Annotated in this window: 111 protein-coding genes and 3 pseudogenes (2 of these 114 running past the window's edge); 48 read left to right on the forward strand and 66 right to left on the reverse strand. The window is 68.9% G+C overall.

What is annotated here, in order from left to right:
* From ACFVKT_RS34165 to ACFVKT_RS34230, 14 genes are all read right to left on the reverse strand, one after another.
* Positions 1 to 22 carry the 5' end (the start) of a hypothetical protein gene (locus ACFVKT_RS34165; RefSeq protein WP_385738833.1) on the reverse strand. The gene continues 290 nt to the left of window position 1, outside the view, so only the first 22 of its 312 coding nucleotides appear in the window; its start codon is at positions 20 to 22; its stop codon lies beyond the left edge, outside the window.
* Between the two features lie 53 nt (positions 23 to 75).
* Positions 76 to 543, reverse strand: coding sequence for a pilus assembly protein TadG-related protein (locus ACFVKT_RS34170; protein ID WP_385738835.1), 468 nt, complete (start codon positions 541 to 543; stop codon positions 76 to 78).
* Entirely contained in the window at positions 540 to 980 is a 441-nt protein-coding gene (locus tag ACFVKT_RS34175) for a TadE/TadG family type IV pilus assembly protein (RefSeq protein WP_385738837.1), read from the reverse strand. The genes ACFVKT_RS34170 and ACFVKT_RS34175 overlap by 4 nt, the downstream gene beginning before the upstream one ends.
* A complete protein-coding gene (locus tag ACFVKT_RS34180; protein ID WP_385738839.1) occupies positions 980 to 1435 on the reverse strand; it encodes a TadE family protein in 456 nt (151 codons plus the stop codon). Before ACFVKT_RS34180 ends, ACFVKT_RS34175 begins: the two co-directional genes overlap by 1 nt.
* A gap of 69 nt (positions 1436 to 1504) precedes the next feature.
* A complete protein-coding gene (locus ACFVKT_RS34185) occupies positions 1505 to 1756 on the reverse strand; it encodes a hypothetical protein (RefSeq protein WP_365439153.1) in 252 nt (83 codons plus the stop codon).
* A 56-nt stretch (positions 1757 to 1812) separates the two neighbouring features.
* Complete coding sequence (locus ACFVKT_RS34190) at positions 1813 to 2742, reverse strand: type II secretion system F family protein (RefSeq protein ID WP_385738841.1); 930 nt, start codon at positions 2740 to 2742, stop codon at positions 1813 to 1815.
* Positions 2739 to 3722, reverse strand: a complete 984-nt coding sequence (locus tag ACFVKT_RS34195) for a type II secretion system F family protein (RefSeq protein WP_385739178.1) — start codon at positions 3720 to 3722, stop codon at positions 2739 to 2741. The genes ACFVKT_RS34190 and ACFVKT_RS34195 overlap by 4 nt, the downstream gene beginning before the upstream one ends.
* 2 nt (positions 3723 to 3724) lie before the next feature.
* On the reverse strand, positions 3725 to 5038 hold the full coding sequence (locus ACFVKT_RS34200) for a CpaF family protein (RefSeq protein ID WP_385738843.1): 1314 nt from the start codon (positions 5036 to 5038) through the stop codon (positions 3725 to 3727).
* Complete coding sequence (locus ACFVKT_RS34205; RefSeq protein ID WP_385738845.1) at positions 5035 to 5898, reverse strand: hypothetical protein; 864 nt, start codon at positions 5896 to 5898, stop codon at positions 5035 to 5037. The genes ACFVKT_RS34200 and ACFVKT_RS34205 overlap by 4 nt, the downstream gene beginning before the upstream one ends.
* 20 nt (positions 5899 to 5918) lie before the next feature.
* Complete coding sequence (locus ACFVKT_RS34210; RefSeq protein WP_385738847.1) at positions 5919 to 6626, reverse strand: hypothetical protein; 708 nt, start codon at positions 6624 to 6626, stop codon at positions 5919 to 5921.
* A 708-nt stretch (positions 6627 to 7334) separates the two neighbouring features.
* On the reverse strand, positions 7335 to 7703 hold the full coding sequence (locus tag ACFVKT_RS34215) for an SMI1/KNR4 family protein (protein WP_385738849.1): 369 nt from the start codon (positions 7701 to 7703) through the stop codon (positions 7335 to 7337).
* A 90-nt stretch (positions 7704 to 7793) separates the two neighbouring features.
* A complete protein-coding gene (locus ACFVKT_RS34220; RefSeq protein WP_385738850.1) occupies positions 7794 to 12389 on the reverse strand; it encodes a DUF6531 domain-containing protein in 4596 nt (1531 codons plus the stop codon).
* Between the two features lie 86 nt (positions 12390 to 12475).
* Positions 12476 to 13123, reverse strand: a complete 648-nt coding sequence (locus tag ACFVKT_RS34225; RefSeq protein ID WP_385738851.1) for a hypothetical protein — start codon at positions 13121 to 13123, stop codon at positions 12476 to 12478.
* Between the two features lie 194 nt (positions 13124 to 13317).
* Positions 13318 to 13446 (reverse strand): hypothetical protein, encoded by a 129-nt coding sequence (locus tag ACFVKT_RS34230; protein WP_385738852.1) that lies wholly within the window; start codon positions 13444 to 13446, stop codon positions 13318 to 13320.
* 401 nt (positions 13447 to 13847) lie between these two features.
* Between ACFVKT_RS34230 and ACFVKT_RS34235 the strand changes: the two genes are divergently transcribed.
* Positions 13848 to 13997, forward strand: a complete 150-nt coding sequence (locus tag ACFVKT_RS34235) for a hypothetical protein (protein ID WP_385738853.1) — start codon at positions 13848 to 13850, stop codon at positions 13995 to 13997.
* 56 nt (positions 13998 to 14053) lie between these two features.
* On the opposite strand, the gene ACFVKT_RS34240 is transcribed toward ACFVKT_RS34235, so the two are convergent.
* On the reverse strand, positions 14054 to 15346 hold the full coding sequence (locus ACFVKT_RS34240; protein ID WP_385738854.1) for a multidrug effflux MFS transporter: 1293 nt from the start codon (positions 15344 to 15346) through the stop codon (positions 14054 to 14056).
* 64 nt (positions 15347 to 15410) lie between these two features.
* On the opposite strand from ACFVKT_RS34240, the gene ACFVKT_RS34245 reads away from it, so the two are divergent.
* A complete protein-coding gene (locus ACFVKT_RS34245) occupies positions 15411 to 15905 on the forward strand; it encodes a MarR family winged helix-turn-helix transcriptional regulator (RefSeq protein ID WP_385738855.1) in 495 nt (164 codons plus the stop codon).
* 79 nt (positions 15906 to 15984) lie between these two features.
* Here the strand turns inward: ACFVKT_RS34245 and ACFVKT_RS34250 are convergent, their stop codons facing one another.
* Positions 15985 to 16197 (reverse strand): hypothetical protein, encoded by a 213-nt coding sequence (locus ACFVKT_RS34250; protein WP_385738856.1) that lies wholly within the window; start codon positions 16195 to 16197, stop codon positions 15985 to 15987.
* Between the two features lie 6 nt (positions 16198 to 16203).
* Between ACFVKT_RS34250 and ACFVKT_RS34255 the strand changes: the two genes are divergently transcribed.
* The 13 genes from ACFVKT_RS34255 (at position 16204) to ACFVKT_RS34315 (ending at position 26600) form a co-directional block, all read left to right on the forward strand.
* On the forward strand, positions 16204 to 16776 hold the full coding sequence (locus tag ACFVKT_RS34255; protein WP_385738858.1) for a hypothetical protein: 573 nt from the start codon (positions 16204 to 16206) through the stop codon (positions 16774 to 16776).
* 13 nt (positions 16777 to 16789) lie between these two features.
* The gene (locus ACFVKT_RS34260) at positions 16790 to 17392 is read left to right on the forward strand and encodes a hypothetical protein (RefSeq protein ID WP_385738860.1); all 603 of its coding nucleotides are present in this window, start codon (positions 16790 to 16792) and stop codon (positions 17390 to 17392) included.
* Positions 17393 to 17693: 301 nt separating this feature from the next.
* Entirely contained in the window at positions 17694 to 18185 is a 492-nt protein-coding gene (locus ACFVKT_RS34265; protein ID WP_385738862.1) for a hypothetical protein, read from the forward strand.
* A 276-nt stretch (positions 18186 to 18461) separates the two neighbouring features.
* Positions 18462 to 19136 carry a hypothetical protein gene (locus ACFVKT_RS34270; protein ID WP_385738864.1) on the forward strand — a complete coding sequence of 225 codons (675 nt, stop codon included), beginning with the start codon at positions 18462 to 18464 and terminating at the stop codon, positions 19134 to 19136.
* Complete coding sequence (locus tag ACFVKT_RS34275; protein ID WP_385739181.1) at positions 19133 to 20176, forward strand: hypothetical protein; 1044 nt, start codon at positions 19133 to 19135, stop codon at positions 20174 to 20176. Before ACFVKT_RS34270 ends, ACFVKT_RS34275 begins: the two co-directional genes overlap by 4 nt.
* Before the next feature lie 64 nt (positions 20177 to 20240).
* Entirely contained in the window at positions 20241 to 20540 is a 300-nt protein-coding gene (locus ACFVKT_RS34280) for a hypothetical protein (RefSeq protein WP_385738865.1), read from the forward strand.
* Position 20541: 1 nt separating this feature from the next.
* Positions 20542 to 21762, forward strand: a complete 1221-nt coding sequence (locus ACFVKT_RS34285) for an enoyl-CoA hydratase/isomerase family protein (protein WP_385738867.1) — start codon at positions 20542 to 20544, stop codon at positions 21760 to 21762.
* Between the two features lie 104 nt (positions 21763 to 21866).
* Positions 21867 to 22784 carry a hypothetical protein gene (locus ACFVKT_RS34290; RefSeq protein WP_385738869.1) on the forward strand — a complete coding sequence of 306 codons (918 nt, stop codon included), beginning with the start codon at positions 21867 to 21869 and terminating at the stop codon, positions 22782 to 22784.
* Between the two features lie 41 nt (positions 22785 to 22825).
* Positions 22826 to 23548 carry a hypothetical protein gene (locus tag ACFVKT_RS34295; RefSeq protein ID WP_385738871.1) on the forward strand — a complete coding sequence of 241 codons (723 nt, stop codon included), beginning with the start codon at positions 22826 to 22828 and terminating at the stop codon, positions 23546 to 23548.
* A gap of 138 nt (positions 23549 to 23686) precedes the next feature.
* The gene (locus ACFVKT_RS34300) at positions 23687 to 24313 is read left to right on the forward strand and encodes a hypothetical protein (protein ID WP_385738873.1); all 627 of its coding nucleotides are present in this window, start codon (positions 23687 to 23689) and stop codon (positions 24311 to 24313) included.
* Positions 24310 to 24612, forward strand: a complete 303-nt coding sequence (locus ACFVKT_RS34305; RefSeq protein WP_385738875.1) for a hypothetical protein — start codon at positions 24310 to 24312, stop codon at positions 24610 to 24612. Before ACFVKT_RS34300 ends, ACFVKT_RS34305 begins: the two co-directional genes overlap by 4 nt.
* Entirely contained in the window at positions 24609 to 25994 is a 1386-nt protein-coding gene (locus ACFVKT_RS34310) for a putative T7SS-secreted protein (protein ID WP_385738877.1), read from the forward strand. Before ACFVKT_RS34305 ends, ACFVKT_RS34310 begins: the two co-directional genes overlap by 4 nt.
* A gap of 6 nt (positions 25995 to 26000) precedes the next feature.
* The gene (locus ACFVKT_RS34315; RefSeq protein WP_385738878.1) at positions 26001 to 26600 is read left to right on the forward strand and encodes a hypothetical protein; all 600 of its coding nucleotides are present in this window, start codon (positions 26001 to 26003) and stop codon (positions 26598 to 26600) included.
* Here ACFVKT_RS34315 and ACFVKT_RS34320 read toward each other — a convergent pair.
* Positions 26583 to 27134: a hypothetical protein gene (locus ACFVKT_RS34320; protein ID WP_385738880.1), complete on the reverse strand. Its 552-nt coding sequence runs from the start codon at positions 27132 to 27134 to the stop codon at positions 26583 to 26585. The two genes, ACFVKT_RS34315 and ACFVKT_RS34320, sit on opposite strands and share 18 nt — an antisense overlap.
* Before the next feature lie 223 nt (positions 27135 to 27357).
* Complete coding sequence (locus ACFVKT_RS34325) at positions 27358 to 27663, reverse strand: WXG100 family type VII secretion target (protein ID WP_210881912.1); 306 nt, start codon at positions 27661 to 27663, stop codon at positions 27358 to 27360.
* Between the two features lie 246 nt (positions 27664 to 27909).
* On the opposite strand from ACFVKT_RS34325, the gene ACFVKT_RS34330 reads away from it, so the two are divergent.
* Entirely contained in the window at positions 27910 to 32466 is a 4557-nt protein-coding gene (locus tag ACFVKT_RS34330) for an FtsK/SpoIIIE domain-containing protein (protein ID WP_385738883.1), read from the forward strand.
* Positions 32467 to 32522: 56 nt separating this feature from the next.
* Here the strand turns inward: ACFVKT_RS34330 and ACFVKT_RS34335 are convergent, their stop codons facing one another.
* Positions 32523 to 34301 carry a serine/threonine-protein kinase gene (locus ACFVKT_RS34335; RefSeq protein ID WP_385738885.1) on the reverse strand — a complete coding sequence of 593 codons (1779 nt, stop codon included), beginning with the start codon at positions 34299 to 34301 and terminating at the stop codon, positions 32523 to 32525.
* Between the two features lie 334 nt (positions 34302 to 34635).
* On the reverse strand, positions 34636 to 35484 hold the full coding sequence (locus ACFVKT_RS34340; protein ID WP_385738887.1) for a menaquinone biosynthetic enzyme MqnA/MqnD family protein: 849 nt from the start codon (positions 35482 to 35484) through the stop codon (positions 34636 to 34638).
* A gap of 357 nt (positions 35485 to 35841) precedes the next feature.
* Here ACFVKT_RS34340 and ACFVKT_RS34345 point away from each other — a divergent pair, with 357 nt between their 5' ends.
* Positions 35842 to 36045: a cold-shock protein gene (locus ACFVKT_RS34345; protein ID WP_037627265.1), complete on the forward strand. Its 204-nt coding sequence runs from the start codon at positions 35842 to 35844 to the stop codon at positions 36043 to 36045.
* A 117-nt stretch (positions 36046 to 36162) separates the two neighbouring features.
* Here ACFVKT_RS34345 and ACFVKT_RS34350 read toward each other — a convergent pair whose 3' ends face one another.
* Both ACFVKT_RS34350 and ACFVKT_RS34355 read right to left on the reverse strand, forming a co-directional pair.
* A complete protein-coding gene (locus tag ACFVKT_RS34350; RefSeq protein ID WP_385738889.1) occupies positions 36163 to 38250 on the reverse strand; it encodes an acyltransferase family protein in 2088 nt (695 codons plus the stop codon).
* A 364-nt stretch (positions 38251 to 38614) separates the two neighbouring features.
* A complete protein-coding gene (locus tag ACFVKT_RS34355) occupies positions 38615 to 40573 on the reverse strand; it encodes an AMP-dependent synthetase/ligase (RefSeq protein ID WP_385738891.1) in 1959 nt (652 codons plus the stop codon).
* Between the two features lie 417 nt (positions 40574 to 40990).
* On the opposite strand from ACFVKT_RS34355, the gene ACFVKT_RS34360 reads away from it, so the two are divergent.
* Positions 40991 to 42283: a DUF6716 putative glycosyltransferase gene (locus ACFVKT_RS34360; RefSeq protein ID WP_385738893.1), complete on the forward strand. Its 1293-nt coding sequence runs from the start codon at positions 40991 to 40993 to the stop codon at positions 42281 to 42283.
* Positions 42284 to 42418: 135 nt separating this feature from the next.
* Positions 42419 to 43426 (forward strand): hypothetical protein, encoded by a 1008-nt coding sequence (locus tag ACFVKT_RS34365; protein WP_385738895.1) that lies wholly within the window; start codon positions 42419 to 42421, stop codon positions 43424 to 43426.
* A 268-nt stretch (positions 43427 to 43694) separates the two neighbouring features.
* Here ACFVKT_RS34365 and ACFVKT_RS34370 read toward each other — a convergent pair whose 3' ends face one another.
* The 6 genes from ACFVKT_RS34370 to ACFVKT_RS34395 all read right to left on the reverse strand — a co-directional run bounded on the left by ACFVKT_RS34370 (position 43695) and on the right by ACFVKT_RS34395 (position 47901).
* Positions 43695 to 44399, reverse strand: a complete 705-nt coding sequence (locus ACFVKT_RS34370; RefSeq protein ID WP_385739184.1) for a TetR/AcrR family transcriptional regulator — start codon at positions 44397 to 44399, stop codon at positions 43695 to 43697.
* Positions 44400 to 44467: 68 nt separating this feature from the next.
* Positions 44468 to 44773 carry a DUF4229 domain-containing protein gene (locus ACFVKT_RS34375; RefSeq protein ID WP_385738897.1) on the reverse strand — a complete coding sequence of 102 codons (306 nt, stop codon included), beginning with the start codon at positions 44771 to 44773 and terminating at the stop codon, positions 44468 to 44470.
* Between the two features lie 93 nt (positions 44774 to 44866).
* The gene (locus ACFVKT_RS34380; RefSeq protein WP_385738899.1) at positions 44867 to 45424 is read right to left on the reverse strand and encodes a GNAT family N-acetyltransferase; all 558 of its coding nucleotides are present in this window, start codon (positions 45422 to 45424) and stop codon (positions 44867 to 44869) included.
* Between the two features lie 13 nt (positions 45425 to 45437).
* Positions 45438 to 46601: an aminofutalosine synthase MqnE gene (gene mqnE, locus ACFVKT_RS34385; RefSeq protein WP_385738901.1), complete on the reverse strand. Its 1164-nt coding sequence runs from the start codon at positions 46599 to 46601 to the stop codon at positions 45438 to 45440.
* Between the two features lie 71 nt (positions 46602 to 46672).
* Positions 46673 to 47128 carry an Lrp/AsnC family transcriptional regulator gene (locus tag ACFVKT_RS34390; protein WP_384374448.1) on the reverse strand — a complete coding sequence of 152 codons (456 nt, stop codon included), beginning with the start codon at positions 47126 to 47128 and terminating at the stop codon, positions 46673 to 46675.
* An 83-nt stretch (positions 47129 to 47211) separates the two neighbouring features.
* Positions 47212 to 47901, reverse strand: coding sequence for a UbiX family flavin prenyltransferase (locus ACFVKT_RS34395; RefSeq protein WP_385738904.1), 690 nt, complete (start codon positions 47899 to 47901; stop codon positions 47212 to 47214).
* A 91-nt stretch (positions 47902 to 47992) separates the two neighbouring features.
* On the opposite strand from ACFVKT_RS34395, the gene ACFVKT_RS34400 reads away from it, so the two are divergent.
* A complete protein-coding gene (locus tag ACFVKT_RS34400; RefSeq protein WP_385738906.1) occupies positions 47993 to 48610 on the forward strand; it encodes a rhomboid family intramembrane serine protease in 618 nt (205 codons plus the stop codon).
* Here the strand turns inward: ACFVKT_RS34400 and mqnP are convergent.
* Positions 48600 to 49502, reverse strand: coding sequence for a menaquinone biosynthesis prenyltransferase MqnP (gene mqnP, locus ACFVKT_RS34405; protein ID WP_385738908.1), 903 nt, complete (start codon positions 49500 to 49502; stop codon positions 48600 to 48602). The genes ACFVKT_RS34400 and mqnP overlap by 11 nt on opposite strands.
* A 31-nt stretch (positions 49503 to 49533) precedes the next feature.
* Positions 49534 to 50985 carry a menaquinone biosynthesis decarboxylase gene (locus ACFVKT_RS34410; protein WP_385738910.1) on the reverse strand — a complete coding sequence of 484 codons (1452 nt, stop codon included), beginning with the start codon at positions 50983 to 50985 and terminating at the stop codon, positions 49534 to 49536.
* Between the two features lie 88 nt (positions 50986 to 51073).
* On the opposite strand from ACFVKT_RS34410, the gene ACFVKT_RS34415 reads away from it, so the two are divergent.
* On the forward strand, positions 51074 to 51472 hold the full coding sequence (locus ACFVKT_RS34415; protein ID WP_385738912.1) for a PLD nuclease N-terminal domain-containing protein: 399 nt from the start codon (positions 51074 to 51076) through the stop codon (positions 51470 to 51472).
* 47 nt (positions 51473 to 51519) lie between these two features.
* Positions 51520 to 52407 (forward strand): annotated as a pseudogene (locus ACFVKT_RS34420) (LysR family transcriptional regulator); the annotation flags it as partial.
* Here the strand turns inward: ACFVKT_RS34420 and ACFVKT_RS34425 are convergent.
* Together ACFVKT_RS34425 and ACFVKT_RS34430 are read right to left on the reverse strand one after the other, a co-directional pair.
* Positions 52310 to 53359, reverse strand: coding sequence for a DMT family transporter (locus ACFVKT_RS34425; protein ID WP_385738914.1), 1050 nt, complete (start codon positions 53357 to 53359; stop codon positions 52310 to 52312). The pseudogene ACFVKT_RS34420 and the gene ACFVKT_RS34425 overlap by 98 nt on opposite strands.
* Before the next feature lie 201 nt (positions 53360 to 53560).
* Complete coding sequence (locus ACFVKT_RS34430; protein ID WP_384374478.1) at positions 53561 to 53980, reverse strand: CoA-binding protein; 420 nt, start codon at positions 53978 to 53980, stop codon at positions 53561 to 53563.
* A gap of 96 nt (positions 53981 to 54076) precedes the next feature.
* On the opposite strand from ACFVKT_RS34430, the gene ACFVKT_RS34435 reads away from it, so the two are divergent.
* Entirely contained in the window at positions 54077 to 54427 is a 351-nt protein-coding gene (locus ACFVKT_RS34435; protein WP_385738917.1) for a hypothetical protein, read from the forward strand.
* Here the strand turns inward: ACFVKT_RS34435 and ACFVKT_RS34440 are convergent.
* Positions 54379 to 55155, reverse strand: a complete 777-nt coding sequence (locus tag ACFVKT_RS34440) for an SDR family oxidoreductase (RefSeq protein ID WP_385738919.1) — start codon at positions 55153 to 55155, stop codon at positions 54379 to 54381. The genes ACFVKT_RS34435 and ACFVKT_RS34440 overlap by 49 nt on opposite strands.
* A 144-nt stretch (positions 55156 to 55299) precedes the next feature.
* On the opposite strand from ACFVKT_RS34440, the gene ACFVKT_RS34445 reads away from it, so the two are divergent.
* Entirely contained in the window at positions 55300 to 55863 is a 564-nt protein-coding gene (locus tag ACFVKT_RS34445; protein ID WP_385738921.1) for a TetR family transcriptional regulator, read from the forward strand.
* A gap of 226 nt (positions 55864 to 56089) precedes the next feature.
* Here ACFVKT_RS34445 and ACFVKT_RS34450 read toward each other — a convergent pair whose 3' ends face one another.
* A complete protein-coding gene (locus tag ACFVKT_RS34450; protein WP_385738923.1) occupies positions 56090 to 56623 on the reverse strand; it encodes a hypothetical protein in 534 nt (177 codons plus the stop codon).
* Positions 56624 to 56688: 65 nt separating this feature from the next.
* Positions 56689 to 56883, reverse strand: a pseudogene (locus tag ACFVKT_RS34455) (SRPBCC family protein); the annotation flags it as partial.
* On the opposite strand from ACFVKT_RS34455, the gene ACFVKT_RS34460 reads away from it, so the two are divergent.
* On the forward strand, positions 56870 to 57220 hold the full coding sequence (locus ACFVKT_RS34460) for a hypothetical protein (protein WP_385738925.1): 351 nt from the start codon (positions 56870 to 56872) through the stop codon (positions 57218 to 57220). The pseudogene ACFVKT_RS34455 and the gene ACFVKT_RS34460 sit on opposite strands and share 14 nt — an antisense overlap.
* Here the strand turns inward: ACFVKT_RS34460 and ACFVKT_RS34465 are convergent, their stop codons facing one another.
* Both ACFVKT_RS34465 and ACFVKT_RS34470 read right to left on the reverse strand, forming a co-directional pair.
* Positions 57221 to 57337 (reverse strand): DUF397 domain-containing protein, encoded by a 117-nt coding sequence (locus ACFVKT_RS34465; RefSeq protein WP_385738927.1) that lies wholly within the window; start codon positions 57335 to 57337, stop codon positions 57221 to 57223.
* Positions 57300 to 58247, reverse strand: coding sequence for a Scr1 family TA system antitoxin-like transcriptional regulator (locus ACFVKT_RS34470; protein WP_385738929.1), 948 nt, complete (start codon positions 58245 to 58247; stop codon positions 57300 to 57302). The genes ACFVKT_RS34465 and ACFVKT_RS34470 overlap by 38 nt, the downstream gene beginning before the upstream one ends.
* Before the next feature lie 111 nt (positions 58248 to 58358).
* Between ACFVKT_RS34470 and ACFVKT_RS34475 the strand changes: the two genes are divergently transcribed.
* On the forward strand, positions 58359 to 59003 hold the full coding sequence (locus tag ACFVKT_RS34475) for a hypothetical protein (protein ID WP_385738931.1): 645 nt from the start codon (positions 58359 to 58361) through the stop codon (positions 59001 to 59003).
* Between the two features lie 29 nt (positions 59004 to 59032).
* On the opposite strand, the gene ACFVKT_RS34480 is transcribed toward ACFVKT_RS34475, so the two are convergent.
* A complete protein-coding gene (locus ACFVKT_RS34480) occupies positions 59033 to 59395 on the reverse strand; it encodes an ArsR/SmtB family transcription factor (protein WP_385738933.1) in 363 nt (120 codons plus the stop codon).
* Positions 59396 to 59523: 128 nt separating this feature from the next.
* Between ACFVKT_RS34480 and ACFVKT_RS34485 the strand changes: the two genes are divergently transcribed.
* The 3 genes and pseudogenes from ACFVKT_RS34485 to ACFVKT_RS34495 all read left to right on the forward strand — a co-directional run bounded on the left by ACFVKT_RS34485 (position 59524) and on the right by ACFVKT_RS34495 (position 62304).
* On the forward strand, positions 59524 to 60513 hold the full coding sequence (locus ACFVKT_RS34485) for a zinc-binding alcohol dehydrogenase family protein (RefSeq protein WP_385738934.1): 990 nt from the start codon (positions 59524 to 59526) through the stop codon (positions 60511 to 60513).
* A gap of 106 nt (positions 60514 to 60619) precedes the next feature.
* Positions 60620 to 61021, forward strand: a pseudogene (locus ACFVKT_RS34490) (LysR substrate-binding domain-containing protein); the annotation flags it as partial.
* A 149-nt stretch (positions 61022 to 61170) separates the two neighbouring features.
* A complete protein-coding gene (locus tag ACFVKT_RS34495; RefSeq protein WP_385738936.1) occupies positions 61171 to 62304 on the forward strand; it encodes an abortive phage infection protein in 1134 nt (377 codons plus the stop codon).
* A 199-nt stretch (positions 62305 to 62503) separates the two neighbouring features.
* Here ACFVKT_RS34495 and ACFVKT_RS34500 read toward each other — a convergent pair whose 3' ends face one another.
* A complete protein-coding gene (locus ACFVKT_RS34500; RefSeq protein ID WP_385738938.1) occupies positions 62504 to 63700 on the reverse strand; it encodes a DUF6777 domain-containing protein in 1197 nt (398 codons plus the stop codon).
* Positions 63701 to 64095: 395 nt separating this feature from the next.
* Between ACFVKT_RS34500 and ACFVKT_RS34505 the strand changes: the two genes are divergently transcribed.
* Positions 64096 to 64482 carry a response regulator transcription factor gene (locus ACFVKT_RS34505; RefSeq protein ID WP_385738940.1) on the forward strand — a complete coding sequence of 129 codons (387 nt, stop codon included), beginning with the start codon at positions 64096 to 64098 and terminating at the stop codon, positions 64480 to 64482.
* On the opposite strand, the gene ACFVKT_RS34510 is transcribed toward ACFVKT_RS34505, so the two are convergent.
* Complete coding sequence (locus ACFVKT_RS34510; protein WP_385738942.1) at positions 64457 to 65164, reverse strand: response regulator; 708 nt, start codon at positions 65162 to 65164, stop codon at positions 64457 to 64459. The genes ACFVKT_RS34505 and ACFVKT_RS34510 overlap by 26 nt on opposite strands.
* A complete protein-coding gene (locus tag ACFVKT_RS34515) occupies positions 65161 to 67170 on the reverse strand; it encodes a sensor histidine kinase (RefSeq protein WP_385738944.1) in 2010 nt (669 codons plus the stop codon). The genes ACFVKT_RS34510 and ACFVKT_RS34515 overlap by 4 nt, the downstream gene beginning before the upstream one ends.
* A gap of 162 nt (positions 67171 to 67332) precedes the next feature.
* Between ACFVKT_RS34515 and ACFVKT_RS34520 the strand changes: the two genes are divergently transcribed.
* The 4 genes from ACFVKT_RS34520 to ACFVKT_RS34535 all read left to right on the forward strand — a co-directional run bounded on the left by ACFVKT_RS34520 (position 67333) and on the right by ACFVKT_RS34535 (position 72627).
* Positions 67333 to 67782: a nucleoside deaminase gene (locus ACFVKT_RS34520; protein WP_385739187.1), complete on the forward strand. Its 450-nt coding sequence runs from the start codon at positions 67333 to 67335 to the stop codon at positions 67780 to 67782.
* On the forward strand, positions 67775 to 68779 hold the full coding sequence (locus tag ACFVKT_RS34525; protein ID WP_385738946.1) for an isopenicillin N synthase family dioxygenase: 1005 nt from the start codon (positions 67775 to 67777) through the stop codon (positions 68777 to 68779). Before ACFVKT_RS34520 ends, ACFVKT_RS34525 begins: the two co-directional genes overlap by 8 nt.
* A gap of 128 nt (positions 68780 to 68907) precedes the next feature.
* A complete protein-coding gene (locus tag ACFVKT_RS34530) occupies positions 68908 to 71016 on the forward strand; it encodes a hypothetical protein (RefSeq protein WP_385738948.1) in 2109 nt (702 codons plus the stop codon).
* A 66-nt stretch (positions 71017 to 71082) separates the two neighbouring features.
* On the forward strand, positions 71083 to 72627 hold the full coding sequence (locus ACFVKT_RS34535; protein WP_385738950.1) for an ABC transporter substrate-binding protein: 1545 nt from the start codon (positions 71083 to 71085) through the stop codon (positions 72625 to 72627).
* Positions 72628 to 72772: 145 nt separating this feature from the next.
* On the opposite strand, the gene ccsB is transcribed toward ACFVKT_RS34535, so the two are convergent.
* The 7 genes from ccsB to hemL all read right to left on the reverse strand — a co-directional run bounded on the left by ccsB (position 72773) and on the right by hemL (position 80923).
* A complete protein-coding gene (gene ccsB / locus ACFVKT_RS34540; RefSeq protein WP_385738952.1) occupies positions 72773 to 73867 on the reverse strand; it encodes a c-type cytochrome biogenesis protein CcsB in 1095 nt (364 codons plus the stop codon).
* Positions 73864 to 75804, reverse strand: a complete 1941-nt coding sequence (locus ACFVKT_RS34545; protein WP_385738954.1) for a cytochrome c biogenesis protein ResB — start codon at positions 75802 to 75804, stop codon at positions 73864 to 73866. The genes ccsB and ACFVKT_RS34545 overlap by 4 nt, the downstream gene beginning before the upstream one ends.
* Positions 75805 to 75807: 3 nt before the next feature.
* On the reverse strand, positions 75808 to 76569 hold the full coding sequence (locus tag ACFVKT_RS34550; protein WP_385739190.1) for a cytochrome c biogenesis CcdA family protein: 762 nt from the start codon (positions 76567 to 76569) through the stop codon (positions 75808 to 75810).
* 63 nt (positions 76570 to 76632) lie between these two features.
* Positions 76633 to 77256, reverse strand: a complete 624-nt coding sequence (locus ACFVKT_RS34555) for a TlpA family protein disulfide reductase (protein ID WP_385738955.1) — start codon at positions 77254 to 77256, stop codon at positions 76633 to 76635.
* Between the two features lie 66 nt (positions 77257 to 77322).
* A complete protein-coding gene (locus ACFVKT_RS34560) occupies positions 77323 to 78648 on the reverse strand; it encodes a hypothetical protein (RefSeq protein WP_385738957.1) in 1326 nt (441 codons plus the stop codon).
* A 230-nt stretch (positions 78649 to 78878) separates the two neighbouring features.
* Positions 78879 to 79607, reverse strand: coding sequence for a histidine phosphatase family protein (locus ACFVKT_RS34565; protein WP_385738959.1), 729 nt, complete (start codon positions 79605 to 79607; stop codon positions 78879 to 78881).
* Positions 79604 to 80923 (reverse strand): glutamate-1-semialdehyde 2,1-aminomutase, encoded by a 1320-nt coding sequence (hemL, locus tag ACFVKT_RS34570; protein ID WP_385738961.1) that lies wholly within the window; start codon positions 80921 to 80923, stop codon positions 79604 to 79606. The genes ACFVKT_RS34565 and hemL overlap by 4 nt, the downstream gene beginning before the upstream one ends.
* A gap of 585 nt (positions 80924 to 81508) precedes the next feature.
* Between hemL and ACFVKT_RS34575 the strand changes: the two genes are divergently transcribed.
* Entirely contained in the window at positions 81509 to 81946 is a 438-nt protein-coding gene (locus ACFVKT_RS34575) for a hypothetical protein (RefSeq protein WP_365439446.1), read from the forward strand.
* A gap of 131 nt (positions 81947 to 82077) precedes the next feature.
* Here ACFVKT_RS34575 and ACFVKT_RS34580 read toward each other — a convergent pair whose 3' ends face one another.
* The 9 genes from ACFVKT_RS34580 to ACFVKT_RS34620 form a co-directional block, all read right to left on the reverse strand.
* Positions 82078 to 82884 (reverse strand): isocitrate lyase/phosphoenolpyruvate mutase family protein, encoded by an 807-nt coding sequence (locus ACFVKT_RS34580; protein WP_385738963.1) that lies wholly within the window; start codon positions 82882 to 82884, stop codon positions 82078 to 82080.
* A 13-nt stretch (positions 82885 to 82897) separates the two neighbouring features.
* Positions 82898 to 83710: an SDR family NAD(P)-dependent oxidoreductase gene (locus ACFVKT_RS34585; protein WP_385738965.1), complete on the reverse strand. Its 813-nt coding sequence runs from the start codon at positions 83708 to 83710 to the stop codon at positions 82898 to 82900.
* Between the two features lie 86 nt (positions 83711 to 83796).
* Positions 83797 to 84135 (reverse strand): ArsR/SmtB family transcription factor, encoded by a 339-nt coding sequence (locus ACFVKT_RS34590; RefSeq protein WP_385738967.1) that lies wholly within the window; start codon positions 84133 to 84135, stop codon positions 83797 to 83799.
* Positions 84132 to 84581 carry an SRPBCC domain-containing protein gene (locus ACFVKT_RS34595; protein ID WP_385738969.1) on the reverse strand — a complete coding sequence of 150 codons (450 nt, stop codon included), beginning with the start codon at positions 84579 to 84581 and terminating at the stop codon, positions 84132 to 84134. The genes ACFVKT_RS34590 and ACFVKT_RS34595 overlap by 4 nt, the downstream gene beginning before the upstream one ends.
* A gap of 258 nt (positions 84582 to 84839) precedes the next feature.
* A complete protein-coding gene (locus ACFVKT_RS34600; RefSeq protein ID WP_385738971.1) occupies positions 84840 to 85904 on the reverse strand; it encodes a threonine aldolase family protein in 1065 nt (354 codons plus the stop codon).
* Between the two features lie 51 nt (positions 85905 to 85955).
* Positions 85956 to 86531 carry a helix-turn-helix domain-containing protein gene (locus ACFVKT_RS34605; protein WP_385738973.1) on the reverse strand — a complete coding sequence of 192 codons (576 nt, stop codon included), beginning with the start codon at positions 86529 to 86531 and terminating at the stop codon, positions 85956 to 85958.
* Positions 86531 to 87421 carry a metal-dependent hydrolase gene (locus tag ACFVKT_RS34610; protein WP_385738975.1) on the reverse strand — a complete coding sequence of 297 codons (891 nt, stop codon included), beginning with the start codon at positions 87419 to 87421 and terminating at the stop codon, positions 86531 to 86533. The genes ACFVKT_RS34605 and ACFVKT_RS34610 overlap by 1 nt, the downstream gene beginning before the upstream one ends.
* Positions 87422 to 87539: 118 nt before the next feature.
* The gene (locus ACFVKT_RS34615) at positions 87540 to 88940 is read right to left on the reverse strand and encodes an MFS transporter (RefSeq protein ID WP_385738977.1); all 1401 of its coding nucleotides are present in this window, start codon (positions 88938 to 88940) and stop codon (positions 87540 to 87542) included.
* A 300-nt stretch (positions 88941 to 89240) separates the two neighbouring features.
* Positions 89241 to 90146: a helix-turn-helix transcriptional regulator gene (locus tag ACFVKT_RS34620; RefSeq protein WP_385738979.1), complete on the reverse strand. Its 906-nt coding sequence runs from the start codon at positions 90144 to 90146 to the stop codon at positions 89241 to 89243.
* 917 nt (positions 90147 to 91063) lie between these two features.
* On the opposite strand from ACFVKT_RS34620, the gene ACFVKT_RS34625 reads away from it, so the two are divergent.
* The 3 genes from ACFVKT_RS34625 (at position 91064) to ACFVKT_RS34635 (ending at position 93547) form a co-directional block, all read left to right on the forward strand.
* Positions 91064 to 92251: a permease gene (locus tag ACFVKT_RS34625; protein ID WP_385738981.1), complete on the forward strand. Its 1188-nt coding sequence runs from the start codon at positions 91064 to 91066 to the stop codon at positions 92249 to 92251.
* 9 nt (positions 92252 to 92260) lie between these two features.
* Entirely contained in the window at positions 92261 to 92956 is a 696-nt protein-coding gene (locus ACFVKT_RS34630) for a maleylpyruvate isomerase family mycothiol-dependent enzyme (RefSeq protein WP_385738983.1), read from the forward strand.
* Between the two features lie 87 nt (positions 92957 to 93043).
* Positions 93044 to 93547, forward strand: a complete 504-nt coding sequence (locus ACFVKT_RS34635; protein ID WP_385738985.1) for an NUDIX domain-containing protein — start codon at positions 93044 to 93046, stop codon at positions 93545 to 93547.
* Here the strand turns inward: ACFVKT_RS34635 and ACFVKT_RS34640 are convergent.
* Positions 93544 to 94008, reverse strand: a complete 465-nt coding sequence (locus tag ACFVKT_RS34640; RefSeq protein ID WP_385738987.1) for an ATP-binding protein — start codon at positions 94006 to 94008, stop codon at positions 93544 to 93546. The two genes, ACFVKT_RS34635 and ACFVKT_RS34640, sit on opposite strands and share 4 nt — an antisense overlap.
* Before the next feature lie 172 nt (positions 94009 to 94180).
* Between ACFVKT_RS34640 and ACFVKT_RS34645 the strand changes: the two genes are divergently transcribed.
* Both ACFVKT_RS34645 and ACFVKT_RS34650 read left to right on the forward strand, forming a co-directional pair.
* Entirely contained in the window at positions 94181 to 95095 is a 915-nt protein-coding gene (locus ACFVKT_RS34645; protein ID WP_385739193.1) for a Scr1 family TA system antitoxin-like transcriptional regulator, read from the forward strand.
* A complete protein-coding gene (locus ACFVKT_RS34650) occupies positions 95052 to 95354 on the forward strand; it encodes a DUF397 domain-containing protein (RefSeq protein WP_385738989.1) in 303 nt (100 codons plus the stop codon). Before ACFVKT_RS34645 ends, ACFVKT_RS34650 begins: the two co-directional genes overlap by 44 nt.
* 148 nt (positions 95355 to 95502) lie before the next feature.
* On the opposite strand, the gene ACFVKT_RS34655 is transcribed toward ACFVKT_RS34650, so the two are convergent.
* The 4 genes from ACFVKT_RS34655 to ACFVKT_RS34670 form a co-directional block, all read right to left on the reverse strand.
* Positions 95503 to 96918 (reverse strand): aldehyde dehydrogenase family protein, encoded by a 1416-nt coding sequence (locus tag ACFVKT_RS34655; RefSeq protein WP_385738991.1) that lies wholly within the window; start codon positions 96916 to 96918, stop codon positions 95503 to 95505.
* Positions 96919 to 96993: 75 nt separating this feature from the next.
* Complete coding sequence (locus ACFVKT_RS34660) at positions 96994 to 97443, reverse strand: nitroreductase/quinone reductase family protein (RefSeq protein ID WP_385738993.1); 450 nt, start codon at positions 97441 to 97443, stop codon at positions 96994 to 96996.
* A 282-nt stretch (positions 97444 to 97725) separates the two neighbouring features.
* A complete protein-coding gene (locus tag ACFVKT_RS34665; protein WP_385738995.1) occupies positions 97726 to 98631 on the reverse strand; it encodes an AraC family transcriptional regulator N-terminal domain-containing protein in 906 nt (301 codons plus the stop codon).
* Positions 98632 to 98741: 110 nt separating this feature from the next.
* Entirely contained in the window at positions 98742 to 99287 is a 546-nt protein-coding gene (locus ACFVKT_RS34670; RefSeq protein ID WP_385738997.1) for an HPP family protein, read from the reverse strand.
* Positions 99288 to 99684: 397 nt separating this feature from the next.
* Here ACFVKT_RS34670 and ACFVKT_RS34675 point away from each other — a divergent pair, with 397 nt between their 5' ends.
* Positions 99685 to 100206: a universal stress protein gene (locus ACFVKT_RS34675; RefSeq protein WP_385738999.1), complete on the forward strand. Its 522-nt coding sequence runs from the start codon at positions 99685 to 99687 to the stop codon at positions 100204 to 100206.
* A gap of 16 nt (positions 100207 to 100222) precedes the next feature.
* On the opposite strand, the gene ACFVKT_RS34680 is transcribed toward ACFVKT_RS34675, so the two are convergent.
* Positions 100223 to 101860 (reverse strand): acyltransferase family protein, encoded by a 1638-nt coding sequence (locus ACFVKT_RS34680; protein ID WP_385739001.1) that lies wholly within the window; start codon positions 101858 to 101860, stop codon positions 100223 to 100225.
* Positions 101861 to 102144: 284 nt separating this feature from the next.
* Between ACFVKT_RS34680 and ACFVKT_RS34685 the strand changes: the two genes are divergently transcribed.
* Together ACFVKT_RS34685 and lysA are read left to right on the forward strand one after the other, a co-directional pair.
* A complete protein-coding gene (locus tag ACFVKT_RS34685) occupies positions 102145 to 102573 on the forward strand; it encodes an SAV_915 family protein (RefSeq protein ID WP_385739003.1) in 429 nt (142 codons plus the stop codon).
* 26 nt (positions 102574 to 102599) lie between these two features.
* On the forward strand, positions 102600 to 103970 hold the full coding sequence (gene lysA / locus ACFVKT_RS34690) for a diaminopimelate decarboxylase (RefSeq protein WP_385739005.1): 1371 nt from the start codon (positions 102600 to 102602) through the stop codon (positions 103968 to 103970).
* 78 nt (positions 103971 to 104048) lie between these two features.
* Here the strand turns inward: lysA and ACFVKT_RS34695 are convergent, their stop codons facing one another.
* Both ACFVKT_RS34695 and ACFVKT_RS34700 read right to left on the reverse strand, forming a co-directional pair.
* Positions 104049 to 105869: an APC family permease gene (locus ACFVKT_RS34695; protein WP_385739007.1), complete on the reverse strand. Its 1821-nt coding sequence runs from the start codon at positions 105867 to 105869 to the stop codon at positions 104049 to 104051.
* 264 nt (positions 105870 to 106133) lie between these two features.
* On the reverse strand, positions 106134 to 106631 hold the full coding sequence (locus tag ACFVKT_RS34700; RefSeq protein ID WP_385739009.1) for a MarR family transcriptional regulator: 498 nt from the start codon (positions 106629 to 106631) through the stop codon (positions 106134 to 106136).
* A gap of 97 nt (positions 106632 to 106728) precedes the next feature.
* Here ACFVKT_RS34700 and ACFVKT_RS34705 point away from each other — a divergent pair, with 97 nt between their 5' ends.
* Entirely contained in the window at positions 106729 to 107088 is a 360-nt protein-coding gene (locus ACFVKT_RS34705; protein WP_385739011.1) for an HGxxPAAW family protein, read from the forward strand.
* A 31-nt stretch (positions 107089 to 107119) separates the two neighbouring features.
* Here ACFVKT_RS34705 and ACFVKT_RS34710 read toward each other — a convergent pair whose 3' ends face one another.
* Positions 107120 to 107650 carry a GNAT family N-acetyltransferase gene (locus ACFVKT_RS34710; RefSeq protein ID WP_385739013.1) on the reverse strand — a complete coding sequence of 177 codons (531 nt, stop codon included), beginning with the start codon at positions 107648 to 107650 and terminating at the stop codon, positions 107120 to 107122.
* A gap of 412 nt (positions 107651 to 108062) precedes the next feature.
* Between ACFVKT_RS34710 and ACFVKT_RS34715 the strand changes: the two genes are divergently transcribed.
* The 4 genes from ACFVKT_RS34715 to ACFVKT_RS34730 form a co-directional block, all read left to right on the forward strand.
* On the forward strand, positions 108063 to 108866 hold the full coding sequence (locus tag ACFVKT_RS34715; RefSeq protein WP_385739015.1) for a response regulator transcription factor: 804 nt from the start codon (positions 108063 to 108065) through the stop codon (positions 108864 to 108866).
* An 8-nt stretch (positions 108867 to 108874) separates the two neighbouring features.
* Positions 108875 to 110401 carry a sensor histidine kinase gene (locus ACFVKT_RS34720; protein ID WP_385739017.1) on the forward strand — a complete coding sequence of 509 codons (1527 nt, stop codon included), beginning with the start codon at positions 108875 to 108877 and terminating at the stop codon, positions 110399 to 110401.
* A 74-nt stretch (positions 110402 to 110475) separates the two neighbouring features.
* Positions 110476 to 111705 carry an acyltransferase family protein gene (locus tag ACFVKT_RS34725; RefSeq protein WP_385739020.1) on the forward strand — a complete coding sequence of 410 codons (1230 nt, stop codon included), beginning with the start codon at positions 110476 to 110478 and terminating at the stop codon, positions 111703 to 111705.
* A 51-nt stretch (positions 111706 to 111756) separates the two neighbouring features.
* Positions 111757 to 112723: the 5' portion of a protein kinase family protein gene (locus ACFVKT_RS34730; RefSeq protein ID WP_385739023.1), read on the forward strand. 266 nt of this gene lie beyond the right edge of the window; only the first 967 of its 1233 coding nucleotides appear in the window; its start codon is at positions 111757 to 111759; its stop codon lies off the right edge, out of view.

Genomic DNA, 112723 nt, shown 5'->3' on the forward strand with positions numbered 1-112723 from the left:
CGACCTTCAAGTGGTCAGCCATCCGAGATCCCCGTCCTTGCCCTTCCTGCCCTCGGGCACCGACCTGGGGCCGCCCTAACCAACCTCGTTCTCCGCGACCGCCCGCCCACGGACGCTCACGTCGCCGCCGTAGAACATCCCGACGAAGACCGGGGAGTAGGTGAGCTGGACCTCGACCTCCACCTGGTCGGCGTTGGCCGCGACGCAGTGGGTTGCCGCTATGTCCGCTCCGGACATCCCCATTTCGCGGGCGAAGGCCTGTACTCGGGCACCGCAGTTCGCGAAGTTGATGGGTGCGGGGCCGCCCGCGTTGTCGTACAGGGCTTCCTTGTCGATGTCCTGGGCGGCGTAGCGCGCGGCCTGTTCGGCTATGTCGGCGGCACGCTCGCGCTTGGAGATGGACATGCCGCCGTCGATGACGAAGGCCGAGAGGGAGAGGAAGACGAGCGCGAAGATGATGACCGCGCCGGCGCCCGAGCCGCGGTCGTCCAGCACCGCTCGCCGAGCGTCGAGCCAGTTCCGTACCACCGGAGGGAAGTTCACGCCGTCCTCCGGAAGGGGTCGAGCGGCGAGCTGAAGGTGGACGTCAGCGTCGTGGGTACGTCGAGGCCGAGCATCGCAAGGCCTCGCACCTCACAGCTCACCTCGACGGTGAAGATGGTGTCGGGTTCGAAGCCCGCGCTGGTCTGGTTCACGGTCACCGGACCCGTGCAGACGTCCGCGAGATCCGCCTCCGCGGCCTTCTGCGCTTCGGCCATGGCGGTGGCGTGGTCCTTCTGGATCGATCCCGCACGCGCGGCGTCCCGTGCCGCGCCGTCCAACGCTCCGCGCCCGTCGACCAGTTGGCCGAAGGCCACCAATACGAGGATGAAGAGGATCATCACCGGGGCGAGGATCACCACCTCGATCGTGGACAGCCCCCGGTCCCGTCCGGCGGCACACCGCGCGTGGACCCAGCGGATCCTGGTGGGGAAGCCCATCAGTTCCCATCCTCCGGTACGAATCTCTCCACCGGCCCCGAGGACTGCGCATGCACGGTCAGGTCGAAGCCGGGGAACACCGTTGGCACCTTCGCCGTGATCTCCACCCCCACCGTGTTCTGCTCCGGCTGGAGCATCGTCACGTCAGGGGACAGCACGAGCTGCGGGCCGAGCTGCTGGATGTAGCTGTCGACCACGTCACGGGCCTCGCCCCGCCAACCACCGCGGTTTTCGTCGGCCGTGGCGCGGGCCTTGCGCGCGCCCGCCTGGGCCGCCGCCTGGGCCACGTGGTCCGCGAAGAAGTACAGCGCGAACTGCACCGTCGCGAAGATCATGAAGAAGAGCACCGGCGTGAGGAAGACGAACTCGATCGCGGTCATGCCGGAGTCACCGCGGGTGGAGGCGGCACCTTTGGCGGCCTCCACCCGACGGCGGACCCAGCGACGTACGCGCACGAGCGGTTCTCGTTCTTCCGGAGTAGGTAGGTGTTGAAGGGGAGTTGACGGGTGATTCCGCTGAATCAATCAGCAGGTACCGCTCTGGTTGGCGCCCGCGATGCAGTCCCCGACCTTGTTGGCGCCGTCGCTCAGTGCGGTGTTGATGATCGCGGCGACCACGCCGACGATCGCCACGACCACGGCGGAGATGATGACCCACTCCACCGCGGACGCACCCCGGTCGAGTTCGCCGGAGCGGGCGCGCTGCACCCGGCCCTGGAGGAAGGTGATCAGGAAGTCCACCCCCGGGATCCCGGTGTTGAAGTTCCGTCCGTTCATGGTGAGTTGTCCTCTCTAGTTCAAACGGGTATCGGGTAACGGGTTGGGAATGGACGTCAGACCTGGAACACGCGCATCGCGGCCGGGAAGATCAGGAAGACCAGGAAGCCGGCGCACAGCAGCAGTTGGGCCACGAGCATGGACTGCGACTTCTCGCCCGCGCTGCCCTCGATCTCGGAGAGTTCACGGTGCCGCATCGTCTCGGCGCGCGAGGCGAGCGAGTCCCGTACCTTCGCGCCGTCGTCCGCGACCAGGGCCAGCGAGGCGGACAGATCCTTCAGCTCCTCGATGCCCAGTTCCTCACCGAGCGAGCCGAGCGCCTGCCACTGGCTGACGCCGGTGATCCGGGCGTCGGCCAGCGCGCTGCGGATGCGCTGCGTCGCCCAGCCGTCGGAGATCTCGGCGGCCGCCATCAGCGCCTCGGGGAGACCCCGGCCGCCGGCCAGGCTCATCGACACCAGGTCCAGATACGCGCCGATCACGCGCCGCAGGTCACGCCGCTTGTCGGCCGCGTCCCGGCGTACCTCCAGATCCGGGAGGAAGAAGAAGACGACCGCGAAGAGCAGAGCCAGCCAGACCGGGATGATCGGACTGCGGCTGAAGCCGATCGTCCAGACCACCGCGAACAGGAGCGGGCCGAAGAAGACACCACCGGCGGCCAACAGGACCTTCGTCGCGAGGAAATTCTCCCAACTCCGGTCCAGGACGGCCAGGTCGGCGCGGAGGGACCGCAGCTCCCAGCCCTGCTGCATATAGAACTCGGAGACGCGGACACCCACGCGGGCCCGTGCGTCGCCCAGCCGTCCGGCGTCCTTCCCTGCGGCGCCGTGGTGCGCGGACTCGTACGCCGCGCCCCTCGCCCGCATCGCGTCGATCCGCGCGACCTGCGCGACCGCGCTGCGCTTGGACGGCATGAGGGCGCGTACGAGGGCGAAGAAGCCCAGGCCCAGGACGGCACCGATCACGATCGGCATGGTCAGGTTCATCGGCGTACCGCCTCATCCCCAGAAACCGGCGTGCGAGGACGTACGAACCGCACCGACGACTCGTCCCGCACCAGGAAGCGTTCCGGCGTCTCGATGGTCGACAACTTGCGCAGCCACCAGAAGCCGAGCGCGAACAGGCCGCAGACGCAGGCCAGTACGACCTGCCCGACCGCGGTGCCGTACGGCTCGACGAAGTCGCGGTTGAAGATGGACAGGCCGAGGACGAAGGCGATGGAGACCGCGACGACGATCTGTACCGAGCGTCGGGTCGAGGACCGCTGGGCCATCACCCGCTGCCGCATGTCGACCTCCTCGCGCGCCGACTTGGCGAGCGCGCCCAGGACTTGGCGAAGTCCCGGTCCGCGCAGCCGCGCGTTGAGGATGAGCGCCGCGACGATGATGTCGGCGGACGCGTCGTTGATCTCGTCGGCGAGGTGCTGCAGGCCCTCGGGGAGCGGCGTGCGCGAGCGCAGCCGGTCCACCAGTGCGTCGAGGTGCGGGCGCAGTACGGGAGCGGCGGCGCGCGCGGAGGCGGGGATCGCCTGCTCCAGGCCGACCGCGCCCGCGATGGTGTCGCGCAGCGACTCGGTCCAGGAGGCGAGTGCCTCCACGCGGCGCATGGCGGCCTTCTCCTCCGAGGCGCCGCCGAACAGCTTGTCCCAGTAGAAGACGAGGATCGCGGTCGCGATTCCGGCGACAGCCCAGCGGGTGAGCAGGAGGACGACGAGCCCGGCGATGGCGGCGATCGAACCGCGCTGCCCCGCGAACCGGATCAGCTCGCTGGCCCGCTCGCTCGCCTTCTGCTTCTCGTGTTCGGGCTTGACGGGCAGTCCGCGTACGGCGACGGCGAGCAGCGCGAGTCCGCCGCCGACGGCGACCCCGCACGTGAGCGCGTACAGGACGGAGGTGGAGAACAGCCCGCCCATGGACCCGAGCGAGTCGAGCGCCGCAAGGGAAGTGCTGTGCGTGTCCTGGGTCATGGTCATCCCCAACTCCCGCTGCCCGGCAGCCGATAGCCCTGCGCGACGAGGTCGTCGAGGCACGATATGGGCGCGTGCGGGACGATCCGGCCGTCCGGGGCCTCGGCGAACACCTCGCTGGACAGGACGCGTCCGTCGACGCCGTTGACCTCGCGGACGGAGGTGACCATGCGCTGGAGGCGGCCGCCCGTCTCGTAGTCGTTGCGCCGCTGGATGAAGACGACGAAGTTCACCGCGCCCGCGATGAGCATCTGGCTGGCCTCGATCGGCAGCCCTTCCTTGGCCTGGAGGGCGTACGTGGAGATGCGGTTGAAGACCTCGCTGGAGCTGTTCGCGTGGATCGTGGACAGCGAACCGTCGTTGCCCTGCGACATCGCGTTGAGCATCGTGACGATCTCGTCGCCGAGTACCTCACCGACGATGACGCGGGAGGGGTTCATACGGAGCGACCGTCGTACCAACTCGGCCATGGAGATGGTGCCTTGGCCCTCGGAGTTGGGGAGGCGCTCCTCGAAGGCCACGACGTTCGGGTGGAGGTCGGCGAAGGTGTCGAGGCCGAGTTCCAGGGCGCGTTCGACGGTGATGAGGCGCTCGTGCGGCGGGATCTCGTTGGCGAGGGCGCGCAGCAGCGTCGTCTTTCCGGCGTTCGTGGCGCCCGCGATCATGATGTTCTTGCGCGCGCGGACGGCGCACGCGAGGAAGTGCGCGACCTCCGGTGCGATCGTCCCGTTGCCGACCAGGTCGGACACGAAGACCTTGCCCATGCGCGCGCGACGAATGGAGAGGGCGGGCCGGCGCGTCACGTCCATGACGGCGGACAGTCGCGATCCGTCCGGAAGTCGCAGGTCGAGCTGGGGGTTTGCGGAGTCGAAGGGGCGGGAGGAGAGCCCGGAGTAGGCGCCGAGGATCTGGATGAGTTCGATCAGTTCCTCGTCGCTCTCGGCGACGGGATCCGCCTTCTCCTCCCGGCCGTCCGCGTATCCGACGAAGACCTGGTCGTACCCGTTGATGTCGATGTTCTCGACCTCGGGGTTGTCGAGCAGCGGCTGGAGCCGGCCGACGCCGAAGAGCGCGGCGTGCACGGCGGCCGCGTACTGCTCCTCGGTCTCGGCGTCGAGAGGGGTCCGCCCGAGGTTGATCTCGGTACGGGCGTAGTCCTCAAGTATCTGGGCGATGACGGCGCGCGCGTAGTGCCGTTCGTCCTCGTTGGACATCGGTGTGACGCCGCGGACCTGATCCTCGCGGCGCTGCTCGGAGATACGGTCACCGGCGTCCTGCCGGAACCGCTTGACCAGCTGGTGGTCGACCGCGGTCATCGGCCGGCCCCGGCGGCGGGCTGTCCGTGGGGTCCGGGAACCTGGCCGTGCGCGGGTACGGCCCAGGCGGCGCCGTACTGCTGGTACAGGTCCGAGGTGACCTTGCGGGCGGAGCGGATGAGCAGCGACTTGTCGAGCCGCCCGCGCTTGCGCCCGGCCAACTGGTCGGCGCCGGAGGGGTCGTCGGCGAGCGTGCCGACAACCCGAGCACCGGTCTGCGCCGCTACGAGCATGTCGTTGACCTGGTGGACGAGCTTGGCGGAGTCGCTCGGATCGGCGATCAGGATCACGCCGATCAGAGGGTTGGCGAGGGTGGCCGCGCCGCGACCGCCGCCGTGCAGCTTGGCGGAGAGGGCGGCGGCCCGGTCCCGGACACGGGCGATCGCCTCCGGCTCCGTGCGCGACAGCAGCAGTACGAGGGCGGCGTGCGGGAAGAGTTCGACGGCCGGGGTGTCTCCGCTGATCCGGCCGCAGTCGGCGATGACGTCGGCTGGCGCGTGCGGGGAGTCGGCGAGCTGCGCGAAGGCGCGGCCGAGGGTGGGCCACAACCCGGCGAGCCCGGTGGCCTGCTCAGCGACACCGAGCCCGACGAGGACTTCGAGCCCGCCGCTCAACGGCTGCACGTGGTCCCAGAGTTGATCCGGTACGAGGCCGCGGCGGGCCGTTGCCGCTATCGACAGCATGCCGGTGTTGGGGTTGAGCGGACCACCGTGCGCGGCGGCACTGCGGTACACGAGGTCACCGCCGGCGGGGTCCGTCTCCGCGAGCAGGACCCGGCGGGGCCAGACGGCCGACAGGGCTACCGCGGCGGTGGTGACGCCGGGGGAACCCTTGTCGGCGGCGAGGGCGATGAGCGCCATGACTCTTTACTCACTCGCCTTTAGTTGCCGGGGATGAGAACGAGGGCGACTTCGCCGGCCGAGGAGGCCTGCGCGACTGCGGCCGCGTCGTCGCTGTCCACGGTGAGGGTGACCGGGAGGCTGGTACTGCTGATCGTGCTGTCCGACGTCGTCTTGACGTTCTTGACCTCGGCCCGGTCGACGATCAGAGTGCTGTCGGCGCCTCCGGCACTCGACGAGCTGCTGCCCGCGCCGCTGTCCTCGCTGACGCGGTACACGGCCACGGTGTCGCCCGACTTGATGCCCACGGGGTACTGGCCTTCCTTGAGCGCGAGGCCCACGGAGGCCTTGCCCTCGGGGATGGACGGGACATCTTCGAACATCTCGCCGATGACGAGGGTCCCCTTGTAGATCGGCGACCTGGCCGTGAGCTTCTTCAGCGCCTTGATCTGAGTCCACCTGATGTAGTTGACGCCGGTGTCGTCCGCGACCATCACGGACTTCACGTTGTCGCCCACGGAGTCCCCGGCCTGTATGTCGGCCGTCACCTGGACGACCTCAATACGATCCCCGGCGCGCAGCACCAGCATGGTCGCGCCCAGCGCACCCACGAGGATCAGCAGCACCGCGAGAGCGGCGAGCGCGGGTTTGCGCTCGCGAGGCGGCGCAGGAAGGCGCTCGCCCATCGCCGGGTGGACCGGCGCAGCGGAACGGTTGTTGCCCGCCCCCGTACGCTCTTGGATCTTCACGCAACCGCTCCCCGTACACCCAAGAAGATTTCGACCAATTACCGCGCCAACCAGGACACTCCACCCCGGTCCGCCTCTGCCGGACGTACCGCCCGACCTGGCCGAACAGCCAACGCGGAGGCGAGTCTCAAGCCATGGCACCGTATCAGCCGCGCATAAGCCCCTCAAGGCGCGCTGATGCTCGCGAACCCCACAGGGCCCGACGTTATACAGCTGCAATGCGGAGCGGGGGCCGCCGTGTTGAGTAAGGGAATCCGGGAGGTGAAGGTGCTGTGCAGCAGCGAATCTTCTGACGGCCCTGCGCCGGGGACTCGTTACCGGGCGTACACCAGGCCTGCACGAGGTGCTCACGGGCGGGGGCGGGGTGGCGTGATCTTTCAGCCACACGGGGGACTTCCTGCCTTCCCCCTGGTCCAACTCGTTCTGGAAGTCTCCCACTTCAGCTCGCGACGACCGTCGACCGAGAGAGCACCGGCGAACTCGAAGCGGCCTGGCACCGGCGTCTGGTGTCAAGCGCCTGCGAGCCTCGCAAGCGGCTCCACATCACGGAGGCGGCTCACAACAGCGCGGGTGTCCATGCACTCCCCCGTCGACTCTCGGCTGCCCAAGTAGATCGCCGCAACCACCAGCAGTTCATCGAGACCCAAAGGTCACGCCCTACACCTCCCCCTCCCCTCCAACGGGGGATCGGAAGTGACGCTTTCCTCACTACCGATACCAGTCCTCCCCATCACTTTCCATTGCACTGCGCAGATAGTTCTCCAAGCTGGAGGAAACGAGTTTTCGACTGTCCGTTTCGTGGTCCCACACAAACACTTCACTGCGTTCCGGGGTCCGCACGAAAGCGAATTGATCCCCCCCGCCATTATCACCAAAGAAGACCAGTGAATCGAATGGCATATAAAGAGATCGATACCGATCATTTTCACGGAACGAGAGATTATCGCTCAGGATGCGCTCCGCAGACCAAATGACGTCCGTCCCGTATTCATCCTCCACGCCGTTGCTTTCCAAAAGGAAGGCGCGGAGATCCTGAGGGAGCGTCTGCCCGAGTGCCGCCTCGATCCGGTCGAGCACGCCAGGCTCCACCGGGTACCGCGGATCTGCCGATGCGAATCCATCGATAATCTCCCGCCACATAATATGGTCCCGCCCTTCTGGGTTCCTCTACCGAATACGCGGACTAAACCAGTTCCCGAGCATATCATCAACGCGCGTGACCTGATCGAGAACTTCCTGCCTTGTGGGGTTCGGATTGCTATCGTAAAAACGGTTCCATTCCACTCGAATCTGGCTGAGATGCACCCTGCTATTGATATCTCCCTTTGGAATGCCCCGAAGATTCTCCAGAGAATGCATTTCATCCGCAGAAAACAGGCCCGGGTAGCGATTGAGCACCTGCTGCTCAATCGCGTGGTGGACGACAACCTTTCCCTTGAGACCCGGATGCGCGGCGAAGAAGGTTTTCTTATAGCTGTGGCTTGTCGTGCTTCCGACGGAGGCTTCGGCCCGAGTGGGTACATTCGGACCCAGTACGGACTCATTGCGAGCCGCAGCCTGTTTGGCCGCTTCTTCGCATGGTGTCAGCCCCAGCGGGTCGGCCCAGGTGAATGGGTTGTGCGCGTAGGCGACAGGGTTGAGGCCGGCCGCGAGACCCATCGGGTCGCGGGTCAGGTATCGGGCCGTTTCAGGGTCGTAGTGTCGGAAGAGGTTGTAGTGCAGACCGGTTTCCGGGTCGAAGTACTGGCCGGGGAAGCGCAAGGGGGTGTAAGTCGTCGCGGAGCGGTTCCAGATCGTGGTGCCCCACAAGGTCGATCGCTTGCGCCAGGCAATCTCTCCTTCTTCGTCGACGAGCTCACTGGGCGTTCCGACGAGATCGGTGACGATGCCGAAGAAACGCTGATCGATTTCTTCCTGCGGGGCATGAGTTGCCGTGACGCGCTCGGTCTGCGCAATGGGGTGCAGGCCCAGGTGTTCCCAGGTGAGTGTCACCGGGTGAGGCAGACCTGTGGAAGTGGTCGTCTGCTCACACAGAGTGGTTCCGTCCCAGACGAACTCGATCCGTTCGAGGATCCTCGCGCCATCTGGGCTGTGCCGTTGCTTGGCGATGCGGCGCCCGAGCGGGTCGTAGCCATATGACCAGCGGGTTCCGTCCGGAGTGGTGACTGCCGTCAGCCGGTCCTCCGCGTCCCACTCGTAGCTCCAGGTGTCCGGTTTACGCGACAGCCGCGTCTTCTGCCGGAGAGTGATGCGGCCTTGCGCGTCGCGCTCGTAGCGCACTGTTCCCGCCCGCTTCAGGCGCAAGGTCTGGCCATTTCGTTCTCCGACAGCTTCCTGGCCCGGGAATGCGGTGGGCCATGAAGCCCGAGTCTGTTCGCCGAGGGCGTCGTAGTCATAGCTCTCGGTTCCCTGCGGTCCGTGGACCTCGGTTACGCGTCCGACCGGGTCCACCTCGTAGCGGGACAGAGCGCCGTCGAGGTCCTCGACAGCGACCAGGTACCCGTCGCGCCGGTAGTTGTAGTGACGTCTGCGCGGCGTTGTACGTCCCTCACTGGTGAGTGACTGGGAGGTGACGCGGCCCAACTGGTCATGGGTACGGGTCAGGACCGCGCTTCCGCCGATGTACCGGGCGAGTTCTTGCCCCGCGTGGTCACGGTCGAAGCGAATACTGTTGCCGCAGGTCACGACCTCGAGGGCGCTTCCCGCCACATCGTAGGTCCAACTGCTCCTGGCGCCGCTGGGAGTTGTACGGTCTCGGCGGCGGCCCAACTGATCGTAACTATGGGCCAGGCGTCGGCCGTTGGTCGTTTCTGTCAGGAGACGGCCGGCCCGGTCCCGGGTCATGCTGATCGTCGCGTCCGGGCCGACCGCTTCCACCAGCCGCCCACAGAGGTCGTAGCGGAATTCTGATGTCACTCCCTCCGCCCGTTTCCGGACCACTCGGCCGAGAGCGTCGTGTTCACTGTGAACGGTCTGCCCCAAGGCATTGGTTCGGGCGGTGAGTTGGCCGACAAGGTCGTAGGCATAGCTGGTGGTGACGCCGCCGAAGTCCGTCTCGGACACCAGGCGTCCCGCTGTGTCGTAAACGAACCGCCACACATCGCCCGTGGGTGCGGTTACCTGGACTGGGCGCAGGTCGGCGTCGTATGTGTAAGTGGTGCGCGCTCCCGTGGGGTCCGTTCTCGCCGCGAGCAGGTCGAAGTGGGTGTATTCGTAAGTGCTTACGTTGCCGGCCGCGTCTTCGTGCCGTCGGCAGTTGCCCTCTCCGTCGTACTCCCAGCTTTCGGAGCCGTCGGCGTCGGTCTGACGCGCGAGCCTGCCCTCCATGGTCCACTCGAGATGAGTGACGGCCCCCAGCTGATCCGTCAATCGGAAAGTGCGGCCGAATGGGTCCCTCTCATGACGGATTACCGCTCCGAGCGGATCCGTGATCTCAATCGGGAGGCCTGCGGGGTCGGTTCGGATCGTCGTTGTGTATCCGAGCGGGTCAGTGAGACTGCGCAGATGCCCGGCATCGCTGTACGCGTAGCGGAACGTGGAACCGTCGGCTTCCGTGATGGCGATGCGATTGCCCCGCTCGTCGTAAGAGCAGTGCACGAGGGTCCGATCGGGCAGAGTGACGGTCACGGGCAGACCAAGCTCGCCGTACGCGTACTCGGTACGTGCGCCGTCAGGGCGCACAACCTCAACAACGCGCCCCCACTCGTCGTTCACCACATGCGTCGTGTGTCCGAGAGAATCGGTACGGGACAGGAGCCGATGATGGGTGTCGTACGCCATCCGGGTCAGGCCACCGACCGGATCCGACACGGCCACAACCTGGCAGTCGACGTTGATGACGTAGCGGCTTACGGCCCCTGCGGCGCTGGTCGCCGTGGTGACCCGATGACCAGGCCATTCGGCATCGGCGCCGTCGTAGTCGAAGGTGAAGGCGACGTGCCCTGCCTCACCACCCTGGGCCGTACAACGGTCTTGTTCGTCGTACCTGTAGTGATACGTACTGCCGTTGGTGTCGGTCCAGGATGTGATGCGCAACCTGTCGTCATAAACCAGACCCAGCGGCACTCCCGACGATTCCATGACCCCGGTGAGCTGCCCGTCGGTATAAATGAACCGTTTGAGAGGGACATCGGACCCGTCCTTGCCGGCGCCGGCGCCGGCAAGGCTCAGTGCGGTGATGCGGCCCTCGTCGGTGGTGAACGTGAGGCGGTATCCGCCCGAGTGCCGTATGCGAAGCGGTGTCCCGTCGGGGTCGTAATCGAATTCGATGGTGTTGCCGTTCCGATCGGTGACACACCGCAGTAGAGCCAGGCCATCAGCGGGGGGTGCGAATCTTCGGGAGTGCCCCGAGTCAGGGTCGTGAATCCGATAGCCACCGTCATTCGTCAGAGTGAGCGGCCAGCGAGGGCCTTGCTCCGGGAAGGAAGAATCTTCCGCTGTCCCAGGACGCCGGTAACTGAGCAGCATCCCGTCCTCGGTGACGAAAACGACATCATCCTGGTCGACCTCCAGCCGTTGGTCGAGCGTGGACGACCAGGAAGGGCCGAACCACCAACCCGTGCGATAGTTCGAGGCCGCTCGGCGAGTGAAGCTGAGGGGCAGGACGCCGGGGAGTTCGACGTCGGTCTGCAATAGGTACATGGCGCCGGTCGCGACGTCGACCGGGTCACCGCACCCGAAGATCTTGGTTTTGAGCCGGTTGTAAGCGCCTTTCGCTCCGTCCGCGAGCATGCCCCTAGCGCTCTTCCCCAGCCCCTTGGCCCCCATGGCCATGCCCTTGAGGCCCACCTTGCCCAGGCCTTTGACCCCTTTTGCGAGTCCGCCGAGGGTGGTCAGCCCCTTCATCCCGGGTATGCAGTCCAGCGCCGCGAAGGCCACGTCCCATAGCGACGCCTGGCCTTTCGCGTATTTATTGAGGGTGTCGGCGAGGACGACGAGGGCCGCGATCAGCACGATCGCACCGAGGATCGGCCCCCCGATGATCATCGCGATGATCCCGACGACCGCCACGACCACCTTGCAGACCGTGACGATGGTGTCCCAGTTGTCGGAGAACCAGTCCCCGACCTCTTCCCACCACTTCCGGTTGCGGATCCCCGCATCCGACGCCTCGTCGATCTTGGTCTTGGCCTCGCGCGCGGCGTCCTCGCGCATGGTGCGGGCGTCCTCGGCCATCTTCTTCGCCGCGTCCAGTGCGTTCTGCGCGGACGACACGTCCGACTGAGCGGATGTCTGCGCCGACTTGGCGTGCTGCGCGTCCCGGGTGGCTGCCCGGACTGTGGCCTCGTCCGGCTTCTCGGTGCTCTTGCTGCCGGTCGGATCGTCCTTGTACTTGTCGGCCTCCTTGCCGGCCCTCGTCACCCACGAATCGGCCGACGAGAGACGCGACTTGGCTGAGCTGAGATCGGCTTGGGCGGCGCGGCCGTTGGCCAACGCCCTATCCGCCAGCGCCTGCGCACGCTCCAGCTTCGGCCAGTACGCCGCCAGCGCACCCCCGGCCATGTCGTACGACGTCTTCAGCTTCCTCAGCTGCTTCGGCACACCCGAAAACTGATCCTGGAACGCCTTCGCGGACTTCCCCGCCCACTCCAGGACCGCTTCCTCGCCCGCCATCCCCTTGATCAGACGCAGGGCGTCCCCGACATCATCGGCGAAGTCCTGCAGATTCTTGGACAGTTGGCGCACCCGCTCCGGATCACCGGGGGTGGGGTCCCTGTCCAGATCCAGGACATCCCAGTCCCTCGGCCGATTCACCACGTTCATCCCCCGTGACTGCAAGCACGTCAGCAACATCCGTACACATGAGCGAAGTTACTGGATTTGCCCGAGCCACCGAAAGACGGCGGCGCCTACTCCGCGAAGCGGAACGTCGACGTGATCGCGTCGAAGATGTCGAAAAAGGAGTCCGCGAGGTCGAGGACCTGGCTGCTCCCGGCGACGAGGGCGACCTTGCCCTCCTGCCCCGGCACGGGCACGAAGGTTTGCATGAGCACGGCGCGAATAGTGCGGTTCAGAGCGTCATCGGGTACGACGATGTCCTCGATGCCGTGCGTGCGCGCGGCCGGTCCCACGCCAGGGATGTCGACCGTCGTCACCTTGCGCCAGGCGTCGCCCTCCTTCTTCGCCTCACGCGCGGAGAGTTGGCCCGCCATGGTCTGGGGGTCGGTAGAGAGTGGATCCCCAGTCGCGGAACGGCCGCCGACGATCGAGACAGTGACCGAGCCGGTGATCGGGGTGTCGCCGCCGAAGGCCTCGGCCATGCAACCGCAGTACAGCGCACCCGACTTCCAGGCGTCGGCCGCGGCCTTCTGAAGGAACGCGGCATACGTGTCACGGTACTTGGCCAGCTCCGGCCGCTGCCGAACCCGCTCGTCGACCATCCGCCGTATCGAGTCATCACGCGACTCGGGCCGCACGTCGAACTCCCACCACGACTCGGGCACCTTGATCCGAAACCCACCACGCTCGATGGTGAGCGTCTCCATGTACCGGGCCATGGTGTGTGTCCCCCGTCCCTCTGCCCCTACACAGGCGCGCCTGCCGCACGCCTGTTCGCCTGTTCGGCTTGGGTCAGCCTACGAGGTGCATGGGGCGGGTCCAGGCGGGGGCGCCGGACGCATCCGGCTGCCACACCCTCGTACTACGCGTACGTCGACTTTCGGCAGCAGCCCCCGCACGGGACGGCAGAGAATCAACGTGGGCGATCGCTGCGGCCGACGGTCAGCACCTCTACGGTCACCGTCTTGTCCCGCACCTCGTACATCACGCGGGTGGAAACCAGGAGTAACCGGTAGATGTCGCCGGCCGAGGCGGGTGGCATGGGTGGGGCGCGGATTGTCAGCAAGGTCGTACACGGCACCCGTGACGAGCATCGCCGCGTCCTGATGCCTCTCGTTGAGTGCGGCAAGCTGCTCGATGCCGCCGTCAGACCAGACGATGTCGTAGGTCATCGCTCAGGCGTCCCGTCAGGGTTCAGGCCGAAGCTCGCGGCCACGTCGGCGTGGGACACCCCGCGCGTTGTACCGGCCTTCCTCTCCTCGGCGGCTGCAAGATCACGCTCGTCTTCGGGCTGCTGGAAGTAGTCGAGAAGCCCCATAGGGATCACAGCCGCGACAGGCGTGCCGTGGTCGGTGATCTCTATCGTCCTACCGCCGTGCCGCGGTCTACGACCGACGTTCCGTCCTGGGCAGGAGTACGGCCGAGCTGGCTCGACGGGCCGATATGTCCGAGGAGGACATCGAGTCCATCGAGGAGAGCGGTGTCGATCCGACTCCTGAGTTGATCGAGCGACGTACCGCCGCCCTTGAATCGGGTGCACGGATCGGCCCGCGTACGACTCCCGAGTTCAGCTTCGAGGACCACGCGGCCTGAGATCGCCGCTCGCGCAAAACCGGAACGGGGGCTGCTTCCCGCCCCTGGGACCTGTCCTACCGCGCCCCCTCCGCGCCGCCGCCCATCTCCCCCCGCCCCTCCCAAGGCCGCGCCAGCCCCACCAGCGCAACTCCCGCCCCCGCGACGGCGATCAGCATGATGACCGCCATCGGCAGAGAGCTGTCCTCGCCGAAGACCCCGACGAGCGGGGAGGTGAGGGCGCCGAACAGGAACTGCACGCCGCCGAGGAGGGCGGAGGCGGCGCCCGTGGCGGCCCGGCCCAGGGTCTGGCCGAGGCTTGTCGTCGACGGGTAGACCATGCCGATGCCGGTCATGGTCACGAACAAGGTGGCCCAGGTACCCCCGAGGGTCTCGCCGACGGTGGCGACCAGGACGACCTGGGCGAGCGTGCCGAACGCGGCCGTGCTGACGCCCGCCGTGAGGAGCGTGTTCAGGCGTACGCCGCGCGCGGCCAGCTTGGCGAAGAGGGCGCCGGCGATGAGCATGCCGACGGCGTTGGAGGCGAAGATCAGCGAGTACGTCGTCGCCGAGACTCCGTGCAGGCCCTCGAAGACGAAGCTGGATCCGCTGATGTAGGCGAACATCGCAGCCGAGCAGAGGGCGAGGACAAGGACGTACCCCATGAAGGTCCGGCGGCCGAGCAACTCCCCCATCGCACGGAAGGTGTTCGCGAGGCCTCCGGCCTGCCGACGCTCGGACGGCAGGGTCTCCGGCACCTTGCGCAGTACGGCCAGCAGCATCGCGCCACCGATGACGGCGAGCGTGACGAACACCGCGCGCCAGGTGGAGACGGAGAGGATCGCGCCGCCGAGGATGGGCCCGGCGATCGGTGCCACACCGAGGATCTGCGAGAGCAGCGCGAAGTAGCGGGGAATGTCCGGGCCGTGGAAACGGTCGGTGATCACCGCACGGGCCAGGACCATGCCCGCCGCTCCAGCTACGCCCTGGAGGAAGCGGGCGCCGGTCAGGACGGTGATGTTCGGCGCGACAGCACAGACGAGGGAGAAGACGGCGAAGCCCGCGGTTCCCGTTACGAGGAGCCCGCGCCGCCCGAGACCGTCGCTGATCGGGCCGATCACCAACTGCCCGACCACGAGACCGGCCAGGAACGCCGTCATGGTCAGCTGCACCGCCGAACTGCTGGCGTGCAGCGAGGCGCCCATCGAGGGGAAGCCCGGGACGTACGTGTCGATGGCGAGGGGCGCGACGGCGGTGAGCGCGGCGAGGACCACCACGAGGAGCGCGTCCGCGCGCTTCGACGGCTGGGTGGGAGTGAGGGGGTGAGCGTCGTAGGGGGCGGACTTTTGACCGGAGGGCAGGGCTACCATGGACTTAAAGATAACTAATGGTTCACTGGTTAACAATTTCCACCAGGTAAAAAGGGCGATACGCATGTCACTCCCGACCACCGACGTCCGTGGGCAGTGGGCGGCGCACAACCCCGGCCTCGACACCTCCCCGATGGAACTCATCGCCCTGCTCAAGCGCATCACCGCGCTGCTCGACCGCGCCGTCGAGCCGCTCTACGAAGGCGCCCCGCTCACCGCGCCGGAAGTCGACATGCTCATCCCGCTCCGCCACGCGACCGAACCGGCCATCGCCCGCCGCCTCGCCCAACAGATGGGCCTCTCCCGCGCCGGCGTCAGCAAGACCCTCGCCAGACTGGAAAAACGCGGCTTCATCCACCGCACCCCCAACCCCGCCGACCGCCGCGCCGCCCTGATCACCATCACCCCGGCGGGCGAGAAGGCCGTGGACGGCCTGTTTCCAAGGCAGTTGGCCGCGGAGGTGGAGCTGCTGGCAGGTCTCGGGGAGGACCGGGAGTGGGTCATGGGGGCGTTGGAGCGGCTGGCGGGGGTGATGGAGGGGCACTTGGGGCGGGAGTGAGGGCCACCCCGGGGGCCTGTGGGCGGAGCCATCACCAGCCCACAGCGGCACCGCTCCCGGCTCCCTCAAGCGCGGCTCCTCAGCGGTTCAGTTCCATGACCCCGACCCCGAGACCCTCATAAGCCTCGGGCTCGACAGTGGCGACGAGCGCCCCCTCGGGAAGCATCTGATTCGGCCGCGCGGCGTGCACGGCGGCGCCGACGCCGAAGGAGACGCTGTCGCGGCACAGCTCGGCAATGGTCACGGCCATCACGAAGTCATCGTCGATCAGGTGCATCACGTCCACCAGCACACCGACATGGCCGACAATCCCCGCGCGCTCGCGCTCCGCCTCCAACAGACACAGGACCGGCACCCACAGGCGCACGAGGCCGTCAAGCGGATCGTCGACCGTAGTGTGGACCAACTGTCGACCGAGATCCCGAAGGACGACGTCATCAAGGCCCGCCTGGAGCTGATCAAACGCCTCAACAAGGGTGTCCAGCAGGCACGCAAAGCGGACGGACTGACGCTCTATCTCCCTGTGGAGCGGATCCACGGCACGCTCGTCGCGGCCTCGATCGTCGTCTCGGAGGCCCTCACCGGCCCAGGGGTGAACGCCGCCGGCGACGAAATCCTGGCCCAACTGCTGGCGGACGGCGCGGGCAGTGAGCCGGTGACCGTCGACGGTGCCGACGGCGTCCGCGTGGACAAGGTCGTCGCCGCCGACCCGGATCGGGAGGTCGAACACGCCTCCCGCCGTATCGACTACGTTCTCCCCGTTCCGGGGAGCCAAGTCGCGCAGTGGGCGACCGTCTGCTTCAGCACCATCGCCGACGGGGACCCCGCAGCGAGTTCGCCGACGTCCTGGTGGAACTCTTCGACGCCGTGATGACCACGTTCCGATGGAGCTACGAGTGATCTTCCTGGAGACGGATTCGGACCCCGCGGCGTGGCTGCTCATGCCGCTGAGGTGGGACAGCGTCGACGAGCGCCAGGAGTGGGCGTACAAGAGCGCCGACATTCTCTGGCGGCTGCGCGAGAAGCGCCCGAAACGGCGCGAGATCCGCGCACTGGCGATGCGCCTGGACATGTTGGCCGAGGGCATCCCCGGCCGTGTCCCGGCCCACCAGGTCTTTCTCTACGCGCCCGATCCACGCCGCATTCCGCTGGCCTTCTACGCCTTGACGGTTCCTGCTGAGGGCGACCGCACGGTACAGCTCCGCGAGGCGGTACAGCCCGACCAGGAGAGCCCGGTGCGTCCGGTCGAGGTGGACACGTTCACGACGGAACGGCTTGGAGAGGGTCTGCGATCCCTTCGCTACTGGGGATCCCGCGAGGGCGCGCTGATGATGTCGCTCAGCTTCGCCTGGCGTTCGGAGGATTTCGGGATCGATCTGTCCCTGCGCACTGTGGCCGATGATCCAGGCTGGCTGGCCGCTCATCTCGATGAGGCGGACGACTTCGCGAGGAGTCTGTGGCTGAGTGACGTCGTGGCTGGGGAGTAGGCCGCGCTGCAGCACAACTGACCGACTCCAGGACATGGCACCGATGCAGGACTGAGGCGTTACGCCCCGGTGGACGACCGTCGGCGAACGATCTCGCAACCTCGACAGCCGGTAGCCGTGGCAGACTCTCCGCGCACTGCGACAGCAACACACGGGAGGGAGCAGCGACATGGGAGGGTCGGCCAGGCCCCGCCGAGGGAAAGCAGCCACTGCGTCTCTGCGGCACGAGACGCGGTCAGGGAAGCGTCCCGAGCCCGAGGGCGAGCGCTCAGGCAAGTGGGACAAGTTGTCCGGCTGCCTCGTGGTCCTATCCGTCGCCGCAGCTTTCGTCTTCCTGGTGCTGGCGGACATGTTCTGGGGCGACAACACCTGGCAGTGGGCTGCCGACGCATGGCCGGGCGGCGCGTACGGGTTCGCGGTGTTCCTGGGGGCGCTGCTGCCGATTGTTGTGACGCTCTTCGGGTTGTCACTGGCCCGGATGGACAGGAAGTCCTGGAAGGCACACAAGGCCCGCACGATCAGCTGCATGTTCCTGACCGTCGGGTGCGGAACGGCGATGGTGCAGCTCGTGGCACTGGTCTTCAACTCCCAGGACAGCGGCAAATGGGGCCGCGGCAACTCGACCTCCCCTAGCTGGGCCTTCAGGAATTACCCCTGGCTGTGGGCTGCCGGCCTCGCGTCCACGATCGTCACAGCCGCGCTGCTGATCTGCGTGTACGTTGCTTACAGTCGGCGGCGCCAAGGTGCACGGGACAGTGCGACCACCGCCTCCGGTGCCGGCGCGGAGGCCTGAACAGTCCCTCCACGGCGCCTGCTACTGCACGCCATCTCATCGCTCAAGCAACGCACGAACCCGACGGCCAACATCGTCTCTACGGCAGCCCCGAGCGAACCGTTGGCATTCCGGCCGCTGTGCACCTGGACACCATCGAGCCACAGACCAAGCTGAGCTGTCCTCATTTCTCCCTCTCTGCGCAGCCCTACAAGGAAGTTCGCTGTGGCGAAACCGATTGCCACACGGATACGGTCATTGCTCTTGACTGAACACCTGTCTCACGGGGAGTCCACTGTGAAGCGCCGCTCTTTGCCCGTTGCTGCCGCGCTCGCCGCGACCGCAGCCCTACTGCTGACCGCATGCGGCAGCGGGGACGACAGCACGAAGGACAACGACAAGATCGCGGGGGCCGACACCGGCGAGACGAAGACGTCAGCCTCGCCAAGTGCCCCGGCCGGGTCGGACGCCATCGACCGTCCGAAGATGACTTTCCCTTCGGACTTCACCATGGCCTTCGACCGCACCGAGCCGACGGAGCCCCAAGAGGCGGCCGCCCTCAACGACGCCGAGAACTTCGTCCGGGCAATCAATTACGGAGTCGTTCAACAGGACGCGGAGGATGCAGCGTACAAGTTCTACTCGGACCCGCGGGGCACCGCACAGGCGTACGCCAAGAAGCAGATCCAGCAGTACATCGACGGGGGATGGACTGTCACCGGTACCCAGAGTTACACCCGGGGCAAGGTCGACATGGCGAGCGGAGGGGAGCGCGCTTCCGTCTCCTTCTGCGATGACGACTCGAAGTTCTATGGCAAGGAAGTCAAGTCCGGGAAGGTCCTCAAGACCGAACCCAGTGACAAGGACTACTACTTCTTCGAAATCGTCATGACTACCTCCAAGGACGCCGAGGGCCTGTGGACAGCCGAGGCCGTTCAGGTGCAGAAGGAGGCGACCCAGTGCAAGGCCTGAAGCGACGAGGAGTCGTTGTCGTCGGCGTGCTGGCTGCGGTGCTCCTGGTATCCGCGCAGAACGCCTTCGCGGGCGGTCCGACGGACAAGAGTTCAACAGACACGGGCACCGACACCGGCCTCAACGGCGATGGTCTGTACGCCAAGGCGACCGCGATCTCGTACGACACCTCCAAGAACGGCTCCGGATCCTCAGTCGGCTCCGTGACGGTCAGCGGCAGCGACTGGACACCACCGGCCTGCTGGTACGCCCCCCAGTGGACCGCGGAGCAGTTCGCCAAGGAAACAGAGGCCGGGTACAAAGAGATCTCCGGTGACGCCAACCAGCCGGCTCACGCACGGAGTGCCTCGTACGAATTTCGCCAGATGTACAAGGATGGCGAGTACAAGAACTACAACCTCGACAAGCAGGACGAGGGAATGTGGTGGGGAGCCGTCGAGAATCCGAATGCGCCCATTCTCGAGCGGACAGCATGCAACTCGAAGTTGCCCTTCTGGGTTGAAAACGGCGACACTCCTGACGTCGAGAACGCCATCACGCCAGAAATCCTCGCCGGCCTAGCCTACGAGCAGATCAAGGTGCCCGGCACCGAGGTGACTCTGTCGCCCGCAGGCATCACGAAGGTCAATCTCCCCACCTGGGCGTGGCTGGAGAAGGGCGAGTTCCAGCCCGTCTCAGTCACGGCCTCGCTCAACACACCCGGGCTGAACATTCAGGCGACAACCACCGCCACTCCCGTCGCCCTCAACCTTGAGCCCGGCACCGCGGACGCCACCACGTTCCCGGACTCCGGCGAATGCCGGATCAACGACGACGAGTCCATCGGCGAGCCCTACGCCAAGGGCAAAGCCGACGAGACCCCACCCTGCGGCATCACATACCTCCGCTCCTCCGGCGACGGAACGTACAAGCTCCGGGCGACCATCACCTGGGATATCACCTGGACAGGAACCGGCGGCGCGGGCGGAGACCTCCCCGACGGCACCTTCGGCAATGACCAGGAAGTCACCGTCCAGGAAATCCAGTCCGTCAACCGCTGATCAGCGGCCACCATCCCCGAGCTCCAAGCAGCCACCGCCGACCCGTCAGGAACCCGGACACCACATGAGTGACCTGCGTCTCGAAGACACCATCTTCGAGGATCTGAAGAAGACCTTCTCCTCCATAAGCGACCGCATGGACGCAACCCGCCGCACCCTTCGCGGCACAGACGCCTCGGCCGTCGGTCAGAGCAAACTCGTCGAGGACGTACAGGACTTCGCCGACGAGTGGGGCTATGGCATCAAGCAGCTCGGCAAGCACACCAGCGGTGCGGTGAAGATGATCAACAAGATAGGTGAGTCCTTCAGTAAGCTCGACCTGGACCTCGCGGAGTCCCTCAAGGCTCCGAAGAAGGGCAAGTGACGTGGCCGGCAAGCGCCCCGCCTTCCCTTACATAGGTTGGGACCCCACCCCCGGAGACGTGGAGGACACCCGGGAACTCGCCAAGAAACTCGGCAGCCTGGCAAGCGAGTTGGGGACAGCCCTGCGGGAGCTGGAACGGATCGAATGCGGGGCGTGGAAGGGCAAGACCGCGCTCGCCTTCACCGAGTACATCGGCCAGGACGTCACTCCCCTCATCAGCAAGAGCCACGACTCCTTCGACAAGGCGTCACGCGCCCTGCACCGGTGGGCCAACGAACTGCACGACTTTCAGGACGAGGCCAACCGCCTCGAGAAGTCCGCCGGAGAGAAGCTCGAAGCCAAGGAAACGGCCGAGCAGAAGGCCGAGGGCAAAGGCAGCGAGGAACTCGGCAAGGCCTCCGGCGCGGTGGACGAGGTCACCGGCAAGGTCTACGACCTTGAGGAGCGGTACAAGGAAGCCGCCGGGAGGATCAGCAAGGAGCTCGACAAGGCCGCCGACATCGCCCCGGACGAGCCCGGCTTCTGGGACAAGCTGGGCAAGGGCATCGGAGATGCCTGGGATGCCACCGGCGAGTGGCTCAAGGACCACGCCGACCTGATCAAAGCGATCGGCGACGTGCTCGGTGACATCACCGCGGTGCTGGGCATGCTGGCCATCGTCACCCTTCCGTTCCCGCCCCTCGCGGCCATCTTCGGCACGGCCGCACTCATCGGTGCGGGACTCACGCTGGCGGCCCACGGCATTGCCAAGGCAGCCGGTGCGGATGTGAGCTGGATGCAGATCGGGCTCGACGCGGTGGGGTTGTTGCCGGGTATCGGGATGTTCGGTAAGGGCATCAAGGTGGTCGGCGAGGCCAAGGCCGTAGCCACTGCGGGCAAGCTCGGCAAGGGGTTCGACTTCTCCAAGATCGCCGGTAGCTCACGGGTCATGCTGTCCTGGGGTGACGAATCCGCGGACATCGTAGGCGGGTTGGGCAAGGCCGGCTTGGTGAAGATCGGAGGCACGTCCACGAACGTTTTCGAGGTCGCGCACGCAGGCAGCGGCTTGATGTCACGCATGGGAGGCGTCGCCTTTGCGGGCTATCACACGGGCCAGTTGATTGGCACCAAGGGAGCCGCCGCCCTTGGAATGAAAATCGACCCGTTCGGAGTCGCCGGCAGAGCCTTCGACGCCGGCATCAAGGTTGCGCCCAAGGTGTACGCACATGTGACTGGTGATTAGTTTGGGATATCGACACCGGGTGGCTCACTGTTTGAGACGGTGTGGCAGGGTGGAGCGTAAAGGTGTCGGCTCCACGGCCGCCGCGAGGGAGGATTCGTACTGATATGAGCGTCTGGCAGCCCGAGTCGGATGAGAAAGTCATTGCCCGCGCTCCTGTCACCTTTGCTACAGGCGAGGCCATGCGCGTGAGCGGAATGAGATGGTTTCGCGACACCCAGCGCAACGACATTCAGGATGAACTCGCTGGATGGCCCAAAGGACCGACGTACACAGCCCGTTCGACAGGCAGCACAGTCGCTCGGAATACCGTCAAGGGCACGGCGATCGCCGCAGGCCTTGCCGTTTTGGGATTCCTCTCCTTCCACGGAGGGAATATCGGAGGAACTCCGGGCACCGAGCGCGGTTCGAAAACCTCGCTCGACCGGGCGGACGAGATCGACGACTTCCCCGTCATGTGGGCCGCACCGGGCACGATCGCCCGTACTCTGCCCTGGCAGCTGGACCCCGGACGCTCCTCCGAAAAGCACTACCGCACGCACGCTGTCATCACCGACCGTCGACTCGTAATCGTGGGCTTCCCCTATGTCAAAGGGAACTACAGCCAGGTTGACGACGAGTTCCTATGGGAGGCCTCTCGATCCACCATCGAACGAGTCGAACTGCGGGACTTCAAAATCGGGCAGGACTCGAAGGTCGTCTTTACGGACGGCTCATGGTGCAGGCTGGCTGGCGTGAACCGTGAGAGATTCACTCGGTATCTGATTGAACCCCTTGACTTCATTCCGCTGGATTCGCTCACACCAGCACAGCGAAACACCGCCGAGAGCTTCGCGGCCGCCCAGGCACCGGATGCCCAACCGCCTCTGGTCAAGCGGAACGCCTGTGGCTGCCTTCGCGTCGAGGTCGTGGCCCCGAGCACAATTCACGCGTTCTTCGGCTACTCCAGCCTGAACACGGTCATGGACGAGAACGGCACCGAACTCAAGTACACGGATCGTCACCCAGAAGACCTCCTGACCTGACACTCGCGCTGCACTCGATCGGAACGGCCCGCTACTTCAAAATGAGCCCCGCTGCCCCCGCGAACACCCCGCACGCCACCCCCGCCAACGGAAACCTCCCACCCCTCTGGTTCCTCGCCCCAGAGGGATTTTTCGCCCTTCCTCTCGCTGCGACCCCGGAGGAACGCACCGCGCGCGCCCTCTCCTTCGTACGAGAGCTGTACTCCCGAGGCGACGAAAGCATCTGGGAGCCGGCCGCCCCGTACTACGCGGCGATAGCCGAACTCATGGGAGACACCGGTGTCTCCTACGCCGCCATGGGCTTGTTCTCCACGGCGGAGGAAGCCGAGGCCTCCGAAGGGGAGGTGGTCAGACACGAGCCCTCCGACGGCGTCGCCCAATGCGCTCTCAGCGTGGCCATTGAATCCACCGATCAGGCCGCTGCCGACGCCGACATCGTGGCCCAGGGCATCCTCGCCACTCTCGCCGGCGACCCGTTGAACGACGCCATCTGGCTCGACCTGCCGTGCGGTCCAGCGGTGTCCTGCATAAGCGTCCACGAGTACAAACTCAACCCCGAAGTGACGGCCGGCGGCGACGCGGTGGAGCTTCTCACCGGGCAGATCCAGGTTCATGTCCCCTTTTCCACCGGCCCGTTCACCGCGGTCTTCACACTCCACACGGCCTCCATGGACCACTGGACCGAGATATACCGCCTGATGTCGTCCATCCTCCAGACGGTTTCCTTCACGGATCCCGCCGAGGAGCTGTCCGCGGAAACTTAGTCGAACCCGCCCAGCAGGCCCGCCATAGCGGAACCAGACGCATCACAGGTAGCGTCCGTGCCCGTGACACAGCGCTTGTCCCACGGGAGGGCAAGCCGTCACCCCCACAGGGGCCCGTCGCAACCGAGAGCCACGAGCATGCCGCAGACCACACCGCCCGAGCGGACGACCGAAGCCGAGAACGTCTTCGGCCTGATCACCCCCGAGGACTGGTATCGCATTCCGCTTCAGCCGCCGGAGCACCGAGAGACCTCCGTGAACGCTCTGATCAAAAGGCAGTTCGCGGGCGTGGACGATCAGCCTGTGCTCCGCCGCAAGGCAGAGGAGCAGCTCCTGGGCGCCGCCGAGAAGGGGGCCGACGGGGGCGGTGTGGTGCTCTATCTGTCGTTCCTGGAAGCAGCAGGAATCCCACTGTCCGCTTCTCTGCTGATTTCCCGCCTCCACCAGCGATTCGACAGCCTTGACGCTGTCGCCGCGCTGGCAGGCAAGGGTGAGGTGGCTCCGGTGCGTTTGCCTGCTGCCGGACGGGCAGCGCGTCGGCGCCGCAGCGAACGGACCCGGGAATCCAAGCGGCTGGGTTCGGAGTTCGAGGACACGATCGTGGAGTACTTCGTCCCGGTACCCGGTCAGGACGAGGTGCTGATGCTGACGTTCAGCACTCCTCTGGAACCGATCGCGGACGCGATGGCGGAGCTCTTCGACGCGGTCGCCGGTACCCTGCGCTGGCGGAATCCGACTCAGGAATCACGGGGGCAACAGAGATGAGCGAGCGACTCAGGGTATCCACCGACGATCTGCACGCGGCCGGAACCGGCCTTCGGATCGTGGCCACGGAATTCGAAGGCCTCGACAAGCTCATGGACACCTTCGACCGGCGAACGGTCGGACACAAGCTGCTGCAGGAACGGCTTCAGGACTTCTCCGACGGGTGGAACGACAACCGCGAGAAGATGATCGAGGAGATCAAGGGCCTGGGCGAGGTGGCCAAGACAGCCGGCGAGGCGTACACCGAGATCGACACGCAGCTCTACAACGCCCTCGTCGGCAAGGGCAAGAAAAAGTGACCCGCCCGGCCGACCAGCGCTGGGAAGTGCTGGGCGAGGGCGAAGACCCCGTGCCCGGTGACGTGTATGACCTTCAGGCGCTCTCCAAGCGCTTCACCGCCACGGCAAAGACCATCTCGGACACCGCCGCGGCGCTGCGCCGCCTGGGAGACCAGAAGAGCTGGGACTCCAAAGCGGGCCGGGAGTTCGCCGAGAAGGCCGAGGACACCGCGAAGACCGTGAGCAAGGCGCACGGCCGCTATGAAGAGGCCGGCTCCGCACTCAAGGAGTACTACACCGAGCTCGAAACGGTTCAGGGCGAAGCGGACCGGCTTCTGGGGCTGGCGGAAACGAAGAGCGGCGATCTCTCCACCGCGAAGTCCCAGGCCGACAACCCGCCCGAGAAGACCGACAAAGCGGGCCAGAAGAAGCTCGACACCAAGGTGACAGATCTTCAGGGCGACCTGGACGATCTGCGCGGGCAGCTCACCATGCTCAAGAGCCGTCACAACAAGGCGGGTGACGCGGCCGCGAAGCGCATCCACGAGATCACCGAGAGCGATGACCTCAACGACTCGTGGCTGGACGAACTGCGCGACACCCTGACGATCGTCGCCGACATCGCGGGCGCCGTGGCGGCGGTGTGCGGGATCGTGGCACTTCTGGTCGGCTGGATCCCGATCATCGGGCAGGCGATCGCCGGCGTACTGGGCACCATCGCGCTGATCGCCACCGCCATTTCGCTCGTCTGCCACCTGCTTCTCGCCATCAACGGCGACGGGTCCTGGGGGGACGTCGCCCTGGACGTTCTGGGACTGGCCACCTTCGGTGTCGGCCGCGTCTTCTCCGCCGGATCCAAGCTCGCCGCCACAGTCGGCCGCAGCCGCGTCTGGAACGCGGCGGCCCAGTACGTACGCGGTTGGAATCCCGCTCTCGGCTCTGCGGCGCGACGCGCGCTTGTCGTGGAAATGGTCGGTGCGCGGGGCGGAGCAGCCTCAGCCGCGCTGCCCAATGTCACTCTGGGCGCCGCCTTCAAGGGCCTGCCTCGTGCCTTCGCCGACGACCTCGGCACGATCCGGAGCAATTGGGGGGACCTGTTCAAGTTCGGCGACAATCTCTCCGCGGTCCGCGGAGCATGGAATGCCGGTGGTGTGCGCGGCCTCGGCAGCATGTACGTGGGGCCCGGAATGGTCGACGAACTGTCGCGTATCAAGAACATCAAGCCGGCGGATCTGAACTTCATCGGGACGCCTGACGCTTTCAAGCAGGCCTTCCAGTACAACTCATGGGCTCTCGGGGCGACCGGTACCGGGGCGGCCTCGGACACCAAGAGCTTCATCGGGCTCTTCGGCAGCGACGACATCGACGTGACCGGTCCCGATGCCTCGCTGGCCGGAAGGTAGCCGCTCGTGCACACCGCAGACCACGCGACCGCGGACTGGCACCAGTGTCGGGTCACGCTGCCCGCCCCGCACAACTGGCTCGTTCTCGACCTCACGTCCCAGCAGCCGGACACGTGGGCGCGATCAGTGGCCGACGAACACCTCACGGTGGACGCACCCGCCGAATGGCGCGAGGCGTTCGCCGAGGATGTGCTCTGGTACTGGGTCGCCGCCGCACGGCAGAAAGCGCTCTGCGCGGCTCTCCTCACGCCTCAGGACAGCGGCGTCGTCGCCTTCTACTCCGTACGCGAGCTGACCGTACGGCCTGAGTCGCTGCGCCTGGATGTGCTGCGCACCGAGGCCGAGCGCGCCGAGGGACCGTTTTTCCGGCCCCCTGGCATCACGGAAGTCGAGCTTCCACTGGGCCCCGCACTGCGCGTGCATCGCCTGGAACCCACGGACCCCGATGCACACAGCGGCGCGGTACGGGAAGGAGTGGCCCACTATGTCCTCCCCCGGGCGCATCCCACCGCGCTGGAGTGCCGGCTCCTCTGGGGAGCGCTGGGTCTCGGTGAGGAACTGGGGAAGGTCGCCGACGAACTGGCGGCTTCAGTCCGACTTGTCTGAACTGCCCGGACCGCGAGAGGTGCCGAACAGTCCTGCCATACCCCCCAGTCCGAACCGCTCCCACGGAATGAGCGCCAGCGGCACCCAACTGAAGCCGACGACGAAGACGCTCAGCAGGGTGACGAGGCCCGTGGGAAGGATCCAGCCGAGCTGTGCGGCAAGCAGGGAGACGATCTGGAGGTAGACGCCGAGCACGAGTACGCCGAGCATCTTGAGCAGGGCTTCGCCGAGCCCGAGCCTGGGCCTTGCCTCAGTCCCCCGGACCGCCGCGAACAGGATCAGCGGCAGCAACAGCCCTGCCAGACCGCCCGCGCCAATGCCTCCGACGACCACCGCGTTGCGCCCGTCGCCGGGAACCGCCGACGACAGGAACGAGTCGTCCGCCAGGCCGAGGGCAAGGGCAACGCCCGCATAGCCCCCGAGCGTCATGGTCGCCAAAACGAGCAGCAGCCCCGCACCGAAAGCGACGTTCCCCGCGAGCGAGCGCCCAGGACTCTGCGCCCGGGCCGCCCCGGACCCTGATCCAACAGACATGGGCTCTCCCATTCTCACGAGGTCGGTAGAGGATAACCGCCCGTGCGGGCGAGGCGCAGATCACTCGGAGGGGAGACGTGCGGGCGCGATATCAATTCTTCACCCAGCGCGAATCCACCGGTCCGCCGTATCCACCAATCCACCACCCCCTCGCACACAGCCCGGTGCGATGGAGCATCGAAGCACCCCACCGCACCGGAATGTCTGTGTGCCGAGGGCGGACTCAGCCCTTGACGCCCTTGGCCAGCTCGTCGTCCAGGTCCTGGTAGGCCTTGGCCGCGCTGGTCAGGAACTTGGACATGCCCGTGAGGCCGTCGATCGTGTCCTTGGCGCCCTTCTTGAACTCGGTGAAGGAGTCCTCGAAGGCCTGCGAACCCTTGCGGGTGGTGTAGCCGTCCTTGACGAGACCCTGGATGTAGCGCTCCAGGGCGTCGAGCTTCTCGTCGATCTTGTCCTTGGCGTCGGTCAGCTTGGTCGCCGCCTTGTGCATCTCGTCATAAGTGATATCTGCGTCTTTGCCGCCGGCCATGTGGCGTCCTCCGTAGCTCGACTTGCCGCAGGGCCAACCCCCGTGGCTCCCGTTGCGGATGATGCGATCGTCCGCTGAGTCTGCAGCCTACTCAGGCCGCTTGCAGGAGCACACCCCAGATCTCTCAACAGCCTCCAGGGAACCAGCACACAGGCCGTTGCCTGCGGGAAGGGGCAAGAGGCTATCGTCGGGGACACTGTGGCCCGCGTTCCGAAGCGGTGTCGGGGGTTCCTGGGGAGGACGATCGTGCGCCTGACTCTGACCGTTGTCGATCCGCTCGGCGGTGCCAACGCCGACGTCGTGCTCGACGCGGATCCCGAGTCCACCGTGGGGGACATCGCCAAGGAGCTGGCCACTCATGTGGGGTACAGCGGCGGTGCGCAGATCATCCCCATCGGGCAGCATCACGCCTCCGGCGGCGGAGCACCTGTCACCTACGTCGACGGGTATCCCGTCGATCCGGCGGCCACGATCGGGACCTCGCCGCTGCGCGAGGGCGCGATCGTCAGCCTGCACGATCCGGCCGGCTGCCTGCCGGGGGAACCCACCGGCCTCGTCGAGCTGCGGGTGGCCGGTGGTCCCGCCGCCGGCGCCGTGCACCGGCTCGGCATCGGGCGCCACGACATCGGCAGCGGTCCCGTCTCCTCCCTGCGGATCGACGACCCCGAACTTCCGCAGCGGGCCCTCACGTTGTCAGTCGCAACCGACGGCACCTGCCAGGTCGTCGTACACGGCGACAAAGAGGGCGTCACGCTCGACGGGGAGAAGATCGACGGCGACGAGTGGCCCCTCGGCAGCCAGGTCGCCGTAGGCAACACCCTGCTGGAGCTCGACCGGTACTCGCCTCCGAACGCCGCGCTCAAATGGTCCGAGGACGGCGCGGGGCTCGACTACAACCGTCCGCCCCGGCTCCGCCCGCCGGAGCGCCAGACCAGGTTTAAACTGCCCGCGCCGCCCCGCGACTTCGAGGCACGGCCACTGCCCTGGCTCATGGCGGTGACCCCGCTGGTCGGTGCCGTCGTGGCTGTGATGATCTTCGGGCGCTGGTACTACCTGATCATGGCTCTGCTGAGTCCGCTGATCCTCTTCGGCAACTACTTCATGGACAAGAAGCACGGGCGCAAGTCCCATGCCAAGCAGGTCAAGGAGTACAAGGAGCACAAAGAGCGGATCGAGAAGGACGCGCAGGACGCGCTCGTTGCCGAGCGGCTCGACCGCCGGCAGGCCGTGCCCGATCCGGCGACCGTGCTGGGTCTGGGCACCGGACCCCGCACCCGGCTGTGGGAGCGGCGGCGCACGGACGCCGATCATCTGCTACTGCGCTTCGGGACCGGGCAGTTGGGCTCCGAGGTCGTGCTCGACGACCCCGAGCAGGACGATCACAGGCGCGAGGTCACCTGGCAGATCGAGGACGCTCCGGTGGCGCTGCCGCTGGCCGAGCGGGGCGTGATCGGCATCGCGGGACCGGGCGATTCACCGCAGGCGCTGGGGCGTTGGGCGGTGGCCCAGTGCGCGGCGCTGCACAGCCCCATGGACGTCCAGTTCTACGTGCTCACCGAGAACGGCGCCGAGGACAGCTGGGACTGGGTCCGCTGGCTGCCGCACTCCCGGCCCTCCGGCGCCCAGGACACCAACGTCCTGATCGGCACCGACGCCGAGACCGTCGGCGCCCGCATCGGCGAGCTGACCCAACTCCTTGACGCCCGCCAGAAGGCGGCCAAGGAGACCGGCCGCCAGGCGACGTTCAGCGACCCCGACATCGTGGTCGTATGGGACGGTTCGCGCAGGCTGCGGTCGATGCCGGGTGTCGTACGACTGCTGCGCGAGGGTCCCGCCGTATCCATGTACGCGATCTGCCTGGACGCCGAGGAGCGGTTCCTGCCCGGCGAGTGCCAGGCGATGGTGATCGCCGAGCCGAAGCCGCAGGAGCATGCCGCCACCCGCACTTCGGCTGCCGCGGCCCCCGTGGCACCGGCGGGCGGCTTCCCTTCCTTCCACGCCTGGCATGCCGCCGAAGCCGACGACTCCCGGTCCGGCGAGCAGAAGACCCTCGAACTGCGGCTGCGGGTCGAGCAGACGGGCACGGCCCGCGTGAAGAACGTACGGCCGGACTTCGTCTCCCCCGCCTGGTGCGCACGCCTGTCACGGGCGCTGTCCCCGCTGCGTGACATCAGCGGCGAGACCGAGGACTCGGCGCTGCCGGGCTCCAGCCGCCTGCTCGATGTGCTCCAGCTGGAACCGCCGACACGGGACGCGATCGCCGCGCGCTGGCGCATGGGCGGGCAGTCGACGATGGCCGTCGTCGGTGAGTCGTACGACGGTCCCTTCGGCATCGACATCCGGCGGGACGGGCCGCACGGCCTGATCGCCGGTACGACCGGTTCCGGTAAGTCCGAACTGCTGCAGACCATCGTGGCCGCGCTCGCCGTCGCCAACACCCCCGAGAACATGACCTTCGTCCTCGTCGACTACAAGGGCGGCGCAGCCTTCAAGGACTGTGTGAAGCTGCCGCACACGGTGGGCATGGTCACCGACCTCGACGCGCACCTGGTGGAGCGGGCGCTGGAGTCCCTGGGCGCGGAGCTGAAGCGCCGCGAGCACATCCTCGCCGCCGCGGACGCCAAGGACATCGAGGACTACCAGGACCTCGTACGCCGCGACCCCTCGCTCGCGCGGGTTCCCCGACTCCTCATCGTCATCGACGAGTTCGCCTCTATGGTGCGTGACCTGCCCGACTTCGTGGCCGGTCTGGTCAACATCGCCCAGCGGGGCCGCTCGCTCGGCATCCACCTGCTGCTGGCCACCCAGCGGCCGAGCGGTGTGATCTCCCCCGAGATCCGCGCCAACACCAACCTCCGCATCGCGCTGCGCGTGACGGACGGCGGCGAGTCCAGCGACGTCATCGACTCCCCCGAGGCCGGGCACATCTCCAAGAGCACTCCGGGGCGCGCGTACGTCCGCCTCGGGCACGCCTCGCTCGTGCCGTTCCAGTCGGGCCGGGTCGGTGGTCGCCGCCCCGGCGCCGCCGATCCGCAGCTTCTCGCCCCGTGGGCGGGACCGCTCGGCTGGGCGGATCTGGGCCGGGCCGCGCTGGTGAAGCCGAAGGCCGAGGCGCGCGAGGAGGAGGAGATCACGGACCTCAAGGTCCTGGTCGACGCGGTACGGGAGGCCAACCAGGCGCTCGGCATCCCCGCCCAGCACAGCCCATGGCTGCCCGCGCTCTCCGAGACACTGCTGCTCGACGAGGTCGAGGTGCCCACCACCCAACTGGGCCCGGGCAAACTGCCCCCGGCCCCCTACGGTGTCGAGGACCTGCCCGCCGACCAGGCCAGGCGCCCGGTCGTCGTCGACTTCGCCTCGTTCGGGCATCTGCTGGTGGGCGGTGCCCCCCGCAGCGGCCGCTCGCAGATCCTGCGGACCATCGCGGGCTCGATCGCCCGGACCCACTCCTCCGCCGACGTGCATCTGTACGGCATCGACTGCGGCAACGGCGCCTTGAACGCGCTGACTCGACTCCCGCACTGCGGAGCCGTGGTCGCACGTAACCAGACGGAACGTGCGGTGCGCCTGATCACCCGCCTGAAGAGCGAGTTGACGCAGCGTCAGGACCTGCTGGCGGACAAGGGGTACGCCGACATCGGCGAGCAGCGAGCCGCCTCGGCCGAGGACGAACGTCTCCCGCATCTCGTCGTGCTGCTCGACCGCTGGGAGGGCTGGCTTCCGACGCTCGGCGAGTACAACCACGGCGAACTGACCGACGAGTTGCAGACGATGATGCGCGAAGGCGCGAGCGTCGGCATCCACCTGGTCGTCACGGGTGACCGCCAGGTGCTGCTGGGCCGGATGGCGTCGCTGACCGAGGAGAAGTACGGCCTGCGGCTCGCCGACCGGTCGGACTTCACGATGCTCGGCATCAACGCGCGCAAGGTGCCCGAGGAGATCCCTCCGGGGCGTGGCTTCAAGAACGAGTCGGCGACGGAGACGCAGTTCGCGCTGCTTTCCGAGGACCTCACGGGTCAGGGACAGGCCGCCGCACTGGCGGCGATCGGCGAGACGGCGGCCGCGCGCGACGCTGAACTGCCCCGCGCACGACGCCCGTTCCGGGTCGACGTGCTGCCGAGCCGCATCGCCTTCGCGGAGGCATGGGAGATGCGCGACGCGCAGACGTCCGGCTCCAAGCTGTGGGGGCTGGCCGGTATCGGCGGCGACGACATCATGGCCTTCGGCCCCGACCTCGCGCAGGGCGTGCCGACGTTCGTGGTGGCGGGTCCGGCGAAGTCAGGACGCAGCACGACCCTCCTGAACCTGGCGCGCTCGTACCTCCTCCAGGGCGTACGTCTGGTCATCGCCGCCCCGCGCCCCTCGCCACTGCGCGAACTCGCGGGCCAGGACGGCGTGTTGAAGATCTTCACCGAGGACGACATCGAGAGCGACGACTTCAACGAAGCGATCGAGTCGGCCTCGCCCGAGGAGCCCATCGTGTTCATCGTCGACGACGGTGAGGTCCTGGAGGACTGCGACGCCGAACGCGAGTTCAAGCGTCTCGTCCAGCGCGGCGGCGAGCGCGGCCTGGCCCTCGTCATCGGCGGTGACGAGGAGGAGGTGTGCGGCGGCTTCTCCGGCTGGCAGGTCGAGGCGAAGAAGGGCCGCCGCGGCATCCTGCTCTCCCCGCAGGACTCCTCCGCCGGCGAACTGATCGGCATCCGTACGACACGCAGCATGGTCGGCGGCCCCGTGACACCGGGCAAGGGTCTCCTGCACCTGGGCAACGGGGAGCCGGTCACGGTCACCGTCCCGATGTGACGCGGGGAGTTGGGCGGACGGGCCGAAGGACCGGTCCGCCCAACAACGCCGAGGCTCTACTCGACCTTGGACATCCGAGCCACCGGATCCCCCGCATCCGGGTTGTCCGTCTCGTACTGGAGGTCGTCGTCGACGGGAGTCAGGCGTACCTCGTGCTCGCCGGTGGTGCACACGTTGCGGTTGGACTCGTCGGCGATGCTCGTGACGATGAGCTGCTTGGACGTGACCTGTTTCAGGATGAGTACGTCGTCGCAGATGCCGCCGATCTGGTCGGTCTGGCGGAAGGTGCCCAACTCCTCGCCCACGGCGGCCTGGTGGACGGTGACGCGGAAGGTGCCCATGGGCAGGGCGCCGCTGAGCGCGAGGCCGTCGCCCTCCCAGGTGCCGAGGTAGGAGGCGGGGACCGTCTGGTCCAAGGGATCGGACGCGCTCGTCGACGCCTGGGGGCCGTTGCTCGCCGCGGTGTCGCTCGAAGAGCCCGAGTCACTCGACTTGTCCGCGCCCGGCATCAGGTCGAAGAGGAACCCCGCGCCCACCGTCACAGCCGCCAGCGCCCCCGCGACCGCCAGGGCCACCGTGCAACTCAGCCTGCGGCCACGGCCGTTCTCACCGGTCGCGGATACGGCGGCCACGCTGACGGAGACCTTGCCGGGACGGTCGGCGGGCGGCGGCGTCGCATCACGCGGCTCGCGTTGATCCGGTACGGGGGTCTGGTGACCATCCGGCGGTGAGGTCTCGCGGCCACTCGATGGGTAGGCCCCGCTCTGCTCCGGTACGTGCGCGGGGCCGGTCGGCGTCATGACCGGCGGCGGCCCGAACTCCCCGGCCACCGAAGGACTGCTGCTCACCCCCGACGAAGAACCAGCCGCAGGACTACTGCTCCCGACCGCAGGACTGCTGAACTCCACCGGCCCCGAAGGCGCAGCCCACCCCGTCTCCACCGTGTCCAGGTTCAGCAGCCGCACCGCGCTGCGGCTGACCTGTTCCACCATCGGCCCGGGCAGCCACCCCGCGGTCACAAGGCGGGCCGTCCCCTCCGGGGCGAGGCGCCGGGCCAGGTCGGCCGGAGCCGGCCGCTCGGCCGGGTCCTTCGCCAGGCACTGGGCCGCCAGGTCACGCAACTCGCCTTCCAGGGAGCCGAGTCGGGGTTCTTCGTGGACCACCTTGTAGAGGAGGGACGCGGAGGAGTCGCCGGGGAACGGCGGCTCGCCGGTCGCCGCGTACACCAGCACCGCGCCCAGCGAGAAGACGTCCGCCTCCCCCGCGACGGTCTTGCCGAGGATCTGCTCGGGAGACATGTAGCCGGGGGAACCGACCGAGACGCCGGTCGAGGTCAGTGACGCCGTGCCGTCCGTGGCGCGCGCGATGCCGAAGTCGATGAGCAGGGGGCCATCGAGGGTCAGCAGGACGTTGGACGGCTTGACGTCACGGTGGACGAGGCCCAGCGCGTGGACCGCCGAGAGCGCTTCGGCGAGGCCGGCGCCCAGGACCCGTACGGAATGGAGCGGAAGCGGGCCGCTGTCGGCGATGGCGGCCGCGAGCGAGGGGCCTGCCGCGTAGCCCGTCGCGACCCACGGCACCGGCGCCTCCGGGTCCGCGTCCAGGACGGGGGCCGTCCACGCGCCGCCCACCCGCCGCGCGGCCTCGACCTCGCGGCGGAAACGGGCGCGGAACTCCTCGTCGAGCGCGAAGTGCGGGTGCACGATCTTGACCGCGACCGTACGGCCGCCCGCGCTGCGGCCCAGATACACGCGGCCCATGCCGCCGGCCCCCAGCCGGCCGAGCAGCCGGTAGGGCCCGACGACGGTCGGTTCGTCGACTCCGAGCGGCTGCATGGCGCCATCCCTCCCCCGTACGCACTGCTGCTAGCAGAGTAGTGCCGTCAGCCCCCGAAGCCTCAGAGCCGGGCCTGTCCGGCGGATCAAGCCGGACGGGCCCCGAGGCCCCAAGACCCCGGAGCCGAGGCCTCACGGCCCCAAGACCCCCAGAGCCCCCAGACCCCCAGAGCCCGAGGCCTCCGGGCCTCCGGGCCTCCGGGACCCCAGGCCTCCAGGACCCCGAGAACCCCAGGCTCCGAGGCCCCAAAACCCCCAGGCCCGACACCCCGAGACCCCCAGACCCCGAGCCCCCAGACCCCGAGGCCCCGAGCCCCCAGACCCCGAACAGAATCTAGGCCTCCAGCAACCGAACGCTCACGTCCGACGGGAACCCGGTAGTGGACCCGACCCGCCGGGCGAACTCCCGTACGGCCGCCAGCTGCGGGCCGCCGAAGCGGAAGTCGAGCGTCCTGAAGTACCGCTCCAGGATCTTCTCGTCGAAGGACTCCCAGCGTGCCGCCTGCTCGGCGACCTTGCCGACCTCGTCCAGGGACAGGTCCCTGGACGCCAGGAACGCCTCGTGGACCTTGCGGGTGACGGCGGGTTCGCGCTCCAGGTAGTCGCGCCGGGCCGCCCAGACGGCGAAGACGAACGGCAGGCCCGTCCACTCCTTCCACATGGCGCCGAGGTCGTGCACCTCCAGGCCGAGCTTGGGGCCCTCGGTCAGGTTGGCGCGCAGCGCCGCGTCCCCGATGAGTACGGCGGCGTCGGCCTCCTGCATCATCAGCGAGAGGTCGGGCGGGCAGGTGTAGTACGACGGCTCGACGCCGACCTGCTCGGCCAGCAGGAGCTGGGCGAGGCGGACCGACGTACGGGAGGTCGAGCCGAGGGCGACGCGGGCGCCGTCCAGCCGGTCGAGGGGGACCTGCGAGACGATCACGCAGGACATCACCGGGCCGTCGCAGCCGACCGCGATGTCGGGAAAGGCGACCAGTTCGTCGGCGTGCTTGAGGAACTCGACGAGCGTGATGGGCCCGATGTCGAGGTCGCCCTGCACCAGCTTCTCGCTGAGCTTCTCAGGGGTGTCCTTGGTGAGCTCGAAGTCGAGGAGCGTGCCCGTTCTCGCGAGCCCCCAGTAGAGGGGCAGGCAGTTCAGGAACTGGATGTGGCCGACGCGCGGCCGGTTGCGAGAATTGTCCACATCGCGAGGCTAGCCCCAGTGGGGTACGGTGCAGGCTTCGGGTCCCCGAGTGGCTTCCGAAACCGTCCGGACCCCTTGTGTCAACCCCTGTGACAGATCTTGGTCCACCGCGACGTCAACCCCGACCCGCCGCTGGTCAAACCTCCGGGTGACGTGATCTTGCCCTCTATTGCTTTCGGCTGCCCGGGTAGCTAAGCTCGCCGCAAGTTGCAGTTTGGTTTCCCTTGCAGTACAGAGCCTGCGGAGCATGTGACCGCGGGCTCTCGTCGTTTTCAGATGAATGCAGTTGTTTACACGCAGATGTTTACACCTTGCAGGTTCTGGAGCAGGGCAACCCTTTGGGCCCAAGGAGGGCTTATGGCTACCGGAACCGTGAAGTGGTTCAACGCCGAAAAGGGCTTTGGTTTCATCGCCCAGGAAGGCGGAGGACCGGACGTCTTCGTCCACTACTCCGCGATCAACGCCAACGGTTTCCGTTCACTCGAGGAGAACCAGTCGGTCTCCTTCGACGTGACGCAGGGTCCGAAGGGCCCGCAGGCGGAGAACGTAACCCCGCTCTAAGCCTGCGGCTCCATGAGCCCAGTGCTTTGAACAGGATCGGATAGCAGTACCCAAGGAGCCCCGCGACAGCCTGTCGCGGGGCTCCTGCCTTTGTCCGTACGCCGACGAGGGCGTCGGCTACCGGCCGGTCAGGTCCTTGCCGAAGAGCGAGGTCAGCCGCTCGCCCAGAACGGGCGCGAGGGATTCCGAGAAGGTCTCGGCCATGTGACTGTCGTCGCGGTAGACGATGGTGTTCCCGACGACCACCGGGCAGACACCGGCCGGCGTGCACAGCCACGGCTGGGGGTCGATGACCGGAACGTCGGCCGCCTTCGCGGCGACCTCGAGCGCGTCGCGCACGGACGGGTCCTCGATCGCGGCCGGCAGGTGGTTCGCGCACTCCTCCAGAGCCAGCGCGTGTTCGGCCGCACAGTCGACGGCGTCGGACTTCGGCCAGGGAGTGTCGAGGATGGTGACCACCTGGGCGCCCGTGTCCTGGATCTCCTGAAGGGTGGCCGCGTCTCCGTCCACCCACTGCTTGTGGACGTCGCTCACCTTCTTGAACGGCTCGGCCGACTCCGAGGACGAGACGACCACGAGCGCGGGGTCGAGTTCCTTGACCACCTTGATCGCGTCGTGCCGCCAGGTGTCGCAGGCCGTGTATCCCTTGCCCTCACGGACGATGGTGACCTCGGCCATCTTGCAGGACGCCTTGGTCAGCGAGACCAGCTTGAAGTGCCGCTCGGTGGCGAGCTTGTCCAGGGCGGGGAACCACTGGGCGGCGTGGGAGTCGCCGAGGAGGACGACCGTCTGCTTCGCGGAGGTGTCGCCGTAGATGCACGGCTTCGCCTCCGTGGCCTCGTAGTTGGCGTGGCAGCCGTCCTGGTAGATCGCGGACCTGAGGTCCTTCACACCGGTGACGGGAGGGGCGAGGTTGCTCGGCAGTTGAGTGCCGGAGCTTTTCAGCAGGGTCGCCAGACCGGCCTGCGGGTCGGAGGCGTCCGTGAGGGCCCCCGCCAGTGCGGGTGCCGACCCTCCGGTGCTGATCTGCGACGGAAGGGCCTCCACGGCCTGCGAGGACAGGACGACTACGGCCGACAGACCCACACCGAGCACGAGAGCCCTGTTCGGCCGGCCACGGAACGCCGTGTGGAACCGCACCGGATTCTCGACCAGCCGGAGCGTCGCCACCGCAAGGAGCAGGCCAACCCCGGACAGCGCCAGGGCGAGCCCGACGCTCTCGGGCCTGCCCAGCGCCGAAGGGCCGATGATCAGCAGCGGCCAGTGCCACAGGTACCAGCCGTACGACATCCCGCCCAGCCACACCACGGGCTTCCGCGCGAGCACCAGCCGTGCGTCGAACCGGGCGGGCGAGAAGCCACCGGCGAGGACCAATGCGGTGCCGAGAACCGGCACGAGCGCGTGATATCCGGGGAAGGGGGTGTTGTCGTTGAAGCGGAGGGCGGCCAGCACGATGGCGGCCAGGCCTGCCCAGGTCATCGGCGCCGAGAGCCAGGTGGGTATGCGCGCCGGCGTCGGTGTCGTGGCCCACATGGCCAGCAGGGCACCGATGCCGAGCTCCCAGACGCGGGTGTGTGAACCGAAGTACGCCCAGGACGCCGAGCTTTCCGTAGTGGTCAGGCTCAGCCAGAACGACCCCAGGCAGAGCACGACCAGGGGCACCGCCAGCAGCGCGCGTCGCTGCCGCGCCAGTTTCCAGCTGAGGACGAGGAGCAGCGGCCACACCAGATAGAACTGCTCCTCCACGGCCAGCGACCAGAAGTGCTGGAACGGTGAGGGCGGGCTGCCCTGTTGCAGGTAGTCCGTACCGGAGATGGCGAGCCGGAAGTTCACGGCGTAGAAGGCGCTGCTCAGCGCGTCGCTCGTGTACTCGGCCAGGCGGATCTTCGAGAGGAAGAGCCAGGATCCGACAAGCGTGGCGACAACCACCAGGGTTGACGCGGGCAGCAGGCGCAGCGCACGGCGGGCGTAGAACTTCCTGATCGAGACCTTGCCCGTGTTGGACAGCTCGCGCAGCAGCAGCGAGGTGATCAGGAAGCCTGATATGACGAAGAACACGTCTACGCCGACATAACCACCGCTGAGCCGGGTCACTCCTGCGTGGGAGAGAACGACCAGCGTAACGGCCAGGGCGCGCAGCCCCTGAATGTCGAGGCGTGGCGAATGCCCTCCGCCGATTCCGTCGCGCGACGGTATGCCGGACAAGTGATCCCCTAGGTAGTTGTCGAAACGCGCGCGGCGGCGATGCCCGGGGACCTTCTCGGGAGCCGAGCATGATCGGCGCTGTATCGTGCCGGACGAGTCAATGGTCGATAGAAGTCATGTGCACATCTGTTGGTTCACCACACGGTGAACAGCGGATTAGCTCACCGGGTGTTGGACTGCCTGCGTTGGACTGCCGAAGACCGGGGAAAGTTGTACCTGATTCACTCCCGGGCCCCGAGCGTCCCCCCGTCCCGCGAAGCAGGCCGCCGCTCACTGACCGAGTGCCTCGGACCGCGCATCCCACACCCGACCAGGACGAGGACGGGACTCGCGGTGCCGGAGTTTCACCCGTTGCCGGTGCATCCTACTTCTCATAGTCCGCGTACAGGTCCTCGATCTCCCGGGCGAAGTCGTGGGCGATCGCGTCCCGCTTCAGCTTCATCGTGGGGGTCAGATGACCCGCTTCCTCCGTGAATGCGCCGGGGAGGACGGCGAAGCGGCGGATGGACTCGGGGCGGGAGACGAGTTTGTTGCCCTCGTCGACGGCTCGCTGCAGGACGGCAAGCAACTCCTCGTCGTCCATGAGGAGTTCGGCGGGAACCGGGTGTTTGTGGTTCATCTGACGCCAGTGGGTGAGGCCGTCGGGGTCGAGGGTGATGAGGGCCGTGACATAGGGGCGGCGGTCTCCCAGGACCATGCACTGGGCGATGAGGGGATGGGCGCGGAGCCAGTCCTGCATGGGGGCCGGGGCCACGTTCTTGCCGCCCGCCGTGATGAGGATCTCCTTCTTGCGGCCGGTGATGGTCAGGTAGCCGCCGTCGTCGAGCGCGCCGATGTCGCCGGTCGCGAACCAGCCGTCCGGGGCCGCGTCGACCACGCCGCCCGCGTGGATATCCCAGTAGCCGCGGAAGATCTGGAAGCCGCTCAGCAGGATCTCGCCGTCGGCGGCTATCCGCACCCGGGTGCCGGGAAGCGGCAGGCCCACCGTCCCCAGCCGGGGTTTGTTCGGCGGGGTGACCGTGGCGGCCGCGGTCGACTCCGTCAGGCCGTACCCCTCGTAGATCTCGATACCGGCGCCCGCGTAGAACGCGGCGAGCTTGCGGCCGAGCGGGGACCCGCCGCAGATCGCGTACCGGACTCTGCCGCCGAGGGCGTTGCGGATACGGCGGTAGACCAGCGGGTCGTAGAGGGCGCGGGCGGCGCGCAGGGCCCGGCCGGGGCCCGGGCCGGTGCCGTGCTGCTGGGCCTCCAGCGCCTCGCCGTACCGCTGGGCGATGCGCGCCGCCCGGTCGAAGGACGAGCCGCGGCCCATCCGTTCGGCCGTGGCCCGGCCCGTATTGAAGACCTTTTCCAGGACATAAGGGATGGCCAGCAGGAAGGTCGGCTGAAAGGAGGCAAGGTCCTCGAGGAGGTACTCGGTCTTGAGGCTCGGCGCGTGGCCGAGTTTCACGCGGGCGCGCAGGCAAGCCACCGAGACCATCCGGCCGAAGACATGCGCGAGGGGCAGGAAGAGAAGCGTGGAGGCGGGGTCCCGGGTGCCGGACCTGAAGATGGGGTAGAGCAGCTCGATCGCGTTGTCGATCTCGGTGAAGAAGTTGCCGTGGGTGACGGCGCAGCCCTTGGGGCGGCCTGTCGTGCCCGAGGTGTAGATCAGGGTGGCGAGCGTGTCGGGGCCCAGCACCCCCCGCCGTACGGCGACTTCCTGGTCCTGGATGTCGGCGCCCAGCTCTGCGAGCCGCTCCACGTGCCCCTTTTCGAATACCCACATATGTCGCAGATCGGGTATTCGGTCACGTTCCGGGCCCAGGGCGGCGGCCTGTGCGGTGGACTCGGTGGCGAGCGCGACGGCTCCCGAGTCCTGGAGGATCCAGCGGACTTGATAAGGGGATGAGGTGGGATATATGGGGACGGTAACGAGGCCCGCCGCCCAGGCGGCGAAGTCGAGGAGTGTCCACTCGTACGTCGTCCGCGCCATGATGGCGAGGCGGTCGCCGGGGACCAGACCCTCCGCGATCAGCCCTTTCGCCACCGCCTCCACCTGCGCCGCGAACTCGGCCGCGGTCACGTCCACCCATTGGCCGTCGGGGCCCTTGCGGCTGAGGACGGGCTCCTGCGGGGCCGCGTTCGCGTTGTCGAACGGGATGTCCGCGAGGGAGCCGTGCGTCATCGGGCCGGTCAGCGCAGGCACGGACACCTCGCGCACAACCCCGTCCAGCCGCTTGATCTCGGGCTCCAGGCGCGCAGGTTCAGAGGGGTACTGACTGGACACGGGGTGGCTCCTTGTCGGCCGAGGGCCGGGCGGGGCGAGGGGGCGAATCCTCATACGGCCCTGGAGGTCGAGGGGTTCAGGGGGACGGGGTGGCACGGCAGGCGGGACGAGGTGGGATCGTACGACTCCCGAGTGTGGGGTTTGTGCGGCCGACGGGCGGGCGACGTGCGGGTTTGCGGTGCGTTCGGGGGCGGGCGCGGTGTTCCGCGATGCCCTTCATCCACCGGAACACGCATGCCCTAAAATGAACAACGGGCAAATTTTTGTCCGACAATCGCACTCCGGCGATATGTCGGTTTTCTCCCAACTCTGCTGTGAACCAGCAGGTCAGCCAGTCGAGTTCGGCGCGTCTGACAGTAAACCCATGGCCATACCAAGGTTCTTGCAATGCTGTACTCATTCCACCCTCAGGCATCCTTTCTAGCCTCTGTCCACGTGCTGGAACCACGCCAGGAAGGCGCTCCTCAAGACATGTCCCACGCACCCAGACGTATCGCCGTTCTCGCCGATTCGGATACCCGCTGGAAGTGGGGCGCCTCCGTCGCACGGCAGATCGCACCGGACCACGCTCTCGACGCGTACTTCCTGCGCACACGGGCGACCCCGACGGAACGTCAGCTCGCCGAGGTCGGCATCGTGCCGGACACCCAGCGTGAGGTCACCGCGGCCGAGCTGGTCGACGACGAGGAGTTCGCGAGCGCCGACATCGTGGTCCTGTCGGTCATCGGCGGTACGGCGCTCGCGCTCGTACACAGCCTGGGTCTGGCGTGGCAGTCGCGCCCCGAGCGGCCCATCACCGTCACCGGCTACGTCGGAGTCGTCTACGAGAAGATGGTCGACGGCCTGCTCACCCGCGCCGGCGCCGATCTCGTCCTCGCCAACAGCGCCTACGACGCGGGACGGTTCCAGACCGTCTTCAGCAACGTGGGCGTAGACCCGGAAACCGTCGTCGAGTGCGCGCTGCCCTTCCTCGGCGGCGCCCAGTACGTGCCGTCCACCGACCGCCCCTTCACGCTGACCTTCGCCGTGCAGCCGTCGGTGCCCAGCAAGAAGGAGCGGCTCCTGCTCCTGGAGCGCGCGGCGGCCCACGCCCGCCGGTACCCCGAGCGCCGGGTCCTGATGAAGCTGCGCAGCCTGCCGGGCGAGCAGACGACCCACGTCGAGGCGAACCCGTACCAGGAACTCATCGAGAACCTGGCCGAGCCGGCCCCGTCCAACCTCGAGCTCGTGTACGGCAACATGGGTGAAGTCCTCGACACCACCGACCTGTTGGTGACGGTCAGCTCCACCGCCGCGCTGGAGTCGATGCACCGGAACATACCCACCGCGATACTCACCGACTTCGGTGTCCGCGAGGCGCACGGCAACCACTACTTCGTGGAATCGGGCTGCCTCGCCTCCTGGGACGAGCTCGACGGGGGCGCGTTGCCCCGCGTGGACCCGGAGTGGGCGGCCGCACAGGGCATCGGCAGGAGCGACCCGTACGCCGGCGCACGCGCACGTATCGCCGCGCTGCGCGCCGCGGGTCCGCTTCCGCAGCTGCGGCCGTACTACACACCCCAGCGGGCCGGCATCTACCTGGGCGGTCTGCTGACACGCAACGGCTTCGACGAGAAGGGCAGGCCGCTGCCCGTGCAGTCCGCGACGAGCGACGGTTCCCTGAAGGCGGTCGTCCGTGGCGTCACCCGCCGCGGCGCCAGGGGGCTCTACCGCATGGGCCACAAGCGGGTCGCACCGGCACTCCGCCGCTGGGCGCGGGCCTGACCCGCGCCGCGGTACGACACCGCGGAGTGCGCGTCGCGCAACAAGGCCACACGCACACGGCCACACGCACTCCGCGGAACTCCGTGATCCGCGCCACCGCCAGAACTTCGTGATCGGCGACACTGAGGGAAGACCATGACCCGCACTCTCGCGCTCGTCGAGAACTCCAGTCAGCTCCTCAGCCTGCTGGAGTGGGCCCTGGGCGAGCACGACAGTGCGCCGCATCCCGAGAGGTGCGAGGCGGCGGTCCTGCTGCCGCGCGACCCGGCCACACGCCACCAGCTGGGCGCGATGGCCCGGTTGGCCCGCGCGGAGGGCATCGGCGTCGGTCTGTACGACATCCGCAGGGTCCCGGTCGGCTTTCCGCGCGCCCCGGCGGCGCTCGTGGCAAAGCTGGCCGGGGCGGAGCGCCTGGTGATCGGCGACCCCTCCTCCAGGCTGATCCGGCGGCTGCTGCCCCTGGCCAGGACACGGGACTTCGTGCTCATCGACGACGGCACGGCGACCCTGGACCTCTCCCGCAGCCTGCTCGCCGGCAGACCTCCGGTCCGCTGGCACCGAAAGAGGCCCGGATCGGCGGCGGCCTCCCGCGTCGCACGCCGGATAGCCCCCGAAGGCGGAGGGCACCTCGAGGTCTTCTCCTGCCTGACGGCCGGTCTCGAACTGCCGCCCGGCTCGGTCACCTCGGCCAACACCTACGGCTGGGCGCGGCAGCGGTTCGGACCGCCGCAGGTCCACCCCGGCGTCGACCTGATCGGCAGTCCGCTCCCCGAGAACGGCCTGATCGACTTCGCGCGATACATACGGGGGGTCGTCTCCCTCGCCGACCGGGTGAACGCGGAACGCTACTTCGCGGACCTCCGCGAGGACCGGGACAAGCTGCGGCTCATCGCCGACTACGCCGAGCTGGAAGTCGTACAGCCCGAACTCCCCCTGGAACTGCAGCTGTTGAAGGGCCCGGTCGCCAGGACCCTGATCAGTCTGTCCCCCACCGTGCACACCCTGCCGCTCGTCCTGGCCGGTACCGGGGTGGAAGTCACCGTCCACCCTGAAGTCGCCGGCTGGCTCCACCCGGGCAGGTCCGAGCGCTCGGCAGCCTCCCTGGGAGCGGCAACGCACAAACGGCCTGGAACAAAGACCTGAAGCGGACGGCGAGGTCCGCGTTCGAGAGCTGTACCGGCCTGCGCGTCACCCGTGCGCGCAGGCCCCTCCCCCGCACCGAGGCCACGCCCACCGGGCCTCCAGGCTCCACCAGACCTCCGGCCGGACAGGTCACCGCGAGTACATGCGGACGCTGGAAGAGGCGAGACAGCATCTGCCCGGCCACACCGTGCGCTACGAGGACCTGACCGCCGGCTCCGAATCGTCCACCCGCGCGCTCTGCGCGTGGGGCTACCTGGACTGAGGTTCCTTAGCCTGAGGGTCCTTGGACGGAGGTTCCTTGGTGGACTGAGGGTCCTTGGACCGAGGGTTCCCTGGCGGGCGGTGACCAGGGGCGCCCCTCCATGAGGTCGCCGAGGCCCGCCCAGGCGAAGTTCATCAAGGTCGCCGCGGCCTGCTTCGCCGAGACGCCCGGCGTCGCGTTGGCCCAGGCCGCGAGCGACTCGGCCGCGCCGACCAGCGCCTCGGCGAGCCCGGCGACCTCGCCCGCCTCCAGGGACGGGTCACGGTGCGCCTCACGGGCCGCGACCAGGATCAACCGCGTGACGAACGCGACCAGCTCCTCGCGCATCACGCCGGCCTCGGCGGCGAACGGCTCGCCGTGCGTACGCGCCTGGAGGTGCAGCACGGACCAGCCGTCGGGGTTCTCCGCGGTGTGCGTGAAGAACGCCCGCAGTCCGTCCCAGAGTTGGCGGTCGGCGGGCAGCTCCGGCTGTACGCCGGCCATGACGGCGGCGGTGAGCGCCTCGGCCTCGCGCCGGATGCAGGCGGTGAAGAGGTCTTCCTTCGAGTTCAGGTACAGATACACCAACGGCTTGGAGACGCCCGCCAGTTCGGCGATCTCGTCCATCGACGCGGCCCGGTACCCCAACTGCCCGAAGGTCCGTACGGCCGCGTCCAGCATCTGCTGTTCGCGTACCGCCCGCGGCATCCGTCTGCTCTTCACAGCACCCATGTTGCTCTTCACAGCACCCATGCGGGCAAGCGTACGATCGGCCGCCGCCGACCGTGCACGGGGAGCTTTCAGGAAGGCTGGCCCTGCGCACCGCCGCGGGCCGCGTCGTCCACGCTGTCCTCCTGGCTGCGGTTCTGCTCCAGGTTGGCCTTGACGCGGTCGACGCGGGCGACGACCTGGGCGGAGGCGCGGTCACGCTCCTTGCGCAGCACGACGAAGCTGATCGGGGCGGAGATCAGCAGGGAGAGCAGGACGATCCACATGTAGTTGGAGTCACCGAATCCGCGCGGGGCGAGACCGAGGGAGACGAGGCCCCAGACGACCACGAGGCAGCCCGCGAAGACTCCAAGACGCATCAGCGTGTAGCGGCCCATGTCAATCCACTCTTCCGATCCGAATCCGTTTGGAACATCCCAAAGGGCACCGTCCAGTGAAGCACGGCGGGACAGGGATCTTGCAGGCGGGCCTCAGACGTCGGAGCCCAGGGACAACAGCCCGTCGGAACCGAGGGACAACAGCATCGTGATGTCGTCCCGGTCGTCACCGGGTCCGACCCGGATCGCACCGGGCACCCGGCCGACCTCCTTGTAGCCGCAGGAGCCGTAGAACCGCTCAAGGCCCTCTCCGCCCCGGCAGGTGAGCCGGATCGCGTCGATCCCCTCGAACCCGGCGGCGGCTTCCTCGGCGGCGGCCAGCAGCTCCCGCCCGTACCCCTTGCCCTGGTGCCCGGGGTGCACCATCACCGTGTACAGCCACACCCAGTGCCGCATCAGCCGGTGCGTGTTGAAGCCGAAGAACGCGGTGGCCGCGACGGCGCCGTGCTCGTCGTACCCCACGAGCAGCCGGGTGCGGCCGTCCGCCATCGCCGTGAGGTGCTTGCGCCACTCGGGCCGGATGTCCTCGACGTCCACCGGCGGTACGAAACCGACCGAGCCGCCCGCGTTCGAGACGTCCGTCCACAGGGCGATCACGCCGTCACGCAGCTCCGGACCGACGGAGGGGTCCAGTTGGAAGGTCAGTGCCACCGTGCGCGCCCTCTCAGACCCGCATCGGCTGGGGGGACTCACGGCGTGCCGGGTCCGGACCGTCGTACTCGCGGATGATCTCGTACCGCGTGTTCCGCTCGACCGGGCGGAAGCCGGCGTCGCGGATCAGGTCGAGGAGGTCCTCGCGGGTCAGCTTGTTCGGGGTGCCGTAGTTGTCGGCGTCGTGCGTGATCTTGTACTCGACGACCGAGCCGTCCATGTCGTCGGCGCCGTGCTGGAGGGCGAGCTGCGCGGTCTGGACGCCGTGCATGACCCAGAAGACCTTGACGTGCGGCACGTTGTCGAAGAGGAGGCGCGAGACCGCGAAGGTCTTGAGGGCCTCGGCGCCCGTCGCCATCTGCGTCCGCGCCTGGAGGCGGTTGCGGACCTTGCCGTCCTTCACGTCGACGAAGTCGTGCTGGTAGCGCAGCGGGATGAAGACCTGGAAACCGCCGGTCTCGTCCTGGAGTTCGCGCAGCCGCAGCACGTGGTCCACGCGGTGGCGGGGCTCCTCGATATGGCCGTAAAGCATCGTGCACGGGGTCTTGAGACCCTTCTCGTGCGCGAGCCGGTGGATCCGCGACCAGTCTTCCCAGTGGGTGCGGTGGTCGACGATGTGCTGCCGGACCTCCCAGTCGAAGATCTCGGCGCCGCCGCCGGTGAGGGACTCCAGACCGGCGTCGATGAGCTCGTCGAGGATCTCGGAGGCCGACAGCCCGGAGATCGTCTCGAAGTGATGGATCTCGGTGGCCGTGAAGGCCTTCAGCGAGACGTCCGGGAGGGCCTTCTTCAGCTCGCTGAGCGAGCGCGGGTAGTAGCGCCACGGCAGGTTCGGGTGCAGGCCGTTGACGATGTGCAGCTCGGTGAGGTTCTCGCCCTCCATCGCCTTGGCGAGGCGGACGGCCTCCTCGATGCGCATCGTGTAAGCGTCCTTCTCGCCCGGCTTGCGCTGGAACGAGCAGTACGCGCAGGACGCGGTGCACACGTTCGTCATGTTGAGGTGGCGGTTGACGTTGAAGTGGACGACGTCGCCGTTCTTCCGCATCCGCACCTCGTGGGCGAGACCGCCGAGCCAGGCCAGGTCGTCCGACTCGTACAGCGCGATGCCGTCCTCGCGGGTCAGCCGCTCACCGGCCCGGACCTTGTCCTCCAGCTCGCGCTTGAGCCCGACATCCATGCGTGTACCTCTCCTCTTGACGAACCCTGTCAACCGTACGCCTACCCGTGCGACCCTCCTGAAGCAGGCGGCTACTCCTCTTCGGGCAGCTCTCCCACCCGGTTCTCCCACTTCGTGGAGAGCACGATGGTCGTACGGGTCCTGGAGACGCCCTTCGTTCCCGACAGCCGCCGGATGGTCTTCTCCAGCCCGTCCACGTCACTGGCGCGCACCTTGAGCATGAAGGAGTCGTCGCCGGCGATGAACCAGCAGTCCTCGATCTCGCCCAGGTCCCGCATCCGGCGCGCCACGTCCTCGTGGTCGGCGGCGTCGGAGAGCGAGATGCCGATCAGGGCGATCACGCCCAGACCCAGCGAGGCCGAGTCGACGGTGGCGCGGTAGCCGGTGATGACACCGGCCGCCTCCAACCGGTTGATGCGGTCGGTGACACTGGGTCCCGACAGTCCGACGAGGCGCCCCAGTTCCGCGTAGGAAGCCCGGCCGTTCTCTCTCAGGGCCTGGATGAGCTGCCTGTCCACCGCGTCCATGCGATCGATTGCCTTCCGCTGAAAAGTTCCTGAAAGTGCTGAATGCCGGAAATTACGTACTTGTCAGTGCTGTTGGGCACCGCTCAGTGCTCAGGTGCGTGCGAACCCCCGCCGAGTTCGCCCTCCCACCGCCGGTACAGGCTGTGCTCGACACCCGCCGCGTCGAGGACCCGCCCGGCGACGAAGTCCACCAGGTCCTGGATGTGCGTGCCCCCCGCGTAGAACCCCGGCGAGGCCGGCAGCACCGTCGCGCCCGCGTCGTCCAGGGCCACCAGCTGCCGCAGCGTCTGCCCGCTCAACGGCGTCTCACGGACCGCGACGACCAGCTTGCGGCCCTCCTTGAGGGTGACGCTCGCGGCGCGCTGGAGCAGGTCCTTCGAGAGGCCGAGGGCGACTCCGGCCACGCAGGCCGTGGAGGCGGGCACGATGAGCATGCCCTTCGTGGGGTACGAGCCGGAGGACGGCCCGGCCGCCAGGTCACGCGCGCTCCAGTGCCGTACGGCGCCGATACGTCCTTTGAAGGCGCTGAAGGTGTCCGGCTTGCCGTCGGCGCCCCTGGCCAGCCACTCGCACAGGTCCTGCTGCCAGTGGGCGTCCCGGAAGGCGAGCCCCGTCTCGTCGAGCAGAGTGAGCCGGGAGGCGCGGGAGACCACCAGGTCCACGCTCTCCCCCGCATCCAGAAGCGCGCGCAGCACGGCGGCGGCGTACGGGGTACCGGACGCCCCCGACACCCCCACGATCCAAGGCCGGCGCTGCGTCTGTCCTGGGTTCATGGTGCTGAGCCTATCCGGCGTCGCGGGGTGGGAACCGGCCAAGGGGGCCGGAGCGTTCCCTGGAAGGGACGAGTTGACCGTGGGGGTTGCCATGTCTGGTACGAGGTCGGGTACGGCACTTGAGTGGACGCGCGGCGACCGGGCGCGGACCGCGGCCAAGGTGATGGTGGGCTGGGTGGCCCTGCTGTGGCTGCTCGAAGTGGTCGACGCGGTCAGCGGGCACGCGCTCGACGGCCTCGGGATCGTCCCGCGCAGGGCCTCCGAGCTGGTCGACATCGTGCCCGCGGCCTTCATCCACTTCGGCTTCGGCCATGTCGCCGCCAACAGCGTGCCGCTGCTGGTCCTGGGCTTTCTCGCGGCCCTCGGCGGGCTGCGCCGGTTCGCCGCGGTCTGCGCGACGATCATCGTCGCAGACGGTCTGGGGGTCTGGCTGATATCCCCGGCGAACACCAACACCGCGGGCGCCTCCGGGCTGATCTTCGGCCTGTTCGGCTTCCTGCTGGTGAGCGGCTTCATCGAGCGCCGCCCGCTGGGTGTCCTCGTCGGCCTGCTGGTCGGCGCGGTCTGGGGCAGTTCGATCCTGATGGGCCTGGCTCCGACGCAGACGGGCGTCAGCTGGGAGGGCCACCTGGTCGGACTGGTGTCGGGGGTGGCGGCGGCGTTCGTGTTCCGGCGCCGGGCCGCCGCCGCACCCGCGCTTATACGCTGAGCCCGCGTACCAGCAGGTCGAGCAGCGCACACACGAACAGCGCGATGCCGATGAACCCGTTGACGCTGAAGAAGGCGCGGTTCAGGCGGGACAGGTCGTGCGGCTTGACGATGGAGTGCTCGTAGAGGAAGGCACCCGCGACGATCACCAGGCCGGCCCAGAAGAACGTTCCGGCGTCGGTGGCGAGGGCGTACCACACCAGGAGGGCCGTGGTGAGGGCGTGGCAGACGCGCGCGCCCTGGATCGCGGCGGGGATGCCGAAGCGGGCCGGCACCGACATCACACCGACCTCGCGGTCCGTCTCGACGTCCTGGCAGGCGTAGATCAGGTCGAAGCCGCCGATCCAGATGCCGACGGCGAGCCCGAGGATCACCGCGTCCCAGGACCACTCGCCGCTGATCGCCAGCCAGCCGCCGATCGGGCCCATCGCCTGGGCGAGACCCAGGATGGCCTGCGGGAAGTTCGTGAACCGCTTGCCGTACGGATACACGACCATCGGGATGACCGCGATCGGCGCAAGGGCCAGGCACAGCGGGTTGAGCAGGGCCGCGGCGCCGAGGAAGAAGACGAGGGCGACCAGCGCGCCGGTCCAGGCGTGCTTCACGCTCATCGCGCCGGTGACCAGTTCGCGGTGGGCCGTACGGGGATTGCGGGCGTCGATCTCGCGGTCGATGATCCGGTTCGCGGCCATGGCGAAGGTGCGCAGCCCGACCATCGCGACGGTGACGAGCAGCAGCCGTCCCCAGTGGATGTTGCCGTCCCACTGGAACATCGCTGTCAGCGCGGCGATGTAGGCGAAGGGCAGCGCGAACACCGAGTGCTCGATCATGACTAGGCGCAGGAACGCCTTGGTGCGGCCGGGTTGCGGGAGTGCCGCGGAAGCGCTGCTCACCGGCCTCCCGCCTTTCCGTTGTTGAGCGACTTCACAAGCCGTACTCCTTCCAGCGGCGGTCGACCTTCGACGCCGTCTCCGGGTCGGGCAGCACCATCTCGGGCCAGCCGCCGTCCCGGGTGTAGCCCTCCTCGGGCCACTTCCTCGTCGCGTCGATGCCCGCCTTGCCGCCCCAGAACTGCTGGTACGAGGCGTGGTCGAGGTGGTCGACCGGGCCCTCCACGACGGTGAGGTCGCGGGCGTAGTCCGTGTTGCCCAGGGCCCGCCACGCGACCTCGTGCAGATCGTGGACGTCGCAGTCGGAGTCGACGACCACGATCAGCTTGGTGAGGGACATCATGTGGGCCCCCCACACAGCGTGCATCACCTTCTGGGCGTGCTTGGGGTATTTCTTGTCGATCGCGACGATCGCGCAGTTGTGGAAACCCCCCGCTTCGGGCAGGTGGTAGTCCACGATGTCCGGCACGACGATCTTGAGGAGGGGGAGGAAGAACCGCTCCGTCGCCCGGCCGAGGGGTCCGTCCTCCGTCGGAGGGCGGCCTACGACGATCGACTGGATCAGCGGCCGCTTCCGCATCGTCACGCAGTCGATGGTCAGCGCCGGGAACGGCTCCTGCGGCGTGTAGAACCCGGTGTGGTCGCCGAACGGCCCCTCCGGGAGCATCTCGCCCGGCTCCAGCCACCCTTCGATGACGACCTCGGCGTTCGCCGGCACCTGCAACGGCACCGTCTTGCAGTCGACCAACTCGATCCGCTTGCCCTGGATGAACCCGGCGAGGAGGTACTCGTCCATGTCACCGGGCAGCGGGGCGGTCGCGGCGTACGTCACGGCCGGCGGACACCCGAAGGCGATGGCGACCGGCAGCCGCTCGCCGCGCCGCGCCGCCACCTGGTAGTGGTTGCGGCTGTCCTTGTGGATCTGCCAGTGCATGCCGATGGTGCGCTTGTCGTGGCGCTGGAGGCGGTAGAGCCCGAGGTTGCGGATGCCGGAGTCGGGGTCCTTGGTGTGGGTCAGACCCAGGTTGAAGAAGGACCCGCCGTCCTGCGGCCAGGTGAACAGCGCAGGAAGCTGGTCGAGGTCCACGTCCTCGCCCCGGAGCACGATCTCCTGGACCGGCCCGTCCTTGACCTTCTTCGGCGGTACGTGCGCCATCGCGCCGAGCTTCCCGAAGGCCTCGCGCACCCCGACGAACCCGTGCGGCAGCTCGGGCTTCAGCAGCCCGCCGATCTTCTCGGAGATCTCGCCGTACGACTTGAGGCCGAGGGCCTTGAGCAGTCTCCGGTCGGTTCCGAAGACGTTCATCGCGAGCGGCATCGCCGACCCGCGGACGTTCTCGAAGAGCAGCGCCGGGCCCTGCGCCTTCTGCACCCGGTCGACGATCTCCCCGACTTCCAGATACGGGTCCACCTCGGCCTTGATGCGCTTGAGGTCGCCCTCGCGCTCAAGGGCCCGCAACAGGGAGCGAAGATCGTCGTAAGCCATGCGTCCCAGTATCGGCCACCCGATAACCTGTGCCCGTCACCGGGGCCCTTCGCCGCCCCGCCGCCGCTCTCTGGGGGAACGTCCGCCCATGCTCAGGTATCTGCCCTTCCTGCTGGTCCTGGCGCTGTGGATCTACGCCTTCATCGACTGCCTGAACACGCCGGAGAAGGAAGTACGGGGCCTGCCGAAGGTGGTGTGGGTGATCATCATCCTGCTCTTCGGCGAGGTGCTGGTCGGCCCGGTCGCCTGGCTGGTGGCGGGCAGGCCGCGAACGACACCCGGGAACGGCGCCGCGCCCTCCGCGTGGCGCCGCGACCAGCGCACGGGGTTCGTCGCGCCGGACGACAACCCCGAGTTCCTCAAGTCTCTGAAGAAGGATGACAAGGGCGGCGGCAAGGACGACGAAGCGCTTCTCAAGAAGTGGGAGGCGGACCTCCAGCGCCGCGAGGACGAACTGAAGCGGCGCGAGCGCGATGACGAGGCCTGAGCCCGGCGCGCCCTACACACCCCTACACGAAGAGATCTGAGCCCGACATGGAACTGCGGCTGCTCGTCACCTTCGAGAAGGTCGCGACCGTGCTGAGCTTCACGCAGGCCGCCGCCGAGCTGAAGTACGCGCAGTCCAGCGTGACCGGTCAGATCCGCGCCCTGGAGTCCTCGCTGGGGACCGAGCTCTTCGACCGGCTGGGGAGCAGGATCCGGCTGACCGAAGCGGGCGAGCGGCTCCTCCCGTACGCCCGGCAGATCATCGAGCTGAGCGAGGAGGCGCGGGCGGCGGTCGTCGGCGCCGCCGAGCCGGCCGGCGCGCTGACCGTCGGCACGATGGAGTCGCTGACCGCGTACCGCCTGCTGCCCTTGCTGGAGTTGTTCCACCACCGCTACCCGGGCGTCCGGCTCTCCCTGCGGACGACCGTCGGTGACGAGACCCGGCAGGCGCTGCGGCAGGGCACGTACGACGTGGGCTTCCTGATGGAGCGGGAGACCGAGCACGCGGGTCTTGAGACCGTGGTGCTCGCGGTCGAGCCGCTGGCGCTCGTCACGGCGCCGGGCCATCGGCTGGCGTCGGCCCCGGTGTTCACGACCGATCTCGTACGGGAGTCCCTGCTCGGCACCGAACCGGGCTGCGCCTACCGGGACTTGTTCGAGCGGGAGCTCAACTCCCTTGTCCAGGAAGGCTCCCCCGTGGCCTTCCTGGAGTTCGGGACGATCGAGGCGACCAAGCGGGCCGCGGCGGCCGGCCTCGGGATCGCGTTGCTGCCCGAGGTGACGGTCGCCGCGGAACTGGCGGACGGCAGTCTCCTGCGGCTGCCGTGGGAGGCGCCGTTCACGCTTCGGACTCAGCTCGCGTGGCGGGCCGGGAAGCGGCTTCCGGCACATGTGCGGCTGTTTGTGGAGCAGGCGAGGCGGCTGGTGCGGGAGCAGTCTTCGGAGGCGTCGGAGTCGTCGGAGTCGTGACCTCCACGGGCGCGGGGGCGGGCGTCGGGGGCGTGACCTGTACCGGCTTCGCCAGAGTGACGCGCAGGCTCGCCAGGACGATCAGCGGGACGCCGAGCGCCTGGACGAGGCCGATGTGGTGGCCGTACACCGCCCAGTCGGCGACCATCGCCACCGCCGGGTAGGTGAAGGCCAGTACGGCGATCTTCGCGGTCGGGAGTTTGGCGTACGCGGAGTACAGCAGGACGTACATCAGGCCCGTGTGGATGAGCCCGAGTCCGACCAGCCAGCCCCAGCCCGCTCCCGTGCCGCGCATCGCGCCGAAGTCGGCGAGCGGGAGCAACAGCGGTATGCCGATGAGGACTTGGACGAGGGCGATGAGGTGGGGGCGCACTCCGGTGATGCGCTTGGTCACGAGGGTGGAGAGGCCGTAGAGGACGGCCGCCAGGAGGGCTTGTCCGATACCGAGGACGTACGTGGTGTCCGAGCCGGTGAAGTCACCGGGGCCGATCCCGGAGACCAGGATCAGGCCGACGAAGGCGACGAGGACCCAGCCGACCTTCGCCGCGGTGAGGCGCTCGCGGAAGAGCAGGGCGCCCAGCAGGACCACGTAGAACGGCTGTGTGTGGTAGACGACCGTCGCGACCGAGATCGACGTGTTCTCGTACGACTGGAAGAGCAGGACCCAGTTGAAGACGATGAACACCCCGCCCAGCGCGGCCAGTCCGAGCTTGCGCGGCGTCAGGCCGTGGTCGCGGAAGTAGCCGCGGGCGAGGGCGTAGCCGCCGAGGGCGACGGCGCCGAAGAGGACGCGGAAGAAGACGACGTTGAACGGCGAGGCGCCGGACTCGACGACGAAGATGCCCAGCGTTCCGGAGAGCACCATCGCGGCGGTGAGCTGAACGGTGCCCTTGTGCTCGGGGCTGCTTTCGTAGGCCATGGCCCCGAAGCTACGAGCGGGGGCCATGGCCGGTCCACGAGCCAGTGGGGGGTCCTGCCGATGGGGGGATCGGCGGGGGCGATGGCGCGGGTCGATGCGCGATGCCGTGAATCGATCAGCCGATCGCGCGCGGATCGATCAGCCGATGGCACGGATCGATCGGCCGACGGCGCCGATCGCTCAGCCGACGGCGCCGATCGCTCAGGCCAGTAGCCCCAGCCGGGTGATCTCCCGTCCCGCGGAGCGGTCCATCACCATCCGCAGGCCGGCCTCGCGGGTCCGGTCGTAGGCGGCCACGTCTATGACATCGATCTGGAACCAGACCGCCTTCGCACCGAGCGCCACGGCCTGGTCCGCGATGTCGCCGGCCAGGGCGGAGTTGACGAAGACGTTCACCACGTCCACCGGGAAGGGGATCTCCGCGAGCGAGGCGTACCCCTGCTCGCCGTGCACCGTCTCGGCCTTGGGGTGCACGGGCACCACTTTCTTGCCGATGCGCTGCAGCTTCTCGGCCACCCGGTAGGCGGCCCGTTCAGGGTTGCTGGACAGCCCGACCACGGCCCAGATGTCTCCGGCGCCGGTGAGGATGTCGTCGATTGTCGCGTCGTCGCCATAGGTCATCGCCACAGAATGGCATACAGGATCCAATATGGCGACGGCCTGTCGGAACTTCGATGGTGCTGCCAGAACTGCGACGGGGCTGCCAGAACTGCGACGGTGCTCTCAGATCCTGGCTCTGGCCTTCCGGGCACCACTTCTCAACTGGACGCCACCCGGGCGCCGCCCGACACTGCCGCCGCCAACTACGCCGAGTCCTCAGGGCTGGAGGCGCTCGGCCTCGACGCGTTCGGCATCGACCTGCCCCCGGGGATGGTGACGGTGGCCCGGCGCGACCAACCGCACCGATTCCCAGCCGAGCGCGTCGCCGGACTGCTGCGCGCGGCGCGGCTCGCCGAGATCGCCCGCCTGTCGGCGCCCAGGCGAGGTCCGGCCGGTCGCGAGGCAGGCCCGCCTCGCCGTCAGCCCTGTTCGGTGGGGCGTACGACGATCTCGTTGACGGCGGCGTGACGGGGACGGGTGACGACATAGGAGACGGCGTCGGCGATGTCGGCGGGCCGGAGGGTTTCCATCGAGGCGTACCAGGCTTCGTTGTCTTCGCGGACGCCGTCGCGGATGTGGCGAGTGAGCTCCGTGGCAACGGCGCCGGGCTCGACGGTGCTGACGCGGACGTGCTGGGCGGCGAGTTCTTGGCGCAGGGCCTCACTGAAGGCCGTGACGGCGAACTTGGTGGCGCTGTAGACAGCCGCTCCGCCGAACGCCTGCCGACCGGCGACGGAGCTGATGTTGACGAGGTCGGCGACTCGTCGTGGGCCGGCCGTGGCGGCGGTGACCAGGTGGGGAAGTGCCGCGTGGGTGAGGCGCAGCAGGGCGGAGACGTTCAGGTCGACGTTGTGCTGCCATTCCTCGACGGGGGCATCGAGGGCAGGCCCGACGAGCATGATGCCGGCGGCGTTGACGAGGGTGTCGAGTCGCCCCATGCGGCTGACGGCCTGGCGTACGAGGCCGGTCGCCTCGGCGCCGTCGGAGGTCAGGTCGGCGGGAAAGACGTGAGCACTCCCGCCGGCCTCGCCGATGGCGGCGGCCAGGATGTCGAGGCGGCCCTTTCGGCGGGCGACGAGTCCGACGGTGGCGCCTTCGGCGGCCAGGGTGCGGGCGGTGGCTTCGCCGATGCCGCTGCTGGCACCGGTGACCAGGGCCACCGTGCCGGTCAGGCGCCCCGTGCTCTGCATGCTCATTAGCTGCCCCTCGTGGTCTGTGGGTGAGGCGGGGGGAGTGGATGAGACACACCTCCCCCAACGAAACGAACTGGTTCGTTCTGTTTCAACGTAACCCCTTCTCGACCACCAGGCAAACGAACCAGTTCGTTTATGCTGTGCGCTATGGACAAGGGACAAGCCAGCAGGCGCAGGCTTCTCGACGCCGCCGCCGTGGAGTTCGCCGCCCATGGCATCGCCGGCTCGCGCGTCGACCGCATCTCCGTGGACGCCAGGACGAGCAAGGCGCAGATGTACGCCTACTACGGCAGCAAGGAAGCCCTCTTCGACGCCGTACTGGCCGACCAGGTCAACGCGATCCTCGACACCGTCCCGCTCACCGCCGACGACCTGCCCGGCTACGCCGTACGCCTCTACGACGCCTACCTCGCGCACCCACAGCTCGTACGTCTGGCGACCTGGGCCCGCCTGGAACGCACACCTGAGGGGCACCTCTTCACAGAGGCCGACGAGGCTCCCAAGGTCGAGGCCATCGTCGCCGCGCAGGACGCCGGCCGCGTCGACGGTTCCCTGCCCGCGGCCGACGTGCACTCCATGGTCATCTCCCTTGCCATGACCTGGTCCCCCAACAGCCTCAGTTACACCGCCACCACCGCGGACCCGGCCGCCGACCACGAACGTCGGCGCGCCAGCCTCGCCGAAGCCGTACGCCGCGCCTTCCGCCCCTGACGGTTCGGGGTCGGCACCCCGGCCGCGCCGGAGTGTTGGAGTGCCGGAGTGGCCCGGTATGGAAGGCCAGTTGATCGGTATCGCGGCGTCCGTCCCGTTCTTCTCGAACCCAGGAGAAGTACGTGGGGTGGGTGCCGGAGCAGTGGCCTGCGTTCGGGGACATCACCCGCCTCGTTGGCTTCGCAGTGAGCGCGGGACTGTACGCGGCGCTGCGGCGTCGGCCGGCCTAAGCGATCTCGGCAGCGATCTCGGCTTCGAGTGAGGCCAGGCCGGGGCCGAGCGGGTCCTCGGAGAGGCGGGTCGGCGCCGCGAGCGCGGCTTCGTAGGCGGGGCGGGCGAAGACGTAGGGACCCATGGGCAGTTCGCCCCACTGCTCGCGGTCGGGTTGCCGGAAGGGGAACCAGGTCACGATGTCCGGCGCACTGGTGATGACCGTCAGCAGGCACCAGCAGCCCCAGAGGCCGCAGAAGCAGCCCAGGACTGGGGTGGTTTCGGCGCCGAAGCCCACGAATTCCGCGGCGGGTGCCCCGAGGAAATGGCGTACGGGGTCACTGACCTCGGAGACGTACAGGCCATCGTGCTGGCGGAGCAGGAAGTGCGCCTGCTCCGCCTCGGTCTCGTCCTCAAGCTCTGGGCGCCAGAGTTCGCGGGTGGCATCGGCGGTGTGCACACGCAGGTCAGTGCCGTCGATGCGGATGCCCCACAGGAGGTGCGCCGGTTGTTCACTGGCGGGGTAGTTCAGAAACTCGACGCGCTGCATGGCCGTCATCCTGACGGGCGACGACCGACCAATGCGAGTCCTTTGATCTCGCGCGCGCGGGCCCGTCAGGCGGCTTCCGGCGTGAGTGCCCTTCGCAGTGCGGCCAGGCCGTCGCTGTAGATGCCGTGGAACAGGGCGATGGCCTCTTCGTCGCTCACGCCGTTCGGGGTGAAGGTGCCGGACCACTCGACGCGGGCCGCGTCCTGTCCGGGGACGGTGTGCACGGTGAGGGTGGAGAGGTAGACGGTGACGGGGAAGGGCCTGGAGGACGACACCCTGGCCGGAGCCCTCGCCTGGTACTCCACGGTTCACACACCGGTGGACGAACTACCGCTGTTCTTCGGTGAGTTCCACCGCGTCCTCGCCCCCGGCGGTCATCTCCTCCTCGCCTTCAAGGTGGGCGACGAGCACGTGCATCTGGCGCACGCGTACGGCCATGGCGTCGACCTCGACGTCCACCGCTTCCCACCCGAGCGGGTCGCCGAACTGCTGCGCGCGGCGGGGTTCGTAGAGGTGGCGCGGCTGGTGCGCGAGGCTGAGGCGCCGGAGAAGACGGCTCAGGCGTTCGTCCTGGCCCGGAAGCCGGAGGCAGGCTGACTACTGCCGTACGGCCGACACGAACGCCGCCCAGGCCCCGCGGTCGATGACCAGCACCGGGCCGTGCGGGTCCTTGCTGTCACGGACGGGGACGACGGCGGGGAAATCGGGGGCCACTTCGATGCAGTTGCCGCCGTTGTCGCCGCTGTAACTGCTCTTGATCCAGGTCGCCGCGGTCAGCTCGAGCCTGTCCATGATGCCCGTACCCCTCCATCACGTCGCTGATCAGAGCGGCGGATTCGCGGGCTGACGGAGCGTCCGCCCTGAGCACATCATAGGTCTGGCTGTGGCGCCCGTAGACGGCCGGATCGTCGTTGAAATAGCCCCGGTCCAGGGACTCCGAGTAGACCCACTCGTGCCCGTCGGGCAGCCTGATCAACGACATGGAGGCATTCGGACGGACGACATCGGGGAGGTCGGCCGGGGCGACCTGAATGTGGATGTTCGGGTGCCGACCGACCCGCAGCAGGTGCGCACACTGCTCACGCATGATGGCCGGGCTCCCCACCACGTTACGCAGACAGCTCTCGTCCAGCACAACGGCGAAGAACGGGCCGTCGGCGTCAAGGAAGCGCTGTTGCCGACTCAGTCGGGCCCGGACCCGCTCCTCGACCTCTTCGGAGTTCGTGAGACGACGACTGAACAACGCCCGCACGTAGTCCTCGGTCTGCAACAGCCCTGGGACAACGCGCTCTTGATACTCCCGCAGAGCCACCGCCACCGCATCCATCTCAGCCCGCCGCCGGAACCAGTCCGGATGCTCCACCTGCGGATACCAGTCGATCCGGCTCCACAGCCGCAGCAACACCCCACCGGTATCGAGCAGTTCGTCGCAGGTCTTCGCGAAGGTGTCCTGCGGTACCCGCGCGCCCGCCTCCACGCGGGCCACCTGAGAGCGGTCGCAGGGGATCCGGCGCGCGAGATCCTCCTGCGTCAGGACATGCGCCTCGCGGTAGTGCTTCAGCACCTCCCCGAACACGGCGGCAGTCGTAACGGCCGCTCCCCCGTCGGCATTACGTCGGCTCACCGCACCTCCTCCGTGACAGTGGGCCACTGTCACGCGTCCGCCATTGATACCGACCGTTCCCCTGAGCCACGCTCGATACACCCAGAGTGATGGCGAACGTACGGAGTGAGCATGGCGGAGCAGTGGGAGAAGGGGACGTTGGTCTACGACCCGCGGACGGACAAGGTCGGCGAGTACCGGGACGCGGCAGGCCCGTACGCGATGCTGCGCCCCGTCGGCGGCGGCCGGGAGTGGCAGGCCGACCCGGCGCTGATCCGCCCGGCCACGGCGGAGGAACGGCTCAGCACGGGAGTGCGGGCCGCCAACAACCGTTCCGGGCAGGCGGGTGGGGTGGCGGCGCTCCAGGGCGACGACGTGAGCCGCCCTCCCGAGCCCGTCTCCGGTTGCGCCACGTGCGAGGACCTGGCCGTACGGCGTGACGAAGCCCGCGCCCGGTGCGACGGAACCGAGGAGACCGACGCCAACGTGCTGCTGCGCCGGCATCTACGGACAGGCCACAACATGCCGGGCAGCAGCCGCCGTCGGATCTTCCGCTACGTGCCCTACTCGATCGTTCAGGACGCGACGGCGGAACCCGAGTACGAGGCACGGTGCGTCTCGGGCGACCAGGCCGACTGCGGCGCCGCGTCCGGCCCCTGCCAGGGCCCGGCGGAGGTCGAGGAGTGGCAGCGCAGACACACCCAGCAAACCCGGCACTCCAGGTACCGCCGCAACTTCGCGGACTACGCGGTCATGGAGCCGGCGGACGGCTGTTGAGCGCCCGGATCTCGCGCAGGACGAGCGGCCTACGTCTCGCGCAGCACGAGCGCGAGGAGTCCCGGGAAGCGGGTGTCGAACTCCTCGCGGCGGAGGCGGTTGACGCGCTTGGGGCCCTCGTCACGCTGCTCGACGAGGCCCGCGCCACGCAGGACCGTGAAGTGGTGGCTGAGGGCCGCCTTGCCGATGGGCACGTCGAAGCTGCCGCAACTGCGGGTCCAGACGGGGGATCCGGCCAGTTCCCGTACGAGCGTGATGCGTATCGGATCCGCGAGGGCGGCGAGGGCGGTCTGCACCGGGACCTCGTCGGGGTGGGTGTGCTCGGGGGCGGCTCGATGGCTGGTGGCCGCCCGCTGACCGGTAGTCGCAGGGTGACCGATGCGCTCCGCCATGTCCGCCTCCTCTTCTCGGCCCGCCGCCCATGCCACCTTGCCGAGTGTTCGATGAAAACCATACACTCCGGAGTGTTCGATTTTCGTTGAACAGTCGATTTCTGTCGAGTGCTTACGAGGGGTGTGCCATGCGTGCGGTCGAACTCAAGGGGTACGGCGGTCCCGAGGTGCTGGAGGTCGTCGAGGCGGAGGTACCGGAACCGGGTCCGGGCCAGGTGAGCATCGACGTCGCCTACGCCGGTGTGAACTTCGCGGACCTGAAGGCACGCTCGGACGGTTACCGGGTCCCAAGTCTCCCTTTCCGTCCGGGACTTGAGGTCTCGGGCCGGGTACGGGCGATCGGCGCCGGCGTCGAGGGACTGCGCCCCGGCCAGGAGGTCGCCGCTCTGACCGCGGGAGGCGCGTACGCCGAGGTGGCCGTGGCCGAAGCGTTGACCGTGTTCCCGCTCCCGGACGGCATCGATCTGCGCACGGGCGCCACACTCCCGACGGTGGTGCCGACGGCGTACGCACTGATCCACACCGTGGGACGGCTCCAGCCCGGTGAGACGGTCCTCGTGCAGGGGGCGGCCGGTGGAATCGGCACGGTGGTCGGGCAGTTGGCGAAGGCCGGCGGCGCCGGGGCCGTGTACGGGGTCGTGTCGGGCGCCGCCAAGGCGAAGTACGCCCTCGACCACGGCTACGACGAGGTCTTCGTCGGGACCTTCACGGAGGAGGTGCGCGGCGCGACGGACGGCCGCGGGGTCGACCTGGCCCTGGACCCGGTCGGCGGCGAGACCCTGCGCGGCAGTCTCGCCTCTCTGGCCCCCTTCGGACGCCTGGTCTCCTTCGGCAACGCGAGCTCGGCCGAGCCCTGGCGGGTGGGCCAGCCGGAGCTGTACCCCACCGGTCTCTCCGTCGCCGGGTTCTCCATCCTCAGCCTGGCCGCAACAGCGCCCGGCGAGCTGCGCGAGATCGCCGGGCGGGCGTTCCGGACGGTGGCCGAGGGGTCGGTGGTCCTGCCGGTGACCGCGGAGTTCGGCCTTGCGGAGGCCCGGGAGGCTCATCGGCTGATGGGAGCGCGGACCAGTACGGGGAAGCTGTTGTTGCGGGCGGGGACAGCCGCCGCCGAGGGCTGAGACCCATGGGCCCCCTTAGGACAGGTCCTAGTGGCCGATTAGGACAGGTCCCAGTGGCCGATCTTGTCCAACTCGGCGAGCTCCTCGTCGGAGAGCGAGAGTCCCGCACGCCCCGTTCAACTCCCTCGCCGGGTTCGACAGCGAAGCACTGATGACCGAGGGCCAGATCGCTGTCCTGCCCGCAGGGCACCCCCTCGCCGCGCGGAGGACGTTGTCGTCGGCCGACGTCAGCGACGTCCCCGGTCTTCCGCTCGCCCGTTGGCCCCACCACGGCACCTACCCACCCGGCCCGGGCCCCGAGATCCGGGATCAGACGCAGCTGGCGCAGCTGATCGCCCTCGGACGCACCGCCGCCGTCTTCCCCGACTCCGCCCGCTCCTGGCTCTGGGCCGAACACACCGCCGTCCCCCTGACCGACGCACCCCCCGTCGTCACCCACATCGCCTGGCCCGCGCACAGCCGCTCCCTCGCTCTCGCCGGGCTGATCCGCACAGCCACACGGCTATGACCAGCCCTCTCCTTCCATCACCGCGCCACACCGCCTGACCGCCGACTCCGACCTTCATCCCTTCGGCGTCCCTGCCTAGACCATCGGCGGACGGCGGGGACCGGGGTCGCTTCCCAGACTGGGTCGGGACGACGACTTGAGGAGGCGCGATGCAGGGGATCACCCGGGCACGTTTTCTGGGGATGGCCGCGGCGGTCGGGGGTGCGGCGGTGCTGCCGATGACCGCGGGGCCGGCCTCGGCGAGCGAGGGCGGTGGGGGTGCGCGCCGGCTGACGTACCGCGGTGTCGTCTACGAGGTCGCCGAGGGGGAGACGCCCGGGACCGCGTGGAGTGGCCGGCGGATGCGCGCCGACATGCGGGCGATCGACCGCGAGCTGCACGCCAACTCCGTGAAGGTCACCGGCGCCGGTGTCGAGCGGCTCACGGCGACGGCGGGCGAGGCGGCGGAGCGGGGGCTGAACGTCTGGCTGGAGCCCACGCTGGGCGACGTGCCGGAGAAGGAGATCCTCGAACATCTCGCGGAGACAGGGCGGTTCGCCGAGCGGCTGCGGCGGCAGGGCGCCGGGGTGCACCTCAGCGTCGGCTGCGAGTTCTGGCTCTTCGTGCCCGGAATCGTGCCCGGCGACAACGCCGTGGAGCGGATCGAGAACCTGCTGAAGGGCAACTTCGACCCGGTGCTGATGGCCCGCCGCCTGGCCCGCTTCACCGCGAAGGCGGCGGCTGTCGGCCGGTCCGTCTTCCGCGGCAAGCTGACCTACGCGGCCGCCCAGGACGACGACGTCGACTGGGACCTCTTCGACCTCGTCGGCATCGACTATTACTCCTACTTCCGCAGCCGCGCCGAGTACGTCCGCGACCTCAACCGGTTCCGGCGCTTCGGGAAGCCGGTCGCCATCATGGAGTTCGGCTGCTGCACCTTCGAAGGGGCGCCGGAGGCGGGCGGCATGGGCTGGGACGTCGTCGACTACACGAAGGAACCGCCCGAGATCAAGGGCGAACTCGGTCTCGTGCGCAGTGAGCGCACTCAGGCCGCGTACCTGACGGACGTGCAGTCGGTGTTCGAGTCGATGGGCCTGTACTCGGCGATGGCCTTCACCTTCGTCACCCCGGACGCCCCGCACCTCCCCCACGACCCGCTCCACGACCTCGACATGGCGAGCTACGGCATCGTGAAGCCGATCAAGGACCGGCCCGATGATCCGGCATCCGGCTGGCACTGGGAGCCGAAGGAGTCCTTCCGCGCGCTGGCCCGGCAGTACGGACGGGCTGCCGGGGGCTGCTGACCCTCGGGCCGCCGTACGGAGGCTCCCCGGCCGGAGCTCGAACCGGCACGGGCCGCGCGAGTACGCGTGTCACGAGCACGCGTGACGCGGGTACCGACGCCGTGAACCCCGCGTCGCGAAGACGCGGGGTCCGGACGGCTTGGTGGACGGCCGCCGCGACCGGGCCGTTCCCTCGTCGGCCCGGGAACGGCGGCCGGGTTCAGGTGCTTCCGGTCGCGCCGCCGAAGAACGCGCCGGAGTCGGACGTCCCGCCGTCGGCCCCGGGACCTCCGTCCTCCCCGGTCTGGCCCGACGCCCCCGACTCGCCCGGTTCTCCCGTCCCGTTGGGATCCCCCGTGCCGCCGACGAGTCCGGAGCCCCCCGTGGGTTCCCCCGTCTGGGACGGACTGGTCGTCGGGTCCGTGCCCGCCGCCAAGGTCAGTTGCACCACGACGTCGGTGGAAGCCTGCTCGCCGCCTGCCGGAAGCTGGCCGAGGACCGTTCCGGGTGTGGCTGCGTCGGAGGCCTCGTCGATGGTCTCGGCCTCGAAGCCCGCGCTCTCCAGGATCTGGACTGCCTCTTCCACGGGCTTGCCCGTGACGTCGGGGACCTCGACCGTCACCGCGGGCGAGGAGTCGTCGCCCGGCGCCGTCGGCAGAACCTTGTCACCGGTGCCGTCCGAGCCGGGCGACCGTTCGAGCCCGGCGTTCGGCTTCTCGATGTCGACGAGCTCGTAGACCTCGACCGGGTCGTCCTCCGGCGCGGGCTCGACCTTGGTCAGCTTCTTCGAGTCGTACGACGGCCATTTCTTGTTGTCGTCGTCGAACTTCACGTCGGTCTTGCCGATGTCATGGTCGAACGTGCTCAGCGGGTTGCCGCAACTGCACTGCACGGCAGGTTTCCCGAGTTGGTCGACCAGGATGGCGATCCCCGCTTCGAGCAGGGCCTCGAAGGCCACCGCCTTCCCCTTCTCGAAGTCGTGATTCTTGACGAGGGTGTCGCCGCGCAGTACCACCGGCGTCAGTTTCCTCACGAAGCCGGGGATCTCGTCGACCCCGTCGAGGCCCTGCACCCTCGCCCATTCCTTCGCCTTGCCGCTGTTCTCCGGTTTCAGGAGAAACTCGACGAGCTTGGCCTTGTTGCAGCGCCCGGTGTCGCGGGTCCCCCCGTACAAGCCGGCCTCGTTGCCCTTCCTCTCCCCGGTGGTGCGGGAGAGCGCCTCGCCGACGGCGATGTCCAGGCCCAGGCCGATGGCCCGCGCGAAGAAGGGTGCCGCGGCCGGTGCGCCGCGGGCGACGGCCCGTACGCCGACCTTGGCGACGTACCCGCAGGCCGTGGCCGTGGCCATCAGCCCCAGGGTGGTCAGTATCGCCGCGAGCGCGATGGCGCCGCGGCCGATCCCCCGTGTGCGTTTCATGATCGTGTGCTGGACTCCTTCCGGATGTGTGATTCCCGCCGGATGCCGGATGTGTGGTTCCCGCCGGATGCCGGTTTTGCGATTCCCGCGGGATGCGTGATTCCCCGCCGGATGCGTGGTTCCCGCGATGTGCGTGCCGACCGGCGCGTGCCGCTCGACGACGTGCCGCTCGACGACGTGCCGCTCAAGTCGTGCCGACCGGCATGTGCCGCTCGAACGTCGCTCGGCGCGAGCCGCTCGAAGGTCGCTCGGCGCGTGCCGGCCGGCGGGAGCGGTCACGCCAGTCTGGGGGCTCGCGCAGGCTTGGACATCAGCGTCGGCACGGGCTCTGACGCCGGGGAATCCCCGTGCCGGCACGGATGCCCGCGGTGCCGTGCCGCGGTGAGCATGGGCCCATGGCCCGCACGCTGCTGATCGTCGACGACGACCCCGGATTCCGGTCCGCCGCACGCGAGTTGCTGGAGGCGGACGGTGATTTCCACGCGACCGAGGCGGGTTCGGGAGCCGAGGCGCTCGCCGCCGTGGCCCGGGAGCGGCCCGATGCGGTGCTGCTGGACATCGGGCTACCGGGCCCGGACAACCTGGCGGACGGGTTCGCCGTCTGCCGGGCACTGCAGACCCTGGCTCCCGCCACGGCGGTCGTCCTGTGTTCGGCGCGCGAGGCGGAACAGTTCGGGGACCGGATCGCCCGGTCGCCGGCGCTGGCTTTCCTCGCGAAGGAGGAGCTTTCGGCCGCCGAGCTGACCCGGCTCCTCCTCAGCCGTCGGACTCCAGGTACATGAGCACCGCGCGCACCCTGCGGTCGTACGCCTCTCGCGCCTCCGGCGGCAGTCCGAGCTTGTCGAAGATGATGTTGACGTGGTCCTCCACCGTGCGTTTGCTGATGGTCAGTTTGGCGGCGACGGCCGGGTTGGCCAGCCCCTCCGCCATGAGTTTCAGCACCTTCAGCTGCTGCTCCGTCAGGCCGGCGAGACGCTCACGCTTGAGGGGGCTGCTGTAGAGGGCGCGATGTATCTCCCCGTCGATGGCGTAGTGCCCGGCCGCGACCTCGTGCACGACGTCGGTGACGAAGTCAGGCCCGGTCACCCGCCACTTCAGCTGGTAGCCGATCCCACCGGCGTCGGCCCCGGACCCGGCCTCCAGCAGTTGCCGCAGATGGATCAGCTCGACGTCTTTGGAGAGCAGCAGGATGCCCACTCGGGGATGGGCGCGCCGGATCTCCACCGCCGCCTCGAGCCCCTCCAGGCGCTGCGTGGGCGGCATCCTGATATCGATCACAGCGAGATCGGGCAGAGTTCTGGAGACCGCGGCCCGCAGCCCCCGCGCCTCTCCGGCACGCGCGACGATCTCGTGGCCCTCGCCCTCCAGAATGCTTGCCAGTCCCTGTAGGTACACCGGGTCGTCGTCGGCCAGCACGACGCGCAGCGCCCGCCCGGGCACCCGGGACATCCGGTCCTCGGTCATCCCTGCCCGCCGCCTCTGTCACTTCTCGCGCCTCTCTCACTTCTCGCGCCTCTGTCTCCCGTCCCGCTCGTCCCGCTCGTCCCGCCCGTCCTGTCTCTCCCGTACCTCGCCGGTTCGGTCGTGGGCAGCGTCACCGAGACGACAGTGCCCTCGCCGGGGCGGCTGCGTACGGTCAGTTCGCCGTCGTACGCGGACACCCGGTGACGTAGTCCGAGCAGACCCGTACCGCCGCCGGCCGGGTCCGCTCCGCCGACGCCGTCGTCGGTGACGCTCAGTCGCAGCACTCCGCCGTGGTCGGAGTCGTGGTCGTGGTCGTGGTCGTCGAGATCGGGGCCGCGATCGGGGTCTGGGTCGAGGTCGAGGTCGAGGCGGACCGTCTCGGCGTCCGCGTGCTTGAGCACGTTGCTGATCGCCTCTTTCACGACGTAGTACGCGGTGAGTTCGACCGGTTCGGGCAGCTGGGGCAGCTCGGCGGCGTGGATGTCGACCGTCAGGGGCAGGTCGGCGGCCAGTGACCGCAGCGCGGGCACCAGACCTGCCTCGCTGAGGACCACCGGGTGGATACCCCGGGCCGCCACGCGCAGCTCGGCGTGCCCCTTCTCCAGCGTGACGAGCGCGTCGTCCAGCAACCTGGCCAGTTCCGGATCAGGATCACGCGCGGAGTGGCGGTCCAGGCGCCGGCGCGCGAGCCTCAGTTGCAGGCCCAGGTTGATGAACTTCTGCTGCGCCCCGTCGTGCAACGCCCGCTCCACTTCCCTGCGTTGCTCGTCACCGGCCTCGATGACGCGCCGACGGGATGCGCGCAACTCGGCGACCAGGGCCTGGTTGTCGAGTTCCAGTGCCGCGGCGGAGACGACCGCCTCCAGCACGTACCGGTCCTCCCGCAGAGCGGGGTCGTGGACGAGTACGCCCACCCGTCGGCCGTCGCGCTCCAGATCGGTGATCTGCCGTCCCGGCGGTACGGACAGCGGTCTGCCTTCGGCGTCCAGGTAACCGGTGCCGCCCGGCGTGGGGAAACCCACTTGGAGCGGGCGGTCACCGAGCGTCCTGGCGAGTGCCTCCCGCAGATCCGCCCGCGAGCCGAGCGGCATCTTCCGGAGCAGTTCGGCAACGGCCGTACGACCCAGTCGTACCCGCCACACTCCGGCGAGGAAGGCCAGCGGCAGCAGCAGGACCGTCAGGTGTACGACGGTGAGGAGCGGGGTGTGCAACCACTCGCGCCGCGTACCGAGCGCCGCGTCGAGCCCGGAGGCCAGGCCGCCCACCAGGCCCACGCCGAGGAGCGGGGCGAGCACCCGGCGGGCCGGCGGTGTTGCGGACGCGTATCGCCAGACGAGTACGGCGGCCACCGCACCGCTCATCACGAACTGCACGGCGTCGAGGACCTGGTGCAGTTCCCCCATGGGACGCACGAGCAGCAGATTCGGCACCACACTCGCATGGAACAACACGCCCACCGGCATCAGGACGAAGGCCAGCGCGCAGCCCACGGCCACCAGCGTCCGGTCCACCACGGCCGCGGCGGTCCCGTGCTCGCGGCGGTCGACCGCGGGCGGTCTCGTCGCATCGTCACGACGGGAGCGGAGCCGGCCGTCGGGGAACACCAGGAGCAGCGGGATCAGGAACCCGCTGGACGCTGAGCGCAGGAACAGCCCCGCCGTATGGACCACCGGGTCCGTGGAGATCTGCAGATCCTCGGCGAACCAGCCGATGCCCACGAGCAGCATCAGCAGCCCGACCGCGTTGCGCGGCCGGCGCAGCCGCGCCAGCAGCCCGGCTCCGAGGTACAGGCCTCCGACCGTGCCGGAGAACAGTGTTGACGTCGAGTCGGCGTACCGGTCGGGCGCGGTGAGTACCAGCACGAACACGCCGAACGCCGCGCCGAACGCGGCCAGGACGACGGCAGTGCCCCGGGGGGACAGCCTCGGTAACTTGACGACCGGCAGCCGTGCCCGGTGGGCGGCGGCCGGCGCGGAGCGGAAAGCCTGCCGAGCGATACCCCGCATGACCGCCCCTCCCCCCTGACGGCTGGCCATGTGAATTCACGGTACGCGACCGTGTGACTCCTTTGCGCTGTCCCACGAAAATGTGGGAACGCGCCCGTCGCCCCGGTGTTTGCGCCACCGGACAGTGGAGGCATGCATCCACCCATGGACCCCGATCAGCCCATGGACCAGGCCCAGGCCCGCGCCTGGCTGACCACCGCCCTCGCCGAGGCCCGCGCCGGGCTCGCCGAGGGCGGTATCCCCATCGGGGCCGCGCTGTACGGCGCGGACGGCACCCTCCTCGGCCGCGGCCACAACCGCCGCGTCCAGGACGGCGACCCGTCGATGCACGCGGAGACGGCGGCCTTCCGCAATGCGGGACGGCAGCGCTCGTACCGCGGTACGACGATGGTGACCACCCTCTCCCCCTGCTGGTACTGCAGCGGTCTGGTCAGGCAGTTCGGCATCTCGCGGGTCGTGGTCGGCGAGGCCGCCACATTCCACGGTGGACACGACTGGCTCGCGGAACACGGCGTTGAGATCGTGGTCCTCGGCGACCCCGAGTGCACCGCCCTGATGCGCGACTTCATCAAGGACCACCCCGCCCTTTGGAACGAGGACATCGGTGACTGAAGCCCCCAAGCCAGAGGCCCACGCCGGCACCACCCCCACACCCCGCATCCCCACCATCGACCTGCGCCCCTGGCTCTCCGGCGACCGGGACGCCCGCGCCGACATCGCCCGCACCGTCGACCAGGCCCTCCAGACCGCCGGTTTCCTGCTCGTCACCGGACACGGCGTGGCGCCGTCGCTGCGCAGCGACATCCGTGAGGCGGCCCGCCGCTTCTTCGCCCTGCCCGCCGCGGCGAAGCAGCCGTACGCCGTCAAGGTCGGCGGCCGGGGCTGGCTCGGCCCGGGTGCCGAGGCGAACGGCTACTCGGAGGGTACGGAGACCCCGCCGGACCTCAAGGAGTCCCTGTCGTTCGCGACGCACGAGCCGTTCGAGGACCCGGAGACCAACGCGGAGTGGTACGCGCCGAACGTCTGGCCCACGGAGGCGCCGGAGCTGCAGAAGCTCTGCGAGGAGTACCTGACGCGGATGGGCGAGCTGGAGAACCATCTCCTCGCCCTCCTCAGCGAGGCTCTCGGCGTGGAGCCGGACTTCTTCACCAAGCACATGGACCACCCGACATACGGCTTCAACATCAACTGGTACCCGGGTACGGAGATCATCGGGGAGCCGCAGGAGAACCAGTTCCGCATCGGCCCGCACACCGACTTCGGGACGGTCACGATCCTCGACCGGCAGGCCGGCAAGGGCGGGCTGCAGGTCTTCACGGACGAGGGCGGCTGGGAGGACGCACCGTTCGACCCGGCAGCGTTCACCATCAACATCGGGGATCTGATGGCACGTTGGACGGGCGACAGGTGGCGCTCGGGCCGGCACCGGGTGCTGCCGCCGCCGGCGGACGCGCCCGCCGAGGAGCTGATGTCGCTGGTGTACTTCGGCGAGTGCACCCCGGGGACGCTCGTCGAGTCCGTGCCGGCGCCGGTGGGCCGGGTCGCGTACCCGCCCGTGGACTCTCATGTCTACCTGCGAGAGAAGCTCGACTCGATCACAGTCCACTGACAGACAGCAAACTTTCGTAACCCAACGGTCACCAGGCGCCCTATCCCGAACCAAGTCCCCCTTTTTACACTGGTGTTGATACACCTCACAGCAGCACATCGGACCGGACCGCCCCGGGGGGAGTTGCGGTGCACAGAGGGCTGCACGGCCGGGGGGCGCTGTTCGACAGCGATCCGCCCGGTCTCGCTCCACGGCTCATCGGCCTGCGTCCGTACCAGCACCGCTCGACGCCGTACGAACACCCGAAGGAACTGCCCTTCGTGGTGTTCGCGGGCGGTCGGGGACTGGGGAAGACCGCGCTGCTCGCCGAGTTGCGGAGGGCGTGCAAGGGGCATACGCCGGTCGCGCTGGTGGACGGCGAGGAGGCGCAGTTCGCCGGGCCGCCGCAGGAGCGTCCCGCCGAGTCCTGGTCGCCCCTCGCGCAGGCGCTCACCACGATCGCCGAGCAGCTCGCGGAGCCGGTGACGGGGGCCAAGCGGATCAGTTTCCCGCGGCTCGCGGCCGGGCTGCTGGCCGTCGCGGCGAGCGGCTGGAGCGACCGCGACCTGCCGCGCATCCGGCAGGAGGCGGAGCGGATCCTGCTCCTGAACGAGTCCGGTTCCTGGCTCTCCGGCTTCGCGAACCGCTGGGTGAACAAGGTCGTCGCCAAGCTGATCGCCTCCATGTCCGGTACGGGACCGGTACTTGAGCCGATCATCGAGGCGACCCTGGAGGCCTTCTCGGAGGGCGTCTCCCCCACCCACCACCGGCTGCGCAGGGCGGCGGCCTGGTACCGCGACTACCCCAACGCGGGCGGCAACCCGAAGCTGGGACTGATCCTCCTCTCCCGGCATTTCCGGGCGGGCGGCAACTCCCGTACGCACGCGGAGCGTTATCTCGTACGAGCCCTGCTGGCGGACCTCGACGACGCGTACACGGGGGCGTTGCAGCGCTCGCACCGGCTCGGCCGTCCCGTCGTCCTCGTCGACAACGTGCAGGCGCCCGCGGGCCGGGGCCTCATGGAGTCGGTGCTGCGGGACCGCGCCGACGGCATCGCGGACCAGGTCGTCTTCTTCACCTCGCTACGGGGATACGGCCATCCGGCGCTCCGCAACGCCGTCCGCCGCACCCTGCCCGACGTCGCCCGGCGCAGCGACTGGACGCCGGACACCTCGCCCTCCTCGCGCGCGCTGCTCGTGTCGCTGCCGCCGCTGACCCCGGACGACACCCTGCACATCGTGGGCGCCACCTGCCTCGACGTCCCGGTCCCACCCCAACTCCCGCACGCCACACACCGGTTGACCGGCGGAAACCCACTGGGCATCACCCTGCTCGCCGAGTCCGCCCACCAGAACCTCCCCGAGGCCGCCACCCTGGGCGCGCTGCTCACCACCGACGTGGCCCTGCTGGACGACCACGACGGACGCGCCGCCTACCAGGAGCTCCTGGACAGGCTGGTGCCCGGCGACAGCCTGGACGAGCTGACCGTCCTCGCCGCCGCCCACGATCCCGACTCGGCGCGCGCACTGGCGCGGGCCCAACTCCCGGACGACTTCGGCGCGTCGGGCGTACTGGGCCTGGAGGCGCGGCTCGCCGAGGAGGGCTGGCCGGTGGCGGCGGACCAGTTCGTCGGCGACCCGTTCCTGCGCGCCCTGCTGCTGTTGCGCCTGCACCACCGCGACCCCGGCCACGAGCAGTGGCGGGCCGCGCACCGCACCCTCATCGACCACTACGCCGACGTACCCGGAAGCGACGACAACCCGGGCCGCGCCCAGTACCGGCTGCACCACGAACTCGCCCTGGGCAAGGCGGACTTCGCGGTCGCCTACCTCCGCGACACCTTCCACCGCGCCGACACACGCGCCTGGCTGTCGGCGCTGGTCTTCATCGCCTCCGCGCCCTACTACCACGCACACGATCCGGACGGCCACGACTTCGACGGCCACGACCACCGGGCAGCCGTGGCGCTCGGCCGCACGGACGCCGCGCAGACCCCGCCGGACAGCGTGGACGCCGTACTGCATCTGCGCGTACGCCGACTCCTGCACGCCGTATGGCAGTTGACCGACCCGCTGGTACTGCCGGACCCGAAGGTGACCGAGCGGCTGCGGTTCGAGCTGGAGCAGCTGTCGAATCTGCGGCCCGCGGGCAACGCCCTGCTGTGGCGGGCCTCCAGGGACTGGCCGGCGGACGCGCTGACCGGCCGCCCCTTCCGTGTCCCGGGTGACGAGGACGACGAGGACGAGGCCAACTCATGACAGCGGGCGAAGCCGACGCATGACTGAGCGCGGAGCCAACTCATGACTCAGGACGGGGGCCGGTAAATGGCGCGCTTGTGGGTGTGGTTGCGCGAGGACGTCTGGGAGATCCGCTTCCGGCGGTACATCGCCCTGCTGCTGGCGGCCGTCCTCGTCGCCTTCGGCGTCTGGGGCGGTACGACGCTCGCGCAGGAGGACCGTTCGTGTGCCCCCGGCGTCGAGCGTCCCGAGGGCAGCGACGAGTGCGTGGGCGTCTCGGCGAGCTCGTACAACTGGGGCCGCTCCCAGTTCACCGAGGCCGTACGGGCGATCGACGCCGAGAACAAGAGCCTCAAGCCCGGCAGTTGGGTGACCGTCGCCCTGCTCGAACCCTTCACGGCGACAGACGCGGACAACCTCGGCGACGCCCTGCACGAACTCCAGGGCGCCTATCTGGCCCAGTACCGCGCCAACCACGACTCCAACGACCAGACCCCGAAGATCCGGCTCGTGCTTGCCAACCCCGGTGCCACCGGCGAGCAGTGGCAGCACACGGTCGACCAGCTGGCCGGGATGACCACCGGGCCCGACCGGCTGCGCGCGGTGACCGGTGTCGGCCTGAGCACCGAGAACAACAAGAAGGCCGTCAAGGAGCTCACCCGGCTCGGCATTCCGGTGATCGGCTCCTCGATCACGGCCGACGACCTCGCCAACGGGCAGGACGGCAAGGACCCTTACCCCGGGCTCGCCCGCGTCTCCCCGACCAACACCGACGAGGCCCGCGCCCTCGCCTCCTTCGCCGACGTCTCGCCCGGCAAGGCGCTCCTGGTCTACGACAAGCCGGGTGACCCGTACTCGCGCACGCTCCAGCAGTCCTTCGAGAGGCTCCTTGAGGGCTCGCCCTACCAGCCGCAGCCGTTCACCCCGCCCGCCGACCGCAGTCAGGAAGGCACCACCGCCAACACCTTCCGGCAGATCACCCACCTGGTCTGCGACACGGCGCCCGCCACCGACACCATCCTGTTCGCGGGCCGGCACACCCAACTGCGCCAATTCATCAACGCGTTGGGCGACCGCGGCTGCCAGGACCGCAGCTTCACCCTCCTCACCGGCGACGAAGGCTCCTACCTCACCGGCGACAAGGACCTCGACCACACCGCCCTCACGCACCGCATCTCCGTGCGCTACACGGCACTCGCCCACCCGGACGCCTGGATCGCGAAGGACGCCCCGAGAAGCGGGGGAAGCGCCGCCGACGCGAAGGTGCTCGACGAACTGCTCGCCGAGAGCGCGCGGAAGCCGGTCGGTCCCATCGGCGACGTCTCCCTCGATGACGGGCAGACGATCATCGCGTACGACGCCATGACCCTCGCCGTCCAGGGCATCCGCGAGGCCACCGCCGACGGACAGACGGTCCCGCCCATCACCGACGTCGCCAACCAGTGGACCCTGACGAAGGGCTCCCAGCGGGTGAGCGGCGCGAGCGGCTGGATCTGCCTGGACATCCACGGCAACCCGTACGACAAGGCCGTCCCGATCGTGGAACTCACCCCCGAAGGCAAGGCCCGCTTCGTGGAGATCGCCTGGCCGGAGGGTCACCCACCGGCCAAGGAGTGCTTGCCGCCTGCCTAGCCGCCGTGGACGGGGGCGCGGCGCCCTGCCCTGGCGGCCGAGCACGAGGTCCCGCCCGGCACTCCGTACGGCGAAGGCCGGTTCCCGTGACCCGTGTCACTGGAACCGGCCTTCGCCGCGAGGGACTTAGACGCCCGCGAGGGACTTACACGCCAGCGTACGAGTGCTTGCCGGTGACGAAGATGTTGACGCCGTAGTAGTTGAAGAGGAAGCAGGCGAAGGCGATCAGCGCGATGTACGCGGCCTTGCGGCCCTTCCAGCCGGCCGTGGCGCGGGCGTGCAGGTAGCAGGCGTAGGCGACCCAGGTGATGAACGCCCAGGTCTCCTTGGGGTCCCAGCCCCAGTAGCGGCCCCAGGCGTCGCCCGCCCAGATCGCGCCCGCGATGATCGTGAAGGTCCACAGCGGGAAGACGGCGGCGTTCACGCGGTAGGAGAACTTGTCGAGCGAGGCCGCTGCGGGCAGCCGCTCCATGACGGAGGTTGCGAAGAGCCCCGGCTTGCCGCCGGTGGCCAGCTTGTTCTCGTAGCTGTCCTTGAAGAGGTACAGCAGGGTGCCGACCGCGCCCACGTAGAAGACGGCGCCGCAGAAGATCGCGGTCGAGACGTGGATGTACAGCCAGTACGAGTGGAGCGCGGGAACCAATTGGTCACTGGCGGTGTACAAGACAGTGACGGCGAGACCGAGATCGAGGAGGACCGTGGTGACCAGCGGGAGGCCCAGCCAGCGGACGTTCTTCTTCAGCGCGAGCATCACCAGGTACACCGTGACGGCGACGGTGGAGAAGGTGATGTTGAACTCGTACATGTTGCCCCACGGCGCCCGCTGCACCGACAGAGCGCGGGCGACGACGCCGGCCGTCTCGACGGCCCAGGCGACCACGGTGAGAGACACCGCGATACGTCCGTAGAGGTCGCCCTGTGCGTCCCCGCCGTGCGCGCCGGGACCGTCGGGCACGTCACGGGCGCCGGCCGCGGACCGGGTGACGACCTGAGGTCGCTCCAGGACGGCGGTGCCGCCCGCGTTCTTCACCGTGACCGCGGGAGCCGCTGCCTTGTGCGGGGAGGTCAGCGCGGCGGCCGTGCGGCCGACCTTGCTGCGGCTGCCGAAGATCCACTCGGCGATGTAGGTGAAGAAGGCCAGCGTGTAGACGGCCATCGCGGAGTAGATCAGCGTGTTGCTGATGTTGGCGAGGTGTTCGTTGGTGGCCGTGGCCAGAGTGGTTGCGGTGGCGAGAGTCATTGCTTCTCGGCCTTTCCGGCGGCAGGTACGGGGGGTTCGGCGTCGGGATGGGGATCGGGATCGAGGTCGTCTGCGTCTGCGTCGGGCTTGGTGGGCGCCTGGTCGTGCACGAGCGCGGCCAGGTCTCCGAGTTCCTCGGGGAGCTTTGTGGACTCGCTTCGGCCCAGGCCCGCCATCTCGACGACGGTGACACCGTCGGCGCCCGTGACGGCCCGCACCCAGACGCGACGGCGCTGGATGAAGAGCGACCCGGCGAGACCGAAGATCGCGGTGAAGGCTCCGGCCAGCGCCCAGTCACTGCCGGGCTGCTGGGTGACCTGGAAGCCGGCCCACTCCTTGATGTCCTTCTCGAAGGTGATCGAGCCGGCGCCGTTCGGCAGCGTCATGGTCTCGCCGGGCGCCAGCCTCGACTTGAGGATCTCGCCCTTCGCGTCCTTGAACTGCTTCATCTGGGAGGTGTCCAGTTGGTACACGTTCTGCGGAAGGCCCGAGTCGACCCCCAGGCTGCCGTGGTAGCCGGTCAGCGCGAGCACGGGATCGTTGAGCGCGGGGAATTGGGAGAACATGTCGCCCTTGCCCGCGCCCGCGAAGGTCGGCACGAAGAACGCGGCGAAGCCGAGCTGCTCCTTCACGCCCTTCGCGTTCCGGTAGCCGTCCATGACCTTGATCGCGCCCTGCGAGGTGACGTTCGAGTCGAGCGGCAGCATCGGCACGGGCTCGGAGTAGACGACGTTGCCCTTGCCGTCCCGGACGGTGACGACGGGCGCGTAGCCGTGGCTGACGAGGTAGACCTTCGAGTCGCCGATCTCCAGCGGCTCGTTGACCTTGACCGTGGTCTTCTGCTCCTTGCCCTCGGCGCCCACGCTGTAGGTGATGTCCGCCTGGTAGGTGCGAGGGGTGCCCTTGTTGGGGCCGGTCTCCTCGTACGTGCCGGTGAACTTCCTCAGTTCGAAGCTGAACGGCGTGAGGTCGTCGGTGGAGAAGAGGTTGCCGGACTTGAAGTCGTCGTACGACAGGAGCGTGTTGGAGAAGCCGTCGCCCTCGACGATCAGTTTGTTGCCCTCGGACTTGAAGAGCTGGCCCCAGGCGAAGGCTACGAGCATCACGACGAGCGCGATGTGGAAGAGCAGGTTTCCGGTCTCGCGCAGGTAGCCCTTCTCGGCGGCGACGGCGTCCCCGGCGAGGTGCGCCCGGAAGCGCCGCTTCTTCAGCACCTTCAGGGCGGCCTCGCGGACCTGCTCCGGCTCGGCGTCGGTGCGCCAGGTGGCGTACGCGGGCAGCCGGTTCAGCCGCCTGGGCGCGCCCGGCGGACGGCCGCGCAGCTGCCCGACGAACTGCCAGGTGCGCGGCACGATGCAGCCGATGAGCGAGACGAAGAGAAGGATGTAGATCGCGGAGAACCACACCGAGCTGTAGACGTGGAACAGCCCGAGCTTGTCGTAGACGGACCCGAGCAGACTGTGCGCGTCCTTGAAGTCCTGCACCTTCACCGCGTCGGTGCCGGACTGCGGGATCAGCGAGCCGGGGATCGCCCCCAGCGACAGCATGAACAGCAGGAGCAGCGCGATCCGCATGGAGGTCAACTGCCGCCAGAACCAACGGGCCCAGCCGAAGATCTCGCGCCCGGTCCACGCCAGCCATCCGACGGCACCGGCCTTGCGTACGCCGCCGAAGGATCCGGGGACGACGGTGTCGATCGGGGCGGTGGAGAGCTGGGACCCGGCGGCACCGAGCTCCCCGTCGGCGCTCACACCGACGTGCCGGCTCGCGGGCACCGGCTCCGTCGCCTCACCGGTGTCGTCCGTCGTCCGGCCCGGGTCGTCCGTCGTCCGGCCCGTGTCGTCCGTCGTCCGGCCCGTGCCGTCCGTCGTCCGGCCCGTGCCGTCCGTCGTCTGACCCGCGCCGGTCGTCGTCTTGCCGGTGTCAGTGGTGCTCATGGATCAGATCCCTACCGTGAAGCCGTTCGACCAGACCTGCATCTGCTGAACGAGGCTGTCCCACGCGCCCGTCAGCAGAAGGAGGCCGGTCACGATCATCATGCCGCCGCCGATGCGCATCACCCACGCGTAGTGGGCCTTGACCCAGCCGAAGGCGCCGAGCGCCCTGCGGAAGGCGACCGCGGCGAGGACGAAGGGCACTCCGAGCCCGGCGCAGTACGCGACGGTCAGTATGGCCCCTCGGCCGGCGCTCGCCTGCTCCATCGACAGAGCCTGTACGGAGGAGAGCGTCGGGCCGATGCACGGGGTCCAGCCGATCCCGAAGAGCGCACCGAGGAGCGGGGCGCCCACCAGTCCGGTCACCGGCCGCTTGTGGAAACGGAACTCGCGCTGGGTGAGCCAGGGCATCATCCCCATGAAGAAGACACCCATGAGGACCATGAGGACGCCCAGCACCTTGGACAGCGTGTCCTGGTGCTCGTACAGCGTCGAGCCGAAGTAGCCGAACAGCGCCCCGCCCGACACGAACACGGCGGTGAAGCCGAGTACGAACAGGCTCGCGCCGACGACCATCCGCCCCCTTCTGGCCTCCGCCAGATCGGTGCCGCTGACCCCGGTGACGTACGACAGGTAGCCGGGCACCAGCGGCAGCACGCACGGCGAGAAGAAGGAGATCAGTCCGCCGAGCACGGCGATCGGCAGGGCGAGCAGCAGTGCTCCGTCGTAGACGGTCTCGTTCGTGCCGATGGGTGCGGCGAGGTCCATGGAAGCGGCGAGGTGCGCGGACGTCGCGAGATCCGTGGACGCGGCGAGAAGGGACACGTCAGGTCACTTCTCCGCGAGGACGGGGGCGAGCATCTCGCGCAGCTTGTCCTCGCTGAGGGCCTGCAGCGTGCGGGCGGCGATCTTCCCGTCCCGGTCGATGATGAGCGTGGAGGGGATCGCCTGCGGGTTCAGCGTGCCCTTCTTGAAGCGGAGCATCAGCTTGCCCGTGGGGTCGTACAGACTGGGGTACGTGATCCCCTGCTCCTCCTCGAAGGCCTTGGCCGGACCGGTGCTGGGGTCACGGGTGTTGATGCCGACGAACTGCACGCCCTGGGCCGCGGTGTCCTTGGCGACCTTGACGAAGTTCGGGGCCTCGGCGCGGCACGGCGGGCACCAGGAGCCCCACACGTTGAGGACGACGACCTTGCCCTTGTAGTCGGCGACGTCGAGCTGCTTGCCGTCGACGGTCTCGCCGGAGAGGTCGGGCGCGGCGCTCCGCTCGCCCTTGGCGACGGTGGAGATGCCGTCCTCGCCTGCGACGAAGTTGGTGTTGCCCGAGCCGCCCGAAGTACCCCCGGAACCGCACGCGGACAGCGCGAGAGCCGCGGCAGCGGCCCCCGCGGTCAGCAGGGCGGCACGACTGCGGGTGCGGTTCGAACGCTGGTCGGCGCGGCAGGCAGCACTCATGTGAAAAGTTTCGCATGTCCGTTCCGGGGATCTTGCGCGCCCCCCTTGCGGGCGGAAACCCGCATTTCAGGCGGCCTTTTCGGACCCCTTGGAGGACTGTGTCCCGTCCTGTGTCCCGTCCTGTGTCCCAGCCTGCGTACCGGCCCGCGTTCCGACATCTGCGAGGAGTGCCTTCCAGCCGCCGGCCGGCTTCTGCCCCACGTCCAGCGTCTGGAGCCCGGCCAGCACCTCGGGCCGCTGCACGTCCAGCCAGTCCACGAACTCCCGGAAGGAGACGAGGCGTACGTCCTCGCCCTTCTCCTTCTCCCGCGCGATGTACTTGAAGGCCTTCTCGACGGCGTCCATATAGATGCCGCCGTTCCACTCCTCGAAGTGGTTGCCGATGAAGAAGGGGGCGCGGTTGGTCTCGTACGCCCGCTTGAATCCGGCGATGTAGGACCGGGTCGCCTGGGTGCGCCAGGCCGGGTAGTTGTAGGCGGGCGCCCTGGTCGTGTTGACGGACTGGTTGGCGAGGATGTTGTAGTCCATCGAGAGCACCTCGAAGCTGTGCCCCGGGAAGGGCATCGCCTGGAGTGGCAGATCCCACAGGCCCTGGTTCTTCCGCGGCCAGCGCTGGACGCCGCCGGGCGAGGAGGCGTCGTAGCGCCAGCCGAGTTCCCTGGCGGTGGGCAACAGCTTGCTCTGGCCGAGCAGGCACGGGGTGCGGCCGCCGATGAGTTCCGTCTCGTAGTCGAAGGGCAGCGGGGGCAGATCGGTCCAGCCGCTGTTGGTCCGCCACTCCTTGACGAAGGACTTCGCCTGGTCGATCTCGCTGCGCCACTGCGCGGACGTCCAGTTGGCGACGGATCCGGTGCCGGCGCAGAAGTGGCCGTTGAAGTGGGTGCCGATCTCATGGCCTTCGAGCCAGGCCTGCCGGACGAGTTTCAGCGTCGTCCTGATGTGGTCGTCGGTGAGATAGCCGATCTCGGAGGCGCCCTTGGGATTGTTGGGCGGCGCGTACATGCGCTTCTTCGACTCGGGGAGCAGATACAGCCCGGAGAGGAAGAACGTCATGTGGGCGTCGTGGTCCTCGGCGAGTTCGAGGAAGCGGGAGAAGAGTCCCGTCCCGACCTCTCCCGCGCCGTCCCAGGAGAAGATGACGAACTGCGGCGGGGTCTCGCCGGGTTCGAGCGGCACCGGCTGCGCGGGCCGCCCCGGCTGCTTCCCCGTGAAGGCGGTGGAACCGTCACCGAGGGGACGCACGGGGTTCTTCGGAGCCCCCGGCTGCCCATTCCCGGAACCGCCACCGTGCCCCGCGCCCTCTTGCGGTGCGGTACCGCAGGCCGCGAGTCCCAGCGCGGCCGTGACACCGGCGCCCAGGCCGATCATTCCCCTGCGACTGATGTCCCTCATTCCGTCCCCGTCTTCCTCGCGCCCTCTTGGCCGGCTCCGGCCGACATCCCATGAGAGGGCGTGAGGAAGACGGGGGTTCCGCCACACTCGCGCACATTCAGCTGTTTTTACGAAAATACGCTCAGATGGCAGGAATCCCTACGCTATGTGACGGGGCGTACGCCATACGGGGAGAGACGGACACCCCCCTGTGGGGGCACTCCCTGTACGGCCACTCCCCGTACGGCCACTCACGCGCCGAACGCCTTGTCCTTCCCCTTCACCGGCTTGGCGCCGGCGAGAAGGTGGGCGGGGACGAGATCGCGCGCGGGCTCGGTGTAGCCCACGGACACGATCTTGTCGCCGCGGTAGGTGAAGGTCGTCAGGGACGCCAGCGTGCACTGCCGCCTGCGCGGGTCGTGCCACAGCCGCCGCCGCTCCACATAGGAGCGCACGATCCAGATGGGCAACTGGTGCGAGACACACACCGCTTCATGCCCACGGGCCGCGTCCTTGGCGGCGTCCAGCGCCCCCATCATCCGTACGACCTGATCCACATACGGCTCACCCCAGGACGGCTTGAAGGGGTTGACGAGGTACTTCCAGTTCTCCGGCCGCCGCAGGGCGCCGTCCCCGACGCCGAAGGTCTTGCCCTGGAAGATGTTCTCCGCCTCGATGAGGCGCCCGTCGGTCGACAGGTCGAGCCCGTGCGCCTTGGCGATGGGCGTCGCGGTCTCCTGCGCCCGCTCCAGCGGTGAGGCGACGACATGCGTGACGTCCCGCGAGGAGAGGTGCTCGGCGACCCGGTCGGCCATCTGCCGCCCGAGCTCGGAGAGGTGGTACCCGGCCAGCCGCCCGTAAAGAACTCCGTCCGGGTTGGCCACCTCACCGTGCCGCATCAGGTGTACGACGGTGATGTCGTCGGCCCTTTCGGAGGCGCCGCCGCCGAGGGTGCTGCCATTGCTGTTGTCGTGGCTCATGCCGCCGTGGCCTCCGCTGCTGCCCGTGCCGCCGCCGGAAGGGCGTCGGCGATCCGCTGAATCGCCCGGTCGTCGTGGGCGGTGGAGACGAACCAGGACTCGAACGACGAGGGCGGCAGATACACGCCCTGCGCCAGCATCGACTGGAAGAACGCGGTGAACCGGAAGGACTCCTGCGCCTTCGCGTCCTCGTAGTCGCGCACCTCACGCCCGGTGAAGAAGACGGAGAACATGTTGGAGGCGTTCTGCACCCGGTGGGTCACGCCCTCCTTGCCGAGCGCCTCCGTGACGAGGGTGCGGAGCTGCTCGCTCACCGCGTCGATCTTCTCGTACGCCGCGTCGTCGAGCAGTCGTAGCTGCGCGAGCCCCGCGGCGGTCGCGACGGGGTTCCCGGACAGCGTGCCCGCCTGGTACACCGGCCCGGCGGGTGCCAGGTGGCCCATGACATCGGCCCGTCCGCCGAAGGCGGCGGCCGGGAAGCCCCCGCCCATGACCTTGCCGAAGGTCATGAGGTCGGGCCTGACCCCGTCGATGCCGTACCAGCCGGCCTTGCTGGTGCGGAACCCGGTCATCACCTCGTCGGAGACGAAGAGCGCGCCGTTCTTCGCGCAGGCATCCTTCAGTCCCTGGTTGAACCCGGGCCGTGGCGGCACGACGCCCATGTTCCCGGGCGAGGCCTCGGTGATCACACAGGCGATCTCACCGGGGTGCGCGTGGAAGGCGGCGTGCACGGCTTCGAGGTCGTTGTAGGGGAGAACGATGGTGTCGGCGGCCTGGGCCCCGGTGACGCCGGGGGTGTCGGGCAGCGCGAACGTCGCCACCCCGCTCCCGGCCGCCGCGAGCAGCGAGTCGACGTGACCGTGATAACACCCGGCGAACTTGATCACCTTCGCCCGCCGGGTGAACCCGCGCGCGAGACGGATGGCCGACATGGTCGCCTCGGTCCCGCTGGAGACCAGCCGGACCTGCTCGACGGGCTCGACCCGGGCGACGATCTCCTCGGCGAGGGCGACCTCACCCTCGCCGGGCGTACCGAAGGACGTACCGCGCGAGACGGCGTCCTGGATCGCGGCGATGACTTCGGGCTGAGAATGCCCGAGAATCATCGGCCCCCAGGAACAGACGAGGTCGACATACTCCCTTCCGTCGGCGTCGGTGAGGTAGGGACCGTTACCGGACACCATGAACCGGGGCGTACCGCCCACGGCACGGAACGCGCGCACAGGAGAGTTCACGCCACCTGGCGTGACAATGGCCGCACGGTCGAAAAGAGACTGCGAGGCTGGGGCTTCATAGGGATAAGGCAGTTCGGTCATGACCTGCGACGTCTCCGACTCCGGGGGGCTAGTGACCTACTCAGGGTAGGCCAGCGGCTTCCGGCCGCCGCGGGCACGAGAGCGCGCCACCGCGGGCACCCGGTGGACACCTGGGTGGAGGTGTCGTGAACGCGGGCGCCCCGTGCCACGTACGGAAGATCCCAGCCATCGCACAGCCGGCGGGTCCATGCTCGGTACGACAAACGGGCTGCGACCCCCGGCCATCTGCGAAACTGGGACCTGGTACGGACAGCTCACATGAACGATGGTGTTCAGAGGCCGCGAAGATCCTGCGGACAGGTGTTTCAGCGCACGTTTCGGCGTGCGGCCGTGGGGGAGGTCACTGTCACGATGATCGGGTTGCGTGGCGGGGGTCGCGCGCCTTAGAAAAGCAGTCGGGTGGAGAATATGCATCGCGGTGGCGGACTGGGCGAGGGGACCGATGACCTCGGTCCTCGGCGTGCCCGCGGGGGAAAGCACCGACGCGAGGCGGAGGAAGCGGCCGGGGCCAGAGCCGGACAGGACCCCGAGCGTGCCGACCGCAGGATCGAGCGGCTGGCGGCAGGGAGCGGGAATGGTGGCCGGGTGGGGGTGACGTACAAATACTTCGGCGCGCCCGACGGTGCGACGGCAGCCCGGGTCCCGATCTCGATGCGCCCCGAGGAACTCGGCGGCGACGAGCTCGGGATGAACGGCATGTTCACCAAGATCAAGCCGGAAACCATGGCAGCCATGGTCCTCACCGGTATAGAAGGCGTCCCCCTCCACAAGGTCCCCCCGCTCGAACTCGTCGTCCTCCACCCGGACTACGCCGTCGTCAAACTCCCCATGACCGTCGTCGACCCCCTCCGCGGCATAGGCGAGGAGCAGGTCGGCGCGGCCGCCTTCATCTGGTCGACGGTCCCGGACCGGGGCGGGCCGCGGGATGCGTTCAATGTGTACCAACTGCTGCATGAGTGGCAGGACTTCAGCCACCGGCTGCATGAGGCGGGGCATCAGCCTTATTGTCTTGTTTGGCCGTGAGCCGGGATTTCACGGGTAGCAGGCGGGATTTCTCGGGTAGCAGGCGGGATTTCTCGGGTAGCAGGCGGGATTTCACTGATAGCGGGCGGGGTTTTCGGACCCCGCCTTTTTCGTGTGCGCCGGCCGGTCAGTCACTTCCGTGCCTCGAAGAGGGGCTGGAGCTCGGTGCGCAGGTGGTCGAGTGCGCTGCGGTACAGCTGGGGCCCCATGGAGACCCGGGCCACACCGAGTGCGCGGAGCTCGTCCAGCGACCCGCGATTCAGCGGAAGACCGGCGTTCACCGGCGCGCGGACCTCGACGACGAAGGCCCGGAGGTCGTCCGGACCGGCTCCGATGGGGAACACGCAATCAGCGCCGGCCGACCAGTACGCCGCGGCCCTGCTGATCGCATCGGCACGCCTCTGGTTCTCGGCCAGGGGCGAGGTGGAGAAGAAGGAGTCGATCCGGGCGTTGATGACCAGCGGCACCCCGATACGGTCGGCGGCTTCGCGTATCCGCGCGATGTAGGCGGCGCGGACATCGACGTCGATCAGGCCGCCATGGGCGTGATCACTGTCCTCGATGTTGCAGCCGACGACTCCGATCCCGCTCAGCAGTTCGACCAGCGCCTCCGGCGCCATCCCGTAGCCGGCCTCGGCGTCGACGGTGACCGGCACGTCGACAGAGGCCGCGATGCGCCGGGCGACCAACATCATCTCCTCGCTGGGGGCGCCCTCTCCGTCGTCGTAGCCAAGAGCAGCGGCGATCGCGTTGCTCGCGGTCGCGACCACCGGGAAGCCCGCGTCGACGACGGCGCGGGCGCTGCCCACGTCCCAGGCGTTCGGCAGCACCAGCGGAGCGCCCGGGATGTGCAGGGAACGAAGCAGCTCGGCCTTGTTGGCCCGATTGGTCTGATCGGTTTGATTGCTCTGATCGGTCTGATCGGTCTGATCGGACATGGCGGCCTCAGCCTCAGTCGACAAGTGCGCCGGCGGACAGATTGGCAACCGTTCCGGTCATGGCTCCAGCTCGATCCGAAGCCAGGAACGCGGCCGTCTCCGCGATTTCGGAGAGCGTGGGCAGCCTCTTCAGAAGGGTCCCCTGCACCATCCCCCCACCCTCGAGCATTTCCTGGACGGACTGCCCGCCCGCAGCCGCGGTCTGCTTGAAGAGGTCCTTGGTGTACGAACCCGCTGCGGGCGCATCGACGACAGCGTGTGGTCGGATGCAGATCACCCGGATGTTGCCGGGTGCCAGCTCCGCGGCCAGAACCCGCGAGAAGGCCTCCTTCCCGGCCGCGCTCACGCTGTGCCCCAAGATGCCGCCCACCGCCAGTTTGGAACCCGGCTCCGACAAGGTCAGGATGACACCAGGACGCTCGCCGCCCATGTGCCGTGCCACAGCCTTGCTCGTGATGAACAGCGTCCGCAGAAATCCGTCGACCGGCCGCATGAACTCCTCCAGCGAGAGGTCCGCCAGCAGAGTCCCCTGGTCGTGCATGACGCTCACGGCGTTGAGGGCGATGTCGATGCCGCCGGACGTCTCCGCGATCGCGTCGGCGTGCCTTTCGACCGCCTGCTGATCGAGAACGTCGACCTGCGCGGTCTCGATTTTGCCACCCGCGGCCGCGACATCACGCGCCACGGCGTCCAGCTTCTCCTGCGTCCGCCCCGCGATGAAGACCCGCGCGCCTTCCCGGGCGAATACCCGTGCGACCGCGCCGCCGATCGCGCCGCCGCCTCCGTAGATCACAGCGGTCTTTTCGCCGAGCAGCAATCCGCTCATGGTGTCCTCCAAAAGTGATTGATTCTTCCGAATGAGGTACCTGTCGCCATGCCGGCCTTCCACCGGCTCTTCCGGCGGTCTGTTGGTCACTCGCGTTTCTGACGCTGGATCTGTTCTGCGATGCGCTTGATGCGGTTCAGCCGCGCATCCCAGCTCCTGCCGACCTCGTTCAGCTGACGGACTGCGCGGGCGAGCTGCGCCTCGTCGACTTCGTAGCGCCGCTCGCGGCCCATCGGTGTCGCATGCACGAGGCCAGCGCGATCGAGGACGCCAAGGTGTTTGGTGACCGCCTGGCGCGAGATCGGGAGACGATCGCTCAGGCTGGTCGGCGTACCGACTCCCTCCGCGAGCAGCAGGTCGAGCAGGCGGCGCCTGGTCGGGTCGCCGATCGCCGACCAGAGTTCGTCGTCGACGGCGACGGTCATTTCGCCACCACGGTGGGGGCGTAGCTCTGCAGCCGGGGCAGGAAGACGCCCCAGCCGCGCTCGTGGTCGTGGAAGGCCTCCTCGAGCACCGCGGCTTCCCAGCCCTTCTCCCGCCAGCCACTCTCCGTCAGGCGCAGAATCGTGCCGTCCCCGGATGGCTCAAGCTCAAAGGTGACCAGCAGAGAGTTGTCCGCATCGGGCAGCTGACCTTCAGGAGCGACCCAGCGGAACGTGAACCTGTGAGGCGGATCCACGTCGACCACCGTGATCGTTTCCACCGCGGCGCGGTCACCCCACACCAGTTCGCCGACCGCGCCCGGCTCGGGCTCGAACGAGGCGTCGTCGGACCACCACAGCTTGATGTGCTCGGGACGACTCACCACATCGAACACGATCTCCGGTGCCGCATCGATGCGGATCTCGCGCTCCAGCTTTCCGAACTCCATCACGGACCTCCCTTGAGCAACCATCGGTTGCGTATAACTCTAGTAGCCCCTCCGCCGATCCGCAACCTTATGTTGCGCAACGGCTGTGCGGTCGGCACCGGTGGGGCTTCACGGCGGGAGGGAGGCCGGCAGTGGCGGCGCGAGGGACGGTACGCGGACCGCACGAGGAACGTCGCGTGGCTCCGGAGCGCGCAGCTCCGGTCGTACGCCTTCCGGCACCACGACAGCAGTACAGCTCGGCGGCTCGGCGGCCCGAGGTCAGTGCGTGTGGCGGCGTACCGCGTCGAGGAGTTGGTCGATGTCGTCGGTGCTGTGGGAGAAGGCGGTGACGAAGCGGACGATTCCCGGTTCCCAGCGGTCGTGGTAGAAGGCGTAGCCGTCGGCGAGGAGTCCTTCGGTGGTCTGCTGGGGCAGGCGGCAGAAGAGGATGTTGGCCTGCGGGGTGGCCAGCAGGCCGGTGCCGGGGATGGCCTTGAGGCCGTCGCCGAGCCGGGTGGCCATCGCGTTGGCGTGGCGGGCGTTGCGCAGCCACAGGCCGTCGGTGAGGTACGCGTCGATCTGCGCCGTGTGGAAGCGCATCTTGGAGGCGAGCTGGCCGGCGCGCTTGGCGCGGAAGGCGAGCTCGGTGGCGAGCGCCGGGTCGAAGGAGACGATGGCGTCGGCGGTCATCGCGCCGTTCTTGGTGGCGCCGAACGACAGGACGTCGATGCCGGCCCTCCAGGTCATCTCGGCCGCGGTGACGCCGAGATGGACCAGGGCGTTGGCGAAGCGCGCGCCGTCCATGTGGACGCGCAGCCCCGCGTCCTTGGCGATGGAGGACAGGCGGCGGATCTCGTCCAGCGTGTAGACGCTGCCGCTCTCGGTGGCCTGGCTGATGCTCACCACGGACGGCTGCACGCTGTGCACGTCACCGGCCCGGCGACGCACCGCCGCCCCCAGCGCCTCGGGGTCGATCTTGCTGTCCGGTCCCGGTACGCCGACGAGCTTGGCGCCACCCGTGAAGAACTCCGGAGCGCCGCATTCGTCGGTGTTGATGTGGCTGCCGGGGTGCGAGAGCACGCTGCCCCACGGCGGGGTGAGGGCGGCCAGGCTCAGGCCGTTGGCAGCGGACCCGGTCGACACCGGGAACACATCGACATCCCGCTCGAAGATCTCGCCGAGCCTGCGGCTGGCGCTGCCGGTGAAGGGGTCGTTGCCGTAGGGCAGGACCTGCCCTACGGCGGCGTCCGCGACGGCCTGGGCTATCTGCGGGGACGCGCCGGCCATGTTGTCGCTGATGAAGGCGCGGCTGGAGGGGGTGGTGGTGATGGTGGCGATGCTCATGAGGGGGCTTCCTCGGTCTCAGGGGCTGGGTCTCAATCGCTGACGTCGGCTTCAGGTGCTGATGGGGGAAGCGAAGACGACGGTGACGTCCACTTCCTCGGCGCCGGTGCGATAGAAGTGCGGGGCGTCTCCGGCGAAGGCGAGCATGTCGCCGGGGCCCAGCTCCTGGGGAGCGTCGACGGGGCCTGCGGTGAAGTGCCCGGCGGCGACGATCAGATGCTCGATCGTGCCGGTGGCGTGCGGGACGCCGGGCAGCTCCGTCTCGGGCGGGATGCGCAGCCGCCAGATCTCCAGGCTGTTGCCGCTGCTGATACGGCGCAGCAGTTCGCGCGAGACCTCGCCGGGCTCGACGTCCGTGCCCGGCCGGAAGACCGGCCCGGTGTCGGCGTCACGCGCCAGCAGGTCGGCGATCGGGATGCGCAGGGCGATCGCGATGGCGTCCAGGGTGTCGATCGTCGGATTGCCGTTGCCGGCCTCCAGCTGCGACAGCGTGGCCTTGCTCAGCCCGGCGCGCCGGGCCATCTCCGCGGCGCTCATACCGCGCTGCTGCCGACGCAGCCGGATCTTCGCACCGACCGCGGCCGCGGTACTGCTCACCGGCTGGCGGCCGGAGGGCGGGGGTGTCATCAACGGCTCCTGTGCGTTGCGGTGTCCGGCGCGTGGATCGCGTTGCCGGACAGGGGAGTTGCGGCGTGCGCCAAGTGAGTTTCGGCGTGCGGCACGCCAGTTGCCGCGTACGGCACGCCAGTTGCCGCGCGCGACAAGCGAGTTGCGGCGTACGGCACTTGACTCGCGGCATACGGCACGTGAGTTGTGGCATACGACACGCGGACACGGCCCTTCTTGACCTTCAGCGCCGACAGCACCACGTCGGCGAGGTCACCGAGACTGCGCACGTGTGTGCCCCCACAGGGCGCGGCGTGCAGCGCGTCCAAGTGCACCACGCGTCGCCCCTCGGCGAGGCACCTGACAGAGAGCGGCAGATCGTCGGCGACCGCGGCCGTCATCGCGGCGCGCAGCAGGGCAGTCACCTCCTCCCGCCCTTCCGGGGAGGCCAGCCGCGTGTCCGCCGGGGTCGCCTGGAACTCGATGCGCGCCTGACCGGGGAAATGGTTACTGCCGACCATCTCCCACCTCTGCATCCGCCCGACCGCCTCGACGAGGTGACCGGCCGTATGCAGCGCGGCGTGAGCTGTCCGGGTCGGAAGGTCGATACGGGCTCGCACCTTCTGTCCCGCGGCGAGAGGCGGAAGGCTGCCGCCCTCGGGCGCCACCGCCACGACCAGTCCCGACTCCCGGTCCCGGACCGGGACGACCTCCGTGTCCTCCAGCCACCCCCGGTCGGCGGGCTGACCCCCGCCCTGCGGATGGAACAGACAGTGCTCGACGGCCGCCCATGGCGCCCCGCCCGTCTCGCCGACCGCGATCACCCGCGTATCGACCTGCTCCAGGTAGGTGTCATCGAGGTAGACACCGACCTGCGCACCCACCCGAGAACCCTCGATTGAATGAACCATGTGTCTATCATACCGAACAATGCCAAGACAGTGAACCTCACGTTCGTTTTAATGAACGATCCTCATCGCGGCGAGGAGGGAGCTTGGCAGCTCACCCGGGCTGTGCCACCGAGCGGGTTCAGGCTGCGGTTGCGGGCTCCGGAGCAGGGGCCGCGCGACGCAGCAGGGTGAGCGCGACGAGAAGGCCGGCGATGCAGACGAATCCTGCGGCGAGCGTCGCGGCGTGCAGGCCGCCGAGGGTCGCGAGCTTGTCCGTGGTGGTGGAGGCGAGTGAGGCGGAGCGGGCGGTGACGATGGCGGCCAGCCCGGCCACGCCGATGGCTCCGACGAACTGCGGCATCTGGGAGAGCGCGCCGGCCACACCCTGTTCGTCGGTGCGCAGGCCGGAGGTGAGGGTGGTGATGAAGGCAACGACGGCCAGGACGTGGCCGAAGCCCATCGCGCCTGAGGTGACCACCAGCAGCGGGATGTTGCTGTCCGCGGGCAGGAAGACCATGAATCCGGTGCCGACGGCCTGCACCAGGAGCCCGAGAGCCATGGTCTGGCGTGTGCCCAGTGAGCGGATCAACTTCGATGCGATGGTGCCGGCGAGGAGCGCGGCGACGCCCTCGGCGAGGAAGCCGAAGCCGGTCGCGAGTGCCGAGTAGCCCAGGACGTCCTGCATGTAGAGGCTGAGCAGCACGGTGGTACCGCCGCACATTCCGAAGGTGACGAAGCCGACGACGAAACTCCATTTGACCGTGGGCCGCTTGAGCAGTTCCAGCGACACGAGGGGGGCCGGGTGGCGGGCTTCGACGAGCAGGAAGGCGGCGATGAGCAGCGCGGCGGCGATGAGGGAGCCGAGCGTGGAGCCGCTGGTCCAGCCCGCGTCGGCACCCGTGGAGATGCCGTAGACCAGAGCGAACAGACCGCCGCTGGCGAGGATTGCGCCGGGTACATCGAGCCGGGCGGCGATACGGGCGCCGTCCTTGGGCAGCAGGACAGCCGCGCCGAGCAGGACGAACGCACCGAGAAACACCATGATCAGCATGGTCCAGCGCCAGTTGAGGCCGCTGGTGATGAGGCCGCCGCCGATGGTGCCGATGACGAAGCCGAGGGAGAGCAGGGCCCCGTTGACCGCGAGGGCCTTGGTGCGCTGCGGTCCTTCGCGGAAGGAAGCGGTCATCAGGGCAATGGCGGTGGGGCCGATCATTGCGGCGGCAATGCCCTGGCCGACGCGGGCCGCGATGAGGACGGCGGGGTTGGGTGCGAGTCCGCCCACGAGAGACAGCCCGGTGAACAGGATGATGCCCAGGATGAACAGGCGGCGCCGACCGACGAGGTCCGAGACGCGGCCGAAGAGCAGGAGGAGGCTCGCTGTGGGCAGCAGGCAGGCGGTGGCCACCCACTGCAGGTCGCCGGCGGTGGCGAAGTTCAGATCGCGACCGATCTCGGGCAGCGCCACCGTGACGATCGAGAAGTCCAGCGCGATCAGGAAGGTTGCACTGCACAGCGTGATCAGGGTGAGCCAGCCTCGCACGCTCAGTTTGTCGGGTGTTTCGGAAGCAGGACGGGGGGTGTTGGTTACCACGATGGAGGGATGCCTCTCACAAATGAACTTTGGGTTGGTGAGAACAACCCTGTGGTCCGGGGGATGCGCTACCCAGCCCTCTGCGGTGGATAGGCCTGCGGTGTCTACCCCCGACAGGTGCAGGCTCCGGCCGTGCGTCGGACCATCGATCCTCAGTGACGTCTCGGGGTGCTCCTTGTACCAACGTCAGGCAGCAAAGACCGGCGCACACCACGGAGTTGCCGCGATCGGTGCGGGATGAGCCGGTGATCAGTCGGCTACGGCGGTTTCCTGCTGGGCGACCGAGGGCGCCGAGTTCAGGTCGGACAGCAGTTGGAGCGCCGCGTGTGAGGGTGAGCCGGGCTCGGCGTTGAAGACCGCGACGCGTTGTCCTTCGTCATGGGGCAGGTCGAGCAGCTCGTTGGTCAAGGTCAGTGCGCCAACCAGAGGATGTTGGAAGTTCCGGGTGAACCGAACGCAGGGGCGCACTGTGTGCGCGGCCCACAGAGAGGCGAACTCGGGGCTGTGCAGGGTGAGTTCCCCGATGAGTCCGGTGAAGCGGGGATCGTCGGGGTAGCGGGCTGCCGTCATCCGCAGGTCGGCCACGGTGTCCCGGGCCTTCTCGCGCCAGTCGGTATACAGCTCACGCGTGTGAGGGTCGAGAAACACGAGGCGGGCCACGCTGGGGCGGCTGCCTGCCTGGGCCGGCGCGTCGAAGTCGATGTGCGCTGCGAGCAGGGCATGCGCCATGCGATTCCAGCACAGCACGTCACCACTGCGGCCCAGGACCAGCGCGGGCATGTCTCCCATGGACTCGATCATCAACCGGATACCGGGGCGGACCTGTTCGGGCCGGGAACGGCGCCGAGCACGCGGTTTGTTACGAGCCAGGCTGTGCAGGTGGGCACGCTCGGCCTCACTGAGCCGCAGCACCCGGGCGATCGCGTCCAGCACGGCGTCCGAGGCATTCGGACTCTGTCCCTGCTCAAGCCTCGTGTAGTAGCCCACGCTGACTCCGGCCAGCTGCGCGAGTTCCTCGCGGCGCAATCCGGTTACCCGGCGGCGGCCGCCGTAGCCGATGAGTCCGACATCCTCCGGCTGGCGCCGGCCCCGCCTGGCGCGGAGGAACGTACCGAGTTCGGATCGCTGGTCCATGCCGTGTTGTCGCTGGTCCATGCATGCCAGCATGACGGTTGCAGACGTTGGGTGCCTGTCCCCGCCAGGTGCAGGCACCGGGAGCGCGTTGTCCCCGGCCATGTCGGTGCCAGTCGTCGATGCGACGGCTGTGCCTGCGGCGCGGCAGGTCCGCCGGTGCTGAGAGCCGGCCTTTGCTCGGACGCGACAGCCGGTAGCCCCTCACCCGGCCGAGCGAAGGCGAGGGAAGGCGAGGGAAGGGCGGCCGCAGCTTGAAGTTGCCATAGAGGGACCGCGTACTCACCGTGCTCTGCCGCAGGTTGGAGAACCGGGTGATCTCGTACGGGAACCCGTGCAGCCGGTGCGACGTGTACGGGCTGAACTCCTTCAGGCTTGTCATTGCCCCGGTCTGCGGCGGGATACGGACCAGGTTGCCGCCGTACAGGACGAGGTGTCTGACCGCCGTCAGCTTGGCGATGGTCGGTGGCAGCGTGACGATCTGCCGCCGCTCCTGAGGGCTGAGCTCCACCAGCGGCTTGAACATCTCTCTGCCGTCGGCAACCGCCCCTTCAATCAGGTGCAGGAGATGCAGCTAGCCCGGTGCCATGGCGTCCTGGCGATCCGGATAAAAGCTCACACGAGTTTCACCGCGCACGCGGTACTGGTCGAAGCAGGCGCCCCTGTCGCGACCGCCTGATGCCATCCCGGCCCCACCGCGCCAGCCCACCGATTTCCGAACAGGACCGGGTTGTCCTCATCGCTCATGGCGCCAAGATACGACTCGGCAAGGCGACTTGAGATCTTCTCTGGCGGTCACCCCTTCGGCTGGACAGCATCCACGCTCGAAGCGGCCAAGCGATGGGACCGAAGGCCTTTGAACCCTGCGCCTCCCGCCCGGATATACCCCCTAGGGGGATACTCGCCGGAGGCAACCGCCACCTCCGGAAGGGTGCATCTCCGTGGATGCCATCGGGCACGCCTTGTCCATCGCCGGGTCGATGACCTGGGAGGTCACCTGGGCGCTGATTCTCGGCTTTACGCTGTCCGCCGTCGTGCAGGCCGTGGTGCGCCGCTCCACCGTCGTACGGCTCCTCGGGGACGACCGGCCGCGCACGCTCGCCGTGGCCGCCGGGCTGGGCGCGGCCTCGTCCTCCTGCTCGTACGCCGCCGTGGCCCTCGCCCGCTCGCTCTTCCGCAAGGGCGCGGACTTCACGGCGGCGATGGCGTTCGAGATCGCCTCCACCAACCTGGTGATCGAACTCGGCGTGATCCTGGCCCTGTTGATGGGCTGGCAGTTCACGGCGGCGGAGTTCGTCGGCGGCCCGATCATGATCGTCGTACTCGCCGTGCTGTTCCGGGTGTTCCTGCGCGAGCGGCTCCTGCGCCAGGCCCGGGAGCAGGCCGAGCGCGGGCTGGCCGGGTCCATGGAGGGCCACGCGGCGATGGACATGTCCGTGGGTGGTGAGGGCGGCTTCGCGCGACGGCTGTTCTCGCGGGCCGGTTTTACGTCCGTGTCGCACATCTTCGTCATGGAGTGGGCGGCCATCCTGCGCGACCTGGTGGCCGGACTGCTGATCGCCGGTGCGATCGCCGCCTGGGTGCCGGACGACTTCTGGCAGGCCTTCTTCCTGACCGACCATCCGCTGGCCGCCAAACTGATCGGGCCGCTCATCGGGCCGCTGGTGGCGATCGCGACGTTCGTCTGCTCCATCGGCAACGTGCCGCTCGCGGTCGTGCTCTGGAAGGGCGGGATCAGCTTCGGCGGGGTCATCGCCTTCATCTACGCCGACCTGCTGATCCTCCCGATCCTGAACATCTACCGGAAGTACTACGGCGCCCGGATGGCCGCCTTCCTGCTGGTCACGTTCTTCGCCGCGATGGCCGTCGCCGGGTACGTCGTCGAGTTCGCCTTCGGCGGCCTGGGACTGATTCCGGACCAGGCCGACGCCACGATCCCGGAGGAAGGCATCACCTGGAACTACACGACCTGGCTCAACATCGTCTTCCTGCTGCTGGCGGCGTCCCTGCTCGTACGGTTCTGGCGCACCGGCGGCCCGGCGATGATGCGGATGATGGGCGGAGCCCCCGATCAGCCCCATCAACCCCATCAGCACAATGAGCCCGATGAGCCCGATCGATCGGGATAGGTTCGCCGCATGGAATCCGCGTCTCTACTCCTCCATCTGCGCCGCGAGTTGGACGGTTTCCGGGCCTGCCTGGACGGCGATCCGACCGCGCGGGTCGAGCACTGCGGGGACTGGACGCTGTACGACCTGGCGAACCATCTGGGCAGGGGGAACCTCTGGGCAGCCGCCGGTGTCACCGAGGGGCACGGCGACCTCAGAGCGGCGGCGGCGCCTAGGGAACCGGCAGCGCTGGGGCGGTGGTTCGACCACACGTCCGAGACCCTGCTCGCGGCCCTGGACGCCGATCCGTCCACCGCTGCCTGGACGTTCCATCCGCCGCACACCGTCGGGTTCTGGCAACGACGGCGTTGCATGGAAACGCTCGTGCACCGGTGGGACGCCGAGAACGCCCTCGGCGTACCCGGGCCGCTCAACGCGGAGCTCGTCGACGACGGGGTGTCCGAGGTCTTCGACACCATGGCCCTGCGGATGATCGCGAGCGGCCGGGCGGTCCCGCCCGCGGTCGCGCTCCAACTCGACGCCACGGACACCGGGTCGACCTGGACGTACGGTCCGGGAGACCCGGTGGCCGTGCTCTCCGGCACCGCGGAGAACCTGCTGCTGACGCTGTGGGGGCGGCGGCTGCCGCGTATCGATGGCGCCCTGACATGGGAGGGCGATCAGCAGGCGGGGCAACGGGTGTTGGACGGTCCGCTGGTTCCCTGACGCACCGCCCACGCCGTACGACGGGACGAGCGGCCCCGACCGTACCTGACCGTGATATCACCCGCCCTACCCGCCGAAGGGATCACCGTGGCTCAGCCGAAGGCCGACGACCAGCCCCAACTCCTCGAGCCCGTCCTCGCATCCATGACCGCGCTGGTCGCCGCGGTCATCGTCCACGACCGGGCCAACAACCGTGTCGTCCTCCTCCAGCGCGGTGAGAACGCCAAGTTCGGCCAGGGTATGTGGGACCTCCCCATCGGAAAGAGCGAACCCGGCGAGCCGATCACCGTGACCGCCGTGCGCGAGCTGTACGAGGAGACGGGCCTCACGGTGAGAGCAGAGGCGTTGAAGGTCGCCCACATCGTCCACGCCGCATGGGGTGTCGGAGCCCCCAACGGCTACCTCACCGTCGTCTTCGCCACCCACGAGTGGAGCGGCGAACCCGAGAACCGCGAGCCGCTCAAGCACGCCCAGGTCCGCTGGACCGACGTCGGCGCCCTCCCCGATCCCTTCGTGAAATCCGGCGCCGTGGCCCTCCGCCGGTACCTCGACGGCGACGCGCCCGAAGTCTCGCTGCACGGCTGGCCCTAAGCCCTGTCCGGCGGGTCCGCCACAACCTCCGCCCACACCGTCTTCCCGACGGGCGTACGAGGTGCCGTCCCCCAGCGCGCGGCGAGCACCGCCACGAGGAGCAGGCCGCGACCGGACTCGTCCGCCGGCCCGGCGACGGTTTCCGAGCCGAACCGAGGCTGGCGCGTGGACGCGTCCTCAACCTCGATACGGATCAGGCGAGTTCGTACGTCCATGGTGAGCCGGAGGTGGAAGTCCCGTCCGGGCACCCGGCCGTGCTGTACGGCGTTGGTGGCCAGTTCGGCGACGAGTAGCGAGACCGTCGCGGACGTGTCCGACGTCGACGGATAGCCCCACTCGGCCATGCGGCGCACCGTCAGATGCCGGGCGAGCCGGGCTCCGCAGGGAGACGACGTGAACCGCATGGCGAACAGGAGACTCCCGGTCACCTCCGCGGGTTCCTTCGACACAGTGCCGTCCATCGCATCCCTCTCGTAGTCGCAATCCCGTCCCGCACTGTGTGTGCGAGTCGTGACGTTCCGTACACAAGGGTCGTCATACGGGCCTACGCTCAAAAGGTGATCGGGCCTTACCGTTCGGACCGTAAGGAATGGAAGTAGTGCCTTGGCCAAGGAAATCGACCCGGAATCATCGATGGCGGCCCTCTTCGGATCACGCGTTCGCAGACTCCGTACGGCGGCGGGGCTGACCCAGGCGGAACTGGGCGAGCGGACCCACGTGGTCGCCACGCGGATCACCCAGGTCGAGCGTGCGTCGGGGGCGAAGCCGACTCTGGAGCTGGCCCGAGCCCTTGATGAAGTCCTGGGCGCGGACGGGCTGTTGGTCGACCTGTGGCCCTACGTCTACCGCGAGGCGTTTCCGGACTGGTCACGGGCGTTCATGGCGCTCTCGGAGAGGGCGGTCGCCATCCGGCAGTACGCGGCTCACGTCGTGCCGGGCCTCTTGCAGACCGAGGCGTACGCGCGAGCCGTCTTGAGCCTCGACTCATCACTCACCGGTGAGGAGCAGTTGAACGAGCGGGTCAGCGCGCGACTCGGACGGCAGGTACGGCTTGACTCGCCTGATCGTCCGCAGCTCTGGGTCGTACTGGACGAGGCCGTACTGAGGCGTCCGATCGGTGGCGTGACCACCATGCGGAAGCAGCTCGCCCGCCTGCTGGAGGCCGCCGCCGAGCGCCATATCACCGTGCAGGTAGCCCCGTTCGCCCAAGGTGGGCATGAGGCAATGGGCGGTTCGCTGACTCTGCTGACCTTGCCGGACGGAACCGAAGTCGCCTACACAGAGGGTGCCGACCACGGCCAACTCGTCGAAGAACCGGACGGGGTGACGCGCTACGCCGTGATTTACGATCACCTGCGGGCATTAGCCCTGCCCCCGCTCATGTCGCTCGACATGATCCGATCAGCGATGGAGGGCACCTACCGTGACACAGACGTCCCGAATCGAACTGACCGCACTCGCCTGGCGCAGAAGCAGCTACAGCAATCAGGCAGGGGGCGACTGCGTGGAAATAGCAGACGGAATCCCCGGCATCGTGCCGGTCCGTGACAGCAAGGCCCCCGACGGCCCGGCGCTCGCCTTCGCGGCGGAGACCTGGGCCGCGTTCACAGGCGAATTGAACGGCATCTCCTGGCGCAAGAGCAGCTACAGCAATCAGGAGGGCGGCAACTGCGTGGAGGTGGCGGCCGGACTCCCAGGCCTCGTCCCCGTCCGTGACAGCAAAGCCCCCGACGGCCCGGCGTTGGCCTTCGCCGCCGCCTCCTGGGCCCTGTTCATAGGCGAGTTGAAGACCCGTCACCGCATCTGAGCCGACCGAATCCGAGCCGGCCAGGCACCGGCACCGGACGGATTTCCCGATCCACCGGGCCCTCGTCCGCGAGAGCCCGGTGAGTTCCTTTTGGACGGCCTGCTGATGCGCGGGGTCGTGAATCAGTCACCAGCCCCGGGCGCGCCCGTCAGGCCATCACAGACCGCGGTTCGAGGAAGCTCTCAAGGCCGAAGGTGCCGTATTCCCGTCCGATGCCCGACTGCTTGAACCCCCCGAACGGGGACAGCGGCTCAAAGCCGCCGTTGATCGACACTCGACCCGCCGCAAGGCGCGACGCGATGCGATGGGCTCGCGCGGGATCTGATGAGAACACGTAGGCGTGCAGGCCGTAGTCCGTGTCGTTGGCGATCTCGACGGCGTGGTCCTCGTCACGGTAGGTGATGATCGACAGCACCGGCCCGAAGATCTCCTCGCGCGCGATCGTCATGTCGTTGGTGACGTCCGCGAACAGGGTCGGTCGCACGAAGTATCCGTCCGCGAGGCTCTCCGGGCGGCCGGGTCCGCCGACGACGATCCGGGCGCCTTCCTCGACACCGCGACGGATGTAGCTCTGGACCCGCTCCCACTGCCGTTCGCTCACCATCGGACCGACGGCGGTCGCCTGGTCGCCCGGGTCACCGACGGGGAAGTCGGCCATCTTGGCCGTGGCGACAGCGAGCATCTCGTCCAGCCGGTCCTCCGGGACAAGGATGCGGGTGCCGGCGACGCACGCCTGGCCGCTGTTGGCGAACCCGGCCATGAGCGCACCCGTAACGACTTCCTCCAGATCGGCGTCGTCGAGGATGATCGACGGAGACTTGCCGCCGAGTTCGAGCGTCAGGCTCTTCATCGTCTCGGCCGCCTCGCGGAAGATGACCTTGCCGACCGCGGTCGAGCCGGTGAACGAGATCTTGGCGACGTCAGGGTGACGGGTGATCGCGGACCCGACGACATCGCCGCGCCCCGTCACGATGTTGAAGACACCTCGGGGCAGTCCCGCCTCGTGGAGTGCCTGGGTCACGACATGGGTCTGCGTCGCGCTCATCTCGCTCGGCTTGATGACGACAGTGCAGCCGGCCGCCAGAGCGGTCGCGAGCTTGTCGCAGATGATGAACGGATCGGAATTCCACGGCGTGATCAGGCCGGCGACGCCGATCGGTGCCATCTCCACCGTCGCATTGCCGACGTGCCGTGCGAAGTCGAATCCCTCCAACGTCGTGATCATGTCGGCGATCGCGCCGGGGGCCGAATCGACCATCCACGCATTGCGTACCGGCGCGCCGTACTCCATGAGGACGGCGTCGGCGATTTCGTTCCTTCGCGCTGCGACCGCGGCCTGAAGCCGGCGCAGCGCGTCGAGCCGCTCTTCCTTCGATGTCGCGGACCAGGCCGGCAGCGCACGCTTCGCCGCCGCGACGGCCGCCGCCGTATCCACTTCGTCAGCGAGCTGGACCTGCCCGATCACTTTCCCGGTGGTGGGATTGAAAAGGTCGGCGAGTTCCGTACCGTGCGGGGTGACGAACTCACCGTCTATGTAGATCTTGTCGATCACGTTCTCTTGCATGGTGGTCTCCTGGACTTGTTCGCCGCCGAAACCCACAGAGAGGGGCGGCGGTTGTCTGATCACTGACGGTTCGAGCTATCCGGCCGACGCCGAGGAGGCTGTCCGCAACTGCTCGTCGTCGAAGACGATCTCGACCAGCGGGCTGTGGGCGAACCACGTGTCGAAGTTCTGGCGTCGACTGACCCGCGCCGCGATCTCAGGCCGGTTCTGCAGGTCGAGGACCTCGGTGATCACCCGCCGGCGGGTCGGCTCGTCGACCGGTACCGCGGTCGCGGGCAGGTCGGCCGTCACCCCGTGTTTGAGATGCACGGTGAACCGCGGATTAGCCCGCAGGTTCGCGTACCAGTTACGAGGTCCGGGCATTCCGGTCAGGTACCAGCGGCCGTCGACGCGGTGGAACCAGATCTCGATGCGCCGCGGCATACCGCTGCGCGCACCCAGCGTCGTGATGTCGATCGTGCGCTCGGCCGCCAGGGAGTCCGGCCCGATGGCGAGGGCGCGGGCGACGGCGTCGTCGGCAGTCACAGCCCGGTCTGCCGATCCTCGTCGAGAGGCGCGACGCAGTCCTCGATTCGGGACCTGCCCAGCGTGCGGCATTTCATGGTTGACTCCCTCGGAGGTAATCGGAGATAACCGGAGATAACCGGAGGGCATTCGGTAAGTGGTCGGCGACCTTCATTACCCGCCTCCTGCTACGTCCGGAAATTCATGGCACGTTCCGGTACCTCCATGGAAACAACGCTGCGGTCGCCGAGCCAGCAAGATCCTCTCGCTTGGTTGCACAATCCTCTTTCGCCGAATCGGCGCTTATGGGAGCACCGCGGCAGGCGGACCGGATCCGCCCCGAAGGCGCACCGCGTCAACGCTGGGCGGGGCACCGAACTGGCGCCGGTATTCCCGGCTGAACTGGGCCGGACTGTCGTATCCGACACGGTGCCCGACGCCGGTGATGTCGTTCGGATGGTTCGCCAGCATCAATCTCGCCGCCTGCAGCCGGATGTGCTTCTGGAACTGGATCGGGGTCATCGCCGTAACCGCCTGGAAGTTCCGATGGAAAGCGGAGACGCTCATCCCCGAAATCTGTGCCACTTCCTCGACCCGGAACGGCTGGGTGTAGTTCTCCCGGATCCACTCCACCGCACGTCTGATGTGGCTCAGGCTGCTGTCGGCCAGGCCGAGCTGACGCACGGCGTCACCCTGTTCCCCGGTTATCAGCCACCAGAGGATCTCGCGCTTGACCAGCGGGACCAGCGCCTTCCGGTCCCGTGGCCGGTCGAGCAGGCGCAGCAGCCGCACGACGGCGTCGAGCAACTCGTCCGGGGCATCACTGACCGCGATTCCCGGGAGTACGGTGCCGGGCGTCCTCGGCGGATCCCCCGGCCCGAACTGCAACAGCAGCTCCGCGATGGCGGCAGGGTCCAGCGTCATCCCGAAACCGAGCGTGGGGTGGCCCGGGGCGGCTTCGATGAAATGCCCCGTCACCGGGAGGTCGACCGAGGTGACGAGGTACTGACCGGCGCCGTACTCGTAGACGCGGTCTCCCAGTGCCAGACGCTTGCGGCCCTGAGCGATGACCGCCAGGACCGTGCCGGACATCGCGGACTCCGGCGGCACGGCATGGTCGGCCTTGCAGATCCGGACGTCCTCGATGGCGGTGGTCAAATCAGGACGCACATGCCGTTCCAGCAGGTCGCGAAGTTCAACCAGAGACATGTCTCGATTGCAGCACAGGACCCGTGGTGATCTTCAGAACCGAGAGGAACGTGCAAGGACTCGCGAGTTTCGTCAAAGCGTCCGCGCGGCCCTCGGCCTTCAACGGCCGCTCACCACCAGGACGTGGGATACACCTGCCGCTGAAGGCGGGCCGAGACCATCTGTACCGCGATGAGCAGTGCCGCGCCGAGGGCGAGGAGGGGTATGAAGTGGGCGGCCGAGGGACGGGTGAGCATGATCATGACGGCTGTGGCCATGGCCGGTGGGTGGGCTGCTTTGAGGAGGAGTACGAGTCCGCAGGCGATGCCGGCGGCCACGGCGGCGGCCCAGGGACCGTGCCAGCCGAGGGCGAGCACCCCGAAGGCGACCAGGCAGGACAGCAGGTGGCCGCCGATGACATGGCGGGGCTGTGCGAGAGGTGAGTGGGGGGTCGCGGTGACGATGGCCATCGTGGCGGCGAGCGGCGGTACGAGCGCCGTCTGGTGGGTGAGCGTCCCCACGGCCGCCAGCACGGAGAGGCCGACCGTCGTGGTGACGGCCGCCGAGGCGACGGGGCGGCGGGGAGGCCGTGGCTCGTCGGGTTTCCACCAGCGGTTCGCGGACCGTTTCGCCCGGACGTCCGCGGTCGCCGGTTGCTCAGGCGCGTCAGACGCCATGAAGGCGGGATTCAGCTCGGGAGGTGCGGTTGAGAGCGGGAGAGCGGCCCACCTCGGGCAGGTCGCACACCTTCGGGGCGCACGGAAGCAGCACGGGAACTCCTCGGCGGGTCCCCGCTTCCGGCCCACGGCGGCTCGTCGTCCGTGAAGACGGGGATCACCCAGGCATCGTGACCTTGCCGGGCGGCACCCGTCCAAGACCGCCTCCCTATCGCCCGATCGAGGGCCTCTATCGAAGCCCACCTCCTCTACGGCCTGTCCGGCGTAAGAGAGGCGTCATGAACCGGCGCCCCGGCGTCAGGCAATCGCCAACGGAGCCGTCCACCCACGCCCCTCGGCACTTCCATGGGACGCCGAGATGCAGGCAGAGGGACGTACGCCGAGGAGTGAACGGGCGATGGGCGAGTTCGACGGGCGGCGGCGCATCGGGGTCGGGGTGAGCGGTTCGCTGGGGAGTCTGGTGGCCCTGCACCGGGCCGTGGCCGAGGCGCGGCGCGCGGATGCCGAGCTGGTGGCCGTGCTGGCCTGGGAGCTGCCCGGCGGTGAACTCGCCCACGGGCGTGCGGTGTTCCCCTCGCCGACGGCCGACCTCCGGGAGGCGGCGGGGATGCGGCTGCTCGGGGCGCTGCGTACGGCGTTCGGCGAGGCCGGGCCCGAGGTTCCGTCCCGGGGTCTGGTCGTACGGGGTACGCCGGGACGCGCGCTGGTGGAGTGCGCCGACCGGGACGGTGACCTGCTGGTGGTCGGCGCGGGCTGCCGCAGCTGGGTTCACCGGGCCTTCTCACCCTCCACCGCCCGGTACTGCCTGGCCCACGCCACCTGCCCGGTCCTGGCCGTCCCGCCCTCACCCCTGGAGAGCGAACTCGCCTCGGTCCATCGACGTATCAGCCTGCGACTGCCCCTGGACGCGCGGAGTTGACCGACGGCGTCCAGAACTAGGACGGTTCCCGGACCCGGCTCGGGCGCATCCCGAACAGGAAACGCGTCAACCTGGTCCGCCGTACGAGGAGTTCGTACGCGGCCAAGGTCAGGAACAGCGAAGCCGCCACGATCAGGACGTACTTGACCGGGATCGGGGCGTCCAGGCCGACCACCGCGTACGCGACCGCCACGACGATCGGCTGGTGCAGGACGTACAACGGCAGTGCGCCGACGGCCAGATAGCCGAACAGGCGACGGCGTCCACTGAGCGATACCGCAGCCGGAGGCCGGTCGCGGCGGTCGTGGCGGTCGTGGCGGTCGTGGCGGTCGCGGCGGTCGCGGCGGTCCAGCAGGCCCACGATGCCCACGATCCAGCACCAGCCGGCTGCACCGTACAGCGCGCGCGTGACCGTCGCGAGGGCGGTCGGGTCCGTGAAGGCGTCGTCCGCCGTCATGAAGCCGGGCGCGCTCGCGGCGAAGAGGAGGGGACCCAGGACTGCCGCCAGCGCCGCGTCCCGGCGCATCGCCGCGCGGAGGCGGTCGTCGGTGGCCACGACGAAGCCGTAGACGAAGAAGAGGAGGTACGCCCACCGGCCCCAGCCTCCGTAGTCCTCCTCCAGGCCGATCAGCGCGCTCATCACGGCGAGCGGGAGGGCGGGGAGCAGCACCACACCACGCCGTTCGCACGCCCTGGCGACGGCGTCGCGGAGCCGCTGGGCGCGCGCCGCGGGCAGCCACCGGGTAAGCGGCACCAGGAACAGCGAGAACGTGAGCAGCAGCACCACGAACCACAGGTGGCCCGTCTCGAAGTACTTGCCCTGTACGACGAACGGGAACGCGGAGAGGTCCAGGTGTACGTCGAAGAAGCGGGGCAGGAAACGGAGGTAGGACTCGTCGTAGCCGGGGTCGGCGGCCCGTTCGCGCAGCCACTGCGGCAGCGGCAGCAGGGTGGCCGTCGCGAAGAGCAGCGGTACGCCGAGCCGCAGCAGCCGTTCCGTGGCGAAGCCGCCGGGGCCACGGCGGCGCAGCGAGTGCCAGGAGCCGAGGCCCGCGACGAAGAACAGCATCGGCATCGCCCACACCACACCGAACCCGGCGACGACCAGGATCGCGTCGGTGGTGTCCCGGTTCCTGACGTAGAAGTCGGTGTCCGTGGCGAACACCAGCGCCGAGTGGAAGAAGACCAGCCCGATGACGACGAGGGTGCGGATCGCATCCAGCTCGGTGCGCCGGGCAGAGGGGGCGCTCGCGGGCTCGGGGCCTGTTCCCGACGCGGCGCCCGCAGGCTCCATGCCCGTACCCGACACGGCGCTCGCGGGCTCCATGCCCGTCCCCGATGCCGCGCTCGCGGGCTCCGGGCCGGTTCGCGACGCGGCGCCCGTGGGCTCCATGCCCGTACGCGATGCCGCCCCCGCGGGCTCCATGCCCGTACCCGACGCAGCGCCCGCGGGCTCCACGCGCGCTCCCGGAACGGCGTCCACATGCTCCGCGCGCACGTCCGACACGGCGCCCGCAACGCCCGCGACTTCCGCGTCCGCGACTTCCGCTCGCTGCCCTGGCACGCCCAACGCGGGCTCCACCCGCTCTCCCACCACCAGCCCCGCAGGCTCCACCCGCTCCCCCGGGCCCGGTACACGCTCCGGCTCCGTCACGCCGCCTCCCCCGTGGCGTCTGGCATGTCGCATATGGCCGCACCAGTGTCCGGCCTCCGGGACGGTGACGCCAGGCTTGCGCCCGGCCGAAGGCCTCTGCGCGGCATCCCCGTATGCATCGCGTTACGGCTGCCGCCCCAGCCGTCAAGCATGCGTCAGTGGACCGCTCCGTACCCCCGCACCCGGGCATAGCGTCACGGAAGCGTCCGGCCGGCACGGGGCGGAACATCCGCACCAGGACCGGCAGAGCGGCGCGCACGTCACCTTCGTCAAGGAGCTGCACGATGTCTTCACTGGACCGTCCAGAGGACCCGGACCCCGAGCCTTGTGAACGCATCCCGGCCGGACTCCTCCACGTACCTGTCCGGTCGGGGCCCGCGGGCTGTACGGCCCGGTTCTTCCGCACTCCGCTGGGCGGCCGTACGGCCGTCGGCTTCACCTCGGCGGCGAAGCTCACCGCCACCCTCGGCACGGAACAGGCCTGCATCAGGCTCTCCGAACCCGCGCTGCGCGCGCTCGCCGCGCCCCTGGGCGTCACCGCCCTCACCGTCGACCCACAGCTCTCCGCTCCGGCCGCCACCGAGACCCATGACCGTGACCATGACTGTGACCGCGAGCGCACCTGGCGCGACTGGCACCCCCAGCACATCGGCGCCCTGCGGGCGACCGGCGCCGCCGCCGTCATCGCGTACCTGAACCTGCTGATCGGTTGATCCGCCAAATCGGCTGAGGAGAAGTCATGTCCGTAACCACTCTCCAGGACCTCCAGGACCTCCAGGAAGTCCAGGAACCCCGGGACGCACGCGGCGCCGACGACGGCCTGTCCGTCTGGCCCCGTTCCGCCCGCCCCGAGCCCGACGGGGACGTCTCCGTCGGCGGCGTCTCCCTCGCCGAGGCGGCCGACCGCTTCGGCACCCCCGTGTACGTGCTGGACGAGCAGGAGGTCCGCGACCGCTGCCGTACGTACCGCAAGGCGTTCCCCGAGGCCGACATCGTGTACGCGGCCAAGGCCTTCCTGTGCCGTGCGATGGCGCACTGGGTGGCGGAGGAGGGCCTCGGCCTGGATGTGTGCTCCGCCGGTGAGCTGGCGCTCGCCGTCACCACCGGGTTCCCGCCGGAGAAGATCGTGCTGCACGGCAACGCCAAGAGCCCCGAGGACCTGCGCACCGCGCTCCGCCTCGGCGTCGGGCGCATCGTCGTGGACAGCACCTCGGAGATCGCCCGGCTCGCCGCGCTCACACCCGAGGGCACCCGGCAGAAGGTCATGGTGCGGGTGGTGCCCGGTATCGCGGCCGGCGGGCACACCAAGATCCGTACCGGTACGGAGGACCAGAAGTTCGGCCTGTCGATCACGGACGGCTCCGCGCGGCACGCCGTCGCCCGGATACTCGACCAGCCGCACCTCGAACTCGTCGGCCTGCACTGCCACATCGGCTCGCAGATCGCCACCGTGAAGCCGTACGTCGCCGCCGTGCGCCGCATGATCGGGCTGCTGGCCCGGATCCGTGACCAGCACGGCGTCACGCTGCCGCAGCTCAACATCGGCGGCGGACACGCCATCGCGTACCGGCCCGGCGAGGACAGCCTCGACGTGTCCGCCCTGGCCACCCGCGTCCACGCCGAGCTGAAGGACGGCTGCGCCCGCGCCCAACTGCCCGTCCCCCGGCTCACCTTGGAGCCCGGCCGGGCGCTCGTCGGCCCCGCGGGGGTCGCCGTCTACCGGGCCCTGTCGGTCAAGCGCACCGGGGAGCACACCTTCGTCGCCGTCGACGGCGGCATGAGCGACAACCCGAGACCCGCGCTGTACGGCGTCCGGTACGCGCCCCGGCTCATCGGCCGCGCGTCCACCGCGGCGCCGCGCCTCGTCACCGTCGTCGGCCGGCACTGCGAGGCGGGCGACATCCTCGCCGACGAGGTGGCGCTCCCGGGCGACGTACACCCCGGCGACCTGCTCGCCGTCCCGGCGGCCGGCGCCTATCACCTGTCCATGGCCTCCGGTTACAACCTCGTCGGCCGGCCCCCGGTCGTCGCGGCGTACGACGGCATCGCGCGCGTCCTCGTACGCCGCGAGTCGCTGGACGACATGAGCCGCCGGGACGTCGGGCTCTAGCAACGCCGTTCGGCTAGATGTTCAGCCGGTACGGCACCACTAGCCGCCGGGACGTCGGGCTCTAGCAACGCCGTTCGGCTAGATGTTCAGCCGGTACGGCACCACGCACACCACGACATCGGTACGAGCCCTCAGCGCGGCCGCGAGCAGCAGCCCGCGCTGGTTCTGGAGGATCTGGTAGCGGCGGTGACGGGGCTCCACCTCGGGGATGAGGACGACGATCTGCCGTCCTCCCTCCGCCGCCCGCTGGACGTACTCGACGATCGGTTCGACCAGGGAGCGCTTCGGGCTGTCGACGATGTCGAGCCGTACGCCGGGATCCCAGCGGTCCCAACTCTCCTTCAGGGCCAGGGCCCTTTCCTGGTTTCCGTGTACGGCGACGGCGACGATCTCGGCCGAGCCGAGGGCGCGGGCGGCCGTCAGCGCGTGCTGGGCGAGTCTGCTGACCTCGCCGACCGGCACGATGACGAGGGAGCCGGCGCCGGCGCGCACCGGCGGCGGGATCTCGCCGAGGCCCAACTCCCGGCCCACTTCGGCGTAGTAGCGCTGGATGCGGGCGAAGAGCAGCATCAGCAGCGGAACCGCGACGACGACCACCCAGGCGCCCTCGACGAACTTGCTGGCCAGCAGCACCACGCAGGCCACGCTCGTCAGCACCGCGCCGAACCCGTTGAGCACCGCGCGCCGCAGCCAGCCGTGCGGCCGTTCCTTCGCCCAGTGCCGGACGAGCCCGGTCTGGCTGATGGTGAACCCGATGAAGACACCGATCGCGAACAGCGGGAGCAGGCGGTGGGTGTCGGCGTCCACGGCGGCCAGCAGCAGCGCGGCGAGCAGGGCGAGGGCCACAACTCCCCAGCGGTACACCGGGCGTTCGGTGCGCAGCGCGAACAGGTGCGGCAGCCGGTGGTCCTTGGCGAGCAGGCTCATCAGCACCGGCAGGCCGCCGAAACTGGTGTTGGCGGCGAAGAGCAGGACCGTCGTGACAATGAGGTTGGTCGCGTAGTACGCCCATCCCGTCCCGTACGAGCCCGCGGTGAGCTGCGCGAGCACGGTCACTCCGCCGCGCGGGGCCACATCGTCGCGCTGGATCAGCACGGCGAGACCGATCAGCATCAGCCCGAGCAGTCCGCCGAGCATCAACTCGGTGCGCTGGGCGCGTTTTACGCGCGGCTCACGGAAGGCGGGGACTCCGTTGGCGATGGCCTCCACGCCGGTCAGCGCGGAGCAGCCGGAGGAGAAGGCCTTCAGGAGCAGCACCACTCCCAACGCCTCGGTGGCGTGGACGGGTTGGGCGGTCCCGACGACCGCGACGGGGTGGTCGCGCAGCAGCCCGAACACGATGATGCCGAAGATGCTCACGATGAACAGCAGCGTGGGCAGCATCAGCACCCGCGCGCTCTCGGCGACGCCCCGCAGGTTCACAACCGTGAGAAGTGCCAGTCCGAGGAGGCAGATCTCCAGCAGATACGAGTTGAGGGAGGGGAACGCGGACGCGAGACTGGCCGCGCCCGCCGCCAGACTGACCGCCACGGTCAGCACGTAGTCCACGACGAGACTGGCCGCCGCGAGCAGACTGACCCGGGGCCCGAGATCCTTCTTGGCCACGGCGTACGCACCCCCGCCGTCCGGATGTACGGCGATGACCTGCCCGTACGACACCACGAGCACCGCGAGCAGCGCGGCGATGACCAGCGTCACCGGGAGCGTCGCGGTCAGTGCCCCGGTGCCGGCGACGATCAGCACCAGCACGATCGCCTCGGGGCCGTACGCCACCGAGCTCAACGCGTCCAGCGACAGCGCGGCAAGCCCTTCGAGGCTGGTCAGATGGTGCTTGTCCCCCTCCCCGTGACGCAACGGAACCTTCGGCTTCAGTTCGCGGCGGGCCAGTCCGTACGCCATGGGGACCTCGCGGGGCAGGGGGCGGGGGCGAGGTCAGTGTGACCGGCGCGTGGTACCGGGAGCGGTCAAGGACGCGCCAAGGCGGGGCGGGCTTGGGCAAAGAGTGGGCGGCGAGGTGGACGAGGACGCACCGGCGCGCGAGGGGTCACGCCTCGGCTGACCGGCACCTGAGTGGTCATACCTCGGCCGACCGGCACCTGAGTGGTCGTACCTCGGCCGACCGGCGCCGGGCTGGTCACGCTCAGCTGACCGGCGCCCGAGTCCTCAGGCTTCGGCCTGCGCCCCGCCCTCGCGGATCTCCTCCAGCGAGTCCCGCATCGCGGCCGTCGCGCGGGAGAACCAGTCCGTCAGGACGGCGATCTCGTCCGGGGTGTAGTCGGCGAACAGGGCGCCGATGCGCTCGTAGAACGGGCCGTAGACCTCGAGGATGCGTGCCTGGGCGGACTCCCCCATCACCACGCGCACCCGGCGCCGGTCGCCGGGGTCGGACTGCCGATGTGCGTAGCCGGCCTTCTCCAACCGGTTGAGTACGCCGGTCACCGCCCCGGTGGTGAGGCGGGCCCGGTCGGCGAGGTCACCCGCGGCGAGCGGTTCACCGGCCAGGGCGGCCTCGATGACAAAGCCGAGGCAGGTGAGGTCGGTGGCGTTCACGCCGAGCCGGCCAGCGATGTCCTGCTGCCCGAAATGGGCGAGCGCGATCATCCGGTCCATCGCGTACAGCGCCTGATCGGCCGTCGCCTCGGGGCGCACCTTGCCTTCCACCCGAAAGTCCCCTTAGCATCTAAGTAACTTAGCTAGTAAGATATCTGCTCCGCGGCACACACCGACCGATGAACCATCGCACCCCCGAGGGGCCGACATGAGTGCACATGGCGACCATGACATGGGCCACACCGTCGCCGGCTGGGCCGGCACCGCCCTGGCCACCACAGGAAGCACGGTCCTGGGCGTGGCGTTGGCCGCCGGTTCACCGGCCGGACTGTGGTCGGGCGGAGCCGTCCTCATTCTCGCCGCGCTCACCACCTGGCTGCTGCACCTCGCGGGCTGGGGCAAGGCCGGCGGACCACGCCCCGCCGGCCACACCTGGCGCACCCGCGACACCGCCGCCCGGCGTGGCCACCCCGACTGCCTCGGCTGCCGACTGGCCGGCCGCGGGGCGGGCAGTGCCGCGACCGCCGCACCTCGCATCGACGCGGCACCTGCAGAACAAATGGTCTGACTACTCCTACGCCTCGGTCTCAGGCTCAGGCTCAGGCACCGACGGTGATCCAGAAGCGGTCCTCGTCGGCTGCCTGACCGTCGGGGACACCGCCGTTGGCCCGGATGACCCGGCGTGACGGAGCGTTGTCGACGCCGCAGGTCAGCAGGACGCGGCTGAGGCCCAGACGTCGGCACTCGGCAAGCCCCGCGGCGAGCATCCGCGTGGCGTGGCCCTGTCGGCGCCAGGGTCTGACGACGTGGTAGCCGACATGGCCGCCGACTTCCGCCAGTTCGGGGGTCAGGCTGTGCCGGACGACAAGCGAACCGAGGTAGTGCTCCCCGGAGACGTACCAGAAGAGGGTGGAAGGCACCCCCCAACGGGCCTGCACCCCGCGGCGCTGCGCGACGAAGGCGTCGAAGTCGTCGCCCGCCGGGCCGAGCCACTCCGTGCTCCGTCCTTCCGCCACGCAGTCGGCGCGCTCACCGGCCAGATAGGAGTCCCGCACCTTCACGGTCGGCGGGACGAGGCTCGGTGGTTCCTTCAGAATCCCCGGATCAGCGGTCGGATCAGCAGTCGTCATACGGTTCAGTCTTCACGCAACGCGGCTGACAGGCGAAGAGTTTTCCTCGTACCACACCCGCCCGCCCGTCCACATGGACCTCTCAGCAGTCGTCCCGGGGTCTCCCACACGGCTTGCCTAACGTACGAGGGACCGCGTGGAGCCACGTCTCATCTCTGAGCGGGGTCTCAGTCAGACACGAGGTGGCCTCGGACTCCCTCAGTGGAGGAGTCCGGGGTCTTTCATCGTGGACGGGTCTTTCATTACGGGCGGTCTTCACCACGGGCGGCCTCACGACGGGCGGGCCTTCACCACGGGCGGCCTTCACCACGGGCGGGCCTTCACCCCAGGCGGCCCTCATCATGGGCGCCTCTCAGCCAACCCCCAGCTTTCCCCAAGCCGGCGCTCATGAAGAGGGGGGAGAGTCGACGCCATGTCCGAGCACCCCGAGCCCCACGCCCCCCACAGGCTCCTCGTCGTCGAGGACGAGCCGAGCATCCGAGCCCTGCTGGAGTCCACGCTGCGGCTCAGCGGCTACGCGGTGAGCAGTGCGGAGTCCGGCGGTGCCGCGCTGCTGGAGATCGAGAGGTTCGGCCCCGATCTGGTGCTGCTCGACGTGATGCTGCCGGACCTGGACGGTTTCGAGGTGACCCGCGCGATGCGGGCGGGCGGCAAGAAGACCCCCGTGCTCTTCCTGACCGCGCGCACCGACCTGTCCGACCGGATCGACGGGCTGCGGGCCGGCGGCGACGACTACGTCACCAAGCCCTTCAGCCTCGAAGAGGTGCTGCTGCGGATCCAGGCGATCCTGCGCCGCACCGGCGCCGAGGAAGCGCCCTCCGACGAGGCGGACGAGGACGACGAGAGCATCCTGCTCTTCGCCGACCTGCGGCTCGACGAGCGGGCGTACGAGGTGCACCGCGCGGAGCGGTACGTGCCGCTGTCGCCCACCGAGTTCCATCTGCTCCGCTACCTGATGGAGAACGCCAACCGGGTGCTGACCAGGGCGCAGATCGTGCAGCGCGTCTGGGGGTACGACTTCGCCGGTGACGTCCGCATCGTCGAGACGTACGTGAAGTACCTGCGCAAGAAGATCGACTGCGTCGAGCCGCCGCTGATCCACACGGTGCGCGGGATCGGCTACTCGCTGCGGCTGCCGCGCGACCATGAGCGCGACCAGGCCGTCGGGCAGGCCGCCCCGCCGGCCGGCGAGCGCGCCGAGGCCGCCGAACGGTGAAACGGCCCGTGTCCCTGCGGGGCCGGCTCGTCCTCGGTCTCGCCGTCGTCGCCACCACCGCGGTACTGGCCGCCGAGGTCGCCGGCTTCGTCGTACTGCGGGCCTGGCTGATGGACGGACTCGACGAGCAGCTCGCGCACTTCAGTACGCCCAGGAAGGCGTACCAGGACGCGGTGAGCGAGGAGGGGTTCCCGCGCAGGTTCACCACCCCCGGGGCGCTGCCCTCCGACTTCCGGGTCTACTTCTACGACTCCGACGGCCACCTCCTGAGCGCTTCACTCGGCGACGACAACCAGGCCACCAGGCCCCAACTGGCGTCCACCGTCGACGCCCTCGGGCTGACCGTGGGCCGTCCCGCCACTGTGCCCGCCACCTCGGGCGACACCCGCTGGCGGATCATCCTGCGCGAGGGCCACGACGGCATGAAGACGGTCATCGCGCTGCCCCTCGCCACCATCGACGGTGCCACCTCCAAGATCCTCTACCTGGACGGCACGGTGCTCGCCTTCACGGTCACCGGCGTCGTGCTCTTCGGCCGCTGGGTCGTACGCCTCGGGCTGCTCCCTCTCACCCGCATGGAACGCACCGCCCAGGGCATCACCGACGGCGATCTCGACCTGCGGCTGCCGGACACCGACGCACGCACCGAGACCGGGCGGCTCGGCCGGGTCCTCAACACCATGCTCGAACGGCTCCAGGGCGCCCTGCGCGAGCGCGAGACCTCCGAGGCCAGGCTGCGCCGCTTCGTCGCCGACGCCGGGCACGAGCTGCGTACGCCGCTCACCGCGATCCAGGGCTTCGCCGAGCTGGCGCTCCGCCACGAGCAGCAGTCCGCCGCGGGCCGCCGCGAGGCGAACCGGCTCATCGCCCAGAACGCCGAGCGCATGGGCCTGCTCGTCGACGACCTCCAGCTCCTCGCCAAACTCGACCACGAGCCGTCGTACGGCTGTGAACCCGTCGACCTGCTGTCCCTGGCCGCCGACGCGGTGAGCGCGGCCGCGCTCGGCGACTCCGGCCGCCGGATCGACCTGGAACCGCTGCGTACACAGAAGGAAGCCGAGAGGGACGAGGACGCGGAGGAGCTGGAGCTGGTGGAGGCCATCGGCGACCCGCACCGGCTACGGCAGGTCGTCGAGAACCTGCTGTCCAACGCGCGCACCCACACTCCCCCGGGCACCCCCATCCACGTACGCGTCGGCACCGCCCTGGTCGCCCCGGACACCGGCGGAGCGGACCGGCCGGGGCGCACCAGCGCCTCCCCGGCCCTCGCCCACGGCACCGCGATCGGCGTCCTGGAGATCGCCGACGCCGGTCCGGGACTGGCCCCCGAAGAGGCCCAGCGCGTCTTCGAGCGCTTCTACCGCGTGGACCGCTCCCGGTCCCGCTCGCGCACCCACGACCAGCGCGGAAGCGGGCTCGGGCTCGCCATCGCCGCGGCCATCGCGCAGGGGCACGGGGGCCGTCTTGAGCTGGACACCGCGCCCGGCGAGGGCTGCACGTTCCGGCTGGTGCTACCGGGGCCGGGTCGCGCTTGAGGGTTTTCCGACGTGATTGCAGGGCAGACGCAGTGATTCCGAGACCCCGCGGCAGGTGAAGAGCGATTCTTTTCATGACGAGTGCCACGACGAGCACCCCGACGAGTACGCCGACGAGCGCAGCGAGTGCGACGGCTCCGGCGAGCGGCGGGACCACCGCGGGCCGGGGCTTCCCCTCCGCGGTGCAGCGCGTCGGGCGGGTGAACGGTCTTGACGGGCTGCGCACCCTCGCCGTGGCGACGGTGCTCGTCTACCACGTGCGGCCCGACATACTGCCGGGCGGCTCGGTCGGGGTCGACGTCTTCTTCACCATCAGCGGCTTCGTGATCACCCGCCTGCTGCTCGCCGAGTACGCCCGTACCGGGACCGTCGGCATGTCCGCGTTCTACCGGCGGCGCTGGCGGCGGCTGGTGCCGGCGCTGTTCGCCCTGTGCGCGGTGTGCGCGGTGCTGGCGCTCACCACGTCGCTGCGGAGCTTCGACGGCCACCTGCTCGCCGTCCTGCTGGCGGCGACGTTCCTGATGAACATCGTGCGGGCCGTGCAGCCCGGCGTGTACTCCGACGTGACGGGGCCGCTGGCGCACACCTGGTCGCTGGGGGTGGAGGAACAGTTCTACCTGGTCTGGCCGCCCGTGATGATCCTGCTGCTGAAGCGGCTGCGGGCGCGGACGGTGCTGATCATCACGGCGGTGCTCTGCACCCTGCCGGTGGTCTGGCGGCTCTCCCTGTGGGCCCCGGACGCGGCGCACCGTATCTACAACAGCACCGACACCCGCGCCGACCAGCTGCTCGCCGGAGCCCTGGTGGCCGTGGTGCTGGCCCGGCTGCCCGCCGGCGACCCCCGGCTGGAGCGCCTGCGCGTCTGGGCGGGACGGCTGGCCTGGCCCGCCCTGGCAGCCTTGGCCCTGACCGCCTGGCAGGTGCCGATCACCGGCGGCACGGGCTGGTGGACGCCGGCCTGGTACACCGTCGGTTTCCTCGCGGTGGCGGTGGCGTCGGCCACCCTGGTCGCGGGCCTCGAACTGCGCCCCCGCGGAACGCTGTCCAGACTCCTGTCCCTGCCCCCACTCGCCTGGACGGGCCGCAACCTCAGCTACGGCATGTATCTCTGGCACTACCCCATCGCCCGCGTCCTGGGCCTGCTGGGCGTGGACACCTGGCAGCTCCCCGCCACCGCCGTCCTCACCGTCCTGATGGCCCTGCTCTCGTACTACGCCGTCGAACGCCCCTTCATGCGCCGCGGCCGGAAGCAGCCTGCCGCCGCCACCGCGCAGCCGAGCTCTGTGGCCTCTCCCACCGGGTAACTCCTGAGATGATCAACGGCAGTTCGTCCCGACGACAGGCTGGAGCCGCCGATGCATGCGACCGATTCAGCGCATGCCCGGCGAGTGTCCGCCTACGCGGCGGTGGGAGCACGGCTGTCCCTGCTCAGCGATCGTCGGCTCGGGGATACGGTGTCCGCCGCACCGAGCCTCGGTTACGGTATCGGCGGCAGGTCGGCGGAGCTGGAAGTCGAGGGAACTCGCGTCTTCGTCAAGCGAGTTCCGCTGACGGACCTCGAACTGCGGCCGGAGCACGTCCGCTCGACGGCCAACCTGTTCGAGCTTCCCCTCTTCTACCAGTACGGGGTGGGTTCGGCCGGGTTCGGTGCCTGGCGTGAGCTGGCCGCACACATCCTGACCACGGGCTGGGTGTTGCAGGACGCGTACGCGGGTTTCCCGCTCCTCTACCACTGGCGGATCCTGCCCGACACTCCTCCCGCCGCCTTCGCCGACTTCCTCGGGGGCGTCGAGGGGGCCGTCGCCCACTGGGACGGCTCACCGGCCGTGCGCCGCCGGCTGGAGGCCATCGGAAAGTCCTCCTTCAGCCTGGTTCTCTTCCTGGAGCACGTGCCCCAGACGCTCGCCACATGGCTCGCAGACAACCGCGATGCCGACACCCGCGGTGCCGCAGACCGCGGTGCCGCAGACCGCGATCCCGCAGGCCGCGATGCTGACACCCACGATGCTGACCCTCGCGACGCCGACACCCGCGATGCCGACACCCGCGATGCCGCAGTCCGCGGTGCCGACGCCCGCGATGCCACCGGCCGGGAGCCGGGAGCCGGGTCGCCCTACCGGTGGGTCGAGGACGAGCTGCTGCGGGGGACGGAGTTCATGAGCGCACGCGGACTGGTCCACTTCGACGCGCACTTCGGAAACCTGCTCACCGACGGCCGGCAGGTGTACTTCGCGGACCTCGGCCTCGCGTCGAGCCGCGACTTCGAACTCTCCTCGGAGGAGGGCGCGTTTCTCACCGACCATCTCCTCTACGACCGCAGCT

It is taken from the genome of Streptomyces sp. NPDC127595 (genome assembly GCF_042671685.1).
Classification (GTDB): domain Bacteria; phylum Actinomycetota; class Actinomycetes; order Streptomycetales; family Streptomycetaceae; genus Streptomyces.

Coding starts and splice junctions, on each gene's coding strand:
- ACFVKT_RS34175 (WP_385738837.1), bottom strand. CDS start 980: ATGGGCTTCCCCACCAGGATCCGCTGGGTCCACGCGCGGTGTGCCGCC.
- ACFVKT_RS34185 (WP_365439153.1), bottom strand. CDS start 1,756: ATGAACGGACGGAACTTCAACACCGGGATCCCGGGGGTGGACTTCCTG.
- ACFVKT_RS34190 (WP_385738841.1), bottom strand. CDS start 2,742: ATGAACCTGACCATGCCGATCGTGATCGGTGCCGTCCTGGGCCTGGGC.
- ACFVKT_RS34195 (WP_385739178.1), bottom strand. CDS start 3,722: ATGACCCAGGACACGCACAGCACTTCCCTTGCGGCGCTCGACTCGCTC.
- ACFVKT_RS34200 (WP_385738843.1), bottom strand. CDS start 5,038: ATGACCGCGGTCGACCACCAGCTGGTCAAGCGGTTCCGGCAGGACGCC.
- ACFVKT_RS34205 (WP_385738845.1), bottom strand. CDS start 5,898: ATGGCGCTCATCGCCCTCGCCGCCGACAAGGGTTCCCCCGGCGTCACC.
- ACFVKT_RS34220 (WP_385738850.1), bottom strand. CDS start 12,389: ATGAACGTGGTGAATCGGCCGAGGGACTGGGATGTCCTGGATCTGGAC.
- ACFVKT_RS34225 (WP_385738851.1), bottom strand. CDS start 13,123: ATGGCCCGGTACATGGAGACGCTCACCATCGAGCGTGGTGGGTTTCGG.
- ACFVKT_RS34230 (WP_385738852.1), bottom strand. CDS start 13,446: ATGCCACCCGCCTCGGCCGGCGACATCTACCGGTTACTCCTGGTTTCC.
- ACFVKT_RS34235 (WP_385738853.1), top strand. CDS start 13,848: ATGTCCGAGGAGGACATCGAGTCCATCGAGGAGAGCGGTGTCGATCCG.
- ACFVKT_RS34240 (WP_385738854.1), bottom strand. CDS start 15,346: ATGGTAGCCCTGCCCTCCGGTCAAAAGTCCGCCCCCTACGACGCTCAC.
- ACFVKT_RS34245 (WP_385738855.1), top strand. CDS start 15,411: ATGTCACTCCCGACCACCGACGTCCGTGGGCAGTGGGCGGCGCACAAC.
- ACFVKT_RS34255 (WP_385738858.1), top strand. CDS start 16,204: ATGGCCGACAATCCCCGCGCGCTCGCGCTCCGCCTCCAACAGACACAG.
- ACFVKT_RS34260 (WP_385738860.1), top strand. CDS start 16,790: ATGGAGCTACGAGTGATCTTCCTGGAGACGGATTCGGACCCCGCGGCG.
- ACFVKT_RS34280 (WP_385738865.1), top strand. CDS start 20,241: ATGAGTGACCTGCGTCTCGAAGACACCATCTTCGAGGATCTGAAGAAG.
- ACFVKT_RS34290 (WP_385738869.1), top strand. CDS start 21,867: ATGAGCGTCTGGCAGCCCGAGTCGGATGAGAAAGTCATTGCCCGCGCT.
- ACFVKT_RS34295 (WP_385738871.1), top strand. CDS start 22,826: ATGAGCCCCGCTGCCCCCGCGAACACCCCGCACGCCACCCCCGCCAAC.
- ACFVKT_RS34300 (WP_385738873.1), top strand. CDS start 23,687: ATGCCGCAGACCACACCGCCCGAGCGGACGACCGAAGCCGAGAACGTC.
- ACFVKT_RS34305 (WP_385738875.1), top strand. CDS start 24,310: ATGAGCGAGCGACTCAGGGTATCCACCGACGATCTGCACGCGGCCGGA.
- ACFVKT_RS34320 (WP_385738880.1), bottom strand. CDS start 27,134: ATGTCTGTTGGATCAGGGTCCGGGGCGGCCCGGGCGCAGAGTCCTGGG.
- ACFVKT_RS34325 (WP_210881912.1), bottom strand. CDS start 27,663: ATGGCCGGCGGCAAAGACGCAGATATCACTTATGACGAGATGCACAAG.
- ACFVKT_RS34335 (WP_385738885.1), bottom strand. CDS start 34,301: ATGCAGCCGCTCGGAGTCGACGAACCGACCGTCGTCGGGCCCTACCGG.
- ACFVKT_RS34345 (WP_037627265.1), top strand. CDS start 35,842: ATGGCTACCGGAACCGTGAAGTGGTTCAACGCCGAAAAGGGCTTTGGT.
- ACFVKT_RS34355 (WP_385738891.1), bottom strand. CDS start 40,573: ATGAGGATTCGCCCCCTCGCCCCGCCCGGCCCTCGGCCGACAAGGAGC.
- ACFVKT_RS34360 (WP_385738893.1), top strand. CDS start 40,991: ATGTCCCACGCACCCAGACGTATCGCCGTTCTCGCCGATTCGGATACC.
- ACFVKT_RS34365 (WP_385738895.1), top strand. CDS start 42,419: ATGACCCGCACTCTCGCGCTCGTCGAGAACTCCAGTCAGCTCCTCAGC.
- ACFVKT_RS34370 (WP_385739184.1), bottom strand. CDS start 44,399: ATGGGTGCTGTGAAGAGCAGACGGATGCCGCGGGCGGTACGCGAACAG.
- ACFVKT_RS34375 (WP_385738897.1), bottom strand. CDS start 44,773: ATGGGCCGCTACACGCTGATGCGTCTTGGAGTCTTCGCGGGCTGCCTC.
- mqnE (WP_385738901.1), bottom strand. CDS start 46,601: ATGGATGTCGGGCTCAAGCGCGAGCTGGAGGACAAGGTCCGGGCCGGT.
- ACFVKT_RS34390 (WP_384374448.1), bottom strand. CDS start 47,128: ATGGACGCGGTGGACAGGCAGCTCATCCAGGCCCTGAGAGAGAACGGC.
- ACFVKT_RS34395 (WP_385738904.1), bottom strand. CDS start 47,901: ATGAACCCAGGACAGACGCAGCGCCGGCCTTGGATCGTGGGGGTGTCG.
- ACFVKT_RS34400 (WP_385738906.1), top strand. CDS start 47,993: ATGTCTGGTACGAGGTCGGGTACGGCACTTGAGTGGACGCGCGGCGAC.
- ACFVKT_RS34410 (WP_385738910.1), bottom strand. CDS start 50,985: ATGGCTTACGACGATCTTCGCTCCCTGTTGCGGGCCCTTGAGCGCGAG.
- ACFVKT_RS34415 (WP_385738912.1), top strand. CDS start 51,074: ATGCTCAGGTATCTGCCCTTCCTGCTGGTCCTGGCGCTGTGGATCTAC.
- ACFVKT_RS34425 (WP_385738914.1), bottom strand. CDS start 53,359: ATGGCCTACGAAAGCAGCCCCGAGCACAAGGGCACCGTTCAGCTCACC.
- ACFVKT_RS34430 (WP_384374478.1), bottom strand. CDS start 53,980: ATGACCTATGGCGACGACGCGACAATCGACGACATCCTCACCGGCGCC.
- ACFVKT_RS34440 (WP_385738919.1), bottom strand. CDS start 55,155: ATGAGCATGCAGAGCACGGGGCGCCTGACCGGCACGGTGGCCCTGGTC.
- ACFVKT_RS34445 (WP_385738921.1), top strand. CDS start 55,300: ATGGACAAGGGACAAGCCAGCAGGCGCAGGCTTCTCGACGCCGCCGCC.
- ACFVKT_RS34450 (WP_385738923.1), bottom strand. CDS start 56,623: ATGCAGCGCGTCGAGTTTCTGAACTACCCCGCCAGTGAACAACCGGCG.
- ACFVKT_RS34475 (WP_385738931.1), top strand. CDS start 58,359: ATGGCGGAGCAGTGGGAGAAGGGGACGTTGGTCTACGACCCGCGGACG.
- ACFVKT_RS34480 (WP_385738933.1), bottom strand. CDS start 59,395: ATGGCGGAGCGCATCGGTCACCCTGCGACTACCGGTCAGCGGGCGGCC.
- ACFVKT_RS34485 (WP_385738934.1), top strand. CDS start 59,524: ATGCGTGCGGTCGAACTCAAGGGGTACGGCGGTCCCGAGGTGCTGGAG.
- ACFVKT_RS34495 (WP_385738936.1), top strand. CDS start 61,171: ATGCAGGGGATCACCCGGGCACGTTTTCTGGGGATGGCCGCGGCGGTC.
- ACFVKT_RS34500 (WP_385738938.1), bottom strand. CDS start 63,700: ATGAAACGCACACGGGGGATCGGCCGCGGCGCCATCGCGCTCGCGGCG.
- ACFVKT_RS34505 (WP_385738940.1), top strand. CDS start 64,096: ATGGCCCGCACGCTGCTGATCGTCGACGACGACCCCGGATTCCGGTCC.
- ACFVKT_RS34510 (WP_385738942.1), bottom strand. CDS start 65,164: ATGACCGAGGACCGGATGTCCCGGGTGCCCGGGCGGGCGCTGCGCGTC.
- ACFVKT_RS34515 (WP_385738944.1), bottom strand. CDS start 67,170: ATGCGGGGTATCGCTCGGCAGGCTTTCCGCTCCGCGCCGGCCGCCGCC.
- ACFVKT_RS34520 (WP_385739187.1), top strand. CDS start 67,333: ATGGACCAGGCCCAGGCCCGCGCCTGGCTGACCACCGCCCTCGCCGAG.
- ACFVKT_RS34535 (WP_385738950.1), top strand. CDS start 71,083: ATGGCGCGCTTGTGGGTGTGGTTGCGCGAGGACGTCTGGGAGATCCGC.
- ccsB (WP_385738952.1), bottom strand. CDS start 73,867: ATGACTCTCGCCACCGCAACCACTCTGGCCACGGCCACCAACGAACAC.
- ACFVKT_RS34545 (WP_385738954.1), bottom strand. CDS start 75,804: ATGAGCACCACTGACACCGGCAAGACGACGACCGGCGCGGGTCAGACG.
- ACFVKT_RS34550 (WP_385739190.1), bottom strand. CDS start 76,569: ATGGACCTCGCCGCACCCATCGGCACGAACGAGACCGTCTACGACGGA.
- ACFVKT_RS34555 (WP_385738955.1), bottom strand. CDS start 77,256: ATGAGTGCTGCCTGCCGCGCCGACCAGCGTTCGAACCGCACCCGCAGT.
- ACFVKT_RS34560 (WP_385738957.1), bottom strand. CDS start 78,648: ATGAGGGACATCAGTCGCAGGGGAATGATCGGCCTGGGCGCCGGTGTC.
- ACFVKT_RS34565 (WP_385738959.1), bottom strand. CDS start 79,607: ATGAGCCACGACAACAGCAATGGCAGCACCCTCGGCGGCGGCGCCTCC.
- hemL (WP_385738961.1), bottom strand. CDS start 80,923: ATGACCGAACTGCCTTATCCCTATGAAGCCCCAGCCTCGCAGTCTCTT.
- ACFVKT_RS34580 (WP_385738963.1), bottom strand. CDS start 82,884: ATGTCCGATCAGACCGATCAGACCGATCAGAGCAATCAAACCGATCAG.
- ACFVKT_RS34585 (WP_385738965.1), bottom strand. CDS start 83,710: ATGAGCGGATTGCTGCTCGGCGAAAAGACCGCTGTGATCTACGGAGGC.
- ACFVKT_RS34590 (WP_385738967.1), bottom strand. CDS start 84,135: ATGACCGTCGCCGTCGACGACGAACTCTGGTCGGCGATCGGCGACCCG.
- ACFVKT_RS34595 (WP_385738969.1), bottom strand. CDS start 84,581: ATGGAGTTCGGAAAGCTGGAGCGCGAGATCCGCATCGATGCGGCACCG.
- ACFVKT_RS34600 (WP_385738971.1), bottom strand. CDS start 85,904: ATGAGCATCGCCACCATCACCACCACCCCCTCCAGCCGCGCCTTCATC.
- ACFVKT_RS34605 (WP_385738973.1), bottom strand. CDS start 86,531: ATGACACCCCCGCCCTCCGGCCGCCAGCCGGTGAGCAGTACCGCGGCC.
- ACFVKT_RS34610 (WP_385738975.1), bottom strand. CDS start 87,421: ATGGTTCATTCAATCGAGGGTTCTCGGGTGGGTGCGCAGGTCGGTGTC.
- ACFVKT_RS34620 (WP_385738979.1), bottom strand. CDS start 90,146: ATGGACCAGCGACAACACGGCATGGACCAGCGATCCGAACTCGGTACG.
- ACFVKT_RS34630 (WP_385738983.1), top strand. CDS start 92,261: ATGGAATCCGCGTCTCTACTCCTCCATCTGCGCCGCGAGTTGGACGGT.
- ACFVKT_RS34640 (WP_385738987.1), bottom strand. CDS start 94,008: ATGGACGGCACTGTGTCGAAGGAACCCGCGGAGGTGACCGGGAGTCTC.
- ACFVKT_RS34645 (WP_385739193.1), top strand. CDS start 94,181: ATGGCGGCCCTCTTCGGATCACGCGTTCGCAGACTCCGTACGGCGGCG.
- ACFVKT_RS34655 (WP_385738991.1), bottom strand. CDS start 96,918: ATGCAAGAGAACGTGATCGACAAGATCTACATAGACGGTGAGTTCGTC.
- ACFVKT_RS34665 (WP_385738995.1), bottom strand. CDS start 98,631: ATGTCTCTGGTTGAACTTCGCGACCTGCTGGAACGGCATGTGCGTCCT.
- ACFVKT_RS34670 (WP_385738997.1), bottom strand. CDS start 99,287: ATGGCGTCTGACGCGCCTGAGCAACCGGCGACCGCGGACGTCCGGGCG.
- ACFVKT_RS34675 (WP_385738999.1), top strand. CDS start 99,685: ATGGGCGAGTTCGACGGGCGGCGGCGCATCGGGGTCGGGGTGAGCGGT.
- ACFVKT_RS34685 (WP_385739003.1), top strand. CDS start 102,145: ATGTCTTCACTGGACCGTCCAGAGGACCCGGACCCCGAGCCTTGTGAA.
- lysA (WP_385739005.1), top strand. CDS start 102,600: ATGTCCGTAACCACTCTCCAGGACCTCCAGGACCTCCAGGAAGTCCAG.
- ACFVKT_RS34695 (WP_385739007.1), bottom strand. CDS start 105,869: ATGGCGTACGGACTGGCCCGCCGCGAACTGAAGCCGAAGGTTCCGTTG.
- ACFVKT_RS34705 (WP_385739011.1), top strand. CDS start 106,729: ATGAGTGCACATGGCGACCATGACATGGGCCACACCGTCGCCGGCTGG.
- ACFVKT_RS34710 (WP_385739013.1), bottom strand. CDS start 107,650: ATGACGACTGCTGATCCGACCGCTGATCCGGGGATTCTGAAGGAACCA.
- ACFVKT_RS34715 (WP_385739015.1), top strand. CDS start 108,063: ATGTCCGAGCACCCCGAGCCCCACGCCCCCCACAGGCTCCTCGTCGTC.
- ACFVKT_RS34725 (WP_385739020.1), top strand. CDS start 110,476: ATGACGAGTGCCACGACGAGCACCCCGACGAGTACGCCGACGAGCGCA.